Annotated in this window: 101 protein-coding genes, 2 tRNA genes and 1 riboswitch (2 of these 104 running past the window's edge); of the genes, 44 read left to right on the top strand and 59 right to left on the bottom strand. The window is 70.3% G+C overall.

What is annotated here, in order from left to right:
- Positions 1-292: the final stretch of an SIMPL domain-containing protein gene (locus DEA06_RS02090; protein ID WP_116646288.1), read on the top strand. It extends 368 nt beyond the left edge of the window; the window shows 292 of its 660 coding nt (coding positions 369-660); the start codon falls outside the window, past its left edge; it ends in the stop codon at positions 290-292.
- A 3-nt stretch (positions 293-295) separates the two neighbouring features.
- On the opposite strand, the gene smpB is transcribed toward DEA06_RS02090, so the two are convergent.
- From smpB to prfB, 4 genes are all read right to left on the bottom strand, one after another.
- Entirely contained in the window at positions 296-772 is a 477-nt protein-coding gene (gene smpB / locus DEA06_RS02085; RefSeq protein ID WP_116646287.1) for an SsrA-binding protein SmpB, read from the bottom strand.
- Positions 773-834: 62 nt separating this feature from the next.
- On the bottom strand, positions 835-1,746 hold the full coding sequence (gene ftsX, locus DEA06_RS02080) for a permease-like cell division protein FtsX (RefSeq protein WP_116646286.1): 912 nt from the start codon (positions 1,744-1,746) through the stop codon (positions 835-837).
- Positions 1,743-2,738, bottom strand: coding sequence for a cell division ATP-binding protein FtsE (gene ftsE, locus DEA06_RS02075; RefSeq protein WP_116646285.1), 996 nt, complete (start codon positions 2,736-2,738; stop codon positions 1,743-1,745). The genes ftsX and ftsE overlap by 4 nt, the downstream gene beginning before the upstream one ends.
- 141 nt (positions 2,739-2,879) lie before the next feature.
- Positions 2,880-3,992: a peptide chain release factor 2 gene (gene prfB, locus DEA06_RS02070; RefSeq protein WP_116646284.1), complete on the bottom strand. Its 1,113-nt coding sequence runs from the start codon at positions 3,990-3,992 to the stop codon at positions 2,880-2,882.
- Between the two features lie 91 nt (positions 3,993-4,083).
- On the opposite strand from prfB, the gene DEA06_RS02065 reads away from it, so the two are divergent.
- On the top strand, positions 4,084-5,370 hold the full coding sequence (locus DEA06_RS02065; RefSeq protein ID WP_116646283.1) for an MFS transporter: 1,287 nt from the start codon (positions 4,084-4,086) through the stop codon (positions 5,368-5,370).
- A gap of 9 nt (positions 5,371-5,379) precedes the next feature.
- On the opposite strand, the gene DEA06_RS02060 is transcribed toward DEA06_RS02065, so the two are convergent.
- The 9 genes from DEA06_RS02060 to DEA06_RS02020 all read right to left on the bottom strand — a co-directional run bounded on the left by DEA06_RS02060 (position 5,380) and on the right by DEA06_RS02020 (position 11,374).
- Positions 5,380-6,399, bottom strand: a complete 1,020-nt coding sequence (locus DEA06_RS02060; protein ID WP_116646282.1) for a type II CAAX endopeptidase family protein — start codon at positions 6,397-6,399, stop codon at positions 5,380-5,382.
- A 95-nt stretch (positions 6,400-6,494) separates the two neighbouring features.
- The gene (locus tag DEA06_RS02055; protein WP_116646281.1) at positions 6,495-6,905 is read right to left on the bottom strand and encodes a pilus assembly protein TadG-related protein; all 411 of its coding nucleotides are present in this window, start codon (positions 6,903-6,905) and stop codon (positions 6,495-6,497) included.
- A complete protein-coding gene (locus DEA06_RS02050; protein ID WP_116646280.1) occupies positions 6,905-7,387 on the bottom strand; it encodes a TadE family protein in 483 nt (160 codons plus the stop codon). The genes DEA06_RS02055 and DEA06_RS02050 overlap by 1 nt, the downstream gene beginning before the upstream one ends.
- The gene (locus DEA06_RS02045) at positions 7,362-7,748 is read right to left on the bottom strand and encodes a TadE/TadG family type IV pilus assembly protein (protein ID WP_116646279.1); all 387 of its coding nucleotides are present in this window, start codon (positions 7,746-7,748) and stop codon (positions 7,362-7,364) included. Before DEA06_RS02045 ends, DEA06_RS02050 begins: the two co-directional genes overlap by 26 nt.
- Position 7,749: 1 nt before the next feature.
- Positions 7,750-7,947 carry a hypothetical protein gene (locus tag DEA06_RS02040; protein WP_116646278.1) on the bottom strand — a complete coding sequence of 66 codons (198 nt, stop codon included), beginning with the start codon at positions 7,945-7,947 and terminating at the stop codon, positions 7,750-7,752.
- A gap of 26 nt (positions 7,948-7,973) precedes the next feature.
- The gene (locus DEA06_RS02035; RefSeq protein WP_240606767.1) at positions 7,974-8,903 is read right to left on the bottom strand and encodes a type II secretion system F family protein; all 930 of its coding nucleotides are present in this window, start codon (positions 8,901-8,903) and stop codon (positions 7,974-7,976) included.
- Positions 8,900-9,757 carry a type II secretion system F family protein gene (locus tag DEA06_RS02030; protein WP_116646277.1) on the bottom strand — a complete coding sequence of 286 codons (858 nt, stop codon included), beginning with the start codon at positions 9,755-9,757 and terminating at the stop codon, positions 8,900-8,902. The genes DEA06_RS02035 and DEA06_RS02030 overlap by 4 nt, the downstream gene beginning before the upstream one ends.
- Positions 9,754-10,911 carry an ATPase, T2SS/T4P/T4SS family gene (locus tag DEA06_RS02025; RefSeq protein ID WP_240606766.1) on the bottom strand — a complete coding sequence of 386 codons (1,158 nt, stop codon included), beginning with the start codon at positions 10,909-10,911 and terminating at the stop codon, positions 9,754-9,756. Before DEA06_RS02025 ends, DEA06_RS02030 begins: the two co-directional genes overlap by 4 nt.
- Positions 10,912-11,017: 106 nt before the next feature.
- Entirely contained in the window at positions 11,018-11,374 is a 357-nt protein-coding gene (locus DEA06_RS02020; protein WP_116646790.1) for a nuclear transport factor 2 family protein, read from the bottom strand.
- Between the two features lie 252 nt (positions 11,375-11,626).
- Here DEA06_RS02020 and DEA06_RS02015 point away from each other — a divergent pair, with 252 nt between their 5' ends.
- Positions 11,627-12,067, top strand: coding sequence for a helix-turn-helix domain-containing protein (locus DEA06_RS02015; RefSeq protein WP_240606765.1), 441 nt, complete (start codon positions 11,627-11,629; stop codon positions 12,065-12,067).
- A 112-nt stretch (positions 12,068-12,179) separates the two neighbouring features.
- On the opposite strand, the gene DEA06_RS02010 is transcribed toward DEA06_RS02015, so the two are convergent.
- A complete protein-coding gene (locus tag DEA06_RS02010) occupies positions 12,180-13,310 on the bottom strand; it encodes a zinc-binding dehydrogenase (protein ID WP_205781199.1) in 1,131 nt (376 codons plus the stop codon).
- 180 nt (positions 13,311-13,490) lie between these two features.
- Here DEA06_RS02010 and DEA06_RS02005 point away from each other — a divergent pair.
- Positions 13,491-13,572: transfer RNA gene (locus tag DEA06_RS02005), tRNA-Leu, on the top strand.
- A gap of 54 nt (positions 13,573-13,626) precedes the next feature.
- Complete coding sequence (locus tag DEA06_RS02000; protein ID WP_116646788.1) at positions 13,627-14,406, top strand: VTT domain-containing protein; 780 nt, start codon at positions 13,627-13,629, stop codon at positions 14,404-14,406.
- An 18-nt stretch (positions 14,407-14,424) separates the two neighbouring features.
- On the opposite strand, the gene DEA06_RS01995 is transcribed toward DEA06_RS02000, so the two are convergent.
- Positions 14,425-15,297 (bottom strand): Ku protein, encoded by an 873-nt coding sequence (locus DEA06_RS01995; protein ID WP_116646787.1) that lies wholly within the window; start codon positions 15,295-15,297, stop codon positions 14,425-14,427.
- A 260-nt stretch (positions 15,298-15,557) separates the two neighbouring features.
- Here DEA06_RS01995 and DEA06_RS01990 point away from each other — a divergent pair, with 260 nt between their 5' ends.
- Positions 15,558-18,038, top strand: a complete 2,481-nt coding sequence (locus DEA06_RS01990; RefSeq protein ID WP_116646274.1) for an ATP-dependent DNA ligase — start codon at positions 15,558-15,560, stop codon at positions 18,036-18,038.
- A gap of 2 nt (positions 18,039-18,040) precedes the next feature.
- On the opposite strand, the gene DEA06_RS01985 is transcribed toward DEA06_RS01990, so the two are convergent.
- From DEA06_RS01985 to murI, 5 genes are all read right to left on the bottom strand, one after another.
- On the bottom strand, positions 18,041-18,964 hold the full coding sequence (locus DEA06_RS01985) for a cation diffusion facilitator family transporter (protein ID WP_116646273.1): 924 nt from the start codon (positions 18,962-18,964) through the stop codon (positions 18,041-18,043).
- A 68-nt stretch (positions 18,965-19,032) separates the two neighbouring features.
- Entirely contained in the window at positions 19,033-19,911 is an 879-nt protein-coding gene (locus DEA06_RS01980; RefSeq protein ID WP_116646272.1) for a glycosyltransferase family 2 protein, read from the bottom strand.
- A gap of 39 nt (positions 19,912-19,950) precedes the next feature.
- Entirely contained in the window at positions 19,951-20,565 is a 615-nt protein-coding gene (gene rdgB, locus DEA06_RS01975) for an RdgB/HAM1 family non-canonical purine NTP pyrophosphatase (RefSeq protein ID WP_116646271.1), read from the bottom strand.
- Entirely contained in the window at positions 20,555-21,301 is a 747-nt protein-coding gene (gene rph, locus DEA06_RS01970; protein WP_116646270.1) for a ribonuclease PH, read from the bottom strand. Before rph ends, rdgB begins: the two co-directional genes overlap by 11 nt.
- A 60-nt stretch (positions 21,302-21,361) precedes the next feature.
- On the bottom strand, positions 21,362-22,246 hold the full coding sequence (murI, locus tag DEA06_RS01965; RefSeq protein WP_240606764.1) for a glutamate racemase: 885 nt from the start codon (positions 22,244-22,246) through the stop codon (positions 21,362-21,364).
- A gap of 59 nt (positions 22,247-22,305) precedes the next feature.
- Between murI and DEA06_RS01960 the strand changes: the two genes are divergently transcribed.
- Positions 22,306-23,631: a nicotinate phosphoribosyltransferase gene (locus DEA06_RS01960; RefSeq protein ID WP_116646269.1), complete on the top strand. Its 1,326-nt coding sequence runs from the start codon at positions 22,306-22,308 to the stop codon at positions 23,629-23,631.
- Positions 23,632-23,633: 2 nt separating this feature from the next.
- On the opposite strand, the gene DEA06_RS01955 is transcribed toward DEA06_RS01960, so the two are convergent.
- The 3 genes from DEA06_RS01955 to DEA06_RS16760 are packed head-to-tail and all read right to left on the bottom strand — an operon-like array spanning position 23,634 to position 27,203.
- Positions 23,634-23,900 carry a DUF3039 domain-containing protein gene (locus DEA06_RS01955; RefSeq protein WP_116646268.1) on the bottom strand — a complete coding sequence of 89 codons (267 nt, stop codon included), beginning with the start codon at positions 23,898-23,900 and terminating at the stop codon, positions 23,634-23,636.
- Between the two features lie 40 nt (positions 23,901-23,940).
- Positions 23,941-25,464 carry a hypothetical protein gene (locus DEA06_RS01950; protein ID WP_240606763.1) on the bottom strand — a complete coding sequence of 508 codons (1,524 nt, stop codon included), beginning with the start codon at positions 25,462-25,464 and terminating at the stop codon, positions 23,941-23,943.
- An 11-nt stretch (positions 25,465-25,475) separates the two neighbouring features.
- Positions 25,476-27,203 carry an ABC transporter ATP-binding protein gene (locus DEA06_RS16760; RefSeq protein WP_240606762.1) on the bottom strand — a complete coding sequence of 576 codons (1,728 nt, stop codon included), beginning with the start codon at positions 27,201-27,203 and terminating at the stop codon, positions 25,476-25,478.
- Between the two features lie 113 nt (positions 27,204-27,316).
- On the opposite strand from DEA06_RS16760, the gene DEA06_RS01940 reads away from it, so the two are divergent.
- Entirely contained in the window at positions 27,317-28,294 is a 978-nt protein-coding gene (locus DEA06_RS01940) for a hypothetical protein (protein ID WP_240606761.1), read from the top strand.
- Between the two features lie 9 nt (positions 28,295-28,303).
- Positions 28,304-29,644: an aminoglycoside phosphotransferase gene (locus DEA06_RS01935; RefSeq protein WP_116646266.1), complete on the top strand. Its 1,341-nt coding sequence runs from the start codon at positions 28,304-28,306 to the stop codon at positions 29,642-29,644.
- A 63-nt stretch (positions 29,645-29,707) separates the two neighbouring features.
- Here the strand turns inward: DEA06_RS01935 and DEA06_RS01930 are convergent, their stop codons facing one another.
- On the bottom strand, positions 29,708-31,285 hold the full coding sequence (locus tag DEA06_RS01930; protein WP_116646265.1) for a trypsin-like peptidase domain-containing protein: 1,578 nt from the start codon (positions 31,283-31,285) through the stop codon (positions 29,708-29,710).
- Positions 31,286-31,383: 98 nt separating this feature from the next.
- Here DEA06_RS01930 and DEA06_RS01925 point away from each other — a divergent pair, with 98 nt between their 5' ends.
- The gene (locus tag DEA06_RS01925) at positions 31,384-32,586 is read left to right on the top strand and encodes an aminotransferase class I/II-fold pyridoxal phosphate-dependent enzyme (RefSeq protein ID WP_116646264.1); all 1,203 of its coding nucleotides are present in this window, start codon (positions 31,384-31,386) and stop codon (positions 32,584-32,586) included.
- Here DEA06_RS01925 and DEA06_RS01920 read toward each other — a convergent pair whose 3' ends face one another.
- Positions 32,587-33,393: a carbon-nitrogen hydrolase family protein gene (locus tag DEA06_RS01920; RefSeq protein WP_116646263.1), complete on the bottom strand. Its 807-nt coding sequence runs from the start codon at positions 33,391-33,393 to the stop codon at positions 32,587-32,589. It abuts the gene before it with no gap.
- The gene (locus DEA06_RS01915) at positions 33,390-33,896 is read right to left on the bottom strand and encodes a DUF6328 family protein (protein ID WP_116646262.1); all 507 of its coding nucleotides are present in this window, start codon (positions 33,894-33,896) and stop codon (positions 33,390-33,392) included. Before DEA06_RS01915 ends, DEA06_RS01920 begins: the two co-directional genes overlap by 4 nt.
- Positions 33,897-33,989: 93 nt before the next feature.
- Here DEA06_RS01915 and DEA06_RS01910 point away from each other — a divergent pair.
- Together DEA06_RS01910 and DEA06_RS01905 are read left to right on the top strand one after the other, a co-directional pair.
- Positions 33,990-34,063: transfer RNA gene (locus DEA06_RS01910), tRNA-Met, on the top strand.
- Between the two features lie 230 nt (positions 34,064-34,293).
- On the top strand, positions 34,294-34,833 hold the full coding sequence (locus DEA06_RS01905; RefSeq protein WP_116646261.1) for a hypothetical protein: 540 nt from the start codon (positions 34,294-34,296) through the stop codon (positions 34,831-34,833).
- Positions 34,834-34,844: 11 nt separating this feature from the next.
- Here DEA06_RS01905 and DEA06_RS01900 read toward each other — a convergent pair whose 3' ends face one another.
- A complete protein-coding gene (locus DEA06_RS01900) occupies positions 34,845-35,315 on the bottom strand; it encodes a MarR family transcriptional regulator (RefSeq protein ID WP_240606760.1) in 471 nt (156 codons plus the stop codon).
- A 72-nt stretch (positions 35,316-35,387) separates the two neighbouring features.
- On the opposite strand from DEA06_RS01900, the gene idi reads away from it, so the two are divergent.
- Genes idi through DEA06_RS01865 form a run of 7 tightly spaced genes read left to right on the top strand, consistent with a single transcriptional unit; the run spans position 35,388 to position 40,942 of the window.
- Positions 35,388-35,939, top strand: a complete 552-nt coding sequence (gene idi / locus DEA06_RS01895; RefSeq protein WP_116646260.1) for an isopentenyl-diphosphate Delta-isomerase — start codon at positions 35,388-35,390, stop codon at positions 35,937-35,939.
- Positions 35,936-37,006, top strand: coding sequence for a polyprenyl synthetase family protein (locus DEA06_RS01890; RefSeq protein ID WP_240606759.1), 1,071 nt, complete (start codon positions 35,936-35,938; stop codon positions 37,004-37,006). The genes idi and DEA06_RS01890 overlap by 4 nt, the downstream gene beginning before the upstream one ends.
- A complete protein-coding gene (locus tag DEA06_RS01885; protein WP_116646259.1) occupies positions 37,003-37,866 on the top strand; it encodes a squalene/phytoene synthase family protein in 864 nt (287 codons plus the stop codon). Before DEA06_RS01890 ends, DEA06_RS01885 begins: the two co-directional genes overlap by 4 nt.
- Positions 37,863-39,410, top strand: coding sequence for a phytoene desaturase family protein (crtI, locus tag DEA06_RS01880; protein WP_116646258.1), 1,548 nt, complete (start codon positions 37,863-37,865; stop codon positions 39,408-39,410). Before DEA06_RS01885 ends, crtI begins: the two co-directional genes overlap by 4 nt.
- Positions 39,411-39,414: 4 nt before the next feature.
- The gene (locus tag DEA06_RS01875; protein ID WP_116646257.1) at positions 39,415-39,750 is read left to right on the top strand and encodes a lycopene cyclase domain-containing protein; all 336 of its coding nucleotides are present in this window, start codon (positions 39,415-39,417) and stop codon (positions 39,748-39,750) included.
- Positions 39,747-40,055, top strand: a complete 309-nt coding sequence (locus DEA06_RS01870; RefSeq protein WP_116646256.1) for a lycopene cyclase domain-containing protein — start codon at positions 39,747-39,749, stop codon at positions 40,053-40,055. Before DEA06_RS01875 ends, DEA06_RS01870 begins: the two co-directional genes overlap by 4 nt.
- On the top strand, positions 40,052-40,942 hold the full coding sequence (locus DEA06_RS01865) for a prenyltransferase (protein ID WP_240606758.1): 891 nt from the start codon (positions 40,052-40,054) through the stop codon (positions 40,940-40,942). Before DEA06_RS01870 ends, DEA06_RS01865 begins: the two co-directional genes overlap by 4 nt.
- A 171-nt stretch (positions 40,943-41,113) precedes the next feature.
- Here DEA06_RS01865 and DEA06_RS01860 read toward each other — a convergent pair whose 3' ends face one another.
- The gene (locus tag DEA06_RS01860) at positions 41,114-44,038 is read right to left on the bottom strand and encodes a UPF0182 family protein (protein ID WP_116646255.1); all 2,925 of its coding nucleotides are present in this window, start codon (positions 44,036-44,038) and stop codon (positions 41,114-41,116) included.
- Between the two features lie 57 nt (positions 44,039-44,095).
- Positions 44,096-45,220 (bottom strand): PDZ domain-containing protein, encoded by a 1,125-nt coding sequence (locus DEA06_RS01855; protein WP_116646254.1) that lies wholly within the window; start codon positions 45,218-45,220, stop codon positions 44,096-44,098.
- A 124-nt stretch (positions 45,221-45,344) separates the two neighbouring features.
- Between DEA06_RS01855 and DEA06_RS01850 the strand changes: the two genes are divergently transcribed.
- Complete coding sequence (locus DEA06_RS01850; RefSeq protein ID WP_116646253.1) at positions 45,345-46,751, top strand: zinc-dependent metalloprotease; 1,407 nt, start codon at positions 45,345-45,347, stop codon at positions 46,749-46,751.
- 775 nt (positions 46,752-47,526) lie between these two features.
- On the opposite strand, the gene DEA06_RS01835 is transcribed toward DEA06_RS01850, so the two are convergent.
- Both DEA06_RS01835 and nudC read right to left on the bottom strand, forming a co-directional pair.
- Complete coding sequence (locus DEA06_RS01835) at positions 47,527-49,284, bottom strand: ATP-dependent helicase (RefSeq protein WP_116646250.1); 1,758 nt, start codon at positions 49,282-49,284, stop codon at positions 47,527-47,529.
- Positions 49,281-50,189 (bottom strand): NAD(+) diphosphatase, encoded by a 909-nt coding sequence (nudC, locus tag DEA06_RS01830; protein WP_116646249.1) that lies wholly within the window; start codon positions 50,187-50,189, stop codon positions 49,281-49,283. The genes DEA06_RS01835 and nudC overlap by 4 nt, the downstream gene beginning before the upstream one ends.
- 63 nt (positions 50,190-50,252) lie before the next feature.
- Between nudC and DEA06_RS01825 the strand changes: the two genes are divergently transcribed.
- The gene (locus DEA06_RS01825; protein ID WP_116646248.1) at positions 50,253-51,608 is read left to right on the top strand and encodes a phosphotransferase; all 1,356 of its coding nucleotides are present in this window, start codon (positions 50,253-50,255) and stop codon (positions 51,606-51,608) included.
- Here the strand turns inward: DEA06_RS01825 and DEA06_RS01820 are convergent.
- On the bottom strand, positions 51,596-54,982 hold the full coding sequence (locus DEA06_RS01820) for an ATP-dependent DNA helicase (protein WP_116646247.1): 3,387 nt from the start codon (positions 54,980-54,982) through the stop codon (positions 51,596-51,598). The genes DEA06_RS01825 and DEA06_RS01820 overlap by 13 nt on opposite strands.
- The gene (locus tag DEA06_RS01815) at positions 54,979-58,257 is read right to left on the bottom strand and encodes an ATP-dependent DNA helicase (protein ID WP_116646246.1); all 3,279 of its coding nucleotides are present in this window, start codon (positions 58,255-58,257) and stop codon (positions 54,979-54,981) included. The genes DEA06_RS01820 and DEA06_RS01815 overlap by 4 nt, the downstream gene beginning before the upstream one ends.
- A gap of 144 nt (positions 58,258-58,401) precedes the next feature.
- Between DEA06_RS01815 and DEA06_RS01810 the strand changes: the two genes are divergently transcribed.
- Together DEA06_RS01810 and DEA06_RS01805 are read left to right on the top strand one after the other, a co-directional pair.
- Positions 58,402-58,626 carry a DUF3107 domain-containing protein gene (locus tag DEA06_RS01810; RefSeq protein WP_116646245.1) on the top strand — a complete coding sequence of 75 codons (225 nt, stop codon included), beginning with the start codon at positions 58,402-58,404 and terminating at the stop codon, positions 58,624-58,626.
- A 10-nt stretch (positions 58,627-58,636) separates the two neighbouring features.
- Positions 58,637-58,927: a hypothetical protein gene (locus tag DEA06_RS01805; RefSeq protein WP_116646244.1), complete on the top strand. Its 291-nt coding sequence runs from the start codon at positions 58,637-58,639 to the stop codon at positions 58,925-58,927.
- A 7-nt stretch (positions 58,928-58,934) separates the two neighbouring features.
- Here DEA06_RS01805 and DEA06_RS01800 read toward each other — a convergent pair whose 3' ends face one another.
- Positions 58,935-59,651 carry a ferritin-like fold-containing protein gene (locus DEA06_RS01800; protein WP_116646243.1) on the bottom strand — a complete coding sequence of 239 codons (717 nt, stop codon included), beginning with the start codon at positions 59,649-59,651 and terminating at the stop codon, positions 58,935-58,937.
- A gap of 183 nt (positions 59,652-59,834) precedes the next feature.
- Between DEA06_RS01800 and DEA06_RS01795 the strand changes: the two genes are divergently transcribed.
- Positions 59,835-61,292: a DEAD/DEAH box helicase gene (locus tag DEA06_RS01795; protein ID WP_116646242.1), complete on the top strand. Its 1,458-nt coding sequence runs from the start codon at positions 59,835-59,837 to the stop codon at positions 61,290-61,292.
- A gap of 83 nt (positions 61,293-61,375) precedes the next feature.
- On the opposite strand, the gene DEA06_RS01790 is transcribed toward DEA06_RS01795, so the two are convergent.
- Positions 61,376-62,239, bottom strand: a complete 864-nt coding sequence (locus DEA06_RS01790) for a PHP domain-containing protein (RefSeq protein ID WP_116646241.1) — start codon at positions 62,237-62,239, stop codon at positions 61,376-61,378.
- Positions 62,240-62,296: 57 nt separating this feature from the next.
- Here DEA06_RS01790 and DEA06_RS01785 point away from each other — a divergent pair, with 57 nt between their 5' ends.
- Together DEA06_RS01785 and DEA06_RS01780 are read left to right on the top strand one after the other, a co-directional pair.
- The gene (locus DEA06_RS01785) at positions 62,297-63,328 is read left to right on the top strand and encodes an endonuclease/exonuclease/phosphatase family protein (protein ID WP_116646240.1); all 1,032 of its coding nucleotides are present in this window, start codon (positions 62,297-62,299) and stop codon (positions 63,326-63,328) included.
- 28 nt (positions 63,329-63,356) lie between these two features.
- Entirely contained in the window at positions 63,357-64,778 is a 1,422-nt protein-coding gene (locus tag DEA06_RS01780; RefSeq protein WP_116646239.1) for an aminopeptidase P family protein, read from the top strand.
- Positions 64,779-64,781: 3 nt separating this feature from the next.
- On the opposite strand, the gene DEA06_RS01775 is transcribed toward DEA06_RS01780, so the two are convergent.
- On the bottom strand, positions 64,782-65,447 hold the full coding sequence (locus DEA06_RS01775) for an alpha/beta family hydrolase (RefSeq protein ID WP_240606757.1): 666 nt from the start codon (positions 65,445-65,447) through the stop codon (positions 64,782-64,784).
- Positions 65,444-66,052 carry a general stress protein gene (locus DEA06_RS01770; RefSeq protein ID WP_116646238.1) on the bottom strand — a complete coding sequence of 203 codons (609 nt, stop codon included), beginning with the start codon at positions 66,050-66,052 and terminating at the stop codon, positions 65,444-65,446. The genes DEA06_RS01775 and DEA06_RS01770 overlap by 4 nt, the downstream gene beginning before the upstream one ends.
- A gap of 64 nt (positions 66,053-66,116) precedes the next feature.
- Here DEA06_RS01770 and DEA06_RS01765 point away from each other — a divergent pair, with 64 nt between their 5' ends.
- The 4 genes from DEA06_RS01765 to DEA06_RS01750 are packed head-to-tail and all read left to right on the top strand — an operon-like array spanning position 66,117 to position 70,693.
- Positions 66,117-67,427 (top strand): CBS domain-containing protein, encoded by a 1,311-nt coding sequence (locus DEA06_RS01765; protein WP_116646237.1) that lies wholly within the window; start codon positions 66,117-66,119, stop codon positions 67,425-67,427.
- A complete protein-coding gene (locus DEA06_RS01760) occupies positions 67,427-67,951 on the top strand; it encodes a DUF1003 domain-containing protein (protein WP_116646236.1) in 525 nt (174 codons plus the stop codon). The genes DEA06_RS01765 and DEA06_RS01760 overlap by 1 nt, the downstream gene beginning before the upstream one ends.
- A complete protein-coding gene (locus DEA06_RS01755; RefSeq protein ID WP_116646235.1) occupies positions 67,948-69,102 on the top strand; it encodes an Mrp/NBP35 family ATP-binding protein in 1,155 nt (384 codons plus the stop codon). Before DEA06_RS01760 ends, DEA06_RS01755 begins: the two co-directional genes overlap by 4 nt.
- 55 nt (positions 69,103-69,157) lie before the next feature.
- On the top strand, positions 69,158-70,693 hold the full coding sequence (locus DEA06_RS01750; protein ID WP_116646234.1) for a carboxylesterase/lipase family protein: 1,536 nt from the start codon (positions 69,158-69,160) through the stop codon (positions 70,691-70,693).
- A gap of 18 nt (positions 70,694-70,711) precedes the next feature.
- Here the strand turns inward: DEA06_RS01750 and DEA06_RS01745 are convergent, their stop codons facing one another.
- Positions 70,712-71,089 (bottom strand): Sec-independent protein translocase TatB, encoded by a 378-nt coding sequence (locus DEA06_RS01745; RefSeq protein WP_116646233.1) that lies wholly within the window; start codon positions 71,087-71,089, stop codon positions 70,712-70,714.
- Positions 71,090-71,161: 72 nt separating this feature from the next.
- Between DEA06_RS01745 and DEA06_RS01740 the strand changes: the two genes are divergently transcribed.
- Positions 71,162-71,800: a class I SAM-dependent methyltransferase gene (locus DEA06_RS01740; RefSeq protein WP_116646232.1), complete on the top strand. Its 639-nt coding sequence runs from the start codon at positions 71,162-71,164 to the stop codon at positions 71,798-71,800.
- 54 nt (positions 71,801-71,854) lie between these two features.
- Here the strand turns inward: DEA06_RS01740 and DEA06_RS01735 are convergent, their stop codons facing one another.
- From DEA06_RS01735 to dapE, 3 genes are all read right to left on the bottom strand, one after another.
- Complete coding sequence (locus DEA06_RS01735; protein ID WP_116646231.1) at positions 71,855-72,025, bottom strand: DUF3117 domain-containing protein; 171 nt, start codon at positions 72,023-72,025, stop codon at positions 71,855-71,857.
- 69 nt (positions 72,026-72,094) lie between these two features.
- Positions 72,095-73,315, bottom strand: coding sequence for a hypothetical protein (locus DEA06_RS01730; RefSeq protein WP_116646230.1), 1,221 nt, complete (start codon positions 73,313-73,315; stop codon positions 72,095-72,097).
- A complete protein-coding gene (dapE, locus tag DEA06_RS01725) occupies positions 73,297-74,373 on the bottom strand; it encodes a succinyl-diaminopimelate desuccinylase (RefSeq protein ID WP_116646229.1) in 1,077 nt (358 codons plus the stop codon). The genes DEA06_RS01730 and dapE overlap by 19 nt, the downstream gene beginning before the upstream one ends.
- Positions 74,374-74,451: 78 nt before the next feature.
- On the opposite strand from dapE, the gene dapD reads away from it, so the two are divergent.
- Positions 74,452-75,408: a 2,3,4,5-tetrahydropyridine-2,6-dicarboxylate N-succinyltransferase gene (dapD, locus tag DEA06_RS01720; protein WP_116646228.1), complete on the top strand. Its 957-nt coding sequence runs from the start codon at positions 74,452-74,454 to the stop codon at positions 75,406-75,408.
- Between the two features lie 106 nt (positions 75,409-75,514).
- On the opposite strand, the gene DEA06_RS01715 is transcribed toward dapD, so the two are convergent.
- From DEA06_RS01715 to DEA06_RS01690, 6 genes are all read right to left on the bottom strand, one after another.
- Entirely contained in the window at positions 75,515-76,810 is a 1,296-nt protein-coding gene (locus DEA06_RS01715) for a citrate synthase (RefSeq protein ID WP_116646227.1), read from the bottom strand.
- A gap of 115 nt (positions 76,811-76,925) precedes the next feature.
- Positions 76,926-78,032 (bottom strand): succinyldiaminopimelate transaminase, encoded by a 1,107-nt coding sequence (gene dapC / locus DEA06_RS01710; protein ID WP_116646226.1) that lies wholly within the window; start codon positions 78,030-78,032, stop codon positions 76,926-76,928.
- A gap of 4 nt (positions 78,033-78,036) precedes the next feature.
- Positions 78,037-78,357, bottom strand: a complete 321-nt coding sequence (gene fdxA / locus DEA06_RS01705; RefSeq protein ID WP_116646225.1) for a ferredoxin — start codon at positions 78,355-78,357, stop codon at positions 78,037-78,039.
- Positions 78,354-78,749: a DUF6113 family protein gene (locus DEA06_RS16325; RefSeq protein ID WP_133241690.1), complete on the bottom strand. Its 396-nt coding sequence runs from the start codon at positions 78,747-78,749 to the stop codon at positions 78,354-78,356. The genes fdxA and DEA06_RS16325 overlap by 4 nt, the downstream gene beginning before the upstream one ends.
- A 35-nt stretch (positions 78,750-78,784) precedes the next feature.
- Entirely contained in the window at positions 78,785-79,099 is a 315-nt protein-coding gene (locus DEA06_RS01695; RefSeq protein WP_116646223.1) for an AzlD domain-containing protein, read from the bottom strand.
- Complete coding sequence (locus DEA06_RS01690; protein ID WP_116646222.1) at positions 79,096-79,863, bottom strand: AzlC family ABC transporter permease; 768 nt, start codon at positions 79,861-79,863, stop codon at positions 79,096-79,098. Before DEA06_RS01690 ends, DEA06_RS01695 begins: the two co-directional genes overlap by 4 nt.
- A gap of 65 nt (positions 79,864-79,928) precedes the next feature.
- Between DEA06_RS01690 and DEA06_RS01685 the strand changes: the two genes are divergently transcribed.
- A complete protein-coding gene (locus tag DEA06_RS01685; protein WP_116646221.1) occupies positions 79,929-80,477 on the top strand; it encodes an XRE family transcriptional regulator in 549 nt (182 codons plus the stop codon).
- Positions 80,478-80,531: 54 nt separating this feature from the next.
- On the opposite strand, the gene typA is transcribed toward DEA06_RS01685, so the two are convergent.
- Together typA and DEA06_RS01675 are read right to left on the bottom strand one after the other, a co-directional pair.
- A complete protein-coding gene (gene typA, locus DEA06_RS01680; protein ID WP_116646220.1) occupies positions 80,532-82,442 on the bottom strand; it encodes a translational GTPase TypA in 1,911 nt (636 codons plus the stop codon).
- 131 nt (positions 82,443-82,573) lie between these two features.
- Positions 82,574-84,337 carry an ABC transporter ATP-binding protein gene (locus DEA06_RS01675; RefSeq protein WP_116646219.1) on the bottom strand — a complete coding sequence of 588 codons (1,764 nt, stop codon included), beginning with the start codon at positions 84,335-84,337 and terminating at the stop codon, positions 82,574-82,576.
- A 62-nt stretch (positions 84,338-84,399) separates the two neighbouring features.
- On the opposite strand from DEA06_RS01675, the gene DEA06_RS01670 reads away from it, so the two are divergent.
- On the top strand, positions 84,400-84,999 hold the full coding sequence (locus DEA06_RS01670) for a PH domain-containing protein (protein ID WP_116646218.1): 600 nt from the start codon (positions 84,400-84,402) through the stop codon (positions 84,997-84,999).
- A 14-nt stretch (positions 85,000-85,013) separates the two neighbouring features.
- Here DEA06_RS01670 and DEA06_RS01665 read toward each other — a convergent pair whose 3' ends face one another.
- The 4 genes from DEA06_RS01665 to DEA06_RS01650 all read right to left on the bottom strand — a co-directional run bounded on the left by DEA06_RS01665 (position 85,014) and on the right by DEA06_RS01650 (position 91,461).
- Positions 85,014-86,030: an ABC transporter permease gene (locus DEA06_RS01665; RefSeq protein ID WP_116646217.1), complete on the bottom strand. Its 1,017-nt coding sequence runs from the start codon at positions 86,028-86,030 to the stop codon at positions 85,014-85,016.
- Positions 86,031-86,064: 34 nt separating this feature from the next.
- Entirely contained in the window at positions 86,065-87,609 is a 1,545-nt protein-coding gene (locus tag DEA06_RS01660) for an ABC transporter permease (protein ID WP_116646216.1), read from the bottom strand.
- Positions 87,610-87,763: 154 nt separating this feature from the next.
- Complete coding sequence (locus DEA06_RS01655) at positions 87,764-89,554, bottom strand: ABC transporter family substrate-binding protein (RefSeq protein ID WP_116646215.1); 1,791 nt, start codon at positions 89,552-89,554, stop codon at positions 87,764-87,766.
- Positions 89,555-89,736: 182 nt separating this feature from the next.
- Positions 89,737-91,461 (bottom strand): ABC transporter substrate-binding protein, encoded by a 1,725-nt coding sequence (locus tag DEA06_RS01650; RefSeq protein ID WP_165817898.1) that lies wholly within the window; start codon positions 91,459-91,461, stop codon positions 89,737-89,739.
- Positions 91,462-91,531: 70 nt separating this feature from the next.
- Between DEA06_RS01650 and DEA06_RS01645 the strand changes: the two genes are divergently transcribed.
- Positions 91,532-92,335, top strand: a complete 804-nt coding sequence (locus DEA06_RS01645; RefSeq protein WP_116646213.1) for a CPBP family intramembrane glutamic endopeptidase — start codon at positions 91,532-91,534, stop codon at positions 92,333-92,335.
- A 195-nt stretch (positions 92,336-92,530) separates the two neighbouring features.
- Entirely contained in the window at positions 92,531-93,553 is a 1,023-nt protein-coding gene (locus DEA06_RS01640) for a hypothetical protein (protein ID WP_116646212.1), read from the top strand.
- A 29-nt stretch (positions 93,554-93,582) separates the two neighbouring features.
- Here the strand turns inward: DEA06_RS01640 and gcvP are convergent, their stop codons facing one another.
- The 4 genes from gcvP to DEA06_RS01620 all read right to left on the bottom strand — a co-directional run bounded on the left by gcvP (position 93,583) and on the right by DEA06_RS01620 (position 99,506).
- Entirely contained in the window at positions 93,583-96,459 is a 2,877-nt protein-coding gene (gcvP, locus tag DEA06_RS01635) for an aminomethyl-transferring glycine dehydrogenase (RefSeq protein WP_116646211.1), read from the bottom strand.
- Positions 96,456-96,839 carry a glycine cleavage system protein GcvH gene (gene gcvH, locus DEA06_RS01630; RefSeq protein WP_116646210.1) on the bottom strand — a complete coding sequence of 128 codons (384 nt, stop codon included), beginning with the start codon at positions 96,837-96,839 and terminating at the stop codon, positions 96,456-96,458. Before gcvH ends, gcvP begins: the two co-directional genes overlap by 4 nt.
- The gene (locus DEA06_RS01625) at positions 96,836-98,008 is read right to left on the bottom strand and encodes a glycine cleavage system aminomethyltransferase GcvT (protein ID WP_116646781.1); all 1,173 of its coding nucleotides are present in this window, start codon (positions 98,006-98,008) and stop codon (positions 96,836-96,838) included. The genes gcvH and DEA06_RS01625 overlap by 4 nt, the downstream gene beginning before the upstream one ends.
- A gap of 155 nt (positions 98,009-98,163) precedes the next feature.
- A riboswitch (glycine riboswitch) is annotated at positions 98,164-98,259 on the bottom strand.
- Positions 98,260-98,333: 74 nt separating this feature from the next.
- A complete protein-coding gene (locus DEA06_RS01620) occupies positions 98,334-99,506 on the bottom strand; it encodes a MarP family serine protease (protein WP_116646209.1) in 1,173 nt (390 codons plus the stop codon).
- A 100-nt stretch (positions 99,507-99,606) separates the two neighbouring features.
- Here DEA06_RS01620 and DEA06_RS01615 point away from each other — a divergent pair, with 100 nt between their 5' ends.
- The 7 genes from DEA06_RS01615 to DEA06_RS01585 all read left to right on the top strand — a co-directional run bounded on the left by DEA06_RS01615 (position 99,607) and on the right by DEA06_RS01585 (position 107,205).
- Positions 99,607-100,323 carry an NUDIX domain-containing protein gene (locus DEA06_RS01615; RefSeq protein WP_116646780.1) on the top strand — a complete coding sequence of 239 codons (717 nt, stop codon included), beginning with the start codon at positions 99,607-99,609 and terminating at the stop codon, positions 100,321-100,323.
- 11 nt (positions 100,324-100,334) lie between these two features.
- Entirely contained in the window at positions 100,335-101,663 is a 1,329-nt protein-coding gene (gene nadA, locus DEA06_RS01610) for a quinolinate synthase NadA (RefSeq protein ID WP_116646208.1), read from the top strand.
- Positions 101,660-103,267 (top strand): L-aspartate oxidase, encoded by a 1,608-nt coding sequence (gene nadB / locus DEA06_RS01605; RefSeq protein WP_240606756.1) that lies wholly within the window; start codon positions 101,660-101,662, stop codon positions 103,265-103,267. The genes nadA and nadB overlap by 4 nt, the downstream gene beginning before the upstream one ends.
- Complete coding sequence (gene nadC / locus DEA06_RS01600; RefSeq protein WP_116646207.1) at positions 103,264-104,121, top strand: carboxylating nicotinate-nucleotide diphosphorylase; 858 nt, start codon at positions 103,264-103,266, stop codon at positions 104,119-104,121. Before nadB ends, nadC begins: the two co-directional genes overlap by 4 nt.
- A gap of 3 nt (positions 104,122-104,124) precedes the next feature.
- Positions 104,125-105,264 carry a cysteine desulfurase family protein gene (locus DEA06_RS01595; protein ID WP_116646206.1) on the top strand — a complete coding sequence of 380 codons (1,140 nt, stop codon included), beginning with the start codon at positions 104,125-104,127 and terminating at the stop codon, positions 105,262-105,264.
- Positions 105,261-106,163 carry a glycosyltransferase family 2 protein gene (locus DEA06_RS01590; protein ID WP_116646205.1) on the top strand — a complete coding sequence of 301 codons (903 nt, stop codon included), beginning with the start codon at positions 105,261-105,263 and terminating at the stop codon, positions 106,161-106,163. Before DEA06_RS01595 ends, DEA06_RS01590 begins: the two co-directional genes overlap by 4 nt.
- Before the next feature lie 154 nt (positions 106,164-106,317).
- Positions 106,318-107,205, top strand: a complete 888-nt coding sequence (locus tag DEA06_RS01585; protein WP_116646204.1) for a DUF559 domain-containing protein — start codon at positions 106,318-106,320, stop codon at positions 107,203-107,205.
- A gap of 60 nt (positions 107,206-107,265) precedes the next feature.
- Here the strand turns inward: DEA06_RS01585 and DEA06_RS01580 are convergent, their stop codons facing one another.
- A complete protein-coding gene (locus DEA06_RS01580) occupies positions 107,266-111,756 on the bottom strand; it encodes a glycoside hydrolase family 97 protein (RefSeq protein WP_116646203.1) in 4,491 nt (1,496 codons plus the stop codon).
- Positions 111,757-111,986: 230 nt separating this feature from the next.
- Positions 111,987-113,873 (bottom strand): ABC transporter ATP-binding protein, encoded by a 1,887-nt coding sequence (locus tag DEA06_RS01575; protein WP_116646202.1) that lies wholly within the window; start codon positions 113,871-113,873, stop codon positions 111,987-111,989.
- 164 nt (positions 113,874-114,037) lie between these two features.
- Between DEA06_RS01575 and DEA06_RS01570 the strand changes: the two genes are divergently transcribed.
- A protein-coding gene (locus tag DEA06_RS01570) for a DHA2 family efflux MFS transporter permease subunit (protein ID WP_116646201.1) crosses the window boundary here: on the top strand, positions 114,038-115,343 show its 5' portion. The gene runs 194 nt beyond the window's last position; only the first 1,306 of its 1,500 coding nucleotides appear in the window; it begins with the start codon at positions 114,038-114,040; its stop codon lies beyond the right edge, outside the window.

Below are 115,343 nucleotides of genomic sequence, written 5' to 3'. Positions count from 1 at the left end.
GTGGCAGCTCACCCCCGGCACCCGCGCGATCGTCGAGCGCGACGTCGCCTCCGACGCTGTGCGCGTAGCCGTCACCCGCGCCGAGGCCTATGCGGAGGCCATCGGGCTCGGCGCCGTGGCGCCGATCGAGATCGCCGACGTGGGGCTTCTCGCCGGACAGACGGAGGCTGCAGCATCCGCTCCTCGCATGATGCGGATGGCCGCGTCGGATGCTGCGGGCCCGGCACTCGCGCTCCAGCCGGCCGACATCGTGGTCGGCGCAGCGGTGGAGGCGCGGTTCCGCGCGTCGTAGGGCCTACTCGCCCGTGCGGTTGCGCGTGCGCATCGCGCGCTCGGCCTCGCGCTTGTCTTCGCGCTCGCGGATCGTCTGACGCTTCTCGAACTCGCGCTTGCCCTTGGCTACCGCGATCTCGACCTTGGCACGTCCGTCGAGGAAGTAGAGCTTCAGCGGCACCAGCGTGTAGCCGCCCGCCGAGATCGCGTGCGAGAGCTTCACGATCTCCTCCTTGTGCAGGAGGAGCTTGCGGATGCGCTTGGCGGAGTGGTTGGTCCAGTGCCCCTGCGAGTACTCGGGGATGTTGACGGCGTCGAGGAACGCCTCTCCCCCGTTGATGTAGGCGTAGCCGTCGCTGAGGTTCGCCCGCCCCTGCCGGAGCGACTTCACCTCGGTGCCGGTGAGCACGAGGCCCGCCTCGTACGTCTTCTCGATGGCGTACTCGTGACGCGCGCGACGGTTGGTCGCGACGACCTTCTCGCCTTGCTCGCGGGGCATGGCAACCTCCTCCGGCTGTCGGGCTCATGCAAGCCCATCAGTCTACAAGGCCGACGCCGACCTCAGGTGCGCAGCCAGCGCCTGATGGCGAAGCCGGCCGACAGAGCCGATAGCACCACGCCCAGCGCGACGATCACCGGAATCACCACGCCGAGGTCGCCGGGCCCGACCCATGCGGTGATGAAGGCGACTCTGTCGCGCAGGTAGTCTTCGACCCCGAAGGTCACGATGCCCCACATCGTGACGCTCGCCAGCGCCGACCCGATGAGCGCGGCGAGCACGCCCTCCAGCACGAAGGGGGTCTGGATGAAGCGGTTGGATGCTCCGACGAGGCGCATGATGCCGATCTCGCGCCTGCGGGCGAAGGCCGACAGGCGGATGGTCGTGGCGATGAGCAGGACGGCAGCGATGAGCATCAACGCAGCGATTCCGATCGCGACGTAGCTCGCGATTCGCAGAGCGTCAAAGAGCGGGTCGAGGTACTGCAGCTGGTCGGCGACGTCTTCCACGCCTTCGAGCCCGCCGAAGGCCTCGGCGATGACGTCGGACTGGCTTTGGTCGACGAGGTTGATAGAGAACGTCGCACCGACCTGGTCGGGGGTGAGCACGTCGGCGTATTCCGGCAGCTGCGCGATCGTGCGGTCGTACACCTGCTGGTTGTTCTCGTAGGTGTAGTCGCGAATGAGCGGCGCAAGCGCACCACCCTCGAGCGACGCCGTCACCGCGTCGATCTGATCCTGCGTCGCCAGACCATCCGAACACGTGGCGGTATCGGAGACCGAGGAGCACATGTAGACCGCGACCTGGGCGCGATCCGCCCAGAACTCCTGCATCTTGCCGATCTGCATCTGCATGAGCATCGCGGCGCCGACGAAGGTCAGCGAGACGAAGGTCACCAGCACGACGGAGATGACCATCGAGGCGTTGCGGCGAAGACCGGTGAAGGCCTCGCCGAGGATGAGTCCGATCCTCACGAGGTGGGCCCCACTTCATCGTCGCGACGGTTGCCGCTGAGGCCGAGGCGGTCGGCGAGTCCGAGTTCGTCGATCTCGCCGGAGCCCTCGGCCCGCTGGGTGTATGCCGGTTCCGGCGTCTGCTCGGCGATGACGGGAGCCATGGCTTTTTCGGCGGCCGGCGTGAGCCGCTCCGCGGCTTCCTCCAACGCGGCGCCGGCGGCGGGGTTGACCTGTGCGACCTCTCGCTGCACCTCGAGCACCGCGGTGAGGGCCGCGACCGCTGCCGCGCCCTTCTCGACCTGGGGGGCGAGGCGGGGAAGACCCGACGTGTCGCCGTAGCCGCCGTGACGCTCGTCGCGCACCATCTCGCCGTTCTGCAGCTCGATCACGCGACGCTGCATCTGGTCGACGAAGCCGGCCTCGTGCGTGGCCATGACGACCGTGGTGCCTCCGGCGTTGATGCGTGCGAGCAACTGCATGATGTCGATCGAGGTTGCCGGGTCGAGGTTTCCGGTGGGCTCGTCGGCGAGCAGCACCTGCGGGCGGTTGACGAGAGCACGCGCGATGGCGACGCGCTGCTGCTCACCGCCCGAGAGCTCGTGGGGCAGTCGCTTCTCCTTGCCGGCGAGGCCGACGAGGGCGAGGGCCTCGGGCACGGCCTGCGAGATGAAGCCGCGCGAGGCGCCGGTCACCTGCAGGGTGAACGCGACGTTCTGGAACACGGTCTTCGTCGGCAGCAGCCGGAAGTCCTGGAAGACCGCACCCACGTGCCGACGGAAGTAGGGCACCTTGCGATTCGAGAGAGTGCGGAGGTCTCTGCCGAGGACGACGACGCGCCCCTTGCTCGGCGTCTCTTCACGCAGGATCAGACGAAGGCACGAGGATTTTCCCGAGCCCGACTGACCGACGAGGAAGACGAACTCTCCGCGCTGCACCTCGAAGTCGACCTCGTTGAGGGCGGGCTTGGAGGTGCCGCGATACCGCTTGCTGACGTTCTCGAACCGGATCATGGCGCAAGAAGCCTAAGCGGCTCCCCCGCCGCATCCGGTCGTGACGCGCCCGCCGCGCAGCATCCGTTCGACGAAACCGCGCCTGGCCGACGAGACCGCGACATCAGGCCGTGGTCTCGACACGCAGAACGGGTCTCGCGGTCAGTCGTCTTCGGTCTTGCGCTTGCGCCAGCGGATTCCCGCGGCGATCAGGCCGTCGAGGTCGCCATCGAAGACGGATGCGGGGTTGCCGACCTCGTAGCCGGTGCGCAGGTCTTTCACGAGCTGCTGTCCGTAGAGGAAGTACGAGCGCATCTGGTCGCCCCAGCTCGCGGTGATCGTGCCGGCGAGCTCCTTCTTCTTCGCAGCCTCTTCCTCGCGCTGCAGCAGCATCAGGCGCGTCTGCAGAACGCGCATCGCGGCGGCGCGGTTCTGGATCTGCGACTTCTCGTTCTGCATCGACACGACGAGGCCGGTCGGGAGGTGGGTGATGCGCACCGCGGAGTCGGTCGTGTTGACCGACTGGCCACCAGGACCCGACGAACGGAAGACGTCGACGCGGATGTCGCCCTCGGGCACCTCGACCTCCTGCGCCTCTTCCATCACGGGGATGACCTCGACCGCGGCGAAGCTCGTCTGCCGCTTGTCGGCGGAGCCGAAGGGGCTGATGCGGGCGAGACGGTGCGTGCCGGCCTCGACGCTCAGGGTTCCGAAGGCGTACGGCACGTCGACCTCGAAGGTGGCCGACTTGATGCCCGCACCTTCGGCGTAGGAGGTGTCCATGACCTTCACGGGGTACTTGTGGCGCTCGGCCCAGCGCAGGTACATGCGCAGCAGCATCTCGGCGAAATCGGTCGCGTCGTCGCCGCCGGCACCGGAACGGATCGTCACGACCGCGGAGCGCGGGTCGTACTCACCGTCGAGGAGCGTCTGCACCTCGAGCGAGTTGATCACCTTCGTCAGGTCGGCGAGCTCCTTGCGGGCCTCGGCCGCCGACTCCTCGTCCTCCGCCTCGAGGGCGAGCTCGACGAGCACCTCGAGGTCGTCGAGGCGCGCCTCCACGTCGGAGATGCGCTTGAGCTCGGACTGCCGGTGGCTCAGCGCGCTCGTCACCTTCTGCGCCTTGTCGACGTCGTCCCAGAGGTCGGGGGCGCCGGCCTCCTCGCTGAGGCGTGCGATGTCGGCGGTGAGCGCGTCGACGTCCACCACGGCGCGGATGTCGCCGAAGGTGGAGCGCAGCGCCTGGATATCGGCGGTCAGATCGAGTTCAAGCATGGCTCCCCAGCCTACCGCCCTCCGTCCGCCGGTATCCGGCGCCGGGCGGACCGACCGGCGCCACGAACGCCGGGCGTATGTTGGAGGCGACATGGCTGACGACTCCCCCCGCCGCATCCTCGTCCGCTTCGCCCCGATGATCTACGGCCCGACGCTGTTGTTCGCCATCGGCGAGGGGGCGGTCATCCCGCTCATCCCCATCATCGCGTCGCGCCTGGGCGCCGATATCGCCGTCGCCGCACTCGTCGCCTCCGCCCTCGTCGTCGGTCAGCTCTGCGGCAACATTCCGGCCGGCTGGGCGGTCGCCCGCTTCGGTGAGCGCATCACGATGGGCGTCGCCGGGGTGGTGGCCCTCGTCGCGACGATCTGTCTCGCTCTCGCCCCGACCCTGGTGCTGTTCGCCGCGGCCGTCTTCGTGATCGGGCTCTGCGCGGCCGCCTTCGGACTCGCGCGTCACTCGTTCATGACGACGCGCGTGCCCCTGTCGTTCCGCGCGCGGGCACTGTCGCTGCTCGGCGGCACGTTCCGCCTGGGCATGTTCGTCGGGCCGTTCATCGCGGCGGTGCTCCTCACCGTCTTCGGCACCGAGAGCGCGGCGATCTGGTTCTTCGGCGTCTGCCTGGTGGCGACCGTGCTGCTCGTGCTGCTGGGGCCCGATCCTGAACTGGCGCTGACGAAGAACGGGTCGGATGCTGCGGCCCCCGAGCCGCGCGAAGACACCGGCGAGCCCGTGACCGGCTCGATTCCGCTGCCCGCACCCGGCTCGGGAGCGGTGCGCGCGGGCGTGTTCCGCACTATGTGGCGGCACCGCGACGTGCTCGCGCGCCTGGGGCTTGCGGCCGCGTCGCTGTCGGCCCTGCGGTCGGCGCGTCAGGTGATGCTGCCCCTGTGGGGCGTCTCGATCGGTCTCGACGCGCAGACCATCGCGCTCGTCGTCGGCATCTCGGGGGCGATCGACTTCGCGCTGTTCTACGCCAGCGGTCAGGTCATGGACAGGTTCGGCCGGCTGTGGGCGGCCCTGCCCGCGATGGTGCTCATGGGCGCGGGATTCTTCGCGCTCTCGATCACCCACGACCTGACGAACGCGAGCATGTGGTTCGCGATGTTCGCCGCGGTTCTCGGAGTCGGCAACGGGCTCTCGAGCGGCATCCTTCTCACCCTCGGCGCCGACGTGGCGCCCCCGACCGACCCGGCGCCCTTCCTCGGGTCGTGGCGAACCCTGACCGACGCCGGGGGCGCGACGGCCCCGCTCCTGATCTCGGGAATCGCCGCCGTGCTGTCGCTGTCGTTCGCCGCCGGGGCGATGGGCGTCATCGGGCTGCTGGGCGCGCTCGGGTTCGTGCGCTGGGTGCCGCGGTTCGTGCCGCGGGCGAAGTAGGAACGACGCTCAGACGAGCGGAGGCTCGGGTGTGACCCGCGCGAGACGCCTCCGGCGCGCGACCGCCGCCAGGATGGCGATCACGATCGCGAGCATGACGATCGGCAGCAGCAGCACCGGGCTTCCGACTCCGGCAGAACGGTCGAAGCCCGCATCCATCGAGCCCGTGAATGCCGAGACGGCGAGCAGAAAGAGGTTGTTCGCGGTGTGGATCGCGATGCCGCTCTCGAGGCCGCCCGTGAGCTGGGCGAGGATCGACAGGCCGACGCCGAACAGGAAGTAGTAGGCGATCAGCCACGGGTCGGCGGCGAAGTGCACGGCCGAGAAGATCGACGCGCTCACAATCGTTCCCACGATGAGCGCCCAGCGCGGCGAGCGCAGCCACGAACCGGCCGCCCGCTGCACCACGCCGCGGAACATGTACTCTTCGGCAGCCGCCTGCAGGGGTGTGGTGAGCACGATCACGGCGAGGAAGGCAAGGGCCGTTGACGACATCTCGATGCGGTACGCGGGGTCGAGCAGGTTGAGTGCGGCGAAGGCCAGGTAGAACGGCGCGGCGATGGCGGTCGAGATCCACAGCCACCGCCACCGGAAGCCGGGGCGCAGCGAGTGGAAGAAGCCCATCCGCACCCCGCTGACGAAGCGGTGGGCGATGATCGACAGCGCCGCGGCCGCGACGATGCTGAGGTTCGTCGCGAGCAGCACGACCGGGGTCATGACGATCAGGCCCGACATGAGGGCGTCGGCGTCCTGCGCGCCGATCACGAGATCGACGATCGTCGCGACGAGGCCACCGATCGTGGTGAACAGCAGGATGCCGACGATCACGATGAGGATGCTGAGCAGGCCCTTCCACCACCGGGTGCGGGGTGTGCGGTAGCTCGACCCGAAGGGCAGACCCGGCAGCGGACTGCGCGGGTCGGGCATCGGCGCTATCGCCGCGACGTAGCCTCCAGGCGCACCGGTCGGCCACGCCTGCGCGGGAGAGACGACGGGCGCAGGGGTGTCATCGCGAGGTTCTTCGGCCATGCTTCGAGCGTAACGAGCGCCTCGCTCACGTTCGCGCGGCCGTTCGGTGCGCGCGCGGCTCAGTGAGAGGCAGCGCTGCGCGGCTGGTCGCCGACCTACAGCAGCGCGGTGCGGCTGGTCGCGGTCGCGCCCAGCGGCACCCCGTCGGGCACGAACAGCGACACGACCGGTGGGTGCCACACCCCTGTCACGGTCACTCGGGCCGAGACGCCGTCGGGAGTTGAGGCCTCGACCACCGTGATGGCCTCCCCCATCGCGTCGACGGCCTCCTCCGCCTGCGCGCGGACGCCGTCGTCGGTCAGCACGGCCATCGCTCGACCGTCGGTCACCGTGAGGGTGAATCCGTCGGCACCGGCGAGCGCCGCAGCATCCGCCGCACTGTCGAGGCGCTTCTGCGCCAGATAGAGCGATGTGGCATTGGCGCAGACGAGCACGAGCGCCAGGGCGAGCAGCGCGTAGCCCAGCGTGAGCAGCAGCACGCTCCCGTCGTCGTCGAGTCGCCGCATCACGATGTCGCACCCCAGAACCGGGAGATCTTCTGCACCGCGACCGCCTCGACGGGGAGGCGCGCCAACCGGTCGAGACCGAGCACCGGCGGAGCCAGCGGCAGCGCGACGGCTGTGCGCACCGTCACCACCACGTTCGCGCCGGCAGACGGACACCCGGATGCTGCGCCCGGACAGTCGATCTCGATATCCACCGCTTCTGCATCGAGCCCGTATTCTTCGACGATCGTCGCCAGCACCTCCCGAGCGCGCGTATCGGCGTCGGCGGCATCGATCGCCGTCGAGATCGCGCGGGCGATGTGCCGGGCTCCCGCCTCGGCCCCGAGCGACTGGTGCTGCACCATGCCGAGCGCGACCACCAGGTAGACCGTCGGGACCAGCAGCAGGAGGCCGACGAAGATGAACTCGATCGCCGCCGATCCCTCGTCGTCGTCGCCGAGTGCTCGCCGAAACGCCTCACCCCAGCGACTCGCTCGGCGCATGGGCGGTCACCTCCAGTGCTCGCGGACTCCCCCACAGCCCGAGGAGGGGCAGCGTCGTGCGCACCGTGAGGCGAACCGTCTCGCCCTGCTCGACCGCTGTCACGTCTTCGGCATACGACGTCGCCACCGCGCGCCCGATGAGATCGCGGGTGCGGGCGGTGCCCTCCGCGAGAGTCGTGTCGGCGAGCGCCGCGTGGAAAGCCCCCTCGACCGCGGCGTCGTGCACCACATTGCGCACGTACACGGCGAGGGCCAACTGCAGCACGGCGACCGTCAGAAGCGTCAAGAGGCCGCCAACCAGCACGAACTCGACGGGGCTCGACCCCTCCTCGTCGTCGAGGGCCTGGCGGAGCCTTTGCATCTCAGAGACCCGAGACGCGGGAGATCGCCTGCTCGAACAGCTGGGCCAGCGCAGGCCCGGCGAGCGCCCAGATCACCACCACGAGCCCCGCGGTCATGAGCGTGATCAGCACCCACCCGGGCACGTCTCCGACCTCGTCGTCGAGGGCGTCTCCCCAGGCGGTGCGCAGTCTACGCGCGAGCACCTTCGCAGCATCCATGTCGTTCTCCTTCCGAGCGTGGGCGATCAGCCGATTCCGAGCCGCAGCATGAAGATCCCCGGGAACACCGCGAACAGCACGCTCAGCGGGAGGATCAGGAAGACCAGCGGCACGAGCATGAGAATTTCCTTCCGCCCCGCCTGCTCGATGAGCGTGCGCTTGGCGTCTTCGCGCGCATCGAAGGCCTGGGCTTGCAGCACGGCGGCGAGCGGGGCGCCGCGGTCGAGCGCGGCCACGATGTGGTCGATCGATCGCGAGACGGCGGGGATGCGGATGCGGCGACTGAGCGCCGTGAGCGCTTCGGGCAGCGTCGATCCCGTCCCGACGTCGAGCACCGTGCGGCGGAACTCCGCGGTCAGCTCCCCCGAGCCGATCTCACCCACCCGCCGGAGCGAGTCGAGGATTCCCTCGCCCGCCGCAAGGCACAGCGCCAGGAAGTCGAGCACGGTGGGGAGTTCTTCCTCGATCCGGCGCACGCGAGCGTGCGCCGCCCCCGTGAGTCGAGCGTCGCACGCCATCGCGGCCGTCACGGCAGCCGCGACGGGCACGAGACCCGCAGGGGGCGTGAGCGTGCCCGCCACGGCCAGGAGCACGACGATGAGCCCGCCCGCACCGAGTCCGGCGAGCGCCCACACCATCTGACGCGCACGGAACCCCGCAGCATCCGTCTGCCAGCCGGCCTGATCGATGCGGTGCTGTGCGGCCTCCGCCCCACCGAGCATGCGGCCGAGTCGGGCGAGCGCGTCATCCCACGCCCCGCGTAGTCCTGCGGTCGGAGGTTGGGCCGGGCCGAGACCACGCGGGTCGACGACGTCGCGGATGTAGGGAGCGATGCGGCGAGAGAGGCTCGGCGCGCTCACGCGCGGGGCGAGTGAGGCCAGGAGGCACACCCCCACCCCGAACGCGCAGCCGAGCAGCACCGCGAGGGCCGTCTCCGTGAGCAGCCCGGGGCTCACCCGAACCACCGCCGAGGTTCCGGAAGCCGGCCGATGCGCAGCATCACGCGGAACGCCACCACCGACACGACCGCCCCGGCCAGGATGAGCCCGACCCCTTCGCCGCTGGCATAAGCGCGAGACCCCTCGGGGCGCAGCGCCAACAGCACGAGGATCACCCAGGGCGCGACGACCCCGAGCACGGCCGCCCCGCGGATCCACGACTGCTTCGCCTCGACCTCGCCGCGGAGGGCCGCATCGGCGCGCACCGAACCGGCGAGCGCACGCAGCACCGCCGTCAGCTCGGTGCCGCCGACCTGACGCGCCATCCGCAGGGTCTCGATGATGCGGTCGGCGACCGGGTCGGACAACGCCGTCTTCAGTCGCGTTGCACTCGAGTCGAAATGACCGGATGCTGCCATGTCGCTCCCGAATGCGGCGAACGCGGGCCGAAGCGCGGGCGGGGCGGAGAACGCCAGGCTGGCCACGGCGTCGGGCAACGACATGCCCGCCCGCACCGACGCGATCAGCAGATCGCACACGTCGGGCCAGAGCGCGCGCCGGGTACGCAGCAATCGGGTGCGCCGGGCGCGCAGCCACACGATCGGGGCGACCGCCGCGGCCGCACCCGAGATGAGGCTGAGCGCGGGCACCGCGGTCGCTAGCCACACGATGGCCGCCGCGAGCAATGCGAAGACCGTGCCCAGCACGACGACCACGCGCGGTCGCACCGACGCGAACCCCGCCGACTCGAGCAGCCGCAGGAGCGCGCCGTCCGGCTCCGGGGCCGACGATGCCTGCCCGCTCGGCCACAGCCACGGCGACGCGACCAGCAGCATCCCCCCGGCCAGCAGCGCCCCCAGCACGAGCGTCACGATCGACCCGCCCGATACAGCGACCGCACCTCGGCGGCATCGCCCACGAGCCGCCCGGTCGGAGTGACGATTTCGAGCACCCGTCGCCGGCCGCGCGCATCGCGTCCGCAGTGCGCGACGAGATGCACCGAGCGGGCGACGGCCGAGAGCACGAACTGCGCGTCGATGTTGCGTCCGGCCAGGAGCGGCAGAGCGGCGAGCTTCGCCAGGGCCTCCGCCGCGGAGTTCGCGTGGATCGTGGCTGCCCCCGGCACGCCCGTATTGAGGGCGAGCAGCAGATCGAGCGCCTCGGCGTCACGCACCTCGCCGACGACGACGCGATCGGGGCGCATGCGCAGCGCCTCCTTCACCAGCCGCCGGAGAGTGACCTCTCCCCCACCCTCGAGACTCGGTTGGCGCCCCTGCAACGCGACGAGGTCGGGCGCATCGATGGCCAGCTCGAACGTCTCCTCGACCGTCACGATGCGCTGCGAGCGGGCGGAAGCGGCGACGAGCGCCGCGAGGAGCGTCGTCTTCCCCGCATGGGTCGGCCCCGACACGAGGATGCTGCGCCCCTGCCGCATCGCATCGACGAGCAGGTCGGCGGCCTCCGGAGCGAGCGACCCCGTCGCGACCAGACGCCCCACATCGCGGAAGGCCGGGAGGAACTTCCGGATGTTGACGGCCCAGTGCCGTCGGGTGATGTCAGGGATCACGACGTGCAGCCGCGACCCGTCGGGCAGCGACGCGTCGACGAACGGCTGGCTGAGGTCCACGCGGCGACCGCTCGTGTGCAGCATCCGCTCGACCAGGTCTCTCACCGCACTGTCGGTGAGCGACACCGGCACCCGCTCGGCCACGCCTCCGCGCGCGACGAACACCCGATCGGGGGCGTTGAGCCACACCTCCTCGACCGTGGGGTCGTCGAGGTACGCCTGCAGCGGCCCGTACCCGGTGAGCTGGGCGAGCACGTCGCGCACGCACGCCCCCTCGTCATCGACAGGCGGGATCCCCCTCGCGAGGGCGAAATCGTTGTGCCGTCGCACCTCGGAGCGGATCACCCGCTCCGCGTACTCCGGATCACGGGCCGGATCGCTCTCCTCGGCACGCAGCCGCTCGCGCACACGCTCCACGACCTCCGCTGTCGCGGTGGGGGAAGCGATGGCGAAGCTCACGCCCAGCATCCTGGCAACAACGCAGCCCACGGCGGCCGAGGTTGTCCACAGCACGCATACATCCCCTCATGCACGCGCATCCCGGATCCCGACCACGGGTGGGCGATCAGACGTCTATCACCAACCGGCTGATGGACTCGCCCCGAAGGTCGAACTCGTAGCGGAGGGTGACGGTGCCGCCCGGGAAGTTCCCGTCCAGTCGGACCCTCACTACCGGGTGAGTCTCGTCGGCGATCTGCTGACCGATGCGGGTACTGGTGTACGCGTACTCGGTCGACGACCTCTCGATCCAGGTGGTGATGGCATCGATCCCCTCGTAGGTCTTCCCGTCATCGATGACGGTCGCGTCGGGTGCGAACATGGCCGCAGCATCGGCGTGACGATTCTCGTCACGTGCGTCGAGGTAGGCGACCGCCGGTGACGGCACGGTCTCGGGGTCGTAGGCGGTGAAGATGTCAGTCACGATGTTCTCCGTTTCGCGCGGGGCGGGCGTGGTCGTCAGATGGTGCCGGTCGTTCCGTCGTCGGTCGTCGTGTCGCGCCAGGGGCGCCGGCCGCGGCATCCTTACTTCTGTTTTCGCAGTCACTGTCACTGCTACATTAGCAGTCGCTGGCGGGGCGGGAACCGCCGTCGGCCCGACCGCCCATCCGGAAATGAGGAGCCCGTGACTGCGCACATCCGAGCCGAGGACCGCGAGTGCCCCCTGTCTACGGCGATGTCGTACGTCGGCGAGTGGTGGACGATCTTGATCCTGCACGACTGCTTCGACGGCTTCACCCGGTTCGACCAGTTCGAGGCGAACATCGGCTTGTCCTCCAGCATGCTCACCACCAGGCTCAAGACCCTGGTCGAAACCGGCATCCTGGCCAAGCGCGCCTACCAGGCGCGGCCCGTCCGGCACGAGTACGTGCTCACCGACTTCGGCCGATCCCTGCGGCCGATCCTGGTGGCGATGGCCGCGTGGAGAAACGAGCAACTGGCCCCATCCGAACGGGCGATGATCCTCGTCGACACCGAAACCGGACGCGAAGTGGATCCGCAGACGATCGATCCCGTGTCCGGCATGACCGTGTCCGACCCGCGTTTCGCGTTCCGCGCCGGCCCCGCAGCGGGCGAGCAGATGCGCGCACGTTATGCCGTCTCAGACATGACGTGACAGACGCCGACGCGGAGGCGCAACCACCGCAAGCGCACCCGCGCGTCCAAGACCCGGGCGAGGTGGGCCGGCCCCGTCAGCCCCCCGGTCGCGGGCGACCGTGGGGTCGCACTCATCCCATCAGGATGACCGCGCGCCCGGTGATCTCGCCGCGAGCGAGCGCCTCGAACGCCTCGTCGACGTCGGCGAGCGCGTACCGCCGCGTCACGAGACGATCGGCGTCGAAACCGCCGGTGGCGGCGAGGTCGACGACGGCGGGGAGGTCTTCGCGGGTGCGGGCGCCGAACGAACCCGTGATCGTGTATCCGCGGCGCACGAGCCGGGTGATCTCGACCTCGGCGGTAGCGTTGCCCGCGGCGATCCCGATCGCGACCATCCGTCCGCCGTCGGCCAGCAAGGAGACGGCCTGACGGAAGGTCTCGGGCCGGCCGAGGGCCTCGAAGGCCACGTCGGCCCCGCGCCCGTCCGTGATCTCGCGCACCGCGGCCGCGACGTCGTTCTCGCGGGAATTGACGGCGTGCGTGGCTCCCAGCGCGAGTGCGGCGTCGAGCTTGTCGTCTGCGACGTCGATCGCGATGACGGGGTAGGCCCCCGCGGCGGCCGCGACCTGGATCACCCCGCTGCCGATGCCCCCGACGGCCACCACGGCCGCGGACTGTCCCTCGATCAGTGCGCCCGCCCGGCGCACGGCGCCGTAGGCGGTGAACGCCGCACACCCGAGCACCGACGAGGTCACCGGATCGAGGCTTTCGGGCAACGGCGCAAGAGCCGACAGCGGCACGACCGAGTACTCGGCCAAGCCGCCCATCGAGTACATGGCCAGAAACGACCCGTCATCGAGGCTCAGCCGGCTCTCACCGTCGTAGAGCGTTCCGCGCAGGCGGTTCTGGGCGAAGAAGTTCTCGCACATGTCGTCTCGGCCCTGCAGGCAGTACCGGCACTCGGTGCACGGCATGATGAACGCGCCCACGACGGTGTCGCCCACCGACAGCCCGCGCGTGTTGGTGGTGCCCTCGCCGAGCGACACGATCGTGCCCGTGATCTCATGGCCGAGCACCGCGGGACGGGGGAATGCGACCTCGCCCTTCATGACGTGAAGATCGGTGTGGCAGACACCGCACGCGATGATCTTCACGAGAGCCTCACCTGCGCGCGCGACAGGAACGGGAATGTCCATCACTTCCAGCGCCGCCGCGTCACCGCGCAGCACCGCCGCCCGCATCATCCGTTGCGCATCAACCATGGTTCACATCTCCTCATCGAGAACTGTCTGACGACCAGTGTCTCAGGCTGCCTGAATAGTGATCGGGCCGTCTGCGCTGGGCGTCACCGGCCGAGCATCGTGGAGCGCGAGAGCGGCGCCGTTCGCCGTGAATTCACCCGCCATATCCGTACGCACGCCTCATTTAGACTGATCGCACCCGCGGGAGTGGTGAAATCGGTAGACACGCAGGATTTAGGTTCCTGTGCCTTCGGGCGTGGGGGTTCAAGTCCCCCCTTCCGCACAACGGTCCTAGCGGCCACCCACCTATCGGCCCTACACCTCCGAGGCATCCGTGATCCAGCATTCCGCGCTCATCCCCTGGCTCGATCCGGCTGCGATCATCGACGCCGCGGGGCCCTGGGCCCTGCTCGTGGTGTGCCTCATCATCTTCGCCGAGACCGGCCTGCTGATCGGGTTCCTGCTCCCGGGCGACACTCTGCTCGTGCTCGCGGGGCTTCTGTCGAACCCGACGACGCACCCCCCGCACGGCGTGTTCGGGGTGAACGTCTGGGTCGTCGGCCTTCTGATCGGGTTGTCGGCGTTCGTCGGAGGCGAGGTCGGATACCTCATCGGCCATAAAGCGGGGCCCGCGATCTTCGAGCGCAAGGATTCCGGCATCTTCAGCCGGAAGAACGTCGAACGCACGAATGAGTTCTTCGAGCGTTTCGGCGCAGCCACGGTGATCCTCGCGCGTTTCGTGCCGATCGTCCGCACGTTCGCACCGATCGCCGCCGGTGTCGGCCACATGAACAAGTGGAAGTACACGCTCTACAACTTCATCGGCGCCGTGATCTGGGGTTTCGGTCTGACGATCTTCGGCTTCCTCATCAGCCTGATCCCGGGCGTGGGTGAGTTCGTCGCCGAGTACATCGACGTGTTCCTGCTCATCGCGGTCGCCGGTACGGCGCTGTTCATCGCTTTCAACTTCCTGCGCGAGCGCGCCCAGGCGAAGAAGGCGGAGCGCATGGGCGATGCGGTGACCGACCGCACCGAGGCGCAGGAACTCGCCCTCGACGAGGACGTCGTCGAGCACGGTCGCCACACCCCGACCGACGGCGATGCGCCGAAGGTCTGACGCCGCAGCATCCGCCCCCTAGGAAGCCTTCTTCTTCGCCGCGGGCTTCTTCGCGGCCGGCTTCTTCTCCGGCGCCTTCTTCTCGTCGCTCGACCCGCCGCGCGCTGCCCGGCTGCGCTCGACGCTCGCACGCAGGGCCTCCATGAGGTCGATGACCTCTCCCCCGTCGGATGCTTCTTCCTGCTCGCCGAACGTCGCCGCGGTGTCGAGCGCGTCGCCCTGCTCGAGCTTCGCGTCGATCAGCGTGCGCAGTTCGGCCTGGTAGTCGTCGGTGAACTCCTCCGGGTCGAAGTCTTTCGCGAAGCTCTCCACGAGCGATGCGGACATCTCGAGCTCTTTCGCCGAGATCCGCACCGATTCGTCGAGCGACGCGAACGACGCCTCGCGTACCTCGTCGGCCCACAGCAGCGTCTGCAGCACCAGCACGTCCCCGCGCACGCGGAGCGCAGCGAGGCGCGTCTTCTGGCGCAGAGAGAAACGCACGATCGCCGTGCGCTCGGTCTGCTCGAGGGTCTTGCGCAGCAGCACGTAGGCCTTGGGTGAGGTGGAATCGGGCTCGAGGTAGTAGGCCTTGTCGAGGATGAGCGGATCGACCTGCTCGCTCGGCACGAACTCCACCACGTCGATCTCACGGCTCTTCTCCGACGGCAGCGCATCGAAGTCGTCCTTCGTGAGCACCACCGTCTGCTCACCGTCGTCGTACGCCTTGTCGATATCGGCGAACGGCACGACCTCGCCGTCGATCTCGCAGATGCGCTGGTAGCGGATGCGCCCGCCGTCCTTGTTGTGCACCTGGTGCAGCGAGACGTCGTGATCCTCGGTGGCCGAGTAGACCTTCACCGGCACGTTCACGAGCCCGAACGTCAACGCGCCCTTCCAAATCGCCCTCATGTTCCCAGTGAACAGCAGTCGCACCCGTCACGGCTATCCCCTTGCGCCTCGCGTCGCCCTTCGGCCTCGATCTGCGAACGGGGCGGGTGCGCGCCATCGCTCTGCACGAACTCAGGATGAGAATTGCGCACGGCCCGCGGCGGCCCGGAATTCCGGCATCCGACCCGCGGGCCGCTCGTTTCATCCTGAGTACGGACGAAAAGGGACGGCGCATCGAGGGCGTCGAGGGGCGGATGCGGCGGCGGGGCTAGCGTGGACACATGGCGGGCGGCGAGCAGACGGTGCGGATCGACGGCCGCCGCCTGCGCATCACCAACCTCGACAAGGTGCTGTACCCCGAGACGGGCACCACCAAGGGCGAGGTGATCGACTACTACAGCCGCATCGCACCGTTCCTCATCCCCCACGTCGCCGGCCGCCCCGTCACGCGTAAGCGGTGGCCCGACGGCGTGGGCACCGACGCGCACCCGGGGATGTCGTTCTTCGCGAAGGACCTCGAGGCCGGAGCACCGTCGTGGGTCGCGCGGCGCGCGATCGACCACTCGACCGGAGCCAAGGACTATCCGCTCGTCACGGAGCGCGCGACCCTCGTCTATCTCGCCCAGGTCGCCAGCCTCGAGCTGCACGTACCGCAGTGGCGGTTCGCTCCCGACGGCGACAGGGGGCCGGCCGACCGGCTCGTGCTCGACCTCGACCCCGGACCCGGTACCGGGCTCGCCGAGTGCGCGGAGGTCGCTCGGTGGGCGAAGGCGATCCTCGGCGGCATGGGGCTCGAGGCTCTGCCGGTGACGAGCGGCAGCAAAGGGATCCACCTCTACGCACCGCTCCCGGGCGACCAGTCCAGCGATGCGATCACGGCACTGGCGAAAGAGCTCGCCCGCGCGATCGAGGCCGACCATCCCGAGCTCGTCGTCAGCCAGATGGCGAAAGCGGCGCGACCGGGCAAGGTCTTCATCGACTGGAGCCAGAACAACGGCGCGAAGACCACGATCGCCCCCTACTCCCTGCGAGGCCGCTCGCTACCGACGGTCGCCGCGCCCCGCACGTGGGAGGAGCTCGACGATCCCGCCCTGCGCCACCTGCAGTTCGACGAGGTGCTGGACCGCGTGGCGGATGCCGGTGACCCGATGGCTGACCTCGGCTTCCGCGCGGGGGCCCGGCATGCCGACACCGGTCCTCTGTCGGAGTACATCTCCATGCGCGCCGCCGGCAAGACGCCCGAACCGGTGCCATCGAATCCGCTCGGCGCCGCAGCATCCGAGGGCCTCCCCGTTTTCGTCATCCAAGAGCATCACGCCACGCGCCTGCACTGGGATCTCCGGCTCGAGCGCGACGGCGTCCTCGCCAGCTGGGCGGTGCCCAAGGGCGTTCCCCCGAGCGCGAGCCGCAACAATCTGGCGGTGCAGACCGAGGACCACCCGATGGAGTACGCCGCCTTCTCGGGCTCGATCCCGGCGGGCGAGTACGGCGCGGGCACGATGACGATCTGGGACGAAGGCCGCTACGAGCTCGAGAAGTGGCGCGACGACGAGATCATCTTCACCCTCGAGGGCCGAGCGGGCGGTCCTCTCGGACGCGTGCGCCTCGCCCTCATCCGCACCGACGGCACGGGGGCGAAATCGACGTGGCTGCTGCATCGGATGAAGACGGATGCGGCGGGCCGGCCCCAACCCGAAGGCCAACCCGTCGTGCCCATCGATGAGACCGACGATGACGAGCAGCCCCACGATCACGGGCCGGTGGCACAGACGACTCCCCCGGCCTCCGACCTCGCCCCGATGATCGCGACCTCGGCGACGCGGGGCCTCGCCCGCGACGCGGCACGGCGATGGGCCATCGACGGGCACCCGTGGGTGGAGATGAAATGGGACGGTGTCCGCGCCATCGGCCTGTGGGACGGCTCACGCCTGCGGCTGCGCGCCCGCAGCGGCGCCGACATCACCGCGAAGTATCCCGAGCTCAGCGCCGCCGACCTGGGTCTCGGGCCCGATCCCGCGGTGATCGACGGCGAGATCGTCGCCCTCGATGAGAAGGGCCGTCCGAGCTTCCCCCTCCTGCAGGCGCGCATGAACCTGCAGAAACCGCGCGAGATCGCTCGGGAAGCACCGCGCACCCCGGTGAAGCTCTACCTGTTCGACGTGCTGTCGTTCCGCGGCGAAGACACTGCCGGATCACCTCTCGCCGAGCGCCGCCGCATCCTGGAATCCCTGGCCGAGGGTGCCCACGACCCGGTGGTGCTGCCTCCCGTCTTCGACGACCTCGACGCGGCTCTCGAGACGAGCGAGCTGTTCGGCCTCGAGGGAGTGATGCTAAAGGATCCGCGATCGCGGTACCGCCGCGGAGTGCGGTCGGAAGAGTGGCTCAAGGTCAAACTCACCCGCACGCAGGAGGTCGTGATCGGTGGCATCCGACCCGGTAAGGGCGGGCGGTCGGGCTCGATCGGATCGTTGCTCGTCGGCGTCCCCACACCCGACGGACTCGCCTACGCGGGCCGGGTTGGCTCGGGCTTCAGCGAATCGACGATCGCGCGCCTGGAAGAAGTGTTGCGGCCGCTGCGCACGACCGCGGTCCCGTTCGTCGACGTGCCGGCCGCCGACGCCTCCGACGCCCTGTGGGTGCGACCCGAACTCGTCGGCGAGGTGGAGTTCGCGGAGTTCACACCGGGAGGCATCCTGCGTCAGGCGCGGTGGCGGGGCCTGCGACCCGACAAACGCCCCGACGAGGTCGTGCGCGAATCCTGACGTCAGGCGTGACGGGCGTCGTCGTGCTCGATGTGCCCGGCGGGTTCGAGCTGGAAGGTCGAATGCTCGACGTCGAAGTGCGTCGCGAGGCACCCCTGCAGCTCGTGCAGGATGCCGCCCGCGCGACCGCCACGGAAGTCGTCGTCGTCGACCACGACGTGGGCGCTCATCACCGGGGCTCCTCGGGTGAGCTGCCACACGTGCACGTCGTGCACGTCGACGACCCCCGGGGTCGACAGGATGTGCTCGCGGATCTCGCTCACCTGCATCCCCTTCGGCGTGCCCTCGCTCAGCACCGACGCGACCTCGCGCAGTAGACCGATGGCACGCGGCACGATCATGGCCGCGATGAGGAGAGATGCGACGGCGTCGGCCTGCATCCACCCCGTGAACAGGATCACGACCGCGGCGATGATGACCGCCGCCGAACCGAGCAGATCGCCCAGCACCTCGAGGTACGCGCCGCGGACGTTGATGCTGCGCTTCTGCGCCGAGCTCAGCAGCCACATCGCGGCCGCGTTCGCGAGGAGGCCGATGACGGCGACGACGAGCATGAGACCGCCCGTCACCTCGGCGTCGGCGGGTTCGAGGAGGCGCCGCACGCCCTCCACCGCGACCCAGACCGCCAGCACGATGAGGATCACTCCGTTGACGAGCGCTCCGGCTACCTCAGCGCGCTGATAGCCGAAGGTCCGTCGGTCGTTGGCTGGGCGCGCAGCCACGGCGCTGGCGATCAGCGCGATGACGAGGGCCGCAGCATCCGTGAACATGTGCACGGCGTCGGCGAGCAGCGCAAGCGAGCCCGATAGGACGGCGCCGACGATCTGCACGACCATGACGATCGCGGTGATCGACAGCGAGAGCGCGAGCAGACGCCGGTTGCTGGCGCCTCGGAGGCCGCCGCTCGGGCTCGCGTGATCGTGCATGTTCCCAGGCTAGAGCCGGTGCACCCCCGCCAGGCGGACTTCCGCACTGTCGGGAACGATGACGATTCTCAGTCCGGCACGGCGGCCGCGGCGGCCTGGGCGTGGTGCTGGCCGCCGGTCTCGGGAAGGCTGATGCCCGCGTGGCCTCGGCGGGCCTGGATGCGTCGCTCGGCGTGCAGCGCAGGATACGTTCCGAGCAGAACGACCATGGGCGTGAGCAGGCGAACGTCGTGAATGCCGTGCAGTCGGTACGTGCGCTCGAACCGCTCGACGTAGAAGCGGAAATCGCGCGGGCTGTCGTCGAGGCGACGGGCCGACATCCCGGCGACCATGGCCGAGACGTATCCGACCTTGAAGCCGTTCTTCGCGAGGTGCACCGAGAGGTCGAGGTCTTCGTGCATGAGGTCGTCGCGGTCGGCGCAGACGTCGTCGCGAACGCCCAGCCATGCGTTCTTGGTGAGCGCCATGTTGCTGCCGAAGAGGAAGACGTACTCACCGGCGAGCTTCACCTGCAGGCGGCGGAACGCGTCGTCGGCCTGATGTCCGAACCCGCGCAGCGGCATGTCGTAGTACTCGACCGATCCGGAGGCGGCGTCGAAGTCACCGGTGGCGAAAGCACCTTTCACCTGCTCCACCCAGTCGGCGGCGAGGGCGGAGTCGGCGTCGATGCGTCCGATCACGTCACCGGTGGCCGCATCGAACCCGGCGTTGCGCGTGGGGGTGATGCCCTGCTCGGCGTCCTGGCGGACGAGCCGGATGTTGGCCTCGGGGAACGCGACGCTCATCGCCTCGACGATCTCGGCCGTGCGGTCGGTCGAGCGGTTGTCGACGACGACGATCTCCTCGGCGGCGACCGTCTGCTCGATCGCGGCGAGCAGACAGCGCCGGATCGTCTCCTCCTCGTTGTAGGCGGGGATGACGATCGAGACGGTGGGGGTCGCAGCCATGTTCAGACCGTAGCGGATGCGGTCGAACCGCTGCTCGAGCTACAGCGTCTCGAGCAACGGACCGAGGGCGACGAACGCGCGCGCCCGGTGCGAGGCCGCGTTCTTCTCCGCCGCACTCCATTCGCCGACCGTGCGCTCCGCCGCGGGGTCTTGACCGTCGGGCACGAAGATCGGGTCGTACCCGAATCCGCCGTCTCCGGATGCTTCGGAAGCCAGCCGACCCGGCCACACACCCTCCACGACGTGCTCGGGGCCGTCGGGAACGACGAGCGCGATCGTGGAGACGAACTGCGCGGTGCGGTGCGGGTCGGCGACGTCGGAGAGCTGATCGAGCAGCAGGCGCAGGTTCGCGCCGGCGTCTTTCGCGTGCCCCGCCCAGTACGCCGAGAACACGCCGGGCGAACCGCCCAGCACATCGACGCACACCCCCGAGTCGTCGGCGAGGGCCGGAAGACCCGTGTGCGCTGCGGCCACACGAGCCTTGATGAGCGCATTCGCGGCGAAGGTGACCCCGTCCTCGACCGGCTCGGGACCGTCGTACCCCACGACCTCGAGGTCAGGACGCACCCGCGCGACGATCCCGGCGAACTCCTCCACCTTGTGCGGGTTGTGCGTCGCCAGAACGACCCTGCGCGCCGCCCCCTCAGCCCTCAAGGGACGTCTCCAGCGCGGCCGTCTGGATGTCGCGCAGGTCGCCGCATCCGTTCACGCCCAGCTCGAGCAGGCGGTCGAGCTCGGCCTTGTCGAACGGCGCGCCCTCTGCCGTGCCCTGCACCTCGACGAAGAGACCGCGGCCGGTGACGACGACGTTCATGTCAGTCTCGGCGCGCACGTCCTCGACGTAGGCGAGGTCGAGCATGGGCGTCTGGTCGACGATGCCGACCGAGATGGCCGACACCGAGTCGAACAGCACCTCGGAGCGCTGCGCGATGAACTTCTTGCGGCGTCCCCACTCGATCGCGTCGGCCAGGGCGACGTAGGCCCCCGTGATCGCGGCGGTGCGGGTGCCGCCGTCGGCCTGCAGCACGTCGCAGTCGATGACGATCGTGTTCTCGCCGAGCGCCTTAGTGTCGACGACGGCACGGAGCGCCCGGCCGATCAGACGCGAGATCTCGTGCGTGCGTCCGCCGACCTTGCCCTTGATGCTCTCGCGGTCGTTGCGAGAGTTGGTCGCGCGCGGCAGCATCGCGTACTCGGCCGTCACCCAGCCCTTGCCCTTGCCGGTGAGCCAGCGCGGCACGCCGTTCGTGAACGACGCCGTGCACAGCACGCGCGTGTTGCCGAAGGAGATCAGCGCGGAGCCCTCGGCGTGGGCCGACCAGCCGCGCTCGATCGTGACCGGACGCAGCTGGTCGAGCGCGCGCCCGTCGGCGCGGGTGATGTCGGTCATTCGGTTCTCCTCAGGATAGGAATGTGCCACTTTCCGGACACGGTCGGTGGATGCGGCGGCTCAGCGTCCCGGCAGGTCTCGGGGTGACGCTGTCGAGCGCGAAAGGTCGTCACGGGCAGCCTCTCGGGCCTCGATGATCGGGATCGTTCCGGTCTGCACGAGCTGCACCTCGGTGACCTCGCGTCCCATCAAGCGATGGGCGAGGTCGAGGAACTCGTCGGCCGACGCACCGGTGGCTTCGTACACGTGGGTGGGTATCGAATCAGGACCGGCGAGGAGATCGCGGCTCACCAGCTGCCGGTACACGTCCTTCGCCGTCTCGGTGTCGCTCGAGACCAGGCTCACGTCGGGACCCATCACGTAGGAGATCGCGCCCTCGAGGAACGGGTAATGCGTGCAGCCGAGAACGAGGGTGTCGACCCCGGCGTGACGCAGCGGCGCGAGGTATTCCTCCGCCGTGGCGAGCACCTCGGGCGACTGGGTCACCCCCGCCTCGACGAACTCCACGAACCTGGGGCACGCCTCGGCGAAGACCGTCAGGCGCTCGTTCACCTCGAGCATGTCCTGGTACGCGCCCGACCCGATCGTGCCGGCGGTGCCGATCACTCCGATGCGGCCGTTGCGGGTCGTGGACATCGCGGTGCGCACGGCCGGTCCGATGACCTCGACGACCGGCACGTCGTACCGTTCGCGAGCGTCACGGAGCATGGCCGCCGAAGCGGTGTTGCACGCGATGACGAGCATCTTCACGCCCTGCTCGACCAGCGTGTCGAGCACCTCGAGCGAATACCGGCGCACGTCGGCGATGGGCTTCGGCCCGTAGGGCGAGCGCGCCGTGTCGCCGATGTAGCGGATCGACTCACGCGGCAGCTGCGCCGAGATCGCCCGGGCGACGGTGAGACCACCCACTCCGGAGTCGAAGATCCCGATCGGTGCGTCGTCCACAGGACCCCAGCCTACCCGCCGACTCCTGCGGCCCGCCGGCGCGCGGGTATGGTGGCCGGATGAGCGCTCGTACGGCCCTGCACACCGACCGATACGAGCTCACGATGCTCGACGCCGCTCTTCGCGACGGCACCGCCGATCGGCGCTGCGTCTTCGAGGTCTTCGCCCGCCGGCTTCCCGGGGGGCGCCGATTCGGCGTCGTCGCCGGAACGGGACGCCTGCTGTCGCTGATGCGCGACTTCCGCTTCGGTGACGAGGAGCTTCGCTTCCTGCGCGACGAGAGGGTCGTGGATGCAACGACCCTCGACTACCTCGCCGACTATCGATTCACCGGCACCATCAGCGGCTACCGCGAGGGCGAGCTCTACTTCCCGGGTTCGCCGATCCTCGAGATCGAGGGCACGTTCGCGGAGGCCGTGCTTCTGGAGACCCTCACGCTGTCCGTGCTGAACCACGATTCGGCGGTCGCCACCGCCGCCGCACGCATGAGCATCGCCGCCGGCGACCGCCCGCTGGCCGAGATGGGCTCGCGACGCGCGGGCGAGCAATCGGCCCTCGCTGCGGCTCGGGCGGCCTACATCGCGGGGTTCGGGGCGACCAGCAATCTCGCGGCGGGCCTCCGATGGGCGATCCCGACGATGGGCACGGCAGCGCACTCCTGGACCCTGCTGCACGACACCGAGGAAGAGGCGTTCCGCTCGCAGGTCGCCGCTCTCGGCCCCGGCACCACTCTGCTCGTCGACACCTATGACATCCCCACCGGCGTCGCGACGGCGGTGCGCGTGGCCGGCACCGACCTGGGCGGCGTGCGCATCGACTCGGGAGACCTGCCCACCGTGGCTGCGCAGGTGCGTGAGCTCCTCGATGATCTGGGAGCGACGCGAACGCGCATCACCGTGACCAGCGACCTCGACGAGTTCGCCATCGCCGCTCTCGCGGCCTCCCCCGTCGACGCCTACGGGGTAGGAACGTCGGTGGTGACCGGTTCGGGAACCCCCACGGCCGGCATGGTCTACAAGCTCGTCGCGCGGCAGGACTCCGACGGCGGGTGGGTCTCGGTGGCGAAGCGCTCGGCCGACAAGGCGAGCGCGGGCGGCCGCAAAGCCGCGTTCCGCACCCTCGACGACGGTGTCGCGACGAGCGAGCTGATCGTGGTCTCCGATGGGTTCGAGAAGGTCGCGGATGCTGCGTCGCATCCCTCCGCGCGTGCACTGCACGCGCCCCTCGTGGTCGGCGGGGAGATCGACGAGGCGGCGGAGGGTCCGGCCGGAGTGGCCGCTGCCCGCGCACACCACCTGCGCGTGCGGGAGGAGCTGCCGGTGCGCGGTCTGGCGCTCAGCCGTTCCGAGCCGGCGATCCCGACCGTCTTCGCCGAGGCCGACTGAGGCTACTTCGTCAGGTTCTCGTAGATCTCTTTGCAGGTCGGGCAGACGGGGAACTTCTCGGGATCGCGCCCCGGGGTCCACTTCTTGCCGCAGAGCGCACGCACCGGCTTACCGCTGATCGCCGACTCGAGGATCTTGTCCTTCTTGACGTAGTGCGAGAACCGCTCATGGTCTCCGGGCTCGATGCTCTCCTCGCGGATGAGCTCTTCGAGTTCACGGTCGAGGGTCGCCAGACCCCCCTGGTCAGGACTGTCGAGAGGCGTGCTCATAGGGTGCCAGTGTAGTCGGGAGGTCCTTCGCCGGGGCCCGTCACGTCGACTCCGCGAACTCCATCAGTCGGCTGCCCCGCCGCTGGAAGACGGCCGATCCGATCGCCACCCCGAGAACGAGCACCACGACGCCCGCACCGATGCCCGCCCACATCGACGGCATCGCGAAGGAGATGTCGCGGGTGAGCGTGAGCCATCCCCACCAGAGGGCAGGGCCTGCGGCGGCGATCGAACCGAGCAGCACGAGTCCCTGCGCCATCGCGCCCGATCCGGCACGCTGCGGCTGCTGGAACGGGCTGTCCCCGGGCCGGGACACGGCGTACGGGGCCAGCGCGGAGGTGATACTCGACAACCCGAGCCCCGCGAGGAAGAGCGCCGCGCAGACCCCGACCATGGCGGGGAGCAAGGCCCACCGACCGTGGAGGGCGATGGCGACGGGAATAGCGATGGCGAGGATCGGAACGCCGACGAACAGCATCGGCACGAGGCGGCCGATGCGGTCGGATGACCCGCGGACCGCGCTGGCGAGATGCATCCACACGGCGGTCGAGTCGTACGCCAGGTCGTTGTGCGGGAGCCACCCGAAGAAGAGCGCCATGATCGGCACCGGAACGAGCACCGCGACCTCGAAGGGCACGCCCGCGACGAGGAGAGGCACGACGGCGAGCACCGCGGCGACGGGGACGACCACGATGTTGACCAGGTATCGGCGGTCGCGCAGCCAATAAACCAGGCTCCGTGCCGCGATCGCTCCACCGGGCGTTCCCGGTGCGACGGCGAACCAGCCGAGGCCGCCGCGCTCGCGGACCGCGACGGGGCGCTCCGTGGTCGTGAGGGCGCGGCTCACCAGCGCCACCCACGCGACGGCGAGGGCGACGAGGGTGGCCACCATCACCACGGCGCCCCAGGCGGCCGCCGCCGGCTGCGACGCGGACGGCAGGGCCCACGCGGCACCCACCGGGGTGTATCCGAGAACGGCGGCGGCTTCGCTCAGCTGCGGAGGCACCTGCCCGCGCCACTCGAGAGAAGCCAGGAAAACGCCGACGGGAACCACGACGACCAAGATCGCGACGAGGAACATGCCCGACAGCTCACGTGAACGGCGTTCGCGCAGCACGAGCGCAGCCACGGCCATGCTGACCCGCGCGGCGAGCACGCACGTCGCGACGCCGGCGACGGTCGAGACGACGGCGACGGACGACGACGCTCCGTGCGCCGTCCACACGACCGCCGCGCACACCGACAGCGTGATGAGCACGAGACTGGGCACGCTGATGAGCCCGGCCAGGGCGAGCACCGCGGCGAGAGGGCGGGGAGCGAGACCGAGCACGGCGAACCGGCGCGGATCGAGCGGGTCGGCCGCACCGGTCACGAGCGGCGCGACGAAGAAACCGAGGGTCACGGCGGACCCCGCGAAGACCAATACGGCCGCGATCGCCGACTCGGACGCGTCGGCGAGGCTGAGCACGGCCACGACCCCTACGACCGTCGCCACGACGAGCAGCACGAGGCCGACGGCCACGCGGATGACATGCCGACGGTCGCCCCGGAGAGCGCCGAGCATCGTGGCGATCCTCAGTCGGAGAACGTGTGCAACCACTCGAGGCCTTCCCTGTCTCCCAGGCCGCCCGCGAGTTCGAGGAAACGCTGCTCGAGAGTCGACTCGCCGCGCACCTCGTCGACCGTGCCCTCTGCGAGCACCTGTCCGGAGACGATGACCGCCACGCCGGAGCAGACCCGTTCTACCAGCTCCATGCCGTGGCTGGAGAGGATCACCGTGCCGCCGTGCTCGACGTACGTCGAGAGGATGTCGAGGATGACGGCGCTCGAGACCGGGTCGACGGCCTCGAAAGGCTCATCGAGCACCAGCAGGCGAGGCGAATGGATCATCGCGCCGGCCAGCATCACCTTCTTCGTCATACCCGCCGAGTAGTCGGAGACCGACCGACCGAGCGCACTCGTGAGATCGAACGCCCTGGCGAGATCGGTCGTGCGCGACTCCACGACAGCCGCGGGAAGACCCCGGAGCACTCCGTAGTAGTAGAGCAGCTGGCGGCCCGTGAGGCGGTCGAAGGTGCGCAGCCGATCGGGAAGCACGCCCATGAGCTTCTTCGTGGCCGCGCTCTTGCGCGACACGTCGATACCGCCGATGGTGATGGTGCCGGCGTCGGGGCGCAGGAGACCGGCGATCATCGACAGAGTCGTCGTCTTACCGGCGCCGTTCGGACCGACCAACCCGTAGAACGAGCCCGCGGGAACCGTCAGGTCGATACCGTCGACGGCACGCGTGTCGCCGAAGACCTTCGTCACACCGCGCAGCTGCAGAGCGGGAACCACGGGCTCCGCCTCCGAGACGCGAGAGTCATCCGGCTCGGTCACGATCACGGCAGGCGCGAGAGCGCCCTCGTCGTCGTCCGTGACGAGGGCCTCGTCGACGAGTTCGTCGGATGCGTCGACCGCCGAGGTCTCCGGAGGGGCCTCGGTCTCGACGCCGGAACCCTCCGGCGCAGCGGTCTCGAGTGCGGATTCGGCGACCGGCTCGGCGTCATCGACGGACGCGACCTCGGGCCCGGTCGGTTCGGGGTCGGCGATCGCGTGTTCCTCGGGCGATTCGTCCACGTCGACGGGGTCAGACGGGTTGCTCGGCTCCGACGTGGAGTCGGCCTCGACCGGCTCGACCTCGGTGACGGGCTCGGCATCGACGTCGGTGACGGGCTCGGCATCGACGACAGCCTCGACCTCGTCGTCAACGACAGGCTCGGGCTCAGCCTCGACCTCGGTGACCGCCTCGGCATCGACGACGGGTTCGGGCTCGACGTCGTCGACGCGCTCCTCTTCGCGTTCCTCGACGGGTTTCGCCGGCGTGTCATCGACCGGCGGGGCGTCCGACGGATCCGACTCGATCGCGGCTGCGGGGGTGTCTTCGACCGGTGACGGTGATTCGGAAGACCGCGTGTCCGCGCCGGCGACAGCGCCCGTCAGATCTGCCGGCAACGGCGGGATGGGGGGCAGCGGCGGTTTCGGCGGCACGACGATATCGGTGGGCAGCGGCGGCGGCGGCCCCGGGTCGACCGGCGTCGCCGGCGCCTTCGGCGTGGCGCGCGGCGCCTTCGAGGCCGGCGTGCGCCGCGGCGTCTTCGCCTTGTTCGCCGACGAGCCCCGGGCCGGCCGCGGCGACGCGGGCTTGGCCCGCGGCGCGCGAGGTTTGGGGGCTGCAGCCGGTTGTTCGTCGCGACCGTCGACGCTCTGGTCTCCGGCCTCTTCGGCCGGTGACTCGAACGGGTTCGGCAGCGATGCTGTCATCGGTCCAAACTACCAAGGGTCACGACCGGCTCCTGCCGCGAATGTCATGGGTGTCCGGTACTCGGGCGCAACCCCCCAGGCTCTTTCCGGCTCGCATTCGTAGGATCGTGCAGGTGAGCGACAAGGTGCATCGGATCCATTCGCTGCCCGGCGACGCGCCGTGGGACGGCGGCCTCCCGCCGGTCGGCTCCCCCGAGCACCCCCGGACCATCCGCGCACTCGACCGCGTGCTGGCGATCCAGCGCCCCGTCGTGCTAGCGCACCTGCGCAGCATCCGTCTGCGCCACCCCCAGGCGTCGACGCTCGAGATCGTGCGCATCCTCGAGCGTCGTTACCTCGCGGCGGTCACGACGGGCGGAGCCGCGGTCGGCGCGACCGCCGTCGTGCCCGGTATCGGCACCGGGGTCACCCTCGCCCTCAGCGGCGTGGAGACCCTCGGGTTCCTCGAATCGACGGCGCTCTTCGCGCAGTCGATCGCCGAGGTGCATGGCGTCGCCGTCGAAGACCCCGAGCGCGCTCGGGCGCTCGTGCTCACCCTGATGCTCGGACGCGAGGGCGTTGACCTGCTCGCGCAGCTCGCCGGGCAGGCAGCAGGTCGCGGCCCCGACCGTTCGGGGTACTGGGGGCAGATGATCACGAAGACGCTTCCCCGCGCAGCCATCGGCCCGCTCGTCGATCGTCTGAAGACGACGTTCGTGCACCAGTTCGCCGCTCGCGGCGGCGCGTCGTTCCTCGGCAAGGCGCTCCCGTTCGGAGTGGGCGCGGTCGTCGGCGGTGCCGGAAACCACATCCTCGGCCGGCGCGTGCTGGTCGGCTCGCGGCGGGCTTTCGGTCCTCCCCCGCTCACCGTCCCCGCCGTCGTCGAGCCCAGGCCGGGCGCGAAGCGGGTCGAGCACTCGGCGGCGAGCGGCGTCGCACGTGTGGGCAGCGCGATCGTGGGGGCCGCAGGAAGCACCGCGCGCGGAATCGGATCGGTCGGTCGGCGGGCGATCCCCCGCCGGAAGCGCACAGAGATCGAATCGACGACCTCGGCGGAGGCCGACGACACCGTCGACGGCGCCGTCGTACCGGAGAACACCGACGAAAGGTAACCCCGCCCCATGGACAGCACCCTGCAGTCGCTGACCGACTGGATGCCCGCCCAACGGTGGTACGCCTCGAAAGGCCGCACTCCGCGCCTTCGACTCGTCGCCGAGTGGGATGTCGCGAACGAGCAGTCCGCGCGCGTCCGCGTGCTCCTCGTCGCCGACGACGCGCCCGAGACCCCGGTGCTCTACCAGGTGCCCCTCGTCGTCCGCTCCACCCGCCCCAACGCGGGGATCGTGGGCGACCTCGAAGACGGCACGGTGCTGGTCGACGGTGCGACCGACGACGCCTATGCGGCGTGGCTGTACCGGTCGGTGACCTCCGGCGGTCGCGTCAGCGGCGTCGACGGACCCCTCGACAGCCACCCCGCGGCACGGCGTCCGCCCACCGCGCCGACCGCCTCCGCGTCGGTGCTCGGGGCGGAACAATCGAACACCTCCCTGATCTTCCGCCCCGACGGGGGCGGAAGCGCGGTCATCTGCAAGCTCTTCCGGCAGGTGCACCCCGGACTCAATCCCGACATCGAATTGCAGACCGCCCTCGCAGACAACGGGTCGTCGTCGGTTCCTCGGGCCATCGGATCGCTCGAGGGCGCCTGGCGCGACCCGGGCAACCCCGAGCACGTCGTGTCGGGATCGCTCGCGTTCGCTCAAGAGTTCCTCGACGACGTCGAAGACGCGTGGCGCGTCGCGCTCACCGCCGCGCAGGAGGACGTCGCCTTCGCCGATCGCGCCGCAGCCCTGGGGGCCGCCGTCGCCGACGTGCACCTGACGCTGTCGCGCATCCTGCCGACACACGAGGCCGACGACTCCGATCGGCGGCGCGTCGCGGCGGTCTGGGAAGACGGGCTCGCCACGGCGGTGGCCGAGATCCCCGCGGTCGCGCGGTTCGCCGCATCCATCCGCGCGGTCTACGCGGCGGCGCAGACCGCACCGTGGCCCCCGTTCCAGCGCGTGCACGGCGATCTGCACCTGGGGCAGGTGCTCGAGGTGCAGGGTCGCGGCTGGGTGCTGCTCGATTTCGAAGGAGAACCGCTGCGACCGATCACGGCTCGGCGCATGCCCGACCTCGCGGTCCGCGACGTCGCCGGGATGCTGCGGTCGTTCGACTACGTCGCCGGATCCGTCGAACGACTCGGGGTCGACGCCACCGTGGCGCGCGCGTGGGCGGCAGCGGCGGTCACCGCCTTCGAGCGGGGCTACGCCGCGGCGGGCGGACCCTCGGCCGACGAGCGGCTCCTGCGCGCATTCGAACTCGACAAGGCCGTCTACGAGGCCGTCTACGAGGTGCGCAACCGCCCGGACTGGCTGTCGATCCCCCTGTCGGCGATAGAGCGGCTCACCCGCGACGTGTGACCCCCCGAGCGCACGAGGAAGGCCGCCCCGCTTCGAGCGGGGCGGCCTTGTTCGTGGGATGGCTCAGGAGCCCAACGAACCGAGCGTGACGTTCGCGGTGCGGGTCTGACCGTCGCGGACATAGGTGACGGTCGCGTCGCTTCCGGCGGCCACGGCGCGCACCTGCGCGGTGAGATCGACCGAGTTCGTGATCGGGAGGTCGTTGAACGCGGTGACGATGTCGCCCGAGCGCAGCCCGGCCGCCGCCGCGGGGCCGCCGTCGGTGACACTCGCCACGTAGGCGCCCTCGATCGTGGAGTTCGCCACGGTCGAGGTCGACTGCACCGACGCGCCCAGCAGACCGTGCGTCGCCGAGCCGTTCTCGATGATCTCGTTCGCGACTCGCTCGGCGACCGACGACGGGATGGAGAAACCGACACCGATCGAACCGGCCTGACCGCCGCCGGACGAGCTGCCCGCGGAGGCGATGGCGACGTTGATCCCGATGAGACGGCCCTGGTCGTCGACGAGCGCGCCACCGGAGTTCCCCGGGTTGATCGCCGCATCCGTCTGGATGACGGCGATCTTGATCGTCTCGGACGACGGCGTCGAGCCCTGCCCGCCCTGCCCGAAGTCGAACTGGAAGGGGCTCTCGCCGGGGCCGCCCTCGCTGGGCTGGTCGTCCTGAGGAGCAGCAGACGACGCGACCTCGATCGAGCGGTTCAGCGCACTGACGATGCCCGTGGTGACCGTGTTCGACAGTCCGAGGGGGGCACCGACCGCGACCGTCTCGTCGCCCACGTTCAGATCGCCCGAATCGCCGATCTCGATCGGCGTGAGGCCCGAAGCATCCGTCAGCTTGATCACGGCGAGGTCATACGTGGGATCGGTGCCGACGACCGTGGCGTTGTACACGCGACCGTCGGACGTCGTCGCGCGGATGGCCGCGTCTCCCGTCGCCCCGTCGAGGGTGACGACGTGGGTGTTGGTGACGACGTAGCCGTCGGCGCTCAGGATGACGCCCGAACCGGTGCCGCCGCTGCTGCCGCCGGTCGCGCTGATCGTCACGACGCTGGGTACGACCTTCGCGGCGATGCCGGTGGTCTGGTTCACGTTCTCGGTGTCGTTGACCGTGACCGTCGACGCCCCCGCGACCGGGGTCGCGTCGGACCCGCCCCAGAGGCTGAGGCCGGCGTAGGTGCCGCCGAGGCCGGCGGCGCCGCCGACGAGTGCGGCAGCGACGATGAGGCCGGCGACCTTGCCCGCGTTCGACTTCTTGCGCGGAGCGGTGTCGGTGGCGCCGTGCAGCGGCAGGGTGGGCTGGGTCTGCTGCGACGGGATTCCGAAGCTCTGGCCGGCCGGCTGGCCCGCGTAGCCCTCACGGGAAGGCACGCCGTAGGCCGGCTGCTGGGGGGCACCGCCGTAGGGGCCCTGCGGGTGGGGCGGCTGCGGCGGGCGCTGTCCCGACCATGCGGGAACGACGGGCGCCGCCGGCGTGTGGGCCGACGCCGGAGTCGTCGGAACCGGCGGTACGGCGGGCGCGGGGGTGCCTGCCGACGCGGGCGTCGCGCCGGTCTGCGGCGCCGGCGTCGCGTCGGAGGAAGTGTGCGGCGCGGGCGTCGCGGCGTTCTCGTCGGGGCGGTCGCCCTGTGTCTCACTCATGATTGCTCCTTCTGCCAAGCGACTTTCAGCTTGGGGCGAGTTGCTGTGCGTTTCATATGGTGCGGATGGGCTCTGTCTATGCGACTAGCGTGAGCAGGATGCGAGAGATTCCCGGGGCCTGGCAGCGGACCGCAGATGGGGCCGGACTCCGTGCTGCGGACGGCACGATCGGTACCACCATCTTCGCCGAGATGAGCGGGCTCGCGGCCCGGACGGGTGCCATCAACCTCGGACAGGGCTTTCCCGACGAAGACGGACCGGCGGAAGTGCTGGATGCGGCGATGCGGGCGATCGCCGACGGAGTGAACCAGTACGCCCCGGGGCGCGGGTTTCCCGATCTGCTCACGGCGGTCGCCGAACACCAGCAACGCTTCTACGGTCTGCACCTCGACCCCGAGCGCGACATCATCGCCACCGCCGGCGCGACCGAGGCACTGGCGGCCACGCTCCTCGCTCTCCTGGACGGACCGGACGACGAGGTCGTCGTCTTCGAGCCCTACTACGACGCCTATGCGGCAGCGGTCGCTCTCGCCGGCGCCCGGCTGGTGCCGGTGCCGCTGCGGTGGCCCGACTTCCAGCCCGATCTCGACCGGCTGGCTGCCGCCGTGAGCGACCGAACGCGCGTCATCCTCGTCAACGACCCCCACAACCCCACCGGGGCCGTCTTCACCCCGGACGTGCGCCGACGTATCGTCGAGCTGGCCGAGAGGCACGACGCGATCATCGTCACCGACGAGGTGTACGAGCACCTCGTCTTCGATGCGCCGCACGTGCCCATCGCCACCCTCCCCGGCGCAGAGGAACGCACGGTCTCCATCTCCTCCGCGGGCAAGACGTTCTCCGTCACCGGGTGGAAGATCGGCTGGATCTCGGGCCCGGCGCCGCTGGTCTCCGCCATCCTCACCGTGAAGCAGTACCTGACCTACGTGAACGGCAGCCCGTTCCAGCCGGCAGTGGCCACCGGGCTCCGGCTGCCCGACGCCTTCTTCGAGGGCATCGCGACGGCGCTCCGCGAGAAGCGCGACATCCTCGGCCGCGGATTGACCGCCGCGGGTTTCGACGTCTCGGCACCCCGCGGCACGTACTTCACGGTGGCCGACGCCGCGCCCCTCGGGGCGACGGATGCGGCGGACTTCTGTCGTGCCCTTCCGGAGAGCGCGGGCGTCGTGGGCATCCCGCTCACGGCCTTCGCGAGCCCCGAGAATCGGGCGGACTACGCCACGCTCGTGCGCTTCGCCGCCTGCAAACGCGCCGATGTGCTCGACGAAGCATCCCGTCGGCTGTCGCTCCTCGGCGTCTGATCAGCCGGCGACGACGCGGAAGCGCCGGAGCTCCAGCGCCGGGTTCACTCGTCGCACCCGGGCGACCGCGTCGAGGTCGAGGTGCGCGACGGCGACATCGGTCGTCGTGCCGACTGCGGCGATCGCGACGCCCTGAGGATCCACGACGAGGGAGTGCCCCACCCCGAGGGGCGGCGGGTGGTCGGATGCCGCGACGAAGACCGTGTTCTCGATTGCGCGCGCCTGCACCAACGTGCGCCAGTGGTGCTCCTTGAGCGGCCCCCGCACCCACTCGGCAGCGACGAGCACGACATCCACGCCCTCGTCGACGATCGTGCGGGCGACCTCCGGGAACCGCAGGTCGTAGCAGGTCATCAGTCCGAAGTGCAGTCCGTCGACCTCGAAGGTTTGAGGCGTCTCGATCTCGCCGGGCTCGACCCAGTCCGACTCGCGCTGTCCGAACGCGTCGTAGAGGTGGAGCTTGCGGTAGACCGCGAGCGGACCGTCGGGCCCCACCGCGACGACGGTGTTGCGCACACGTCGACCGTCCATGCTCTTCTCGAGGAGGCCCGCGGTCACCACGACGCCCGTAGCGGAGGCGAGTCGGGTGAGAGCGGCGACGAACGGCCCGTCGAGCTCCTCGGCATTCGCCGCGAGGGTCTCGTCGAAAGGATCCACGAAGTAGCTGGAGTACTCGGGGAACAGCACGACCCGCGCACCGCGCGACGCGGCACGCTCGGTCAACTCGACGATGACCGCGAGGTTCGCCTCCCTCGAGGCCGACGGCGCGAACTGCGCCACCGCGACACCCACCGATCGGTGGCTCATTGCGTGTTCCTCCCCCACCGACGAATCGCCGTCGGCACTATGACCCACAGTACGAGGATCACCGCGCCGAGCGCGATCCCCGCCACCCACGCCGCACCGTCACCGATGATCACGTCGAAGACGAACGCGACGACGCCTGCGAGGAGCAGGCTCACCGCGGCGAGCGCGGCGATGAGCGCGACATGGCCGAAGTACACGACCTCGGGCTTGACGCGCCGACGGAAGACGATCCGGTGGAGGGCGACGGGTGCGAGCGCGATGACGGCGCTGAGGGCGGCGAGCGACACCAGCACCAGGTACATGCCGCGCTGACCGGCGCCGAGATCGGCGAACACCGGCTGGAAAGCGAGGGCGAGAAGGAACCCGGTCAGGATCTGCGTGCCCGTCTGGAGCACGCGGAGCTCCTGCAGCACCTCGATCCACCGGCGATCCGCACGCTCTTCGACGGTTTCATCGCGGCCTTCGTCACTGTCGGGAAGCGCGGAATCACGGCGATCGGTCACCCGTCGATCCTGTCGTGTCGCCCCTCTCGGAGCAACGCCCCGCCACCTCGATGTGCACCCGGTCGAATCCCGTGCTAGGCTAACTTCTTGTGCCGCGGGGTGGAGCAGTTCGGTAGCTCGCTGGGCTCATAACCCAGAGGTCGCAGGTTCAAATCCTGTCCCCGCAACAAAGAAGAACAGATCAGAAGCCGCTTCCGGAGAAATCCGGAAGCGGCTTCTGGCATTTCGCGGTCGTGTTTCTCCGCCCGTTCGGGGCGCCCTTCTTCCTTCGGGGCCCGTAATCCCGCGCCCCGATGCGAGGAACGCGCCCCGAACCGGGGCACCTCGTGGATGGCACCCTCGGCGCTGCTACGCTGACCCCGGCCGGACGTCGGCACATGTGCCCGGGGGGAACCGCATGAAGAAGATCCGTGGTGCCGCTTCGCCTGCGGCAGCCGTCACCGCAGCGGTTCTTGCGCTGACGATGGTCATCGCCGCACCGGCGGTGGCGCAGCCCGCCACCCCGATCCCCGTCGAGGACATTCCCGGCCTCCCCGTGGGAGGCGTCCCCGAGCAGCAGTCCACGGTGCCCGAGGGCGAGTTCACTCCCCCGGGTCCGCTGAATCCGACGCCCGCACCGGTTTACACCGGCGTGCCTGCGCCGCCGACCGTGTACGACCGCTACCCCGGCGGCCTACCGCTGGACACGCGGACACCGCAGTCCGTCATCGACGCTCGCGCCGAGCGATCGCGCACATGGCAGACCCTGACGGCGATCTCGCAGGCTCCGGGCAGCGCCTCCCCCATCGACCGAGCCACGCCCGTCGGCGGCTCGGCGGTACCCACCGAGGTGGTCGCGGCTCCGTTGCGCGCCCCCCGAGTGGTGGCGTGGAACCTTCGCGTCCTCCTGCACGACAAGACGCGGATGCTGCCTCGAGGGCACATCGCGTATTTCTGACCGGCCGACGGTCAGCTCGGGTCGACGGCCTCTCCCAGCTCGCCCATGAAACGCGCGATCACCTCGAGCTCGCCATCGGAGTAGCGGGCTGTGACCTCTCGCATCGCTCCGAGGTGGGCACCGAAGTGCCGGGAGAACTCGCGCCGCGAAGCCTCGGTGAGGGCCACGATCCGCGCGCGGCGGTCATGCGGGTGCGGCCGTCGCTCGACGTGCCCCAGCGCGGCGAGACGGTCGAGGAGCTTGGTCGTCGACGCGGTCGAGATACGCAGATGACGCGCCAGATCATGAGGGCTGACCGACTGACCCCGTTGTTCACGGACGATCAACATGCGCAGCGCCGCGAGGTCGCTCGCGTTCATGTCCATGTCGTCCTTCATCCCTCCGTGCATCCGATCGAGTGCGTCGCTCAGAGCGCGCACGGCGACGAGCGCTGCGCGCACGCTCTCATCGGTCGGCGTACGCTCGGAGACCCGGTCGGTCACTGTGGACACTCTCCTCGTACCGCTTGTATGCTCGAATGAAGTCGCTAGCTAATCTAGCAAAATGGAGGCACGGTGAGCGAGACCGAGTACGTCGTGCTGGTCGACGACGACGGCCACCCGATCGGAACAGCGCCGAAGAGCTCTGTGCACGGGACCGACACCGCTCTCCACCTCGCCTTCTCCTGCCACATCGTCAACAGCGTCGGGCAGGTCCTCGTCTCGCGCCGCGCTCTCGGCAAGAAGACCTGGCCGGGGGTCTGGACGAACTCGTTCTGCGGCCACCCTCAGCCCGACGAGGCGATCGTCGACGCGGTGCATCGACGCGCGGCGTTCGAGCTGGGGATGACCATCGACGACGTCGAGCTCGCCCTACCCGATTTCCGGTACCGCGCCATCGACGCCTCCGGAATCGTCGAATACGAGATCTGCCCGGTCTACACCGCGTTCACCACGGTGGATCCGCAACCCCACCCCGACGAGGTCGTCGACACCCGCTGGGTCGACCCCCTCGATCTCGCTTCATCGATCATCGCCACGCCGTGGGCCTTCAGCCCGTGGCTCGTCCTCCAGGCCGAGCAACTCCCTCTCCTCGCCCACCAGATAGATAGCCTCCGAGCCCCGTGATCACCCTGCCCCACGCTCCCCTCGCCCGAGCCGGCATCGACGCCGCCATCGATGCGAGCCTTCGGCGACTGCGCGAACGTGCCGCAGCCGTCGATCCTGTCGTCGATGCGCTGGCCGCATCGATCGAACGCGCCACCAGCGGAGGAAAGCGCTTCCGGCCTGCGCTCGTCGTGGCCGCGTTCGAGACCCTCGGCGGCAGCGCCGACGAGACCCCCGCCCTCTTCCCCGTCGCTGCCGCGTTCGAGCTGCTGCACACGGCGTTCGTGGTTCACGATGACGTGATCGACCACGACACCCACCGTCGGGGTGCGCTGAACATCGCGGGCGAGTTCCGCGCGCGGGGTACCACTCGAGGAGCGGATGCTGCGGGCGCGGCTCTCCTCGGTGACGCCGCCGGAATCCTCGCCGGCGACCTGCTGCTGCACGAGGCGACGCGCACGGTCGCTCTCGCCGATCTCGACGCGACCACGCGTGGCGACCTGTTCGAGCTGATGGACGAGGCCGTGCTGGTCTCCACCGCCGGCGAACTGGCCGATGTGGAGAACTCCGTCACGCAGGGCGACCTGCTCGATGCCGACGAGATCCTTCTCGCGACGGCGAACAAAACCGCGGTGTACTCGTTCTCCGCCCCGCTCGAGGCCGGCGCGGTGCTGGCCGGCGCGCCGACCGAGTCCCGCAGGGCGCTGCGTCGCTTCGGCGAGAAACTCGGTCTCGGCTACCAGCTGGTCGACGACCTGATCGGAGCGTTCGGGTCGGCCGCGGTCGCGGGGCGGCGCGAGGGCGGCGACCTGCACGAGGCCAAGCAGACGCCGTTGATCGCACTCGCGCGCCAGAGCGAGCACTGGCCGGAGGTCGCCGACGCCCTCTCGGAGGCGCACACCGGTCCGGTCGCTATCCGCGCGGCCCAGCGGGCACTGGCGGCGTCCGGCGCACGCGCGCGGATGGAGTCACTCGTCGTCGAGACCCTCGACTCGGCACGTGGCGCGGTCGATGCATCCCTTCTCCCCGACTCGACGCGGGCGATGCTGTTCGAGCTCGCCGACGCCGTACAGGATCGCATCCCGTGAGCCACGCCCCGACCGGCCTGGCCTTGTACGACCGTACGGCCGACGACGCAGCCGCGGCGGTCATCTCCCGGTACTCGACATCGTTCGCGCTCGCCTGCCGCCTGCTCGGTCCGCGCGTGCGTCCTCACGTGCGCAACATCTACGCGCTCGTACGCGTCGCCGACGAGATCGTCGACGGACCCGCCGGCGATGCCGGGCTCAGCCGCGACGAGCAGCGCAGCGTGCTCGACGCCCTCGAGCGCGACACCCTCGCAGCGATCGCATCGGGTTTCAGCGCCAACCTCGTCGTCCACGCCTTCGCGCGGTCGGCCCGTGCGGGCGAGATCACCGCCGACCTCGTCGAGCCGTTCTTCTCCTCGATGCGCACCGATCTCGACGTCGTCGAACACGACGAGGCCTCGCACGCCGCCTACGTGTTCGGGTCGGCCGAGGTCGTGGGGCTCATGTGCCTCCAGGTCTTCGTGAATGCCGATGCGACGCCGAAGGGGAGGCCCGACGAGCAGCTCGTCGACGGCGCCCGGCGCCTCGGCCGCGCCTTCCAGGACGTGAACTTCCTCCGCGACCTCGACGACGACGCCGGACGCCTCGGTCGCGACTACCTCAACGGCGCGGCCGACGCGGTCCGACGGGTGCACGTGCTCGACGGGATCGACGCCGACCTGGCTGCCGCCGCTGCGGTCATCCCCCGACTGCCGGCAGACGTGCGCGGAGCGGTCTGGACGGCGCACCACTTGTTCGCCGAACTGTCGCGCAGGTTGCGCGCGACCACACCCGGGGCACCGCGCGTGCGTGTGCCCGACGCCGCGAAGGCGACCATCGCCCTGCGCGCCATGATGAAAGCTCGAGAGGCCTCCCGATGACCCGCAAGACCGTGATCGTGGGCGGCGGTATCGCCGGATTGGCGACCGCCGCGCTTCTCGCCGAGGAGGGTGACGACGTCGTACTCCTCGAGGCGCGCTCCGAACTCGGCGGTCGTGCCGGATCGTGGTCGAGCGACGGCTTCCGATTCGACACCGGTCCTAGCTGGTACCTGATGCCTGAGGTGTTCGACCACTTCTTCCACCTGCTCGGCACCTCGGCCGAAAAGGAACTCGACCTGGTGCGGCTCGACCCGGCCTACCGCATCTACAGCGGCGACGACGCCCCCGTCGACGTGGTCTCCGGGCGCGAAGCGTCGACCACGCTGTTCGAATCGATCGAGCCCGGCGCCGGCGGCAAACTCGACGCCTACCTCGACTCGGCGGCCGATGCGTACGAGCTGGCCGTCTCGCGCTTTCTCTACGACCCCTACACGACGACGGAGGGGCTGCGCGACCCCGCGCTCCTGAAGCGACTGCCGACGTTGCTGCCGCTGCTCGCTCGCACCCTCTCGTCCCACATCGAGAAGCGCTTCACCGACCGTCGCCTCCGGCAGATCCTCGGGTACCCCGCGGTGTTCCTCGGCGGCTCGCCCTACGCCGTCCCGAGCCTGTACCACCTCATGAGTCACCTCGACCTCGACGACGGCGTGCTCTACCCGCGCGGCGGATTCGTCGAGGTCATCGCCGCGATCGAGCGCCTCGCACGCGCCCGCGGCGTGCGCGTCGAGACAAAGGCGGAGGTGTCGCGCATCGTCACCGAAGGCGGCGAGGTCACCGGCGTCGAGCTCGAGGACGGCCGGTTCATCGCCGCCGACCACGTCGTGTCGACCGCCGACCTGCATCACACCGAGACCAAGCTCCTCGCCGAAAAAGAACGCACCTACCCCGAGAAGTGGTGGGACAAGCGCATCCCCAGCTTCGGCGCCCTCCTCGTGCTCCTGGGCGTGCGGGGCGAGCTCCCCCAGCTCGCACACCACACCCTGGTGTTCACCGAGGACTGGCGATCGAACTTCGAGGCCATCTTCGGCACAGACACCCGCATCCCCGACCCGGCCTCACTCTACGTCTGCCGTCCCAGTGCCACGGACACCGGCGTCGCCCCCGAGGGCTTCGAGAACCTCTTCGTGCTCGTGCCGGTGCCCTCCGATCCCTCGCTGGGGCACGGCGGGGTCGACGGCGACGGCGATGCCCTCATCGAGGCGGCCGCAGACCAGGTGATCGCCCAGATCGCCGAGACCTGCGGCATCCCCGACCTCGCCGAGCGCATCGTCGTGCGGCGCACCATCTCGCCCGGCGATTTTGAAACCGACCTGCACACCTGGCGCGGCAACGCCCTCGGCCTCGCGCACACCCTGAACCAGAGCGCCATGTTCCGCCCGAAGAACGCCTCCCGCCGCGTGGCCGGCCTGTCGTACGCCGGCGGATCGGCGCTCCCCGGGATCGGCCTGCCGATGTGCCTCATCTCGGCCGAGCTCGTCGTGAAGCGCCTGCGCGGCGACTCCTCACCCGGACCTCTGCCCGAACCCGCACGCTCGGCGGTGTGATCGCGTGCCAGGGCTGTACCTCCTCGCGATCCTGCTCTCGTTCGGCGGCATCGCCGCGATCGACGTGCGGTCGCGGCTCGTCATCCGCGATGCGCCGGCGCGCACCGCGATCACGGTCGTCGTCGGCACGGTCTTCTTCGTCGTGTGGGATCTCGTGGGCATTGCCACGGGCGTGTTCGTCAAGGGAGACAGTCCGCTGCTGATCGGTGTCGAGCTGGCTCCGCACCTGCCGATCGAGGAGCCCGTCTTCCTCGCCTTCCTCTGCTATCTCGCTCTGGTCACCTGGGCGGCGGCCGAACGGATGCTGCGCCGCCGTCGCGCGCGGACGGAGCACTCGTGACGTACCCGCTGCTGATCCTGCCGTTCGTCGTGCTCACGGTCGTCGTCACGACGGTGAGCGCGGTCCGTCCGGGATTCGGCCGCCGGATCGCCGCATCCGCTCTCGGCGCGGTGGTCCTCGTCGTGTTGACAGCGATCTTCGACAACGTCATGATCGCCCTCGACCTGTTCACCTATCCACCTGAGCACCTGAGCGGGCTCCGCATCGGACTCGCCCCGCTGGAGGACTTCTCCTACCCCGTGTGCGCGGCCTTTCTGATCCCCGCCGTCTTCGCACTCCTCACCCGCCGGAAGGACCCCGCGTGACCTCCCCCGCCCTCACCCCCGCGCGGGTGGTGCGCGAGCTCTTCGTCTCGTCGCGCCCGGTCAGCTGGATCAACACCGCCTACCCGTTCGCCGCGGCGTACCTTCTCGTCGTGCGCGAGATCGACCTCACGCTCGTCATCGGCACGATCTTCTTCCTCGTGCCGTACAACCTCGCCATGTACGGCGTCAACGACGTCTTCGACTACGAGTCGGATCTGCGCAACCCTCGCAAGGGCGGCGCCCACGGAGCGGTGCTCGACCGCCGGATGCACCGCATCACCCTGTGGGCGGCGGCGCTGTCGTGCCTGCCGTTCGTGGTGTACCTCGTCGTCGTCGGATCCGCGCTGTCGTGGCTCGTGCTCGCCGCGAGCCTCTTCTTCGTCGTCTTCTACTCGGCACCGCCCCTGCGGCTCAAAGAGCGGCCGTTCGCCGACTCGGTGACCAGCAGCATCCACTTCTTCTCCCCCGCCGTCTACGGCCTCGTGCTCGCGGGCGCGACGTGGACCTGGCAACTCGCGGCCATCATCGTCGCCTTCGCTCTGTGGGGAATCGCCTCCCACGCGTTCGGTGCCGTGCAAGACGTGGTCGCCGACCGCGCCGCCGACATCTCCTCGATCGCGACGGCTCGCGGGGCGCGCTGGACCGTGCGCTTCGCGATCGGGTGCTACGCGGCATCCGGCCTCGTCATGCTCGCCTCGGCGTGGCCCGGTCCTCTCGCAGCACTCCTCGTCGTGCCCTACCTCGCGGTCGTCTGGCCGTTCCGTGGCGTCACCGACGACACCGCGGAGACGGCCACGCGCGGCTGGCGGCGCTTCCTCTGGGTGAACCAGCTCGCCGGCTTCGGTGCGACGCTGCTGCTCATCTGGTGGGCCCTCCTCTCGGCCTGACCCCGCGCCCCTCGCCCCGGCCCCGCGCCCACGTTGACCGCGAGACCGCTTCCTCGCGCCGAGACCCCGACATGATGCCCGGGTCTCGGCGCGGAGAACGGGTCTCGCGGTCATCGGGCGCGTAGAAAGGCCCCGCCCCCGAACGCATCGGGGGCGGGGCCTTCTCGCGAATCAGCCCTGGTCGCCGAGTTCGATCAGGCGCTCGACGGCAGCCGTCAGCCGCTCGTCGGCCTCGCCGAACGCGGCGAGATCGCCGGCGCGCAACGCGGTGTCACGGTCGAGCATGGCCTGCTGGGCCTGCTGCAGCGCCGCCTGGTAGTCGGACGACGGGGTCGAAGGCGTCGTCGGCTCGGGCGACGAGGTCTCGCCCGGGCTCGGCGTGGGCGATGGCGTGGCCCCGCCGTCGGGCGTGGTCGGCGTCACCTCTTCGTCGCCGGTGTCGGCACCGGAGTCACCGCCGAAGAGCACGTCGAGCGCTTCGCTCAGGGTGTCTTCGAACGCGATCTGGTCACCGAACGCCACCAGCACGCGTCGCAGCTGCGGCAGCTGCGTGCCCGCCGACGACTGCACGAACACGGGCTGCACGTAGAGCAGACCCCCACCGACGGGGAGTGTCAGCAGGTTTCCGCTGAGCACCTCCGACTGCCCCTGCGACAGGATGTTGATCTGCGACGAGACCGCCGTGTCGGAGTTGAACGTGTTCTGCACCTGACCGGGGCCGGGAACGGTGGTCGCCGAGTCGATCTCCAGCAGGCGCAGCTTGCCGTAGTCGGCCGACTTCACGCCGGCCTGGTCACCGGCGTTGGCGTCGACGGCGAGATAACCCGTCAGCACGTTGCGCGCGTTGCCCTGCGAGGCGGGGATGAAGCTCGAGAACATCGAGAACGTCGGTTCCTCCTGGCCGGGCATTTGCATCGTCAGGTAGTACGGGGGCTGGAACCGCGTCTCGTTCTGCGGGTCGTCGGGCGTCGCCCAACGGTTGTCCTGCTGGTAGAACGAGCCGGCGTCGTCGACGTGGTAGATGCCGAGCTTCTCGCGCTGCACCTTGAACAGATCCGTCGGGTAGCGCACGTGGCTGATCAGGTCTGCCGACATCTCCGAGATGGGCTGAACCGTGGTGGGGTACACCTTCTGCCATGCCTGCAGGAGCGGGTCTTCGTCGTCCCAGGCGTACAGGGTCACCGAGCCGTCGTAGGCGTCGACGGTGGCCTTGACCGAGTTGCGGATGTAGTTGATGTTGTCGAGTGCGAAGCGCGGCTGCGTGTTGTTCGTGTCGGCGATCGCCTGCGACAGGCTGACGCTGCTCGAGTAGGGGTAGCTCGCGCTGGTCGTGTAGGCGTCGACGACCCACTTGATGCGACCGTCGACCACCGTGGGGTACGGGTCGCTGTCGAGGGTCAGGTAGGGCGCGACCTTGCTGATGCGCTGGAGCGGGTCACGGTCGTACAGGATCTGCGAATCGGCGTTCACCGAGTCGGAGAAGAGGATCTGCTCCGACTGGAACTTCAAGGCGTAGATGAGACGGCTGAAGACGTTGCCGACGCTCGGGCCGCCGTTTCCGTCGAACGTCGTCCGCGTGACGTTTCCGCTCTCGGCGCCGATGGGGTAATCGAGCTCGACGGGCTCGGTGTCGGCCGGAGCGCCGACGATCGAGTACTCGGGCGACTGCTCGCCGAAGTAGACGCGAGGCTGGAAGTCCTCCTGGTCGCTGAGGAACCCGGTGGCAGGGATGCCCTGCTCGAGGAAGACGGGGTCTCCGTCGGTCGTGCGCTCGTTGCCGGCGAGGGCGACCATTCCGTAGCCGTGCGTGTAGACGGTGGTCGTGTTCTGCCACGAGGCCGCTTCGCCGAGCTGCGTCATGTCGAGCTCGCGGACGCCGACGACGGTGTCCTGCATCTGACCGTTGATCTCGTACCGGTCGACGTCGAGCACGCCGGGGAACTGGTAATAGGCGCGGTACTGCTCGAGCTGACGGACGGTCGGCCCGATGATCGCGGGGTCCATGATGCGGATCTGCGCGGTGGTCGCCGCGTCTTCGCGCAGCTGCCCGGCCTCGGCGGTCGTCTCGGTCTGGAAGTTCTGCTTCTCGAGACCGTCGATGCCGTAGGCCTGCTTGGTCATGTCGATGTTGCGCTGGTAGAACTGGCTCTCCAGCGCGAGCTGGTTGGGGCGCACCTGCACGGTGTTGATGACCCACGGCACCGCGACGCCGATGACGAGGCCCGAGACGACGAGCAGCGCGGTGGCGATCAGCGGGAACCGCCAGCGACCGATCACGGCGGTGACGAAGAACAGCACGGCCACGAGCACCGCGATGATCGCCAGGATCGTCTGACCGGGGATGACGATCTGGGTTCCGACGTAGCCGGGGCCCGTGATGCGGTCGTTCGCCTCGATGAGGCTGCGGTAGCGGTCGAGCCACAGGCTCGCCGCCTGCGTGAGGAGGTAGAGACCCGCGAGCACCGCGAGCTGAATGCGCGCCGCCTTCGAGATCCGCAGCTCGCGCTGCCCGACTCGCACCGAGCCGTACAGGTAGGCAACGACCGCCGTGACGAGCAGGCAGATGAGGATGACCGCCGAGGCGAAGCCGAGCGCCGCACCGTAGAAGGGCATGGCGAAGAGGTAGAAGCCCGTGTCGAGACCGAACTGCGGGTCGGTGACGGTCGTGGCGACGCCGTTGAACCACAGCCAGGTCACCTCCCACTGCGACGAGGCCGCGAAGCCCGCGAAGAAGCCGAAGAAGACCGGGATCCCCCACATCGCCAGGCGACGCAGCGGCTCGACGACCTCCTGGTAGCGGTCGAGCTGCGAGCTGAGGCGCGCGTAGACCGGTCGCAGCCGGTAGGCGAGCTGGATCGCGACCCACACCGGAACGGCCATCGCGAGGAAGCCGACGACGAACATCACGACCCGGCCGAGCCACTGGGTGGTGAGCACGCCGAGGAACCCGAGCTGGTCGAACCACAGCCAGTCGGCGTAGAGGTTCGCGAAGAGGAAGAACCCCACCACCAGAGCGGCGATGACCGCCAGCGAGATGGTGATGATTCGGCGGGAACGATTCGGCGTGGCCTGGTTCGGCGTCGAGGTCGTGGTCACGTTCCCAGTCTAGGCGCGTGGTTCTGGGGGAATGCCGTGACCCCTCAGGTCAGACGGTCAGGATGCTTCGCACGTCGCGAGAGCGTCGAGATCGCCGCCGTCGCGGATCGCATCGAGCACCGCGAGGGAGTCGTCGAGCTCGGCGACGGAGAACACCCGGAGACCGTCGGGCACGTGGCCGACGACCTCGTTGCAGTTGGTCGCCGGTGCGAGGAAGTACTGGGCCCCGGCATTCTTGGCGCCGTACAGCTTCTGTCGGATGCCCCCGATGGGGCCCACGACGCCTTTCGCGTCGATGGTGCCCGTACCGGCGACCTGCTGCCCGCCGTTGAGTTCGCCGGGAGTGAGCACGTCGATGATCCCCAGCGCGAACATCATGCCCGCGCTCGGGCCGCCGACGTTGTTCAGCTGGAGGTCGACGTCGATCGGGAAGTCGAAGTCGGTCATCAGCTGGATGCCGACGATCCAGCGCTGCTCGCCGTTGACGTCCTCCTGGCGCGGGGTGATCTCCACCGCCTGCTCCTGGCCCGAGCGCTCGATCGTCATCTCGACGGGGTCTCCGCCCCCGGCGGCGATGCGATCCGACACGTCGGTCAGCTGCGACGCCGGTTCGCCGTCGACCGTGAGGATGAGGTCGCCGTTCTCGAGCAGGCCGTCCGCCGCCGAGCCGGGCGAGACCGAGTACACCGACGGGTGGGTCTCCACGTCGTAGCCGAGCTCGTTCAGTGCGGCGGCGGTGGCCTCCTTCTGCGAGTCGACCATCAGCCGCACGCTGTCCTGGTTGCGCTGCTCGGTGGTCTGGCCCGCGGGGAAGATGCTGTCGATGGGAACCACGGCGCGAGACGGATCGAACCACGCGGCGGCGAGTTCGTACCAGGAGGGGGTGCGCTCCCGGTTTCCGACCACCTGCACGGTGAGGAGGTCGAGCGAGCCGGCCGTCGGGTAGGTCTCGGCATCCTCGATCGAGATCAGCGGCACGTCCTCGCCATCGGCGTTCTGCGCGGTGCCGAGCGTGTTGTAGACCGGCCCCTTCTGTTGGATCACGTAGGCGGTGGGCAGGAAGCTGATCACCAGCAACACGATGAGCGCCACGCACACCGCCCACGCCCCCGCGGTCGTCCGCCGCCCCCACCGCTGACGCGGGGCAGGCTCGACCGTCGTGTTCTCGTCGAACAGCGTCACAGGGACCTACCTTGCCTGGTCGTTCGCGACCGGCGTACAGGGCGATGGCCGTGCCGGGGAGTGCGATGAATCCGTGCGACTAGCGTAGATCGCACGCACATCCCCCGGCTGAAAGGCGGCTGAAGTGGCAGACGACGACCGGAACCCCGAAGAGGAGTTCCAGGAGCTCTTGCGGCGGCTGCTCTCGGGAGACACCGGAGCTATCGACCCCGAGCAGCTCTCCCGCCTCTCGGGCATGCAGATCGACCCCGCGATGATGCAGCAGATGATGCAGCAGCTCCAGGGGGCGTTCGCCGGCTCCGACGACGGCATCTCGTGGGACCTCGCCAAGCGCCAGGCCCTGCACATCGCGAATCAGAGCGACCTCGGCGTCACGACGGGTGAGCGACGCGACCTCGATCAGGCCTTCTCGCTGGCCGCGCTGTGGCTCGGTGAAGCGACGACGATCGCCGACCTGCCCACCCCTGGCCGCACCATCACGCGTGGCGCCTGGGTCGAGGCGACGCTGCCGGTCTGGCAGGAGCTCGCCGAGCCGGTGGCCACCAGCATCGCCGACGCCCTCACCGCCGCGCTCAGCGAGCAGGCGCCCGACGACATGCAGAGCATGATCGCCGACGCCGGCCGTCTGATGCGCGCCGTCGGCGGATCGCTGTTCGCGACGCAGCTGGGCCAGGTGGTCGGACGCCTCGCGACCGAGGTCGTCAGCGGCGGCGACGTCGGAATCCCGGTCATGCCGGCCGGTGACGCGGCGATCCTGCCGCAGAACTTCGCCGACTTCGGACGGGATCTCGAGATCCCCGACGACCAGCTCGCGCTGTACCTCGCCACCCGAGAGCTCGCCCACGCGCGGCTCTTCCGCCACGCGAAATGGCTGCGCCTGCACGTCATCGCGCAGGTGCGCGACTTCGCACACGGCATCCACGTCGACACCGGCGCCCTGGAAGACCTCGCGTCGCGCTTCGACCCGTCCGAGCCCGACGAGCTGCGTCGCGCGCTCGAGACGGGAGCGCTCCTCCCCGAGCGCTCCGAGGCCCAGACGGCGGCTCTCGTGCGACTCGAGAACCTCCTCGCCACGATCGAGGGCTGGGTCGACGTCGTCACCGACGATGCCACCTCCCGGCTCCCGTCCGCGGGCAGGATCGCCGAGGCCGTGCGTCGTCGCCGCGCCGTCGGCGGACCCGCCGAGGAGGCGCTCAAGTCGCTCGTCGGACTCGAGCTGCGCCCGCGCCGCATGCGCGAGGCCGCAGCGATGTGGCGGGCGGTGACGGATGCTGCGGGCGTGGCCGGACGCGACGCGCTCTGGGACTACCCCGACCTCATGCCCACCGCCGAAGACATCGACGATCCCGCCGCGCTCGTCGCCCGGCTGCAGGCCACCGCTCGGGGCGAGCTGCCCGCACAGGACGCGATGGACGACGCGCTCGCTCAACTGCTCGCCGAGGAGAACGATCGCACCGACGACGCCGCCACGTCATCGGGCGACGACGGCGGCCCGAGCGGCGACCACCCCGAAGACCCGCGACCCGTCTGAGACGGTCGGTCCCGCGCTCTCCTCCCCAGCCTGAGCCCCCGGCGTTCGCGGGCCGAAGCCTGTGGACAGCGCGGGGGCGCGGGGCGGCGGGCGCGGGACAATCGGGCCATGCTCCGCATCGATCCGGCCCACCCCCCGCTCTGGCGGAGCGCGACGTGCCTGCAGTTCGGCGTCGATGACGCGGCGAGGCTCGACGAGCCCGAGCCGTGGGAGGAGCTCCTCGTCGACCAGCTCACGCGGGGTGCGTCGCCCTCCGGGGTTCACGCGTTCCTGCGCTCTCACAACGTCGACGAGCAACGCGCCGACGCATTCTTCGCCGAGCTGCAGCCCGTGCTGCGTGACGACCCGCCGCCCGTCCCGGTTGTCGTACAGGCGAGCGACGACGTGCCGTCCAACGACGTCGACCGGGTCGTGGCCGCGATGCGGCGCGCCGGGGCCGCCGCCGAGCATCGCCCCTGGGCGGGCACGGCCACTGCCGCGCCGCCCCCTCGGACGACCGTCGTGCTGCTGGCCACGCACCTCGTCGAGCCGCGCCGGGCGTCAGCCCTGATGCGCGACGACGTGCGCCATCTGCCGCTCGTGCTCGACGGGGCCGGCGCTCTCGTCGGCCCCGTCATCGAACCCGGCCGAACCGCCTGTCTCGCCTGCGGCGACGCTCATGCGCGCGACGCCGACGCCGCCTGGCCGCTGGTCGCCTCGCAGTTGGTCGCCCGGCATTCCCCCGTCGCCGGGTCCGTGCTCGCCTCGGAGGCCGCGCGCGTCGCCCTGCACCTGATCACTGAGCCCGACCCCGGCCCCGTGCGCTCGTCGGTGCGCCTGCGCGTCGACTCCCCCCACCGGCGGTGGCGGCAGCATCCGCCGCACGCAGCGTGCGGTTGCCGATCTCTTGAAGGAATCTCGACGGCGATCGCTCGGATCGCCCCGACGACCGCGACCAGCTCACCGACAGAGTTCGCGCGGCCCGCGTGATGCCGACGTAGGCCAGCCGGCGCTCTTCGTCGACCGCCTCGAACGTGCTCGCGTACGAGATCGGCAGGAACCCCTCGCTCATGCCGACGAGGTGCACGTGGTCCCACTCGAGGCCCTTGGCCGCGTGCAGCGTGGACAGCGTGACCGTGCGCGTGGCCGGTTCGTGCTGGTCCTTCGCTCGGGCGAGCAACTGGTCGGTGAAGTCGCGCAGCGTCGTCCCCGCCGGGGCCTCCTCGGCGAGGCGCAGGAGAGCTGCCCGCGCCTCCCACGCGTCTCGGAGCGCCCCTCCCGCGGGCGGCGCCTCATCGGTGAGGCCGAGCGAGCGCAGCACGTCGCGAACGGTTGCGACGAACCCGGTCTCGAGCGGGGCGACCGAGGCCGCACGCAGCGCCATGACGGCCTGCCGTACCTCCGACTGGTCGAAGAAGCGCTTGCCGCCGAGCACCGTGGACGCCACGCCCGCCGATGAGAGTGCGGAGATGAGGGCGGCGGACTGGGCGTGCGCGCGGTAGAGGACGGCGATCGACGCCGGTTCGACGCCCGAGGCGATCGCGGTCGACACAGATCGTGCGACGCCCGCGGCCTCGGCCGCGTCGTCGTCGAAAGCTCGCACCACGGGGATCGGCCCGTCGGCGTCCTGGGCCGCATGCAGGTGCAGCGAGCCGGGCCGGTCGCGCATGAGCTCGTTCGCCACCGCCAGGATGGGCTCCGACGAGCGGTAGTTCGTCTCGAGCCTCACCACGCGGGCGTCCTCGTGCCGGCGAGGGAAGTCGAGCAGGAACGACGCGTCTGCTCCGGTGAAGGAGTAGATGGTCTGACTGGCGTCGCCGACCACGCAGAGGTCGTGCCTCTCCCCGACCCAGAGCTCGAGGAGGTGGTGCTGGAGGGGCGAGACGTCCTGGAACTCGTCGACCGTGAAGTGCCGATACTGCTCGCGGACCGCGGCGGCGACACGCGGTTCGGCCTCGATCATCCCCGCGCAGGCGAGGAGCACGTCTTCGAAGTCCATCTGACGACGTTCGTCCTTGAGCTTCTCGTACGCACGCTGCAGATCGACGACCCGCTCCAGACTCAAGCGTCCGATGCCGTCCGGACGCGCCGCCGCGTAGGCGTCGATCGAGCGCATGGTGACCTTGCGCCACTCGATCTGACCCGCGACGTCGCGCAGTGTCGCGGTGTCGAGGTTCATCCCGATGCCGTCGGCCGCGTGGGCGAGCATCTTGACCTTGTTGTCGATGATCGACGGCGCCGAGTCGCCCGCGAGCGTCGGCCAGAAGTAGTTGACCTGAGCGAGAGCACTCGCGTGGAACGTGCGCGCCGACACCCCCTCGACGCCGAGCGCCCGCAGGCGCCCCCGCATCTCCCCCGCCGCCTTCGCGGTGAACGTCACCGCCATGACCCGACCCGGCGAATACGCCCCGGTGTCGACGCCGTGAGCGATGCGGTGAGTGATCACGCGTGTCTTACCCGTGCCCGCGCCGGCGAGCACGCACAGCGGACCGCGGAGCACGGATGCGGCGTCCCGCTGCCGCTCGTCCAGACCATCGAGGGCGCTTGCGCTCATCGCGCCTCGGCCAGCCATTCGAGAATCAGTCGGTGGGCGATCGACGCCGGCCCCGGGAGGCGGAGCTCGCTTTCACCGGCGAGACCGGCGGCGATCTCGGCGCGGGTGAACCACCGCACGTCGAGGATCTCCTCCCCGTCGGCGTGGGCGTCGGTCGGAACCGTGGCCGTGGCGCGGAACCCCAGCATCAGCGATCGAGGGTACGGCCAGCCCTGCGAGCCGCGGTAGACCACATCTGCGACGACCACCCCGGCCTCCTCGCCCACCTCGCGGGCGACGGCCTCCTCCAGCGATTCGCCGGCCTCGGCGAACCCGGCGAAGCACGAATAGCGGTTGTCGTCCCAGAGGGCGTTCGAACCGAGGAGGAGCAGCTCCGGATCGTCGGCACGCGTGACGGCGACGATCACCGCGGGATCGGTGCGCGGGAAGTGCTGGCGACCGCAGGACGGGCACTTCCTCGACCATCCGGCGTCCCGTTCCTCGGTGCGAGCACCGCACGCGGGACAGAACGGCGAGTCGATCAGCCAGCGCGCGAGCGAGACCGCGGTCACCAGCAGCGAGGCCTCGCCGGCCGGAAGCGACCCGGCGATCGTGCGCAAGGAGCCCCACGAGACCGAGACGGGGGCGCCGGCTGCCGCATCGAAGGCGGCCAGCAGCACCGCTGATCCGTCGGACGCGCGTCCGAGGAAAGCCCACTCGGCGTCGACGGGTACGGCGTCGACGGCGAGGAGCTCGAGCCGTCCGTGGGGGGTCAGCGGAGCGGCGTCGCCGTGGACGACGAGCGCACGTGTGGCGGGGTCGGCGCGAAGGGTGTCGAGGAGTCCGGGAACGGTGCGCTCCTCGGCGCGTCGGTCGACGACGAGGTCGTTCGGATCCGCAGCGGGTGGCGTAGCTGGCGCCGTCATCGATGACCTCTTCCAAGGGCGTGGCGCGGGGGTTCGGAGGCGAGCCCGGCCTACCCTGGGCCCATGGCACGCTCCCCTCTCACTCTAGCCGCGTCGGTCACGGCCGCCCTTCCCGGGGCAGGGGTGGTGGGTGTGGGCCTGCTCACCGAGAACGGCGCGGGGCGGTTCGATTCGGCCGTCGCCCGTCTCGACGACGGCCGCGAAGTCGTGGTGCGCACCCCCGCCGACGACGATTCGGCGGGAGAGCTCGCGGCGGAATCGCGCGCCCTCCACGCCCTCACCCCCGGCGTCCGCGCCCTCCTCCCGTTCCGGGTTCCCGAGGTGCTCGGCGAAGCCGGGTCGGGAGCCGCGCGCGTTCTCGTGGTCGACCGCCTCGAGGGCTACCGGGTCGACCCGGCGCACCTGCCCCAGGGGTCCGGTTTCGCGACCGCCATCGGCAGTGCCCTCGCGGCCGTCCACACGCTCCCGCCGTCGATCGTGCGCACCGACGGCCTGCCCGTCCGCACTCCCGACCAGGTGCGCGACGACGTCTCGCGGCTCCTCGATCGCGCCGAGGCCACTCGACGCGTCCCCGACGTCCTGATCGAGCGCTGGCGACGCGCCGTGGACTCCGACGACCTGTGGCGGTTCGAGTCGGCCGTCGTCCTCGGCGGGGCGACCTCCGCATCGTTCCTGCTCTCCGAAGACGACACGGCGACGGTCACGGGCCTGCTCGACTGGGGCGGCCTGAGCGTCGGCGATCCGGCGACCGATCTGCGCTGGCTCGCATCGGCCCCGATCGCGGCCGACGACGTCTACGCGGGCTACACCGCCGACGCGTCGAGGGCGCCCGACGCGCTTCTGCGCGAGAGGGCGCGGATGTACGCCGAGCTCGAGTTCGTGAGGTGGCTGGTTCACGGTCACGACAACGGACGCCCCGAGGTCGTGACCGACGCCGTCGCCCTGCTCGAGTCGCTCGCCGACGGGGTGCGCGGCGACGAGATCGTGCCGGAGGCACGTCCGGATGTGGATGCTGCGCTGTCGTACGCGCATCTGATCCCCGAGTCCGCGCCGACCTCCGTCGACACGTCCATGCAGACCGACGCCTACGATCCGCAGATGATGTCTCTGTTCCTCGCGGCCGAGCGCGACCGGCAGACCGCGGCGTCCGCGCCCGATTTCGGCCTCGACGGACTTCGCGAGCCCGAAGAGCAGTCGACGGCGCCGATCGACATGGAGGGCTGGTCGTCGCTGCGCGAGTCGGATGCCACCGGGCGAGACCCCCAGGAGCAGCCGGCGCCCGCCGATGCGCCCGCCCGGGTCGACGACACCGTGAGCGACGACGAAGACCTCCGAGACGAGGCGCAGCGGGCGACGCGCGCAGCGTTGCGCCGATGGGGCGCCGGTGGCGACGACACCCGAGTCGGTCAGGGCACCTGAGTCCGTCCGCCGGCCGTGTCGCGGGCGCGGCGCCATCGCGTGACGAGCTCCGCTTCCTCCCAGACCCGGTCCGACCGGATGACGAGATCGTCCGCGACGTAGTACAGCGCGACGTCGATGTCGTCCAGGGGCACACCGTGCTTCTTGTGGTAGGCCAGCCGGTAGAGCGCGAGCTGCAGCATCCGCTCGTCTTTCTCGGCGGCCGAGATCGGCGCGCGGCCGGTCTTCCAGTCGACGATCTCGAGGCGTCCGCCGCGATCGGCTCGGCGGTACACGGCGTCGAGCTTGCAGATCATGACGTGCTGCTCGCCGTCGCCCGTCGACATCGCGAAGTCGATCTCGGTCTCCACTTCGAGCGGGGCGAGGTCGGCCCACTCCGACCTCTCGAAGACCTCCTTCAGACGAGCGAGGTCGGCGGCGTCCGAGGCGGATGCCTCAGACGCGTCGCCGTCGTCGTCGATCTCCCAGAGCGCGTCGTCGATCGATCCGGCCGTGCCGGCACGACCCGACCGCTGTTCGACCCACGCGTGGAAGAGCGTGCCGAGGCGCGTCTGGCGGAACGGGCGTTCGGGGAGCGGGCGGGTGACCGCTGACACGGTCCCGCGGTAGTCGGTGACGTAGTCCTTGAACCGGGAGGCGGGGATGCGGGCCGGGGGGCGCACGGGCGCTCCTCTGCGGCGCTGCTCCCACTCGGCGAGAAGGCGCGCGAGCGTGTCGTCGGGCACCGGATCGTGGTCGGCGGCGGCCCGCACGGCATCTGCCGCGGAGAGCACCGCCTCCCGCCGGGCTCCGAGCGGGTCGAGCGGCCACTGGACGATGCGTCCGCCCTTGTCGAGGTAGGGATTGTCGTCGGGCGCCGACTCCTCGATGGGTGGAGCACCGAGGGCGTCGAGCATCTCGACGAGGTATCGGCTGGGTGTGCGGGGCTCTTTCTGGCCGGCCCAGTGCGCGCCCGTGAGCAGCAGTTCCGACCGGGCCCGCGTGACCGCGACGTAGGCGAGACGTCTTTCCTCGCGCTCCTGGTGCGCGCGATCGGCCTCGCGGAGCTGCTCGATAGCGTCGGGCAGATCGGCGTCGTCGTCGTCGAACGACCAGTCCAGCCGCGGGAGCGCATCGCGATCGCCTCGCAATGGGTAGGGCAGAACCCCGAATCCGAGCCATCCGTTGACCGTGCGGGGCGCCTTGGGCAGTTCTTTGTCGACGAGACGCACCACGGCGACGGCGTCCCACTCGAGCCCCTTCGAACCGTGCACGGTGAGCAGTTGCACGACGCCCGGCTCGGGAGGCTCGGGGCGCGGCATGAGCTCGTCGGTCTCCTCCGCATGGTCGAGCCACGCGAGGAGACTGCCGACCGAGCCGCGATCGTCGGCGAGGAGGAAGGCTCGCACCTCGTCGAGGAAGGTGCGAAGGCGCGCGCTAGCGACGCGCGCGGGACCACGCGCCTCGTTGGCGGCCAGCTCGATGTCGAGACGCAGCTCGATCTCGATCAGACGCAGGAGGTCGGGGATGGGCTGGCCGACCGCGCGTCGAAGGCGCTCGAACATCTCGCCCGCGTCGCGCAGACGCCGCCGCCCCTCGGGCGTGATGTCGCGCAGAAATCCGTGATCGTCGTTGGACCGACGCACGAACTCGAGCGCGTCGATGATCGACAGCTGCTCGTCGGCGCCCGCCGAGGCGCGCACGCGCGCCGCGAGCTCGGCCGGGAGCGGGTCGAGAGCGGCGTCGCGTCGCGAGAGGGTGTCGGCGAGAGCGTGGAGGGCGGCGAGATCGGCCACGCCGATGGAGAACCGCGGGCCGGCGAGCAGACGGATCAGCGACGACCCCTGGGCGGGGTCGTGCACCACCCGCAGCGCGGAGACGACGTCGACGACCTCCGGCGTGGACAGGAGCCCTCCGAGACCGAGGATGCGGTTGGGCACGCCGGCCGCATCGAGGGCGTCGGCGAACAGCTGCATGTGCCGCTTCGTGCGGAACAGGACCGCGCCCGAGTGCGGGTGCGGGGCACCCGACGCGGTGTGGGCGGCGCGGACTGCGACGAACCACTCGGCGACCTCCCGCGCCTCGTCCTCCGCCGACGCCGCGAACACGCGCGACACGCGACCGGGCGCCGCTCCCGGGCGCGGTGCGAGCTCGTCGACGTCGGCGCCGTCCGCCGCGGAGAGCAGCGCGTTGGCGGCGGTGAGGATGGCCACGTCGTTGCGCCAACTGATCATGAGGCGGAACCGTTCGGCCTCGCCCGTCGATGAGAACGCACTCGGGAAGGCGATGAGGTTATCGGCCGATGCGCCGCGCCACCCGTAGATCGATTGATGCGGATCGCCGACCGCCATCACCGCCGTGTCCCGGAAGATCGCCGCCAGCAGCCGTGTCTGGAGCACGGACGTGTCCTGGTACTCGTCGAGCAGCACGACCCGGTACTGCGCGCGCAGTGCCTCACCGACCTCGGGGGCGCGCTCCACGATCGTCAGGGCGTCCGCCACCTGATCGGCGAAATCGAGCGTGTCGTCCGCCCGCTTGCGGCGTGCGTACTCGCGCACGAGCTCGGCGAGCACGGGAAGACCCGTCATGCTGCGCCGCGCCTTGTCGACGCGGTCCTGATCGACCTTCCTGCGGCAGGTCACGGTCGACAGTCGCGCGTCCCAGGTATCCGCGAACGCGATGAGGTCATCGAGGTCGACCCGGTTGTCGAGCACGTCGCCCGAGAGGCGATGCACGGCGTCCACGACGGTCGAGAAAGCCTCCTCCCTCTCGGCGAGCCGCTCGTCGCCCGAGGCGATGACCACGCGTCGAGCGAGCAGCCACGACCCCGACTGACTGAGAAGAGCCGAATCCGGGTCGCGTCCGATCCGCGCCCCGTGCTCGCGCACGAGGGCATCGGCGAACGCGTTGTAGGTGGCGACGCGCGGACGGAACGCGAGCTCTTCCCCGTCGAGGGAGCGGATGCTGCGCGCGGGGACCAGGGCGTCGGCGAGGCGATCCAGAAGCGAGGCGAAGGCGGCGTCGCGCACCCGCGGCGGAGAGGCCGCGTGCGTCTCCCAGAACGCCGGGAGTGTGCCATCCGCGACGAGCCGCTCGAGGTGGGGCAGCAGATCGCGGCGGGCGTACTCGCGCACGACCGCCAATCGACGGCCGATGCGCTCGGCGAGCTCGCCCGCCGCCTTGCGCGTGAAGGTGAGACCGAGCACTTCATCGGGTGCGACGTGATCGTTGGCCACGAGCCACACGACGCGACCGGCCATGGTCTCGGTCTTGCCGCTGCCCGCGCCGGCGACCACGAGAGCGGGGCTCGCCGGCGCCTCGATGACGGCGCGCTGATCGGCGGTCGGCGCGGGAAGCCCCAGGGCGCGGGCGATCGTCTCGGCGGAGAGGGTCATGACGACGACACCGCCTTCACCGTGTGCAGCGCGCAGACACCGAACCGCGAGGTGGCGCAGTGCGCGTCGACGGGCGCCTCGAACGTGTCGGCCGCCATCATCCGTGCGGTCTCGACGATGCTGCCGAGGAACTCGGCGCGCTCGGCGGCGGCCATCGGCGCCTGACGTGCGAGGCGGTAGTGGGGCTCCTTGGTCGTCGTCCGCGAGAGCACGATCAACCGCGCCCCGGCGTTCGTCTGCGGGTGGGCGCCCGGGACGAGCCCCTCGAGGAAGGCCAGCTGATAAGCGGCGAGCTGCGGGTCGTCGGCGACCTTGTCGTCGCTGACCCGAGCCTCTGAGCGGCCTGTCTTCAGGTCGACGATCAGCACGTTCTCATCGATGCCTTCACGCACCGGCACCCTCTCGCCTCGCCCCGCCGGATAGACCTCGACACGGTCGATCGATCCGGTGAGCAGAGCGAAGCGGCCCTCGGGATGCCGCGCTTCGGGATCGACCGCCACGACCCGCGGCACACCGTCGGCGGTGGCGTCGAGGTCGACGGCCAGACGGAAGCGCGCCTCGGCACCGATCGTGCGGCCGCCCTCGGCGTGGAAGGTGCGCAGGTAGGAGTGCAGGCGGTCGGCGAGGAGGTGGGCCCACGCGTGCTCTTTGCGTGACAGCCAGGGCGCCTCGAAGTCGAGTTCGCCCCACCGCTCATCGACGATACGGCGGATCTCGTCGAGGTCGCCCGACGGCACCTCCTCCATCGCGGCGTGGAGGATGACCCCGGCCCCCGCAGACCAGGTGCGCGTCTCGCCGCCGAGCGCGCGCACCGCCCAGTCGACCTGGCAATCCGCGAACGTCGTCATCTTCGAGGGAGAGATCGGCACCGGCGCGCGGTCGGGGTCGCGCAGCGGTCCGTCAGACGACGCCGGCGCCACCCCGAACCATTGCTCCGGCGCGGCGCCGGCGACTCCCTCGCGCGCGAGGACGACGAGCTGAGAAGCGGCGTGCTCACGGGCTCCGAGCGATGATGACGCGGTCAGCGTGCGGCGATACTGCGACACCAGGCCGCGGAGCGTGAGGGGGTGTCCGGCGTCGACCTCATCGAGCACCGGCGGCTCGGGCTCGGGCAGGAGCTCGAACAGGGGGCTCGGGCCGAGGTCGTCGTCGTCGACCGCGGTGACCACGAGGTGCCGTCGTGCGCGCGACAGTGCGCGAGCGAACAGTCGCAGCTCGTCGTGCAGCGCCGCCCGCCGTCGATCCAGCACCGCGGGTGCGGTCGGGGCGGCGAGCCCCTGCCGCCACGCTTCGACCTCGTCGCCCAAGCGCCAGGCATCGAGGATCCCGCCGCGCAGGCGCAGGTTCGGCCACACGCCGTCCTGCACGCCGGCGACGATCACGGCGTCGAACTCCGTGCCGAGCGCCGTCGCCGGGGTGAGTACGGTCACCGTCGCCGCGCGATCGGGAGAGGCGAGGATGTCTTCGGGCACGTCGCTGTCGAGGATCCGCCGGATGAAGTCCGACGTCTTCGCGTCGGGATCGCGCTCCAGGAATCGCTTCGCGGCGTCGAACAACGCCACCAGTGCATCGAGCGCCTGCCCCGTCTCGGCGGCCAGCACGCCGCCGCCGACGGCCGTGTCGTGCCAGGAGCGCGCCAATGGACGGCCGGTCCCGTCGCGGGCGCGATCCCACGCCACCCAGAGGAGTTCGTGAACGGTGGCCCCCCGATCCGCGTCGGCCGCGATCCGCGCCAGCGTCGTCGCCAGGCGCTCGGCGGCCCGAGCCTCGGGCGAATCGATCAGCGCCAGCTCGAGGGGGTGCGCCAGGGCGTCGGCGAGCAGGTGCCGGGCGGCCCGGGTTCCTCCGTCGGCGAGCTCCGCGTGGCGCAATCGTCCGCGCAGGCGACGGAGGCCCACCGCGTCGAGACCGCCGAACGGCGAGACGAGCACGCCCGCCAGGGCATCGGGGTCGCGATCGGCGGGGTCGACCAGAGCGATCCGCACGAGCTCGAGCAGATCGCGCACGACCTGCTCTCGTCCGAGCGGGCGCTGCACGCCGGCGGCCCGCGTCGGCACCTCGCGCGCCGCCAGCTCGGTCTCGAGCGTGGCCACCTGACGGGTGTCGTGGGCGATCACGGCGATCCTCGACCAGGGGATCTCGTCGAGCAGATGCCACTCGCGAACGATGCGGGCGATCGCGTCGATCTCTTCGAAGGGCGACCCCGCGACGATGGCGCGCACCGACCGGTCGTCGGGGTCGAGATCGCCCGGGGGCCGCCGATGGTCGATGCGTCCGGCCGCACCGATGGACTGCGTCACGACGCGCGTGAGTCGGGTCAGTGCGGGCGCGGCGCGGTGCGGAGCGTCGAGCACGAAGGCCGTACCCAGCAGCGCGCAGAGGTCGGCGAAGAGCGCCGGACTCGAACCGCGGAAGGCACCGGAGGCGATGTCGGGATCGCCGAAGGCGACGACCGCGACGCCCCGGGCGCGCAGAGCCGCCACGACCTCGAGGCCGCCACGGGTGAGCTCCTGCCCGTCGTCGATGAGCACCGCCCGCAAGCGACCGGCCGCCCCGAGCTGTCGCTCGCCCTCCGCGCCCGAGGGGGTGCGGTGCAGCACCGCGGCGGCCTCGCGCAACAGGTCGGCCGCGTCGCGCGCACGGGTGTGCATCTGGTCGACGGCATCGCGGTACTCCCGGAGGAAGGATGCTGCGGCCCCCCACCCGGCTTCGCCCCGGTCGGCCGCGAGCCGGCCCAGCTCGGCCGCGTCGAGGTCGAGCTCGGTGCAGGCCGCGATGAACTGACGCAGCTCGCCCCGGAACTCGCGCGAGCCCCTCACCTCGGCGCCGATCGTGGCCGGCCAGGGCACGACCGCCTCTCCCGTCGCCTCGTCGGCGATGTCGCCGGCGAGCAGATCGGCCAGGATGCGGTCGTGATCGCTCGCCGCCAGGAGCTGCGGCGGTTGACCACCGGCCCGCACCTCGGCCGCGCGCACGACCTGGTAGGCGAACGAGGCCATGGAGCGGGCGAGAGCACCCGACGACGCGCGGTCGACGACGATCGAGAGGCGGTCGCGCAGCGCCGTCGCGGTCTGCCGCGACGGGGTGAGCACGAGGACGTCGTCGACCGACACCCCGGCATCGACCAGTGCGCGCAACCGCGCCACGAGGGTCTCGGTCTTTCCCGTTCCCGGGGCACCCAGCACGACGCCGGAGGAACCCGCCGGCAGCCGCACGACCGCTCGTTGCACCTCGTCGAGCGTGATGCGCGGCTGTGACGCATCGGCTGATCCCATGCCCACCACGCTAACCGGCACGACCGACACCGGGGCGACGGACGTCGTTCGCCGAGAGCGTTCGGGGAACGGCCGGAGCGATACGCGCCCTGTCGTAGAGTTTTGGTGCGCCCGGGGCAGACCCGGGCCGGAAAGGGCACCACCGTGGAGATCCGCATCGGCATCGCGAACACCGGCCGCGAGCTCAGCTTCGAAACCTCCGAGGCATCGGACGCCGTGAAGAAGTCCGTCGCCGACGCCCTCGACGCCAAGGCGTCGCACCTGAACTTCACCGACGTGAAGGGCAACAGCTACCTCGTGCCCACCGCGACCCTCGCCTACATCGAGTTCGGCACCGAAGAGTCGCGCCGCGTCGGCTTCGTCGCCTGATTCCGAGACCATGCAGATCGCGCTCGCTCTGCTGATCGCCGTGGTGATCGGCGTCGGCCTGCACTTCGCGCTCCCCCACCGTCAGAAGCGGGGCGTGGTGGTCGCCCCGGCGATCGCCGCCGCCGCGGGCGTCATCACGTGGGCCGCCCTCACCTGGGCCGGCGTCGGTATCGACAATCCCTGGATCTGGCTGTCGGCGATCATCGTGCCGGCCGTGGTCACCGCGCCCGTCGTGCTCGCGCTGGGCGCCGCCCGGGTGCGGGGGGACGACCGCGAACGCCAGCGCCTCGGACTGGTCTGATCCGACGTCAGGCCGCGAGGCCGGTGGCGTCCATGCGCCGCGAGTGAGCGGCCATCAGCTCGGTGAACACCGGTTCGACCCTCTCCTCGTCGGCGGCGCCGAGCGTCGTCGGCCGGAGGGCCGCCCGTGCCACGAGAAGGGTGTCGCCGACGAGCCGACGGCCCCACATCGCCAGGAGCGAGCGCCACTCCTCGTCGCTGTCGATCGTGGACGCGATGATCTCGACGATCGCCTGGCGGTCGTCGTCGGCGCGGAGGATGCGTGCGACCCGACGACCGGTGTCGCCGTAGCTCGCCGACAGAGCCAGGTAGAAGTCGTCGAGCATCCCGGCGGTGATGTGCACCGAGACCATCGTCTCCTGGGGCCGGACCCCGTGCGTGGCGCGGCGGAAGGCGTCGAGAGATTCGCGGAACGGCAGCATGAGGGCGGTCGGATCGTCTCCCCGCTCCCGGATGAGCGAGACGAGCGCCTCGTGCTTCGTCAGAGCCGCGCCCGCGGCGCGGGAGAGCGCCTCCTTCTGGGCGAGCTCGGGCGTCGAGGCGATCAGCTCGCTCAACGTCTCGAAGAAGCCCAGCTGCAGGTAGGCAGCCTGGCCGAGGAAGGTGTCGACCTCCGGGGCCAACTCGGCGAAATCGACCCGCACGGCATCGCCGAAATCGCCGCGCGACCTCAGAGTGAGGGTGCGACCGGCAGGGCGACCACGACGACGCAACCACTCGAACACGTACGAAAGCCTAAGCCCGCGGCCGCTCCGCCCCGCCGCGGTACGCACCTTTCCGCCGCATCCGGACCGCTCCGGTATCGTTGAGGGGTCCCGGCGTCGGATCGGGACCCCCGCGCCTGCGGCTGAGTGAGGGCGTGGACCGATCACTCTAGGCGGCTCTCTTCCGCCGGACAGGCTCATATCGTGACGACCTTCGCCGAGCTCGGCGTAGACCAGGACATCGTCGACGTGCTCGCGTCGAAAGGCATCGTCGATGCCTTCCCCATCCAGGAGCAGACGATTCCGCTGGGCCTTCCCGGCCAGGACATCATCGGCCAGGCCAAGACCGGTACCGGAAAGACCTTCGGCTTCGGCATCCCCGTCGTGCAGCGACTCGGCCTGAACCCCGAGCCCGGTGTGAAGGCGCTCATCGTCGTCCCCACGCGCGAACTCGCCGTGCAGGTCTACGAAGACATGGACATGCTCACGTCGGGCCGCTCGACCAGCGTCGTGGCGATCTACGGCGGCAAGGCCTACGAGGGTCAGATCGACCAGCTGAAGGCCGGCGCACAGATCGTCGTCGGCACCCCGGGTCGCCTGATCGACCTGAACAACCAGCGCCTGCTCGACCTGTCGAGCGCCGTGGAGGTCGTGCTCGACGAAGCCGACAAGATGCTCGACCTCGGCTTCCTCGCCGACATCGAGAAGATCTTCACCAAGGTCGCGCCGGTGCGCCACACGCAGCTGTTCTCCGCGACCATGCCGGGGCCGATCGTCGCCCTCGCCCGCCGGTTCATGTCGAACCCCATCCACATCCGCGCCACCGACCCCGACGAGGGTCTGACGCAGGCGAACATCCAGCACCTCGTGTACCGGGCGCACTCGCTCGACAAGGACGAGGTCATCGCCCGCATCCTGCAGGCCGACGAACGCGGCAAGACCGTCATCTTCACGCGCACCAAGCGCGCCGCGCAGCGCCTCTCCGACGAGCTGGGCGACCGGGGCTTCAACACCGCCTCCGTGCACGGCGACATGAGCCAGGAGGCACGCGAGCGCTCGATGGCCGCCTTCAAGGCCGGCAAGAAAGACGTGCTGATCGCCACCGACGTCGCCGCTCGCGGCATCGACGTCGACGACGTGACCCACGTCATCAACCACACGATCCCCGACGACGAGAAGACCTACCTGCACCGCGCCGGCCGCACCGGCCGCGCGGGCAAGACGGGCATCGCCGTCACGTTCGTCGACTGGGACGACCTGCACAAGTGGGCGCTCATCAACCGCGCGCTCGACTTCGGGCAGCCCGAGCCCACCGAGACCTACTCGTCGAGCCCGCACCTGTTCACCGACCTGAACATCCCCGAGGGCACGAAGGGGCGTCTGACCACGGCTCCCCGCGCCCAGGCGGCCGAGACCTCGAAGCCGCGCTCCGACTCCGGCTCGGGAGAGAACGGCGGCCGTCGTCGCCGTTCGCGTCCGGAGCAGTCCTCGCGCGAACCCCAGCCGATCGCCGAGCACGGCGCCGCCGCGGACGCCACGCCTGAGGGCGCCGGCACGCACGACGGCGGGGGCTCCGAGCACCACGATGGCAACGCCGCGCCGCGGCGCCGGCGTCGTCGTCGCGGCGGAGCCCGCACGGGCGGCGGCGCACCCGCCGCCTGATCCGCAGCGTCCGCCGGGCGCAGCATCCGAATCTCCCGAGGGGGCGTCCGACGACCGGGCGCCCCTTCGTCGTGGGCGGTGCGTCAGGGGTAGACGGGCGTGGTGCCGCTCGCGAGGGCGATGATCTTCGCGACCTCCGCGTCGGCGGTGGTGTTCTCACCGGGCTGATTCGGCTTGCCCAGACCGTGGTAGTCGCTCGAGCCGGTGACGATGAGGCCGCGATCGTCGGCGATGCGCCGGAGCGTGCGGATGCCGGGAGCGAGGTTCTCGCGGTGGCCGAGCTCGAAGCCGGCGAGACCGGCCTCGAGCATGCGGTCGAGCAGCCGGGACGGGAGAAGACCCGCGCGCCCGGCCGGGTGCGCGATGATCGGCACTCCCCCGGCCCCCACGACGAGCGAGACCGCCGTGACCGGATCCGGCGCGTACAGCGCCACGTAGTAGTCGCCCGCCGGGCTCAGAATGCCCGCGAACGCCTCGGCACGGTCGCGGACGAGCCCGCGCGCGACGAGGGCGTCGGCGATGTGCGGGCGGCCGACGGTGGCCCCGTCGGAGGTCTGGGCGACGATGTCGTCCCACACCAGGTCGTAGTCGCGGGAGATGCGATCGGCCATCACCCTCGCGCGGTCGACCCTCGAGGAGCGGATGCGATCGGTCATCGCGCGCAGCGACGGCTCGTCGGGATCGAAGAGGTAGGCCAAGAGGTGCACGCTGCGCCACTCGTGCAGAGCGGAGAGCTCCATACCCGGGAGGAATGTCATGCCGAGCGACGACGCGGCCTCGGCAGCCTCCGCCCACCCGGTGGTCGTGTCGTGGTCGGTCAGTGCTGCCGTCCTCAGCCCGTGACGGTGGGCGGCCGCCATGACGAGCGCGGGGGCCTCGGTGCCGTCCGAGCATGCCGAATGCAGATGCAGGTCACTCGGACCCTCGAACCTGCTCACCGACTCCACTCCCCCGAGGGTAGCCGCATCCGCCGATCTCCCAGACTGCTGTCCTAGAGTCACGGGGTGCGTCGCGTCTGGGGGGTCCTCATCGCGCTGCTCTGCACAAGCGGGGCGGCGGTGCTCACCTGGCCCCAGCTGTTCAAGCTCGAACGCACCTTTCCGATCGCGCAGATCGTGTCGTTCCGTGGCCCGCTGGCCGCCGCCTTCGCGGCCCTCGCGATCCTCGCCCTGATCTTCGCCCTGGCGCGCCCGATCCGCGCCCTCGCACTCACCCTGGCGGTCGCCTCGCTCGTCGCGGCGGGAGCCAACGCCGGCATCCTGGCCTCCCGGGGGATCGGCACCGACGCACTGCCCGACAAGACCGACACGAGCCTGCGCGTGATGACCTGGAACACCGCGGGTTCCGCGACAGCCCCGGACACCATCGCCCAGATCGCCGTCGCGATGAACGCCGACATCATCACGCTCCCCGAGACGACGATCGACACCGGCGAGAAGGTGGCGATCGTCATGGGCGAGCTCGGCCGGCCCATGTGGGCTCACCACGCCGAGTACGGCGAGTACGGCATCGACGGATGGGACGCCACCTCCACCACCGTGCTCATCAGTCCCGAGCTGGGCGACTACTCCGTCATCGAGTCGTCGCAGGACGGCACCAGCAACACCTCCACCGTGCCGAGCGCCGTCGCCATGCCGACCTCCGGCGACGGTCCGATCGTGGTGGCCGCGCACGCGGTGGCACCCCGGCAGTCGTACATGCAGCACTGGCGAGACGACCTCCAATGGCTCGCCGACCAGTGCGCCGCCGACAACGTCATCCTGGCGGGCGACTTCAACGCCACGCTCGACCACATGGCGGGGCTCGGCGTCGACGGTGGGGCTCTCGGTCGATGCCACGATGCCGCCGCAGACACCGGCAACGGCGGAGTCGGAACCTGGACGACGCAGTTCCCCGCGCTCTTCGGCGCCCCGATCGACCACATCCTCGTCTCACCGAGATGGCGGGCCACGGGATCCGCGGTGCTGAAATCCCTCGACGCCTCGGGTAGTGACCACCGTCCGCTCGTCGTCCAGCTCGAGCCCGTCCAGGGATGACCCACCCTCCCGGTGAGACACTGGGAGTATGAGCGACGCAGGCCAGAACGAGACGACGACCGCGACCGACGGCACGCCGGCCGAGACCACGACGAATCGACGGCAGCCCTTCCCGCAGGGATTTCTCGACGCGATCGCCGAAGGCTGGGCGACGCGTCCGGACGGCGTCCCCGAGCCGCGCGAGCAGGCCGCCTGGGCGGCTCGCCGCAGGGATGCCGTCTCACGCGCGTTCCCGGGCAAGCGGCTCGTCATCCCGGCCGGCGGTCTGAAGCAGCGCAGCAACGACACCGACTATCCGTTCCGTCCGCACTCCGCCTTCGCGCATCTCACGGGGTGGGAGACCGAGTCCGAGCCCGACTCCGTGCTCGTCTTCGAGCCGCGCAACGGCGGGCACGACGCCGTGCTCTACTTCCGCGAACGCGCCGACCGCACGACCCCGGAGTTCTACGCCGACGCCTCGATCGGCGAGTTCTGGATCGGCCCGCGCCCCTCGCTCGCCGGGGTGTCCGCCGACCTCGGCCTCACGACCGCGCACCTCGACTCGCTCGAGCACGGCGACGACGACGTCATCCTCGGCGACGACGACGATCTCACGCGCGCCGTCTCCGAGCTGCGGCTCGTCAAGGACGACTGGGAGATCTCGCAGATGCGCCTCGCCGTCGACGTCACCGCGAAGGGGTTCGACGACATCGTCGCCGATCTCCCCCGGATCATCGCGCACCCCCGCGGCGAGCGGATCATCGAGGGCGTGTTCCACCAGCGGGCGCGCAGCGACGGCAACACCGAGGGCTACGACACCATCGCCGCATCCGGCCCGCACGCGTGCTACCTGCACTGGACGCGCAACGACGGCGCCGTGGTTCCCGGCGACCTGCTGCTCGTCGACGCCGGGGTCGAGGTGGACAGCCTGTACACCGCCGACATCACGCGCACCATCCCCGTTGACGGGACGTTCTCGCCCGTTCAGCGGAGGATCTACGAGACGGTGCGCGAGGCCGCCGACGCGGCATTCGCCGCGGCGAAACCCGGCGCGAAGTTCCGTTCCGTCCACGAAGCCGCCATGAAGGTCATCGCCGCACGCGTGGCCGAATGGGGTCTGCTGCCGGTGTCGGCCGATGAGGCGCTCGATCCGCGGCGCGGCGGCCAGCACCGCCGCTACATGGTGCACGGCACGAGCCATCACCTCGGTATCGACGTGCACGACTGCGCTCAGGCCCGCCGCGACATGTACTACGACGGCGAGCTCGAGCCCGGCATGGTGTTCACGATCGAGCCCGGTCTCTACTTCCAGGTCGACGACCTCACCGTGCCCGAGGAGTACCGCGGCATCGGTGTGCGGATCGAAGACGACATCCTCATGACCGTCGACGGACCCGAGAACCTCTCGGCGGGCATCCCCCGCACGGCCGACGAAGTCGAGGAGTGGGTGGCGCGCCTGTCGCAGCGCTGAGCGTCAGCCCGCTCGCATCGCCTCGACGACGATCGAGGCGATGCCGGCGCCGACCTCGTCGGCGGGGCGCTTGCGGCCCTTCACCTCAAACGAATGACCGCCGCCGTCGACCCACCGCAGCGTCGCATCACGGCAGGCGGCGACCGCCGCCTCGAGCTGATCGTGCGGGTCGATGAACGGGTCGTTCGTGCCTTCGATGAAGACCTGCCGCTGCGCGATGTCGGGGAGGTGGGCGGTGCGTGCCTTCGACGGGTCGCCGGGCGGATGCAGCGGATAACCGAGGTAGACGAGCCCCGCCGGGGCGATCGTTCCGGCGGCCGCCGCCATCGAGGCCATCCGCCCGCCGTACGACTTGCCGGCAGCCCACACGGGCCCGGGGGCAGCGGCGTCGTCCAGCCATGCGAAGACCGCACCCCAGGTCTCGATCGCATGAGCGGCGGGTCCCGGCATCCGCCGTCCCGCCTCGACGTAGGGGAAGTTGAAGCGCAGGGTGGCGATGCCGGCGTCGACGAGCGAACGCGCGAGTCCTTCGAGGAACGGATGCCGGTAGCCCGCCCCCGCACCGTGCGCGACGGCGATCGTCGCCCAGGCGCCGTCGGGTCGCTCCCAGACCGTCGAGACGGTCACCGAGCCGGCGGGGAGCCCGACGGTCAACGGCCGGTCGCTCACGCGGGAGGTTCGATCCGTTCCGGCGAGGGCGCGGTCGGCGGCAGACGCTCGCCGTAGCGGGGCGGCTCCTCGGGCTGGGGCGCCACGGGTGCGGGCGCCGGGTCTGCCGTCGTCGACGTGTCGGGCGCGGGTGCGGAGCCCGGACCGACGATCTGCCGCGCGCGGTGAAGGCTCGACGCGGTGACGCACACCTCGTAGTGGTCGGCGACGACCTGCATGACCGAAGCGAAATCGCGTCGACGACGCACGATCGAGTAGGTGATGAGGCTCAGCAGCATGCCGATCGCGATGCCCACGAACATGACTCCCAGGAACGCACCGATCTGCACCGTCGGTTCGCCGAGCACGAAGATGAACGAGAAGAGCAGACCGAGCAGAACGCCGTTCACCGCTCCCGAGCGGGCCGCCGTCGCGTAGCCGAGCCGGCCGGTCACGCGTTCGATGGAGCGCAGGCCCTTGCCGACGATCGCGATGTCGCGCGCGGGGACGTCGGCGGCGATGAGAGCCGAGACCGCCTTCTGCGCGCCCTCGTACGTGGGGAAGGACGCCACCTGCTCCCCGACTTCTTCGCGACCGGAGGGGACGCGTCCGCCGAGCATGCTCATGCGTTCATTGTCTCACGCAGCGGCGCGCACCCGATCGGCGGAGGTCGCGGGCTACTCTGGAGGAGTGAGCACGCAACGAGTCTTCGTCGCTCGCCTCGCGGGCTGTACGGTATTCGATCCTGCCGGTGACCGGCTCGGCAAGGTGCGCGACGTGGTGGTGATCTACCGGTCCTCCGATCCGCCCCGGGTCGTGGGGCTGGTCGTCGAGATCCCCGGGCGACGGCACGTGTTCGTCTCGATCGGTCGTGTGACCTCCATCGCCACGGGTCAGGTCATCACGACGGGGCTCATCAACGTCCGCCGCTTCCAGCAGCGCGGCGGAGAGGTGCGGGTGATGGCCGAGCTCCTCGGTCGGCGCGTCTTCCTCGTCGACGGCTCGGGCGACGCGGTCATCGAAGACGTCGCGATCGAGCGCAATCGGCTGGGCGACTGGGACGTCGGACAGCTGTTCCTTCGCCGACCGAAGACGAGCGCCTCGCCGTTCGCGCGCGGTGCGACGACGTTCGCGTCGTGGTCCGAGGTGCGCGAGCAGCAGGTGCCGGGCGAGTCCCAGTCGGCGGAGCAGCTCGTCGCGACCTATGCCGACCTCAAGCCCGCCGATCTCGCCAACACCCTGCTCGACCTCCCCGGCGACCGCCTCATCGAGGTCGCGGAGGAGCTCCCCGACAATCGTCTCGCCGACGCCCTCGAAGAGATGCCCGAAGAGGAGCAGGTGCACATCCTCGAGCAGCTCGGAGACGAGCGCGCCGCCGACATCCTCGACGCGATGGAGCCGGACGACGCCGCCGACCTCCTCGGCCAGCTCCCCGAAGGCCGTCTCGAGCAACTCCTCGACCTCATGGAGCCCGAGGAGGCCGACGACGTCCGCGCGCTGCTGAAGTACAGCCCCGACACGGCCGGGGGCCTCATGACCCCCGAGCCGATCGTGCTGTCAGCCGACGCCACGATCGCCGAGGCTCTCGCGCTCATCCGCAGGCACGAGCTGCATCCCGCCCTCGCCGCCTCCGTGTTCGTCACGCTTCCCCCGTACGAGACCCCGACCGGCCGGCTTCTGGGCACCGTGCACTTCCAGCGGATGCTGCGGTACCCCCCGCATGAGCGCCTCGGGGCGATCATCGACGACACCGTCTCGGCCGTGCCGGCCACCGCGTCGGCGGCCGAGGTCGCGCGCCTCCTCGCGAGCTACAACCTCGTGTCGCTGCCCGTGGTCGATCAGGCCCATCGCCTCGTCGGCGCGGTGAGCGTCGACGACGTGCTCGACTACCTGCTGCCCGATGACTGGCGCTCGCACGACAGCGATGATCCGAAGTCATCGGCCCCCGTGCGGCCGCTCGCGACCACCAGTATTCCGACCGTGCCCCCGAGGAGGCGATGATGGCCCGCCAGAAACGCCGCACCGCCCTCGACGCTCCTCGCGACCGCGGCGGGAAGCTCGGCCGCACCGCGCATCCGTCGCGCGACCGTTTCGGCAAGTTCTCCGAGGCGTTCGCCCGGGCGATGGGCACCTCGGGCTTCCTGATCGGAATGACGGTCTTCGTGGTCGTCTGGCTGACGTGGAACTCCACCGCACCCGTGGAGTGGCAGTTCGACCCGGTCGCGACGAACTTCACGCTGCTCACGCTGATCCTCTCGCTTCAGGCCTCCTATGCCGCGCCCCTCATCCTGCTCGCGCAGAACCGGCAGGACGACCGCGACCGGGTGCAGATCGAGCAGGATCGACAGCGTGCCGAGCGCAATCTCGAGAACACCGAGTACCTGGCGCGCGAGGTCGTCGCGCTGCGCATGGCGGTGCGCGAATCGACCGACGAGGTCGTCACCCGAGAGGTGCTTCGCGCCGAACTCAAGAGTCTGCTGAAGAAGCTCGACCGACGCGACGACCGCGAGTCGACCGCCACGTGAGCGACGCCGCGCTGACCGACGCGGTGCGCTCTGCGGTCGCCGGCGTCGTCGATCCAGAACTGCGCCGCCCCCTCGGCGAACTCGACATGCTGCGTGAGATCGAGGTGCAGGGCGACCTTGCCCGCGTCGGCATCGCTCTCACGATCGTGGGCTGCCCGGCCGCCGACAGGATCGAGCGCGAGGTGCGCGCCGCTGCTGCGGGTGTCGCCGGCATCGGGGCGGTCGATGTCGAGCTCGGCGTCATGAGTCCCGACGAGCGCAGGGCGCTGACCGAGAAGCTGCGCGACGGACGGCCTGCGCGCCAGATGCCGTTCGGCCCCGATTCCCTCACCCGGGTCATCGCCGTCACGAGCGGCAAGGGCGGTGTCGGCAAGTCGACGATGACCGCGAACCTCGCGGTGGCGTTGGCCCGCCGCGGGCTGCGCGTGGGGCTCATCGATGCCGACGTTCACGGGTTCTCGATCCCCGCCCTGCTCGGACTCGTCGACGACGACGGCCTGCCGCCGGCACCGACCCGCATCGACGACCTGATGCTGCCGCCGGTGGCCTACGACGTGAAGGTCATCTCGATCGGCATGTTCCTCCGCCGTCCCGGCGAGGACGCCGCGGGTGCCGTGGCCTGGCGAGGGCCGATGCTTCACCGCACGGTGCAGCAGTTCCTCACCGACGTCTTCTTCGGCGATCTCGACGTCCTCCTCATCGACATGCCTCCCGGCACCGGCGATGTCGCGATCTCCGTCGGACAACTGCTCCCCCACGCGGAGGTGCTTGTGGTCACGACGCCCCAGTCGGCAGCATCCGACGTCGCCGTCCGCAGCGGGCTCGTCGCACGCCAGACGGGGCAGCGGATCATCGGTGTCGTCGAGACGATGTCGGCGATGACCCTCCCCGACGGCAGCACGCTCGACCTCTTCGGCGCCGGGGGCGGTTCCGAGGTCGCGACAGCGCTCTCCGCGGCGGGCGACACGGTTCTCCTGCTCGGCACGGTGCCACTGAGCCCGGCACTGCGCACGGGCGGCGACGTCGGAGTCCCCGTCGTCGTCGCCGACCCAGCCGACCCCGCAGCTCGCGCCATCGACGCCGTGGCGGCGACGCTCGCCCGCCAGGGTCGCGGCCTCTCGGGGCGCAGCCTGCCTTTCGCTCCCCGCTGAGCAGTGCACGCGGCGGCGCCCGATAGCCTGACGCCATCCGAGGAAAGGATGCCGCGTGGCAGATAACGACGTCGTCGACACCGTTCACGGACCGGTCCGGGGCACCTCGGACGGGTCTGTCCGCAGCTTCCGGGGCATCCGGTTCGCCGCTCCTCCCGTCGGAGAGCTGCGGTGGCGTGCGCCCCTGCCCCCCGATCCGTGGACGGAACCCGCGGATGCGACCGCGTTCGGACCCATGCCCGTGCAGCCCCCGAACCAGATCATCGTGTTCCCAGACGGCGTCTCGCAGAGCGAGGACTGCCTCTTCCTCAACGTCTGGACCCCCGATTCGGCCCGCCCGGGCGACGACCTGCCGGTGATGGCGTGGGTGCACGGCGGCGCGTACATGTTCGGCGGGACGGCCCAGCCGTTGTTCGACGGGCGGTCGTTCGCGCACACCGGCGAAGTCATCGTCGTGACCCTCGCGTACCGGGTCGGCGCACTGGGATTCCTCGACCTGTCCCGCCTTCTGGATGACGCCGATCCGAATCCGGCGCTCCGTGATGTGATGGCAGCCCTCCGGTGGGTGCAGCAGAACATCGGCGCCTTCGGCGGCGATCCCGACCGGGTCACGCTCTTCGGCGAATCGGCCGGCGGCGGGATCGTCACCACGCTGCTCACGGTGCCGGAGGCGAGCGGACTCTTCGCCCGCGCCATCGCCGAGAGCTCCCCCGCGACGTCCGTCTACGGCCAGGACCGTTCCGAGCACGTCGCCCGCACTCTGCTGAACGACCTGGGGGTCGACGCGTCCGACGCCGCCTCACTTCGAGGTCTCGACGCGGATCGGATCACCTCGGCGGGCATGGACATCTTCTCGCGTATCCCGCACGACGACCCGGGCACGCTCGCCTTCGCCCCCGTCGTCGACGGCGACCTGGTCCCGCAGCATCCGCCCGCTGTCTTTGCTCGCGGCGGCTCGCTTCCGGTTCCCCTCATCATCGGCACCAACCGCGACGAGGCGACGCTGTTCACGCGCATGAAGTCGCCGTTGATGCCGGTCAGCACCGAAGCCCTCGCCGCCATGACGGCCGATCTGCGCGCCGAACGCCCGGATCTCGACGTGCCCGCCGACGCCGAGATCGCCGGCGCCTACAGCGGCCTCAGGGCTCCCGCCCGCGGACCGGCGATCTCGCGCGATCTGGGGTTCCGGATGCCTACCGTCTGGGTCGCCGAGGGTCACAGCCGCGTCGCACCCACGTACCTCTACCGGTTCGACTGGACGACACCGCTCCTGCGCCTCCTCGGAATCGGTGCCTCCCACGGCACGGAGCTCCCCTACGTCTGGGGCAACCTCGCCACGTCGCGCAAAGACATCACCTTCCGGCTCGGCGGGCTGCGCACCGGCCGGGCCGTATCGACCCGCATGCAGTCGAGATGGATCGGGTTCGCCGTCGACGGGGTGCCCGCGGCCGACGACGACAGCGCACCGTGGCAGCCGTATACCGTGCCCGAACGCCGTTCTCTCGTCATCGACAGGACGGATGCCGCGGTCACCGACCTCGACGCCGAGGGCCTGAGCGTGTGGGGCACGACCCCCTTGGCGTTCCCGTGAGAGAGGGCCGGGGGCCCGTCAGGTGGCCTCGGAGTCGAACGGCGGTCGGACGTCGGGCGAGAAGGCCCCGCGGGTCGGTTCCGCCCCTGCCGCAGCCATCGTGGCCGCGACGCTCGCGGCCTGCACGCTCGCGACCGGCGCGTCGTCGAGAAGAGCCTCGCGGATGATGCGTCGAGGGTCGTACTGACGGGGGTCGAGCTTGCGCCAGTCGACGTCGTCGAACTCGGAGCCCATCTCGTCACGGACCCGCGATCGGGCGCCCTGCAGCATCTCCTTCGCGCGGGTCGTCAGACGCGCGAGCCCCTCGGCGTAGCGAGGGAGCCTTTCGGGTCCGATCAGGAGCGCGGCGATCACCCCGATCAGCAGCAGCTTCTCGATCGTGAGCCCGAAGAACATGGGTCTCAGCGTAGTCGTCGCGCCTACCCGCGTGCTGTGCCTCGCCCACGTAATCTGTGCGAGGAGGTCGAGATGAGCGGTAGCGAAGCGAACCAGCGATTCGTGTCGGAGGCGACGGTGGAGCCCGAGCACATCGCGCGGGCGCGCGCGCACGCCCTCGAACTCGGAGCCCAGCCCGTGAGCGCGCCGGTGGGTGCTCAGATGGCGGTCATCGCCGCAGCATCCCGCGCCCGGAGCATCATCGAGGTGGGCACGGGGGGCGGCGTCTCGGGCCTCTGGCTCCTGCGCGGCGCACCCGGCGCGACTCTCACCACGATCGACAGCGAGCCCGAGCACCTCGGCGCCGCCCGCCAGGCCTTCGCCGACGCGAAGATCCCCGCCGCACGCGCCCGTTTCATCACCGGTCGCGCCTCCGACGTGCTCCCCCGCATGAACGAGGCGTCGTACGACATCGTGCTGATCGACGCCGATCCCGAGGGCGTCATCGAGTACGTCGAGCACGGTCTGCGACTCGTCCGCGCCGGCGGCACCGTGCTGGTCCCCCGGGTGCTCGCCGGCGGTGCCGTCTCCGATCCGGTGCGCCGCGATCCTCAGACCGCCGCCTACCGTTCCCTGATCCAGGAGACGCAGGCGTCGCCCGCGGTCATCGGTGCCCTGTCGATCACCGGCGAAGGCCTTTTGCAGCTCACGACGCTCCCCGAAACCCCGTGAGAACGGCGATGGCGACCGCTCCGGAGAGCGATCGCCATCGTGAAGGAAGAGACGTCAGGCGCTGACGACCCCGCTGAGCACGTCGTAGAGCTCCTTGGCTTCTGCATCGTTGACGGACACGACCAGGCGCCCGCCGCCCTCGAGCGGAACACGCACGATGATGAGGCGCCCCTCCTTCACGGCCTCCATCGGCCCGTCCCCGGTTCTCGGCTTCATGGCTGCCATAGTGGCTCCTTTTCGTCGTTAGGTCTGCTTAAGTAGTTTATCGTGAGCGAACGCAACATAACGGCGGGCTCAAGGGATCTGCCAATAGGTGTTGCCCAGGGCGTACATGTTGTAGATCCACCACCACTGCCCCAGGAGCGCGAGCGCGAGCACGCTCAGGCGCCAGACGAGCGACGTCGGGACAGCGAGAGCGCCCCACAAAGGCGACAGCGGAACGAGCAACCGGAAGATGCTCGATTGCGGGAAGAACACCGCCAGAAGGTAAAGCAGATAGCTTGCCGACCACAGGCGCACTTCGATTCCGAGCCTGCGCACCTGGGGTAGCAGGAGGAGCGCCGCGGCGAGCCCGACGACCAGCAGGACGAGGGCGACGTACCCCGCGATCTCGCCGAGCCCCCAGGTGCGGAACCAGAAGGCCGACGCCTGGACGAATCCGTCGAACGGCACGAAATGCGGCGACGTCTCGCCGAGCCAGTTGCGGCGCCACGCGAGCTCCGTCGCCAGGTAGGCGCCGGAGTCGCCCGTGACCGCCGCCGCGATCAGCTGCCAGGAGAAGCCCACGACCGTCGCCAGCGCTCCGAGCGCGACGATGTGGATGATCTCGCGGGCCGGCAACGTCTCGCTCCGACGCCGGAACCAGCGCCACACGCCGTACAGACCGAGCAGCAGGGCGAACGCGAGGATCCCCGGCCGGGTGTACCCCATGAGCGGGATCAACAGGTACAGCCATCCGTACCGTCGCTCCCGCAGGCACCAGAGCGCGACGAGGAGGAAGAAGAGGAACAACGACTCCGCGTACCCCACCTGGAACAGCGCCGCCAGCGGGCCCGAGGCGAAGAACACCACGGCCCACATCGCCGCAGAGCGATCGAGTCGCGGGCGCATCAGGGCGTACAGAGCGACGGATGCACCGTACCCGGCCGTCACGGAGATCACCAGTGCTCCGGCACCCCACGACCCCAGGAGCGCGCCGAGGCCGGCCGACGCGTACGCGTACAGCGGCATGAACGCCCACGAGTTCTCGGCGACCGCTCCGGCGTCGGTCAGCGGCAGATCGGACGGGTAGCCGTTGACCGCGGTGAACCAGTACCACGTCGCATCCCACCCGACCGCGAAGTCGCCCAAGCCGGCGCCTTCGCCGAAACGCGAGCCCTGCACCGAGCGGTGGGCGGCGAGCAGCAGGAACAGGGTCGTCACGACGCGCGCGAGCACGTAGACGATACCGATCCGAGCGGCGACCGGCAGGTGCCTCCAGCCGCGCCCCGCGCGTGTCAGGACTGCGTCAGCCACGCCCGGAGTCCGCGCTCGACGTCGTCGATCTGGCGCAGCGGGACGCGCTCTTCGTCGTGGTGGGCCAGGCTCGGGTCGCCGGGCCCGAAGTTCACCGCGGGCACCCCCATCGCCGAGAACCGGGCGACGTCGGTCCAGCCGTACTTCGGGCGGGGTTCCGCCCCGACCGCGCGGACGAACTCCTGCGCGAGTGCCGCGTCGAGGCCCGGGCGGGCTCCCTCGGCGAGGTCGATGACCTCCACGTCGAAACCGTCGAACACGTCGCGGACGTGGCGCGAGGCCTCCTCACCGTCGCGACTGGGAGCGAAGCGGTAGTTGACCTCGACCTCGCACGTGTCGGGGATGACGTTCCCGGCGACGCCGCCGGCGATGCGGACCGCGTTCAGCCCCTCACGGTAGACGAGCCCCTCGACCTCGACATCGCGGGGGCGGTACTCGGCGAGGCGTCCGAGGATCGGTGCCGCGCGGTGGATGGCGTTGTCACCGATCCACGCCCGCGCGCTGTGCGCCCGCGTGCCGCTGGTGCGAACGATCGCGCGCAGGTTGCCGTTGCAGCCGCCCTCGACCTGACCGTTCGACGGCTCACCGAGGATGGCGAAGTCACCCGCGAACAGGTCGGGCCGCGTGCGGGCGAGACGCGTGAGCCCGTTGAGGTCGGCGGCGACCTCCTCGTGGTCGTACCACATCCAGGTGATGTCGACGCGAGGCTCGGTCAGCTCGGCCGCGAGCTTCAGCTGCACGGCAACGCCGGCTTTCATGTCGACGGTGCCGCGCCCCCAGAGGTGCGGCTCGCCATCGATGTCGATCACCCGGGTGGGGAGATTCGCGTTGATCGGAACCGTGTCGATGTGCCCCGCGATCACCACGCGCTGGGCGCGACCGAGGTTCGTCCGAGCCACGATCGTGTCTCCGTCGCGGTAGACCTCGAGGTGCGGGAGGTCGGCGACGGCGGACGCGATGGCGTCCGCCAGTGCTCCCTCGTCGTCGGAGACGCTGGGGATGTCGCAGATGGTGCGGGTGAGATCGACCGCGGACGATGACAGGTCGAGTACCGGCATGGCCCGATTCTACCGACCGCGCGCACCGCCTCCCGCCCGGAGGACGGCCCGCCTCGGCGGGACCAGTACCGTGGAAGCATGAGCGACAACCGTTGGGTATGGGGATTCGGCCTTTCGACTGTGACCGAGAGCGGCACGGTCCTCGACGCGTGGTTCCCCGAACCCGCGCTCGGGCGACTGCCACTCGGACTCGACCCGGCGATCCCGCCCGCGACCCTCGACCAGCTGGCTGTGGCCGACCCTCGGCGCGCGGTGTCTACCGAGGTCATCGCGATCGAGGTCGACCTGGATGCTGCGCCCACCTCGACGGCGGACGCCTACCTGCGTCTGCACGCGCTCTCCCACCGGCTCGCGGCGCCCAACGAGGTCGATCTGACGGGGATCTTCGCCCACCTGCCCAACGTCGCGTGGACCAACGCGGGCCCGATGCATCCGGACGACGCGACGCGTCTGCGCCCGTTCCTCCTGCGCGAGGGCATCCAGGTGCAGAGCCTCGACAAGTTCCCCCGCCTGCTCGACTACGTCACGCCGGCGGGCGTCCGCATCGCCGATGCCTCGCGCGTGCGCCTGGGCGCCTACCTCTCCCCCGGCACGACCGTCATGCACGAGGGCTTCGTCAACTTCAACGCCGGCACCCTGGGCGCCTCGATGGTCGAGGGCCGCATCTCGCAGGGCGTCGTCGTCGGCGACGGCAGCGACATCGGGGGCGGGGCGTCGATCATGGGCACCCTCTCGGGCGGCGGGTCGCACCGCGTGTCGATCGGCGCCCGCACGCTTCTCGGCGCCAACGCGGGCATCGGCATCTCGCTCGGCGACGACTGCATCGTCGAGGCGGGCCTCTACGTCACCGCCGGATCGAAGATCGTGCTCGCCGACCAGCCCGCGAACGCCGACGGCGCCCGCCCGACCGCGAAGGGCTCCGACCTGTCGGGTCGCGATGGGCTGCTGTTCCGACGCAACTCGCTCACCGGCGCGGTCGAGGCATCCGTCCGCTCGGGTGTCGGCGTCACCCTCAACGAGGCGCTGCACGCATAGCGCCGCCCGGCGAGAACGACGAAACCCGTTCCCCCGGCGAGACCCCGACGTTCTGCGGGGGTTTCGCTGCGAGGAACGGGTTTCGTCGTCAGACGGGCGAGCGCGCTCAGGCGCCGGGGTAGGTGCGCTCGGGCGCTCCGGTGTAGAGCTGCTGCGGGCGACCGATCTTGGTCTGCGGGTCGTGCTGCATCTCACGCCAGTGCGCGAGCCACCCGGGCAGTCGGCCGATGGCGAACAGCACGGTGAACATGCGCGTCGGGAAGCCCATCGCCTTGTAGATGACGCCGGTGTAGAAGTCGACGTTCGGGTAGAGACGGCGCTCCTTGAAGTAATCGTCGTGGAGGGCGATCTCCTCGAGTTCCTTCGCCAGATCGAGCAGCGGATCGCTCACGCCGAGGGCCTGCAGCACCTCGTCGGCCGACTCCTTCACGAGCTTGGCGCGCGGGTCGTAGTTCTTGTAGACCCGGTGCCCGAAGCCCATGAGCTTCACGCCGTCTTCCTTGTTCTTCACGCGCTCGACGAAACGCTCGACGCTCTCACCGGAGTCTCGGATGCGGCCGAGCATGGCCAGCACCGCCTCGTTGGCGCCGCCGTGGAGCGGACCGTAGAGGGCATTGATGCCGGCGGAGATGGACGAGAACTGGTTGGCACCCGTCGAACCGACCAGGCGCACGGTCGACGTCGACGCGTTCTGCTCGTGGTCTTCGTGGAGGATCAGCAGTCGCTCGAGTGCGCGCGACATCACGGGGTCGACCTCGTAGTGCTCGGAGTGCACGCCGAAGTTGAGCTTGAGGAAGTTGTCGACGAAGCCCAGCGAGTTGTCGGGGTAGAGGAACGCCTGGCCGACGCTCTTCTTGTGCGCGTAGGCCGCGATGACGGGCAGCTTCGCCAGCATGCGCACGGTGTTGAGTTCGACGTGCTCGGGGTTGTGGGGGTCGGACTCGCCCTCGTAGTACGTCGAGAGCGCCGCCGTGGCCGCCGAGAGCACCGACATGGGGTGCGCGGTGTGGGGAAGCGCCGAGAAGAAGCGCTTCAGGTCTTCGTGGAGAAGGGTGTGGCGACGGATGCGCTCGTCGAACGCGGCCAGCTCGTCGGCGGTCGGCAGCTCACCGTAGATCAGCAGCCACGCGACCTCGAGATAGGTGCTGTTCTGCGCCAGCTGGCTGATCGGATAGCCGCGGTATCGCAGGATGCCCTGGTCTCCGTCGATGAAGGTGATCTCCGACTTCGTCGACGCCGTGTTGACGAACCCGTAGTCGAGGGTCGTGTGACCCGTCTGCCGGGTGAAAGTCGAGATGTCGACGCTCGGGGCGCCGTCGGTTCCTCGGATGACCGGGAATTCAGCAGTGGTGCCGCCGACGGTGACGGTGGCCTTGTCGTCCTGCGCTGCCGCGTCGCTCATGGCGCCTCCTCGCGAAATCAGATCGGTTCTTACAGCCTATAAGTCGTCGGCGGGTACGGCGGACACCACCAAAGGATGGACCGGTCTGATGGAGGTCGCAACCAAATGGACGGATCTACGCCGACCGCAACCGCTCGGCCGCTGTGCGGATCCGTTCGTCGGTCGCGGTGAGCGACAGGCGAACGTGCTGCGGAAAGTGCGACCCGTAGAAGTGGCCGGGGCCGGCGAGAATGCCGATATCGGCGAGCCTGCCCAGGCTCTCCCAGGCATCGCGCCCCTCCGTGGCCCAGAGGTAGAGACCCGCCTCGCTGCGGTCGATGCGGAACCCGGCGGCCTCGATCGCCGGCTTCAGCACGGCCCGGCGCGCCGCGTAGCGGGCCTTCTGGGCGCGGACATGCTCGTCGTCGCCGAGGGCCGTGACCATCGCCGCTTGCACCGGCGCCGGCGGCATGAGACCGAGATGCTTGCGACCCGTGAGGAGCTTCGCCACGATCGTCGGATCGCCGGCGAGGAAAGCCGCGCGGTATCCCGCGAGGTTCGACTGCTTGCTGAGGGAGTAGACCGAGATCACGCCGGTGAGGTCGTCGGCGACGACACGGGGATCGAGGATGCTGGGGACCGCGGCATCCGCCCACTCCCCTTCCCAGCCGAGTTCGGCGTAGCACTCGTCGGAGGCGAGCACCGCGCCGAGCTCGCGCGCACGCGCCACCGCACGGCGGAGGTCGTCGACCCCGAGCACGCGCCCGTCGGGATTTCCGGGGGAATTGATCCAGACGAGCTTCGTGCCGGTCGGCCAGTCGGCGGGATCGTCGGCTGCGACCGGCGTCGCACCCACCAGTCGCGCACCGACCTCGTAAGTGGGGTAGGCAGCCCGTGGATGCACGACGGTGTCTCCAGCGCCCACGCCGAGCAGGAGGGGCAGCAGCGCGACCAGCTCTTTGGAGCCGACCGTCGGGAGCACGTGTTCTGGCGCGAGACCCGCGACCCCGCGCCGGCGCGCGTACCAGTGCGCGATCGCCTCGCGCAGGAGCGGTGTTCCCGCGGTCTGCGGATACGCGTGCGCGTCGGTCGAGGCTTTCAGCGCGTCGGCGATCACGTCGGGCGTGGGGTCGACCGGCGAACCGATCGAGAGATCGACGATGCCGCCCGGGTGACGCCGGGCCGTCTCGGCGTACGGAGCGACGGCATCCCAGGGGTAGTCGGCGAGATCGGCGACGCCCATCGGCCTACTCGCCCTGGGGCGGAAGAACCGAGATGACGGGGTGATCTTTCGCGATCACGCCGACCTTGGCGGCACCGCCCGGAGAGCCGATGTCGTCGAAAAACTCGACGTTGGCCTTGTAGTAGTCCGACCACTCTTCGGGCAGGTCGTCTTCGTAGTAGATGGCCTCGACGGGGCAGACCGGCTCACACGCACCGCAGTCGACGCATTCGTCGGGGTGGATGTAGAGCGACCGTTCACCCTCGTAGATGCAGTCGACCGGGCATTCGTCGATGCAGGCGCGGTCTTTGACATCCACGCACGGAAGAGCGATCACATACGTCACTCGTCCAGTTTACGGGGCGCGGGGAGGCGTGAGGTGTCGGGCCACGCGAACACCAGCGCGACGATGATCGGGACGACGAAGGTCCACGTGAGCGGAATCCACTCCGTGTCGGGTGTCGGAGCCGCCACGATCACCGATCCGCCCGGGCCGGTACCCGAGAAGACGACCATCGCGAGGATGGCGCCGAGGCCTGCGGCCAGGGTCGTCCACCGGTCGCTCACCAGCAGGCGCAGCGCGACGAAGAGCGCGGTCGTGCCGACGGTGGCGAGCACGAGCCCCACGGGGAGCACACCGATCGTGAAGGCCTGCGCGACGGTGGCCGCCGTGCCGTACACGACACCGATCACCGCCGCGATCAGCCAGGTCAGCAGGCGGGATACCGTGGTCGTCACCGCGTCAGTGTATCCGCGGCGTCTCAGCGCCCCTCTCAGCTCGCCCAGCCCCACAGACGCAGGAGCGCAGCGACAGCCGCAGCAGCGGCCACCACGACGAGGAACGGCGCTCGGACGGCGAGGAGCCCTCCCGCCACCAGCACGGCCGGCAGGCGCGCGTCGAAGACGATGACCTGCCCGACCCCGAGGGTCTGCACGGCGACCAGGGCAGCCAAGAGCGCCACCGTGAGCAGATCGGCGATCCGAGCGGGGCGGGGGGCTTCGAGCCAGTGGCCCGGCACCGCATAGCCGACGGCCTTCACGGCGACGCAGATGACCGAGGCGAGCAGCACGGCGTTCCACAGACTCACGGCAGGCCCTTCCGTTCGGGGATGTCGACCGGCTCGGATGCTGCTCCCCCGCGACGGTCGGATTCACCGAGCAGGTTGAACCACCCGACCGCCAGTGCGACGAGCGCCGCGACGATCACGGGCACGCCGGGCATGAGGCCCGGCGTGAGGAGCACAGCGACGACGGCCGCCGCGGCTCCCACGGCGATCGCCTGCCGACCCCTCAGTCGCGGCCAGAGCAGAGCGAGGAAAGCGGCGGCGGCCGCAGCATCCAGCCCGTACTGTCTCGGATCCCCCAGGACGTCGCCCAGGAGCGCGCCCACCAGGGTGGAGATGTTCCAGCCGACGTAGATCGCGATGCCGGTGACCCAGAACCCGACCGCGCGCGCCCGGGTCGTCGTCTGCGCGAGCGAGACCGCCGTCGACTCGTCGATGGTGAAGGGGGTCGCCGCCGCTCGACGCCAGAAGCCGCGTCCGACCACCGGCGACATGCGCATCGCATACGCGGCGTTTCGTACTCCCAGGAGCGCCGACGACGCGATCGCGGCGGGCGCCGCGGCGGGCCCTCCCGCGCCGATGACCCCGACGAACGCGAACTGCGATCCGCCGGTGAACATGAGCAGGCTCAGCACGCAGGTCTGCCAGACGTCGAGACCGGAGGCGACGGAGAGCGCGCCGAACGAGATGCCGTAGGCGCTCGTCGCCAGGGCCACCGCGAGCCCCTGACGGGCGGCCCGACGCGACTGGGCGTCGCGTTGCCCGTCTGTTCGCCGGAATGAACGCATGACTGACAGTGTGAACGCACTCGGGTGGCTAGTCAAGCTGAACGATCGTTTGACATACTGAACGCATGACGATCCTGGGACCCCGCATCGCTCACACCCTGCGCCGTGAACGCGAGGCGGCCGGCGTCTCCGTCTCCGAGCTCGCCCGGCGCGCCGGGGTGTCGAAGGCGACCGTGTCGCAGTTGGAGGGCGGCTCGGGCAATCCCAGCGTCGAGACGCTCTGGGCCCTGGCCGATGCACTCGGCGTGCCGTTCGCCGTCTTCGTCGACCGGGAGACGGGCGCGCCGACCCTGGTGCGCGCCGCCGAGGCGCCCGGCGTTCCCTCCTCGGCCGCGCCGTACCTCGCCTCGCTGCTGTCTGCGAGTCCTCCGAACGCGCGGCGGGACATCTACTTGATCCGGGCCGAGCCCGGTGAACCACGCCTGTCCACACCGCACCAGCGCGGAACCACCGAGCACGTCGTGCTGATCGGCGGACAGGCGCGCGTGGGTCCGTCCGATGCGGCCGTCGTGCTCGAGCCCGGGGACTACCTGTCGTACGCCGGAGACGCCGCCCACGTGTTCGAGGCGCTCCTGCCGGGAACCAGCGCGGTGATGGTGTCGGAACTGCGCTGACACGACGAAGGCCCCCGGACGGATCCGGGGGCCTTCGTCGTGGGTGCCGGAGTCTCAGGCCCCGGCGTCCTGGCGCTTGCGCTGCGACGCGGTGCGGCCGCGCACGTTCGCGTCGAGCTCGACCTTGCGGATGCGGACGGCCTCCGGGGTCACCTCGACGCATTCGTCGTCGCGGGCGAACTCCAGGCTCTCCTCCAGCGTCAGCAGTCGGGGCGGGGTCATCGACTCGAAGGTGTCGGAGCTCGCGGCACGCATGTTCGTGAGCTTCTTCTCCTTCGTGATGTTGACGTCCATGTCGTCGGCGCGCGAGTTCTCGCCGACGACCATGCCCTCGTAGACCTCCTGGGTCGGCTGCACGAAGAACGACATGCGCTCCTGCAGGGCGATCATCGCGAACGGGGTCACCACACCGGAGCGGTCGGCCACGATCGACCCGTTCTGACGGGTCGAGATGGCGCCGGCCCACGGCTCGTAGCCGTGCGAGATCGCGTTGGCGATGCCGGTGCCGCGCGTGGTGGTGAGGAACTCGGTGCGGAAGCCGATGAGGCCGCGCGAGGGGACGACGAACTCCATGCGCACCCAGCCGGTGCCGTGGTTCGTCATGCCCTCCATGCGCCCCTTGCGGCCGGCGAGCAGCTGCGTGATGGCGCCGAGGTACTCCTCGGGGGCGTCAATGGTCAGGTGCTCGAAGGGCTCGTACGTCTTGCCGTCGACCTTCTTCGTGACCACCTGGGGCTTGCCGACCGTGAGCTCGAAGCCCTCGCGACGCATGTTCTCGACGAGGATCGCCAGGGCGAGTTCGCCACGACCCTGGACCTCCCAGGCATCCGGGCGTCCGATGTCGACGACCTTGATCGAGACGTTACCGATGAGCTCGCGGTCGAGGCGGTCCTTCACCATGCGGGCGGTGAGCTTGTGGCCCTTCACCTTGCCCATGAGCGGCGAGGTGTTCGTACCGATCGTCATCGAGATGGCCGGGTCGTCGACGTGGATCTGCGCGAGCGGACGCACGTCGTCGGGGTCGGCGATTGTCTCACCGATCGTGATGTCTTCGAAGCCGGCGATGGCGACGATGTCGCCGGGGCCCGCCGACTCGGCGGGGTAGCGCTCGAGTGCGCGGGTCTTGAGGAGCTCGGTGATGCGCGCGTTGCTCGTCGAGCCGTCGGCGCGCACCCAGGCCACCGTCTGGCCCTTCTTGAGCGTTCCGTTGAAGACGCGCAGGAGCGCCAGGCGGCCGAGGAAGGGCGAGGAGTCGAGGTTGGTGACCCACGCCTGCAGCGGCGCCTCGTCGTCGTACGCGGGAGCGGGAACGTGCTCGAGGATCGCGCCGAAGAGGGGCTCGAGGTCGTCGTTGTCGGGCAGCGCGCCGTTGTCGGGGCGGTTGCGCGAGGCGGCGCCGGCGCGGCCGGACGCGTAGACGACGGGAACGTCGAGCAGGGCGTCGACGTCGAGGTCGGGCACGTCGTCTTGCAGGTCGGAGGCGAGACCGAGGAGCAGGTCGTGCGCCTCTTCCTCGACCTCGGCGATGCGGGCGTCGGGCCGGTCGGTCTTGTTGACCAGGAGGATGACGGGGAGCTTCGCTTCGAGCGCCTTGCGCAGCACGAAGCGGGTCTGCGGGAGGGGACCCTCCGACGCGTCGACCAGCAGCACGACGCCGTCGACCATCGACAGACCGCGCTCGACCTCGCCGCCGAAGTCGGCGTGACCGGGGGTGTCGATCACGTTGATCGTGATGGGCTCTTCGGTGTGGGCACCGTTGTACGTGATCGTCGTGTTCTTCGCGAGGATCGTGATGCCCTTCTCGCGCTCGAGATCGTTCGAGTCCATGGCGCGTTCTTCCATGTGCTCGTGCGAGCCGAACGAGCCCGTCTGGCGCAACATCGCATCCACGAGCGTCGTCTTGCCGTGGTCGACGTGCGCGACGATCGCGACGTTGCGCAAATCGGAACGGAGGGCGTGCGCCATGAATAATCCTTGCGGTTCGGGGAGGGCGCCCGGAATCGGGCCCCTCTAGTCTATCCGGCCCGACAGGGCAAGCGGGCACGACCCATTCCGACCCCCGGGCGGAGGCCCGGAGGTCGCGCCTCGTCAGAGGGTCAGGATGCGTCGTTCTCGGTCTGCAGGAGCTTGTGGCGCAGAGCGCGGCGGGCCGCCTGCACCTCGGGGTCGGGCACGGGGATGGCGGCGATGAGGCGCTGCGTGTAGGCCTCCTTCGGAGCACGAAGGATCTCGTCTCGCGTGCCCTGCTCGGCGATCTTGCCGTTGTGGAGCACGACGATGCGATCTGCCATCGCGTCGACGACCGCGAGGTCGTGACTGATGAACAGGCACGCGAAACGGTACTCGCGCTGCAGTTCGACGAGGAGTTCGAGCACGCGCGCCTGCACCGAGACGTCGAGCGCGCTGGTGGGCTCGTCGGCCACGAGCAGGCGGGGCTTGAGCGCGAGCGCACGGGCGATGCCGACGCGCTGCTTCTGACCGCCCGACAGCTCGTGCGGGTAGCGGTTGCGGTAGCTGCGGGGCAGGCGCACCTCGTCGAGGAGGGTCTCGACGCGACGACTGAGTTCTGCGCCCTTGGCCTCGCCCGAGAGCAGCAGCGGCTCACCGATGCTCTCGCCGATCGGCAGGCGCGGGTTCAGCGACGACGAGGGGTCCTGGAAGACGATGCCGACCCGGCGGCGCAGCGAACCGATGAGCTTGCGCCCACCCGCGCTGATGTCGACGCCGTCGACCACGAGCTTCCCGTCGGCGATCGGCTGCAGGCCGATGGCCGCACGACCGATGGTCGACTTGCCCGAGCCCGACTCGCCGACGAGGCCGAGGATCTCGCCCTCCGCGATCGCGAGCGAGACCTCATCGACGGCACGGAAAGCCGCGACCCTCCCCCGCTTGCCGTACTCGATCGACACGCGATCGAGCGAGAGAACCGGTTCGACGATGACGGGGGCTGCCGCAGCATCCGCCGTCGTCTCGGTGCTGCCGCCGTGGGCCGATCCCCCGACGACCTGCGCGAGCGCCTCCACGACGTCCACGCTGTCGCCGGTACCCGAGCCCTCGCCAAGGCGGGGAACGGCTGCGAGCAGCTCTCTGGTGTAGGGGTCGCGCGGTTCGCGCAGCACCTGCGCGACCGGTCCCTGCTCGACGACCTCGCCGTCCTTCATCACGACGATCCAGTCGGCGAGGTCGGCCACCACCCCCATGTCGTGGGTGATGAGGAGGATCGCCGAGTCGAGACGGTCGCGAAGGTCGCGCAGCAGATCGAGGATCTCGGCCTGCACGGTGACGTCGAGGGCCGTCGTCGGCTCGTCGGCGATGAGGAGGGCCGGATCGAGGCTGATCGCCTGCGCGATCATGGCGCGCTGGCGCTGACCGCCGGAGAGCTGGTGCGGGTACGAGGCGAACGCTTTCGCGGGGTCGGGGAGCCCCACGAGGCCGAGAAGCTCCATCGCACGCTCACGCGCTTCCGACGGGCTCTTCGACGTGTGCGCGCGGATGGCCTCGATGATCTGGAAGCCCACCGTCAGCACGGGGTTGAGCGCCGTCATGGGCTCTTGGAAGATCGCGGCGACCTGCGGGCCGCGCAGCTGCCGGAGCTGACGGGAGGACAGACCCGTGATCTCCCGTCCGTTGAGCATGATGCTGCCGCGCACACGGCTGTTGCGGGGCAGCAGGTCGAGGATCGCCATCGAGCTCGCGCTCTTGCCCGAACCCGACTCGCCGACGACGGCCACGACCTGGCCGCGGTCGATCCGGTAGTTGAGGTTCTTCGCCGCGGGAACCCACACGTCGTCGACCGCGAAGTCGACGCTCACGTCGGTCATCTCCAGGGCGGGGGTTTTCGGCTGGACGGGGGTGCTCATGATGAGATCCTTCCCGCCGTCGTCCGCGAGGACGCGACGATCGTGGATGGGAGAATGGCCGCATGGCCGAAACCGTGTTCCGCTCGACGTTCAACAGGGTGCTGAGCTACGTGGCGTGGGCACTGCTGGCGGTGGCGATCGTAATCACCCTGGTGACGCCCGGCGGTCTCTCGATCGCTCCGTCGGTCGCGCTCGGGTGCGCCGGAGGTGCCGCGCTGATCTGGGCCCTCCTGTGGGCGCCCCACCTCGGCGTGGACGACGCCGGCGTGACCGTGGTGAACGTCTTCACGCAGTACCGCGTTCCGTGGGAGGCGCTGATCCACGTCGACACGCAGTACGCGCTCACGCTCCACACCCCGAACCGTCGTGTGCGCGCCACCGCGGCTCCCGCGCCCGGCTCGCTGTCGTCGCTCCGCGCCGCGCGCAGTCACCGCCGAAAGGGCGGAGACGCCACCGGCGTGCGCCCCGGCGACCTTCCGGGCACCGACTCGGGAGACGCGGCCGACCTGGTGCTCACCCGCTGGCACGACCGTCGGGATCGCGGTCTCATCGAGACCGGACTGGCCGAGGGCATCGCCGTGCGTCCGCACCCGCGCGTGAGCGCCGTCGCGGCGGTCGCGCTGGGCGTTCTCGCCCTCGCGGGCGCGGCGCTGCTCGTCTGAGAGCACGGCGCGCATCACGACGATGCCTTTTCCTTCGTCCGTCGCAGCGAGAACCGCTTCTGTCGCGGGTCGAACGCGTCGCGCAGACCATCGCCGACGAAGTTGATCAGCAGGGCGAGCAGCACGATGAACGTGGCCGGCCACCAGAAGAGCCACGGGCGCGTCTGGAACGCCGACTGGTTGTCGGAGATGATCAGACCCAGCGAGACCTCGGGCGGGCGAACACCCAGACCGAGGTAGCTCAGCGCCGTCTCGAGCAGGATGGCGGATGCGGCGAGCAGGGTCGCGGCGACGATCACCACGCCGATCGCGTTCGGCAGGATGTGCTTGAAGATGATGCGGAAGTCGCTCGCTCCGGCGACCCGGGCCGCCTCGACGAACTCGCGCTCGCGCAACGACAGGAACTCGGCGCGCACGAGACGTGCGATGACCATCCACGACACCATGGCGAGGAAGAACGCCAGCGGCAGCACACCGAGGCCGCCCGTGGTGCGTCCGACGACGGCACCGATGACGAGCACGGGGATCACGATGAACACGTCGGTGATGCGCATGAGGATCGAGTCGAGAAGGCCGCGGTAGTACCCGGCGAGGGCGCCGATCACCGTGCCGACGACGGTGCCGACGATGCCGATGACGAACATCACCAGGATGGAGTTCTGGATGCCGCGCATGGTCATGGCGAAGTAGTCGATACCGATGCGGTCCTGACCGAAGGGGTGCTCCCCCAGCGCGAGTCCCGATCCGCCCAGCCACTCCGGGAGGAGCGAGAGGGAGGGAGCGCCGCCGTCGATCTGAGGGTTCAGCGTCGAGAAGTCGTACTTCCACCACCCGGGGATCGGGCCGAGACCGACCGCCGAGATGGAGAACACGGCGATCAGCACGAACAGGATGCCGGAGACCACCGCCACGCGGTTGGCGAGGAATCGGCGGAGGATCAGCCGCCCTTGGCTCACGCCGACGGTGTCGTCGTCGGTCGTCGCGGGTGCGCCGGTCTGCGGCTCCACCGGTTCGGGCATCATCTGGGTCATCGCGTGGCCTCCCCGCAGAAGCGGACGTCGGAGATCATGCCGCCACCCGCACGCGCGGGTCGAGCGCGGCGTAGGCGAGGTCGGCAAGGAAGTTGAACAGGATCGCGGTGACCGCGATGATCAGGAAGTAGCCCATGACGGGGTTGACGTCGGTGCGCAGGATCGACGAGACGAACAGCTGCCCCATCCCGCTGATCGCGAAGACGCGCTCGGTGATGACGGCACCGCCGAGGAGCGCTCCGATGTCGGTCGCGATCAGCGTCACGATCGGGATCAGCATGTTCCGGAGGGCGTGACGCATCACGACCGTCCGCTCGCCGAGGCCCTTGGCCCGAGCGGTGCGGATGTAGTCCTGGTTCATGACCTCGAGCAGGCCCGAGCGGGCGTACCGGGTGTAACCGGCGAACGAGATCAGCAGCAGGGCGATCGTCGGCAGCAGCAGGTGGGTGAACGAGTCGATGCCCGACAGCCACACGTCGCCCGTGAAGCCGGGGGTGCTCGCACCCACGGTCGCGATCGGGCGACCGCCGATGCGGGGCGAGTTGACGTAGGCCGGCCACGACTGCATGAAGCGGTCGAGCACGACCAGCGACGACGTCACGAAAGCCACGATCGCCCCGATGCGGGCTGCCTGGCCGCGATCGTTGCCGCCCAGGACGAGCCCGGTGACGATGCCGACCGCCAGGGCGGCGATGCCCAGGATGATCAGCGTGCCGAGCGACGAGATGTCGAAGAGCCCCTGCAGCGCGAAGTAGCTGATGTAGGCGATCGCACCGTTGATGCCGGCCACGATGAGCGCTCGACGGTTCTCAAGACCGGCGATGAGAGCCGTCGTGAGCACCACGGTTCCGGCGATGAGGATGAAGAGCCCGACAGGACCGAGTCCGGGGTTTCGGAACCAGTCGGCCAGGTCGAAGTAGACCAGGAGCGCCGCGGTCGCCGCGCCCGAGATGCCGGCCACGATGAGTCGGCGGCGGACGTCGCCGCCGATCATGGCCTGCCAGACGATCGCGCTGATCACCGTGATCAGGATGATCACGAGGGGTGGGATCGAGGTGGCGGAGACGAGGAAGTCGTTGAACCCGATCGCCATGAACTCCTTGAGGAGAACCGCGATGAGGAAGGACGGCAGCGAGTAGAGGAAGAAGCTCACCAGCGTCACGCCGAAGTCGAAGCCGCTGTACTGGCGGAGCGCCGTGACGATGCCGACGGCGACGCCGAGCACGATCGCGACGACGAAGGCGACCGTCACCAGCTGAAGGGTCGAGACCATGGCGGCGGGGAGGATCGACGTCACCGGCGCGTTCGAGATCGTGGTTCCGAGGTCGCAGGTGCCGACGAACGGGATGAGGCACTGGGCCGCGCCGCCGAGCCACAGGAAATAGCGCAGCACGGGCGGGACGTCCAGGTCGAGCTGAGCGATACGCGCCGCAATGAGCTGGTCGCGGTTGGGGTCGTTGCTGCCCTGCAGATCTTCCAGCGGGTTGCCGGAGTTGGCGGACAACACGTACATGATGAACGACGCCGCCAGCAGAACGAGGATGGAGACGGCGATGCGCCTGAGGACGAATCCGACCATCGCGGGGAACTTCCTTCGGTCGAGAGAGTGCGCATCGCAAGTGCGATCACGACAGGATAACGGTTGCCTGGAGCGGGCAAGACGAGGCGCCGGAGCCTTTACGACTCCGGCGCCTCGCTGTAATGCGGTTCAGCCGGTGGTCACCGGGCGGCTATCAGCCGGCCAGCGTCCACTCCTGGGCGTTCCACACGATGCCCGTCTGGCCACCGAAGTAGTCGATGCCCGTGACGGTGCCGTTGTCGGCGAACAGACCCGGCGTCTGGAACAGCGGCAGACCGTAGAAGTCCTGCGCCGTCTTCGCGTCGATCTCGATCTTGAGCTGCTGCAGGGCGTCGCTGTCGACCGTGACCTGGCTCTCGTCGACGAGGGTGTCGACGTCGGCGTTGGTGTAGAGGTTGTAGTTACCGCCACCGTTGGTCTTGAAGATCTGCGGCAGGGCGGCGTTACCGGCACCCGGCGAGACCCAGCCGAAGATCGACGCGTCGTAGCTGCCGGAGCCCAGGAGCGAGCTCCAGTCGGGCGAGCCGGCGTCCTCGATCACGAAGCCCGCCTGCTGCGCCGACTGCTGGATGGCGCGGAAGCTGTCGACACGGTTCGGGTTGTTGGTGTTGTAGAGGATCCGCACCGTCGGCGTCGCTCCGGCGAGGAGCGCCTTGGCGCCCTCGATGTCGGGCTCGGTGAACGCGTCGTAGCCGCTCGCCGCGACGGCGTCGGTGTACTCGGCATCGGTCGGCAGGAAGATCTGCGAGTTGAGCACCTCGGCGTCGGGGTTGACCGGCGTGATGATCGAGTCGAGGATCTGCTGGCGCGGGATCGTCTTGAGGAAGGCCTCGCGCACGTTCGCCTCGGCGAACACGCCGCCGAAGGTCAGGTCGAGGTGGTCGTAGGCGACCTGGTTGCCGGCGTGCACGGTGGCGCTGTTCGCCTCGAGCGCGGTCAGCGTGTCGGCAGACGGCTGCGGCTGGATCGCGTTGACCTCGCCGTTCTGGAGGGCCGTGACCTGCGCGTTCGGGTCGCCGATGAAGCGGATGATCAGCTGGTCGTACGCGGGCGACATGGTGCCCTTGTACTCGGGGTTCTTCTCCAGCGTGATGCTCGACTCCGCCTGGAAGTCGGTCACGATGAACGGTCCGCTACCGACGAGGAGGCTTTCGTCGCTCGGCATGGTCGTGACGTCGTAGCCGGTGTTCCAGAAGTCGGCGGCGGCCTTCAGGGTTGCATTCGGGGCCACGGGAGCGGCCGTGTCGCCCTTGGGGGTGTCGTTGAGCGTCGTGATGAGCTCCTCGAGCGAGACGCCCGCCTTCTCGGCGAGCACGTGAGCCGGCTTGCCGATGGGGTTGACGAGCTGGTAGTCCACGAACGGCGTTCCGTACGTGATCGTCATCGACATGTTGTCGTCGCCGATCTCGGGGAAGTCCGTGGTGTCCAGGCCCGCGGTGCTGCCTGCGAGCGTGAAGTACTGCGTTCCGCCGTTGGTGACGTCGCCGGTCGAGGCGTCGATCTCGGCGTCGTTGTAGTAGCCCGAGTTGATGGCCCAGTTCACGAGCATGTCGTCGGCGGTGATGGGCTCGCCGTCCGACCAGGTCAGACCTTCATTGAGGGTGTACTTGACGGTCAGCGGGTCTTCGGAGACCGTCTCGATGGTGCCGAAGTCGTCGTTCGACAGGATGCTGAAGTCCTTGTCGAGGCGCAGGAAGCCGCCGAGGCCGAGTCCGCCGGACACGCCGGTGAGGTAGCCCACCATGCCGTTGGTGTCGAGGTTCGCGTCGGGGGTGTCGCCGTTGAACGAGGTGAAAGGGTTCGTGGTGGCGATGGTGACGGTTCCGCCGCTCTCGGCGGGGGTCTCTTCCGCGGGCGCGGTGGTGCAACCGGCGAGCGCGAGCGCCGTGACGGCCACTCCCGCTCCGGTCACGAGGGCGCGTTTGCGCCACGTGTTTTCTGACACATTTCCTCCTGTGCAAGGGGTGAGCGCGTCCACGCCGAATCGGGGGGGCCTCGGCGGGACACAGATAGGGAAACGATAAGTAAACGATCAGCCTTGGTCAAAACTATCGGCGCAAACGTTACATACCCTTAACTCGCGGCGCGTCTGATGTAGCAATCTGACAAAAACGACCCGCCTTCAGGTCATTTGACAGGCTGCCAGGTCCAGAACTGGCTCGGAGCGGCCCACAGCGAGCTCGTGTACGAGACCCCGCTCACCTTCGCGGAGTGAGCGACGACCCCCGACGCTTCGACGAGCGGCATCCCGTACAGATCATCGAACAGCGCACGGTCCACGTCCTGCCCGACCTCGATGACCTGCTCGGGATCAGTGCTCCGACGCATCTCCAGCAGAGCCCGAACGGCGTCCACTCCCCCGGCACCTTCCGTCACGCGCTGGCGGGCCGTCTCGTAGAGCGAACCGCTGACGTCGGCCGAGACGAGCTCCGCGTCGGCCTGGTCGTCGTCGCCGGCGGGGCGGACGTCGATGCCCGCAGCCTCGGCCATGCGCGCGATCTCTGCGAACAGATCGGCGGCGACCGTGTCGGTCGGCTCGTAACGGATGCGCACCTGCGGCTCCTCCCCGTCGAGCAGGGAGGTCGCCCGGTCGACGTCGGGCCCGTCGCCGGGCGAACCGTTGTCGGCGATCACGTCGCGGTACGCCGACCCCGACGCGGCAGAGGAGATGAACGAGCGCAGGGGCGCCGCATCCGCATTCACCCCACCGACCGACTCCTCCACGAGGTGCTTCCTGTCGAGGGACAACATCAGCGCCTCGCGGGTCGTGTCGTCCATGCGTTCGGCCTCGTCGACGAAGATGAGGCTGAGGGTGCGCGGGCGCGCCCCGGTCAGCACCTCGGCGCCGGCCGACTCGAGGCGTCCGATCGTCGCCTCCGAGACGGCCCCCAGGTTGGCCACGTCGACCTCGCCCGCCTGGACCGCGTCGAGCTGCGATTGCTCATCGGGGAAGAAGCGCACCGTGAGGCGATCGATGGCCGGATAGTTGGCGCCCTCGTAGACGGGATTGCGGACGAGTTCGAGGCGGTCGCTCTGCAGCGACTCCACCATGTACGGACCGTTCGAGACCGCGCCGGACAGATCGGGCGCGGCGGGGTCGACGTCGAACCCGGTCGACCACGCGCGTCCGGCCGCGAGCAGAGTGGCGTTCGGCTCGGCGGGCGCCTCGGGGTCGCCCTTCGGCGCCTCGCGGATGACGCGCAGGATGTCACCGGCGGAGACGCCCGCCTTCTGGGCGACGACGTGGAGCGGGCGATCGAGCAGCCACTGGCGGTTCCAGTCGGCGAACGGGTCGTCGTAGGTGACCGTCATGATGCGCTTGCGCGTGTCGATCTCGGCGCGCTCGGTGTCGCTGTTCAGCGATTCGGTCTTCGCCGTGTCGAAGTAGCGCGTGCCGCTGACGACGTTGCCCTGCTCGTTGTAGGCGGCGTCGTCGAACCATCCGGTGTTGACCGCCCAGCCGAACAGCAGGTCCTCCATGGTCACGAGGGTGCCGTCCGACCACTTGCGCCCCTCGTGGAGCGAATAGACCACGGTCAGCGGGTCGTCGGAGATCTTCTCGACCTCGCCGAACCCCGTGTTGCCGGTGACCTGGAGGTCGTCTCCGATGTAGGCGAACGACTCGTGGAGATACTGCGAGACGGCGAGGTTCGCGTGGGTCGCACCCTGCGACGTCTCGGGGTTGAAGCTGGTGAACTGGCCGACGACGCCGACCGTCGCCGTCGTGGGCGGTGGGGTCGGCTCCGGTTCGGTCGGCGGCGCCGCGGCGGTGCAGCCGCTCAGCAGCGCCACCACGGCGACGGCGGCGACCGCTGCCCGCACGATGTTCTTCGGCTTTCGTCCCGAACCCATAAAGCTTGTCGACCTCCTGCGTGAAAAACCTTGAGAATCGTCGCACATCGCCCTGTGGCACCCTGGGAGGATGCCCACGGATGCCCCGCCCTCGGGACCCACCCCGATCACCCCGGCGGCGCGGACGCGCTGGATCTGGGAGGTCTCGCTCGTCCTGGCGATCAGCGTCGGGCAGTCGGCGCTGTACTCGGTGCTCTCGCTGATCCGTGCATCGCTGCGGACGACTCCGATCGGGCAGCAGCAGACGCAGCTGAACCCGGCGCAGGACGCCGAGGCTCTCTGGGACGCGTTCTACCGCCTGCTCTCCGTCGGCTTCGCCCTGGCGACGGTCGCGCTGGTCATCTACCTGCTGTGGGAGCCCGGCACGAACGCGCTGCGGCGCATCGGGCTCGACTTCACGCGCTTCGGCGGCGACCTCGGCCGCGGCGTCGCGCTGGCGGCCATCATCGGCATCCCCGGCCTCGGGCTCTATGCACTGGCCCGCGTGACCGGCTTCAACGTCGCCGTGGTGGCGTCGCCGATCGACTCCGCCTGGTGGGCGGTGCCTCTGCTCGTCCTGTCGGCCATGCGTGCCGGCCTGACCGAAGAGGTCATCTTCATCGCGTACCTCTTCGACCGGCTGCGTCGCATCGGCTGGTCGTGGTGGACGATCATTCTCTCCACCGCCGCGCTCCGCGGCGCCTACCACGCGTACCAGGGCCTCGGAGCGGTGCTCGGCAACGTCGTCATGGGCGTCGTCTTCGGCTGGTGCTACAAGCGCTGGGGGCGCGTGATGCCCCTCGTCATCGCCCACACCCTGCTCGACGTCGTCGCCTTCGTGGGGTACCCCCTGGCGGCGTCCCTCTGGCCCGGCGTCTTCGCCCCCGCATCCTGACCCCGAGACTTCATCCCCTATACGAGACAGCTACCCTCGCGCGCAGTCTCGTATACGGGATGAAGTCTCGGGGTCGGCGGGCGGGCGGGCAGCGGGCGGGCGCCCGCGCCTGCACAGGGCACGAAGAGGCGGCGGCGATCCACAGCATTCGGAGATCGCCGCCGACGACCGGGCAGAGGGCGAGAGCCTTCCCTCATGAACGAGCCCGACGTCGCCCGAAGTCCCATCGCCCTCATCCCCACCGCAGAAGTCCGCGACGCGTCACGGGGCGTGCGATCGGGAGAACTGACGCGCGTGATCCGTGGCGTGTACGCACTCAGCGACGAATGGAACGCCCTCGCTCCGTGGGATCGTTACGCGGCGCGGGTGCACGCGGCCGCTCTACGGCATCCCGACAGCGTGTTCTGTCTCGAATCGGCCAGCGTGCTCCACAGCCTGCCAGTGTTCGGTGATCCCGGCACCGTCCATGTCCTTCGCGACGACTCGTCGACGTCGCGCGTGTCGGGAGGCGTGCTGGTCCACACCACGTCGGAGCACCGTTCGATGGACACCGCAGGTGGGATGCGGCGCACCACCGTCCGCGACACGGTGATCGATCTCGCCCGCTCGCGGCACAACGCCGTGGCTCTTGCCGTCGGCGACGCGGCGCTGCGGCGGGACACCGGGATCGGGACGGCCTCCCTCGTCGGAGAGAACGAATCGCGCGCCTCGTCGCGCGGTCGACTCCGCGCGCGGTGGGTCTTGGACCGCGTGTCGCCATCGGCCGAGTCTCCGCTCGAATCCGTCGACAGAGCCGTGCTCGAATGGCTGGGTTTTCCTCGACCCGAGCTCCAGGTCTGGCTCGGGGACGAAGCATCCGCGGGGGATCGTGTCGATAAGTGGTGGCCCGAGATGCGGATCGTCGGCGAGGGCGACGGCGACCTCAAGTACGACGGTCGATTCGGCGAGCACAACACCGTCATGCGCGAGCGCCATGCCCGCGATGCCCGGCTCTTCGAACGCGGTGCTCGAGCGGTCGTGCACTGGGGGTGGGCGGAGGCGATCGCCGCCACACCCCTGCGTGCCATGCTGCGCTCCGCCGGGCTGCCGCTGATCGGCCCCGAAGACTCGGCCCAGCTGTTCTCTCTCCGACGCGCTCTCCGGTCCTCGACCCAGCCGCGAGACTTCACCCCAGCGACGAGACTGCAGCGCTACGCCGCTGTCTCGTCGCCAGGTTGAAGTCTCGCGGTCAGGAACCCACCCGCGGGTCAGGCGAAGGCCTCGGGCGGCGGGCAGGCGCAGACCAGGTTGCGGTCGCCGTAGGCCTGGTCGATGCGGCGCACGGGCGGCCAGTACTTCGTGCGGATGAGCGACCGCACCGGGTACACCGCTCGTTCGCGGGAGTACGGATGCTGCCACGGGCCCGAGATCGTCGACTCGGCCGTGTGCGGGGCGTTCACGAGCGGGTTGTCGGCGGCGGGCCACTCCCCCTCGGCCACGGCGACGGCCTCGGCCTTGATCGCGATCATGGCCTCGACGAAGCGCTCGAGCTCGGCGAGGTCCTCCGACTCGGTCGGCTCGATCATGAGCGTGCCCGCGACGGGGAACGACATCGTCGGGGCGTGGAAGCCGTAGTCGATCAAGCGCTTGGCGACGTCGTCGACGGTGATGCCGGTCTCCTCGCGGAGGGGCCGCAGATCGAGGATGCACTCGTGCGCGACCAGGCCGTCGGCGCCGGTGTACAGCACCGGGTAGTGCGCGCGGAGCCGCGCGGCGAGGTAGTTCGCCGACAGCACGGCGGCACCGGTGGCCTCCCGCAGCCCGGCGGCCCCCATCATTCGCACGTAGGCCCACGAGATCGGGAGGATCCCGGCGGAACCGTGGGCGGCGGCCGACACCGGTCCGCCGTCGACGCCGTACGACGCGCGGCGCGGGGAGAACGGGTGGGACGGCAGGTAGGGCGCCAGATGGGCCTTGGCCGCCACCGGTCCCACACCGGGCCCGCCGCCGCCGTGCGGGATGGCGAACGTCTTGTGCAGGTTCAGGTGCGACACGTCGCCGCCCAGATCGCCGAACCGCGCGTATCCGAGCAGGGCGTTGAGGTTCGCCCCGTCGACGTACACCTGCCCGCCCGCGTCGTGCACCGCCCGCGTGATCTCGAGCACGTCGTGCTCGTACACCCCGTGGGTCGAGGGATACGTGATCATGAGCGCGGCGAGCTCGGCGGCGTGCAGCGCGATCTTCGCCCGCAGGTCGTCGAGATCGACGTTGCCGGCCTCGTCGCACGCGACGACGACGACCCGCATGCCCGCCAGCACCGCAGACGCGGCGTTCGTGCCGTGCGCCGACGACGGGATGAGGCACACCGTGCGACCCTCGTCTCCGTTCGCCCGGTGGAAGCCGCGGATCGCCAGGAGCCCGGCGAGCTCGCCCTGCGACCCGGCGTTGGGCTGCAGCGACACCGCGTCGTACCCGGTCATCTCGGCGAGCCACGTCTCGAGCTGCTCGATCATCGTGAGGTAGCCGTGCACGTCGGCCTCGGGCGCGAAGGGGTGCACGCGCGAGAACTCCGGCCACGACACCGCGGCCATCTCGGTCGCCGCGTTGAGCTTCATCGTGCACGACCCGAGCGGGATCATGCCGCGATCGAGCGCGTAGTCGCGGTCGGCGAGCTGCTTCAGGTAGCGCATCATCGCGGTCTCGCTGCGGTGGCTCGAGAACACCGCGTGCGTCAGGAACTCGTCGATCCGCCGCATCCCGCCGCTCACCCCGCGCAGCGGCAGGGCGTCGTCGAGCGAGAGCCGCTCGGAACGCGGCAGCCCGAAGGCCTCCGCCACGGCCGCGAGATCGCGCGCGGTGGTGGTCTCGTCGACCGAGACGCCGACCGTGGCGTCATCGACCCACAGCAGCTGGTAGCCCAGCGCGCGGGCACGGTCGATGACGCGCCCCGCCGGACCGGGGGTGGTCACGCGGATCGTGTCGAAGAACGAATCGGATGCTGTCGACAGCCCGAACGCGCGCAGCTCGGCCGAGAGCGCATCGGCCTTGCGTGCCACATCGGTCGCGATCTCCCGGAGTCCGTCGGCACCGTGATACACGGCGTACATCGCGGCCATCACGGCCAGCAGCACCTGCGCGGTGCAGATGTTCGACGTGGCCTTCTCGCGGCGGATGTGCTGCTCGCGGGTCTGCAGCGACAGGCGGTAAGCGGGGTTTCCCGCGGCATCCTGCGACACGCCCACGAGGCGCCCGGGCAGCTGACGCTCGAGACCGCCGCGAACGGCCATGTATCCCGCGTGCGGTCCGCCGAACCCGAGCGGCACGCCGAAGCGCTGCGTGGTGCCTACGGCGACGTCGGCTCCGAGCGAGCCCGGCGAACGCAGCAACGTCAGCGCCAGCAGGTCGGCCGCCACGACGGCGAGACCGCCGCGCTCCTGCACCGCGCCGATCGCCGCCGTCGGATCCCAGACGCGGCCGGACGCACCCGGGTACTGGATGAACACCCCGAACGCGTCGGGGAACGCACGGTCGCCCTGACCTCCCGCCGCCTCCCAGACGCGGAAGTCGACCACGACGATCTCCACCCCCACGGCGGCGGCGCGGTGCTCGAGCACGGCCTTCGTCTGAGGAAGCGCGTCGGCGTCGACGAGGAACACCTCGCTCTTCGACCTCGACGCACGACGGGCCAGCAGCATCCCCTCGACGGCGGCGGTGGCCTCGTCGAGCATCGAGGCGTTCGCCGTGGCGAGGCCGGTGAGGTCGCTCACCATCGTCTGGAAATTAATCAGGGCCTCGAGCCGGCCCTGCGAGATCTCGGGCTGGTAGGGCGTGTACGCGGTGTACCAGGAGGGGTTCTCCAACACGTTCCGCGTGATGACCGACGGGGTGACGGTGTCGTAGTAGCCGAGGCCGATCATGGGGCGCGCCGGCCGGTTGTCGCCCGCCAGCTCCCGCAGCTCGGCGAGGGTCTCGGCCTCGCTCGCGGCCTCGGGGATCGAGGTGGTCTCGCGAGGTCGCACGTGGATCGACGCCGGGACGGCCGCCCGCACGAGGGCGTCGACCGAGTCGTAGCCGAGCGTGTCGAGCATGCGGCGCTGGGCGGCAGCATCCGTTCCGATGTGCCGGTCGACGAAGGGCGTGGTCACGCCGCGCCCCCGGTGAGGGCGACGTACGCCGCGCGGTCGAGCAGGTCGGCCGATGCCGAGGAGTCGACGCGGATCTTCAGCAGCCACCCATCGCCGAACGGGTCGCTGTTGACGAGCGAGGGGTCATCGACGACGGCGGCGTTGATCTCGACGACCTCGCCCGAGAGCGGCGCGTAGAGCTCGCCGACCGACTTCGTCGACTCGATCTCTCCGCAGACCTCGGCGGCGGAGACGACCGAGCCGACCGCGGGAAGGTCGACGAAGACCACGTCGCCCAGCTTGTCGGCGGCGAAGTCGGTGATGCCGACGGTGGCGACGGCGTCGTCCGACGCGATCCACTCGTGCTCGGCGGTGTAGGAGAGGGCGTCGAGATCGGTCATTTCTTCCTCCGGTAGAACGGCAGAGCGGTCACGGTTGCGGGGATGCGCGTGCCGCGCACATCGATGGCGAGTTCGGTTCCGAGCGCGCTCGATTCGGGCGAGACGAAGGCGAGGGCGATCGGATGCTGCAGGGTCGGGCTCAGCGCACCGCTGGTGATCTCGCCGACCCGGGTGTCTGCGTCGTACACGGCGTAGCCCGCGCGCCCCGCGCGCTTGCCGTCGGAGACGAGACCGACGAGCACCGGCCGATCCGCGGTGTCGGCGGCGAGCGCACCCTTGCCGATGAAGTCGTCCTTGTCGAGCGCGACCGCGCGCGCGAGCCCCGCCTGGGCGGGCACGACGTCGCGCGTGAGCTCGTGACCGTAGAGCGGCATGCCCGCCTCGAGGCGCAGCGTGTCGCGCGCCGCGAGACCGGCGGGCACGAGGCCGAACGCCTCGCCCGCGGCCAGCAGGGCGTCCCACAGGGCGACGGCGACCCGGTTCGGCACGAGGAGCTCGAAGCCGTCCTCCCCGGTGTACCCGGTGCGCGCAACGAAGAGGGAGGCCCCGTCGAAGGTGCCGCCGGTCCAGGCGTAGTACCCCAGCTCGCCGAGCGCGGTGCCGGTGATGTCGACACCGGCCGTGGCGTCGACGATCGCGCGCGCCCGCGGCCCCTGGACGGCCAGGAGCGCGGTCTGGTCGCTGACGTCTTCGACGCGGGGCAGCTCGGCTCCGGGCACGCCGGCGAAATCCCCCTCGACGGGTTCGTCGAGGAAGGCGTGCACGCGAGCCCAGGCGGCGAGCGCCGCATCCAGCGCCGCCGCGACGGCGGCTCGGTTGCCGGCGTTGGCGACCACGAGGAAGTACTCCCCGCCCGTGCGGTAGACGATGACGTCGTCGACGATGCCGCCGTCGTCGGCGAGCACGAGCGAGTACTTCGCCGTGCCCACCGGCATGGCCGAGACGCGACCGGCGAGGGCGTAGTCGAGGAAGTCGGCGGCGCGGCCCTCGTGCACCCAGAACTCGGCCATGTGCGAGATGTCGAACAGACCCGCGGCCTCGCGGACGGCTCGGTGCTCGGCGAGGTCGGAGGCGTAGCGCACCGGCATGAGCCATCCACCGAAGTCGGTGAAGGTCGCGCCGAGCGACTCATGGCGCTGGTGAAGCGGGGTGGAGCGGGGTTCTGACATCGAGTTCTCCCGGTCGTCGGGTGCCACCTCTCGGTGGCGGGAACTCCCCCTCTGTCATGGGCCTGAGAGTTTCAGCTCGGCATCGAAGAACGGATGCTGCGCCTTTCACCGTCGGCGGACGCCGAGCACCGCTCGGCATCGCTTTCCAGAGTGGCCCGATCGGCGCGGTACGCGTACCTGAGAGATTGGCGGGGAGGCTTGCTCCTTCGGTGCCCGGCTGGATTGTGCCGAGGCTCTCCCGCAACGATCATGGGGCCGTATGGACTTGTCGCGCTCAGCATAGCGGGAGCTGCTCGCCGTAGCGGGAGGTGCTCGCCGCACCACCTCAGGCGGTGCAGGCTCCGGAGGCGACCGGGGCGTCGAATTCGCCCAGGCGCGCGATCACCGGGTCGAGTTCGACCGGGGTCATGGCGTATCCCACGTCGTCGTCGCTGTCGGAGCGCGCGAAGACGACACCGGCCACCTCGCCCGACGGGGTGAGGAGCGGCCCGCCGGAGTTGCCGGGACGCACGATGGCCGACAGGGCGTAGATGTCACGGGGTGTCGAACTCGCGTCGTAGATGTCGGGGACGCTCGGCGTGCCGACCGAGACGACCTGCGCGTTGCCCGACGTGAACGGACCACCGTGCGGATACCCCTGCACCACGGCGGCCGATCCGACCGGGAGGCTGTCGGAGATCGCGAGGGGCGTCGCATCCAGTCCGTCCACCGCGATGACGGCCAGGTCGTCGACGGGGTCGAAGTAGACGATGCGTCCGTCCTGTGCCGGTCGCCCGGGGAGTTCGACCACGGGCTGCTCGACCCCGGCCACCACGTGGGCGTTCGTCACGATGCGGTCGGGGGCCACGGCGAAGCCGGTGCCGGTGGCCGTGATGCCGCACGCGTAGGCGACACCGGTGATCTTCGCGACCGACTGGGCTGCGGCGGTGAGCGCGGGGTCGTCGAGCGACACCGCGGGGGCGGCGGGCACGAGCGCCGGCTCGAGCAGCTCGCCCAGTCGGGGAAGGCCGTCGCCGAACACCGAACCGCGCAGCTGGGCGAGGGTGGCCCGCACGGGGGCCGGGGTGACGGTGTCGATGGTGCGCAGGACGGTCGATGACGCCAGGGCGCTGGAGATGACGGGGGTTCCGGTGGACACCAGCGCTCCGCCGAGGAACGAGATCGCGAGCGCGGCTCCGACGAGGCTGGCGAGCCCGCCGAGGATCCGTTCCGGCACGCGGAGTTTGATGCGGTCGACGCCTCGTCGCAACGACCGACCGATGGCCGAGCCGACGGCCGCGCCCAGGAGCAGCAGGCCGATGCCGACGGAGATGACCGTCACGAGACGCCACGACGGGTCGGAGACCCACGACCCGGCCAGCGGCATGAGCCAGTAGGCGACGGCCGCGCCGAGCGCGATGCCCGCGAACAGCCCGACGCTGGCGAGCAGGCCACGGCGCAATCCGACGATCGCCGATACGACGAGCAGCACGATGAGAACGACATCGACGACGAGCACGGGTACCTCCTCCGGACAGCGTAGGGGTGGTGGCTGAGCGGGTCCTGGTTTGTGCTTCGAGTCGCGCTGACTATAAGATCGTCGCGAGGTAATGGTCACCATGACACAAAGCACGTCTCCCGAAGCCGCCCGCGTCGCCGTCTCCACGGTGATCTTCAGCCTGCGGCGCACCGAAGACTCCGCGCCGGCCGAGCTGATGCTGCCTCTCGTCCGCCGCACGCGCGACCCGTTCGACGGACTGTGGGCACTGCCCGGCGGATGGCTCGATCCCGCCGAAGAGCTGGAGGACGCCGCATCCCGCACCCTCGGCGAGACCACCGGGCTCTCGGCCAGCTACCTCGAGCAGCTCTACGCGTTCGGCGGCGTGGGCCGCTCGCCCGCCCGTGTCGTCTCGATCGTCTACTGGGCGCTGCTGCGCGCCGACGAGGTCGACGCCCAGGTCGACGCGCACGCGGCCCAGGGTGACGCCCCCGAGAACGTCGAGTGGTTCGACGCCGCCTCGCTCCCCCGCCTCGCCTTCGACCACAACGAGATCGTCGAGTACGCCCTCTGGCGCCTGCGCTCCAAGGTCGGCTACAGCCGTATCGCACACGGGCTGCTGCCGCCGGAGTTCACCCTCGCGGAGCTGCGCGAGGTGTACGAGGCGATCCTCGGCCGCCGACTCGACCCCGCGAACTTCCGGCGCCAGGTCGAAGGCTCCGGCACCCTCTTCCCGACCGAGCGCTTCCGCACCGGAAGCCACCGCCCCGCCCGCCTGTACCGCTACGACCCCGACGTCGAGCTCGCCGAGCGCGGTCCGTTGACCGCACGCCACTGATGGGAGCCCCCATGACCGCGACACCCCTGACCCTCGACCTGCGCCGCGGCGACGGCCCCCCGCTCGACCCGTCGGTCGACCACGAGATCCAGGCGATCGTGGCGGGCGCGTCGCTCAACTCCACCTGCACCACCGACCTCGCCGCGGGTCCGTGGAACTTCGACACCCGCCCCGGGTACGGTCCCGGGTCGTCGATGGGCGATGTGATCCCGACGGGGTCGCCACGACAGGGCGAGCTGCCGCAGGAGTATCGCGATGCCTCCGACGAGGAGCTCGACGCGCGCGTGCGAGCCGCGAAAGCGGCCCTCGGCGACCGCGCCGTGGTGCTGGGGCACTTCTACCAGCGCGAAGAGGTCGTGCGTCACGCCGACTACGTGGGCGACTCGTTCCAGCTCGCGAACGCAGCCAAGGCCCACCCCGAGGCCGAGGCCATCGTCTTCTGCGGCGTTCACTTCATGGCCGAGACCGCCGACCTCCTCTCCCGGCCCGAGCAGGCGGTCATCCTCCCCAACCTCGCCGCCGGATGCTCGATGGCCGACATGGCCGACATCGATCAGGTCGAGGAATGCTGGGAGCAGCTCGAAGACGTCTTCGGCGACCTCGAGGCGGTCGACGCCGACGGACGCGTGCCGGTGATCCCCGTCACCTACATGAACTCCTCGGCCGCGATCAAGGGCTTCGTCGGACGCCACGGCGGCATCGTCTGCACGTCGTCGAACGCGCGCACCGTGCTCGAGTGGGCGTTCGCCCGCGGGCGCCGGGTGCTCTTCTTCCCCGACCAGCACCTCGGCCGCAACACGGCCAAGGCGATGGGCGTGCCGCTCGAGCAGATGCCGATGTGGAACCCCCGCCGCCCCCTCGGCGGCAACGACGACGCGACCCTGCTCGACAGCCGCGTGATCCTGTGGCACGGCTTCTGCTCGGTGCACCGGCGCTTCTCGGTCGAGCAGATCGACAAGGCGCGCGCCGAGCACCCGGGAGTCCGCGTGATCCTGCACCCCGAGTGCCCGATGGAGGTGGTGGATGCGGCGGATGAGGCCGGATCCACCGACTACATCCAGAAGGCCATCGCCGCCGCGACCGAGCCGACGACGTTCGCGATCGGCACCGAGGTGAACCTCGTGCAGCGTCTGGCCGCCCAGTACCCGCAGCACGAGATCTTCTGCCTCGACCCCGTCGTCTGCCCGTGCTCGACGATGTACCGCATCCACCCCGGCTACCTCGCCTGGGTGCTCGAGGCGCTGGTCGCAGGCGAGGTGCTCAATCGCATCACCGTTCCCGCGTCGGTGTCCGAACCCGCGACGGTCGCCCTCGAGCGGATGCTGGCGGCCAAGCCGTGAGCGACCTGTCGGCTGCCGCGGCGTCCCCCTCGACGGTGGTCGTGGTCGGTTCGGGCATCGCCGGGCTGACCGCGGCGTTGCACGCGCTCGAGACGGGCTGCCGTGTCACCGTCGTCACCAAGCGAGCGGTGAGCGAGTCGAACACGCGGTACGCCCAGGGCGGCATCGCCGCGGTCTGGACGCCGACCGACAGCGTCGACGACCACGCGCACGACACGCTCGTCGCCGGCGCGGGCCTGAACGACGAGATCGCGGTGCGCACGCTCGTCACCGAGGGCCCCGCTCGTGTCGAAGAACTCATCGCCCGCGGCGTGGCCTTCGACCGCGACCCCGACGGCACGGTGAGCGCCGGGCTCGAGGCCGCGCACTCCGCCCCCCGCGTGCTGCACGCCGGCGGCGACGCCACGGGCGCGGCCATCGAGGCGGCGCTCGTCGCACGGATCCGCGAGAGCGCGGCGACGCTCGTCGAGCACGCGCTCGTCACCGACCTCGCCCTCGATCGCGGTCGTGTCGTGGGTGTCGAGATCCTCCACGACGGCGAGCGCCGCGTGATCGCCGCAGACGCGGTCGTGCTCGCCACCGGCGGCGCAGGGCAGCTGTACGCCCACACCACCAACCCGTCGGTGGCGACCGGTGACGGGATCGCGCTCGCCCTCCGCGCCGGCGCAGCGGTGGCCGACCTCGAGTTCGTGCAGTTCCACCCGACCGTCCTGCCGGGGCGCGCGGGCCTCGCCGGCGACGCCGCCGCGCCGTTCCTCATCTCCGAGGCCGTGCGCGGCGAGGGCGCGGTGCTCCGCGACGCGACGGGACGCCGGTTCGCCTTCGACGCGCACCCCGACGGCGAGCTGGCCCCGCGCGACGTGGTGGCGCGCGCGATCGACCGCGCGATGGCGGCCCAGCACGACGCACCCGTCGTGCTCGACGCCACCGCGCTCGGGGCGGAGTTCCTCGCACGGCGCTTCCCGACCATCGACCGCACCGTCCGCGAACGCGGCTACGACTGGTCGCGCGAGCCCATCCCCGTCACTCCCGCCGCGCACTACCTCATGGGCGGCGTCGTCACCGACCTCGACGGCCGCACGACCGTGCCCGGCCTGTACGCGGCGGGCGAAGCCGCGCGCACCGGGGTGCACGGCGCGAACCGACTCGCGTCGAACTCGCTCCTCGAGGGCGCGGTGTTCGGTGCGCGGGTGGGCGACGCGGTCGGCGCCGACGCGGCATCCGGTCGGTGGCCCGTCCCCGCAGCACTCCCCTCGCCTCTCCTCGAGCCGCCCATGACCGCTCGCACCGAACCGTTCTCGCGCGCCGCGCTGCAGCGGCTGATGTGGGCGGATGCTGCGCTCACCCGTACCGCCGAAGGTCTCGGCCGCGCCGCATCCGTGCTGGCCGCCTGGTCTGCCGCACCGCGCACGGCTCGCACCGTCGCCGACCACGAAGACGCGCACCTGCTGCTCGTCGCCGCGCACGTCGTCGACGCCGCCCGCCGCCGCCCCCTGTCGGTCGGAGCCCACCACCGCGCCGACGGCGCGACCCCGGGCACGCGGCGCCCCGCCGCAGCGTCGCACGCTCCCCTGCGGCGCGTTCTCGAAGGGATCAACGCATGATGAACCGCGCCCGGATCGACCGCGTGGTCGCCGCCGCCCTCGACGAGGACGCCCCCTGGGGCGACCTCACCAGCGAGAGCCTCATTCCCGAGACGGCCACGGCACGGGCCGACCTCGTCGCTCGGGAGAGCGGGGTCTTCAGCGGGGGCGAGGTGTTCGCCGCGGCGTTCCGGCTGACCGACGACCGCATCGCCGTCGAGCTGCTCATCGACGACGGGGCGGTCTTCGCGCCCGGCGACGTGCTCGCCCGGGTGACAGGACCCGCCCGCGGCGTGCTGACCGCCGAGCGGATCGGGCTCAACTTCACCCAGCGGATGTCGGGGATCGCGACCCTCACCGCCGCCTACGTCGCCGAGGTCGCCCACACGGGCGCGCGCATCGTCGACACCCGCAAGACGACGCCCGGGCTCCGCGCGTTCGAACGGCACGCGGTGCGCAGTGGCGGCGGTCACAACCACCGCTTCTCGCTGTCCGACGCGGTCATGGCGAAGGACAACCACCTCGCCGTCCTCACGGCGACGGGACTGTCGGTCACCGCCGCACTGCAGGGCGCGATCGCCCGTCTCCCCCACACCACGCACGTGGAGGTCGAGGTCGACCGGCTCGACCAGATCGATGCGGTGCTCGCCGCGGGGATCGGAACGATCATGCTCGACAACTTCTCACTCGACGACCTGCGCGCCGGTGTCGAGCGGGTAGCGGGCCGTGTCACGGTCGAAGCATCCGGCGGAGTGAACCTCGAGACGGTGCGGGCGATCGCCGAGACGGGCGTCGACGTCATCTCGGTGGGGGCCCTCACCCACTCCGCGCGCGCGCTCGACCTCGGACTCGACATCGCCATCGACGCGGGCTGATCCGTGCGGTATCTCGACAACGCCGCGACCACCCCGGTGCGCACCGAGGTTCTCGAGGCGATGATGCCGTTCCTGACCCGCTGGTTCGGCAACCCGTCGAGCCACCACACAGTGGGCGAGGCCGCGGCATCCGCCCTCGACGACGCGCGCTCGCGGGTCGCGGCCGTTCTCGGCATGCGGCGCGGCGATGTCGTCTTCACCTCCGGCGGCACGGAGGCGAACAATCTCGCACTCAAGGGGATCGCGATCGCGGCGCAGGCGAACCGCGGCGCGGGGCGTGTCGTGACGACACCGATCGAGCACGAGTCGATCCTGCAGTCGGCCGACTACCTGCGTCGGATCCACCGATTCGAGGTCGACGTGCTGCCCGTCGACGCGACCGGCCTCGTCGACGCGGCAGATCTCGCCGCCGCGATCGCCGATGACACCGCGCTCGTGTCGATCGGCTACGCGAACAACGAGATCGGCACGATCCAGGATGCTGCGGCCCTCGCCGCCGCAACGCGGGCGCGCGGGGTCCCTCTGCACCTCGACGCCGTGCAGGCGGCCGGCTGGCTGCCCCTGCGAGATCTCGGCGCCGATGCCCTCACGATCGCCGGCCACAAGCTCGGGGCGCCGAAGGGTACGGGCGTGCTCGCCGTGCGCGGGCGCATCCCGCTCGAGCCGCTCATGCACGGCGGCGGCCAGGAGCGCGGCCGCCGGTCGGGCACCGAAGACGTCGCGGGTGCGGTCGCGATCGCCACCGCGCTCGAGCTCGCCGAGGCCGAACGCGAGGAGTCCGCCGCCCGAGTGGGCGCGTTCCGCGACGCGTTCGTCGCCCGGGTGCTCGCGACGGTCCCCCGGGCCGCCCTCACCGGGCATCCCGCGAGGCGCCTTCCCGGCACGGCGAGCTTCGTCTTCCCCGGAACCAGCGGCGAGGCGATCCTGCTCGAGCTCGAGAGGCGCGGGGTCGTCTCCTCCAGCGGGTCGGCGTGCGCGGCCGGCAGCGACGATCCGTCGCACGTGCTGACCGCGCTCGGCCTCGGCGCAGACGTTGCCCGGACGGCGGTGCGGTTCACCTTCCCGCACGACCTGAGCGCCCCTCTCGATGACGTCGCCGACGCCCTCGCCGCCTCCGTGGCGGCCGTAGGATCGGCGCCGTGAGCGACCCCGCCATCACGATCGTCGTCCCCGGCTACGACGTGGCCGAGTACGCCGCCGACGCGCTCGACTCTCTGCGCGGCCAGACCCGCGGCGACTGGACGGCCGTGCTCGTCGACGACGGATCGACCGACGGCACCGCGGCGATCTTCCGTGCCGCCGCCGACGCCGACCCCCGCTTCCGCGTCGTCACGCACACGCATCAGCGCGGGCTCGGCGCCGCGCGCAACGCCGGGCTCGACCTCGTCGACACGCCCTTCCTCGGCTTCCTCGACGCCGACGACGTGCTGACACCGGCGGCGCTCGAGACGCTCCTCGACACGCTCGACGCCTCCGGCAGCGACTTCGCCGCGGGCGCGTACGTGCGGCTGAGGCCCGACGACGAAGGACACTACCGCCCCGGGGCCGTTCAGTCGTGGGTGGCGGCGGCGACCGACCCCGCGCGCGCCGGTACGACGCTCGAGGCGCACCCCGCAGCATCCGGCAACATCGTGGCGTGGTCGAAGGTCAGCCGCACCGACTTCTGGCACCGCACCGGACTGCGCTTCCCGGAGGGACGCCTGTACGAAGACCAGGTCGTCGCACAGCTGATGTACACCCGGGCCCGCGCGTTCGACGTCGTACCCGAGGTCGTCGTCCACTGGCGTCAGCGTGCCGACGGCTCATCGATCACGCAGCGCACGGCCCGCCTCGACGTGCTGACCGACTACCTCGAGGCGCTGCGGGCCGGCATCGGGATCCTCGATGCTGCGGGCCACACTGCCGCCGTCGCCGAGCGTGTGCGTCTCGTGCGTGCGATGGATCTGCCCCCGCTACGCGAGATCGCCCGCAGCCACCCCGACGACGCCTACCGCCAAGCGGTGGAGGATTTCGAACACGGCCTCGCCGCCCTCTCGCGCTGAGTTGCCGCAATCCGGGCCCTCCCGCGCGGGGTAAGCCCAGATCGCGGCAACTCGGCGAATCGGGCTCGCCTCCCCAGGTCGTCGGGCGGGCCGGGTCGTCCACAACGGGGGGCGGATGCGGCGCGGTACGGCGCGTGCGCGGGAGGCTGGCCGCATGCCCGCCGCACCGAGACCGCTGCCGCCGGGGCTCCGCGGCGCCCCCTTCACGGTCGCCGACGCGCGACGGCACGGGGTGTCGCCCGACCGGCTGCGCGCCTCCGACCTCGCCGCTCCCTTCTACGGGGTGCGCACGGGTGTCGGCGAGCCCTCACTGATCGAACGGTGTCGCGCCAGGGCGACCCGGCTTCCGCACTTCGCCGCCTTCAGCCACACGACCGCCGCCGGTCTGCACGGCCTCCCCCTGCCGCCGGAGACGACGCGCCAGTCCGACCTCCACATCAGCGTTCCCCGCGGAGCACGCGCGCCACGCGGCTCCGGCACGATCGGCCACCAGGTCTCGTGCCGTCGTGACGACGCCGACCGGCGCCACGGGGTGCTCTGCACGACGCCGGCCCGCACCTTCTGCGATCTCGCCGCCGTCCTGAGGCTCGGAGAGCTGGTCGCGGTCGGCGACGCCGTGCTGCACCGGCGTCTCGCGACGATCGCCGACCTCGCAGCCGCCGCCGGAGCGTGGCCGGGCCGGCGCGGACGACCCCGTCTCGACGCCGCCCTCGAGCTCCTCGACGGTCGCGCCGAGTCGCCGAAGGAGTCGGAGCTGCGGATCGTCCTCCACGAGGCGGGCTTACTGCTCCCGGAGGTGAATCACGTCGTGCGTGATGGCGCAGGGCGGTTCGTGGCCCGGGTCGACCTCGCCTACCCCGAGCGGAAGATCGCCATCGAGTACGAGGGCGACTACCACCGCGACAGGGACCAGTGGCGCAGAGACATCGCGCGCCGCCGTCGCCTCGAGGCGCTGGGCTGGACCGTGCTGCAGGTTACCCAGCGGGATCTCCAGGACCCCACCGGGTTCCTGTCCGACCTGTCCGCCGCCCTCTCGCGCTGAGTTGCCGCAACTCGGGGTCACCCTGCCGGGTAAGGCCCCGAGTTGCGGCAACTCATGCGCTCAGCCGAGCGCCGTCAGGGTCAGCGTGCCGCGGTAGGTGCCGTCGGCGACCTCGGCGGGCAGCTTGAACAGCAGGTCGGCGCCCAGTCGCGCCGAGCCCGTCGCGTGCCCGGAGTCGGCCGAGCCGAGCGTCGCCGACACGCCGAGTCCGGTGCCCCCGTCGAGCGCGGGCGCCACGGCGGCACCGGCACGGGCACCCGCGCCTGGTTCGACGATCTTCGGGGTCCATCCGAGGTGCTCCGCGCCGAACGTGCCGGCGGTGCCGGTGAAGTCGGTGACCTGGCCCGACAGCGACCACGCTCCGGCCGTGCGGCGGGTGTCGGTCACGCGGATCGGGTGGATCTCGCCCGTCGCCTGGAAGTACCCCGGCCCCTGCACGGCCTCGCCCAGGTCGACGGTGTCGTTCGACCCGTCGATGCTCCAGACGAACTCGCCCTCCGAGATCTGCGGCACAGCGACCTGCACCTGCTGCGAGGCCGTCGACGGCCCGGAGGCGACCGCCTCGTCCACGGCCCGGAGCACCGGGCGACCCTTGTCGGTGTCGAACTCCCACACCTCCGAGAAGTCCCACCCGATCGCCTCGTACGTCGAGGCGGTGGCGAGCTCCTGCGCGGTGCGGTCGGCGCCGTTGCGGTTGCCCGCGGTGCCACCGGTCACGGCAGCCCCGTTGACCTGAGCCGTCGCGAGCGCGAGGTTGTCGCTGTAGGTGGGCACGCCGTTCTCGCGGGCCACGATGCGGGCCCGCGGAGCGTTCGCCGTGGTGATCGACCCGCTCACGACGACGTTGCCGCGCACCTGGGTGCCCGAGTAGCCGTAGCCGGTGAGGATGCCGCCGTTCTGCACCTCGGCGCGCACGTCGGCGCCGACGACATAGTTCTTCGTCAGCACGCCCGCCGCGGAGTTCCACGCGACAAGGCCGCCCGCCTCCCAGTTCGATACGACCTTCGCGTCCACGGTGTAGCTCGAGCGCACCTCACCGGTGTTCTCGGCCGCGATCGGCGCCGTCCGCCATCCGCCCGTGACCTCGGCGCCCCGCACGAAGACCTCGTCGATCAGACCCGCGTTGGCGACGGCGACCACGGCGACGCGTGTGCTCTGCACGTACGGTGCGGCGACCGTCGAGACCGGATCGACGAACCCCAGCCGGCGGATCACGCCCGAGTTGTTGAGGATGAACGCCTTCGACGCACCGCCCTCGACCTCGAGGCCGACGATCTTGTGACCGTTGCCGTCGATGGTGCCGAGGAACGACGGCACCGGGGTCCAGGGCTTGGTGAGGGTGATGTCGGCGGTGAGCGTGAAGGTGGCCATCGGATGCTGCGCGATGAGCGCGAGGTCGGCCTCGTCGTCGATCGTGTAGCCGTTCGTCCCGCCCTCGCCGAGCGGGTTGTCGATCGCCCCGGTCGTGATGCGGGCGACGAAGCCCCCGCCGTTGCGCACCGCTGCGGTGAGCGTCGACGCGCTGTCGACCTGCGACACCGTGCGGCTCATCGCGGAGGATGTGCTCTTGTCCGCGTAGACGTCGGCGTTATAGGTCGTGCCCGACGGCAGGAAGTCGAGCGGGATCGACATCTCACCGCCGGCGCTTGCCCCCGCCGTCACGGCGATCCAGAACTCCCCGTCCGAGGTCTCGCGCACGACCGCGGTGGTCGCGCCGATCGCGCTCTGCGGCAGCATCCGGCTCTGCTTCCACGTGGTCGGCAGGTTCGCGATGACGTCGCCGACGAGGTCGTGGTACTGCCCGCCGGGAGCGAGGTGGTCGGGGCGCTCCGAGAGCTGCAGATACGGCATCGAGTAGACGACCGTGGAAGCGAGCTGGTGCGCCCAGGTGACGTTGCCACCCGATCCCGACAGCAGGAACGGCGTGTAGTCGGCGGTGCCGGCGATCAGGCGCGTGAACGGCGCGAGGGTCTGCTGGTTCGCGCTGTAGCCCGACTGAAGGCCCTTGATCGCTTCGCGCCCGAGCTCGTTGGGATAGGTGCGGTTGAGACCCGTCGGCTCGAGCGGGTTGTGATAGATCACCATGAGCTTGCGAGCCGCGGAGTCGCGGGCGAAGTCGCGGAAGAAGGTGACCTTGGTCTCGGTCTCTTCGTTGGTGTGGTCGACCTTCGTGCCGGCGATGCCCGTCGCCCGCACCAGGTCGAGGTAGGCCTCGCGCAGGTCGGGGTTCTGCAGGCTCACCTGCGGGTAGGGGCTTGCCGAGTCGTACGTGACACCGGCGGTGAACGTGCTGTCGACGCCGGCCGCTCTGTCGTAGTCGGTCCACAGCCACACCGAGACCGGGAACGCCTTCGCCTTCCCGCGCTCGACGAGGGCCGCGATGTTCGCGAACCGCTGGGCGGTGGTCGACCCCCACGAGGAGTGCGTGAGGTTTCCCTCGATGAGGATCCCGGGGATGCGGGCGTCGGATGCGGCGTCGAGGAGCGCCTGCATGCCGGTGACGCTCTGATCGTTGGTCGTCAGCGTCGACCAGGCGTTCGTGCCGGGTTCGATCCAGCTCGTGTCGCCGCCCGGGAACACCGACGTGTCGATCGCCGGGTTCACGGCGGTGACGATGTCGGAGTTGGTGAAGTCGGTCAGGTTGTCGGCGATCGTGATGACACGGAACGGCGAGTGCGGGCTCTCGGCCTTCACGGCGAACGTGCCCTGCCCGTTGTCGGTCGCCCAGTAGTAGGTCGAGATGACGCCGCTCCGGGTGGTCTTCAACGCGATCGCGGGCCAGTCGAGGATGTTCGCCTCGGTGATGTTGGCGACGTGCCCGTCGGGGGTCTCCACCGTGGGCAGCACCGTGATGTCGCGGTCGCCGGCGGCATCGAAGCTCGACCGGGCGAAGCTGTTCTGCAGGTCGTCGATGGTGCTCGCCGTGACCGCCTGGTAGGTCAGGGTCGACGCCGGGTCGAACGAGAACGCCGTGTCTTCGCGCGAGACGACCGCGCCGACCAGGGAGGGGTCGAGCACGTAGCGGACGGCGACGCCGGTATCGAAGACGCGAACCTCGACCGAGACGAGCGACCCGTCGCCCTTGCGCAGCGGGAGCACGCTGGTGTTGCGGTGGTCGCGTCCGGTGTCGTTCAGGCCCATCAACGGGTACGACTCATCGGTCGTCGAGGTGACGGCGGTGCCGAGAGAGACGCCCTGGCCCCAATCGATGCCGTCGACGACCAGGCCGAGGGCGGAGTCGCGAACGATCGTGCTGCCGTCCTGCGTGACGGAGTAGGTGAGGTCTCCCGCGGCGTCGGTGCGCACCGTGGCGACGGTCTTGCCGTCGGGACTGGTCACGGCGGAGGACGACGTGAGGTCGGCGACCGTCGGGGTCGGGGTGGGGGTGGGGGTGGGCGTGGGCGTCGAGACGACGGGCGCCGCCTTCTCGGCGACTCCTCCGAGGTGCGGGCGCAGCGTCGCCGCATCCATCCGCCAGGTCGACGTGAAGTCCCAGCCGATGCTCTCGAACGTCGACTGCTGGGTCAGCTCGGCGGAGGTCTTCGACAGGCCCTGTCGGTCGGCGGCGGTGCCGGTGACCGTCACGCCCGCCGTGCCCGTGGTCAGACGGATCGAATCGAGCGCGAGGTTGTCGGCGTAGGTCGCACCGCGGCTGCCGACGCTGGTGTTGTTCTGACCGTTGATGCGACCGATGTTGTTGGCGGACTGGCCAGACCCCTGAGTGACCGAGCCGTCGAGGGCGACCGCGCCGCGGATGGTGGCCGTGCTGTAGCTGTAGCCGGCGATCATGCCGATGTTGCGGGTCGCGGTCGACACGGTGCCGCTGACGTAGACGTTCGTGATCTTCTCGACGCCGGCGTTGTCGTTGCGTGCGGTGATTCCGCCCGCCTCCCAGCCCGAGACGACCGACCCGCGGAAGTAGCTGTTCTGGATGGTTCCGCCACCCATGTTGTCGGCGACGAGGCCGCCCGTACGCCACCCGCCGTCCACCGAACCGAGGGCGTAGACCTGGTCGATGAGTCCGTAGTTGTGAGCGGCCACCGTGGCCTTCTTGGTCGCGGTCGTCTGCGACTCGGCCGCGCTGGTTCCCGTGATCGAGACCTGGCTGAAGCCGATGCGCTCGACCGTGCCGCGCTGCGCGTTGATGAGGGCCGCGGTCTTGTTGACGCCGTTGGACGCCTGGTAGGCGGCCGACGTCGAGTAGTCGATCGAGAGTCCGAAGACCGTGTGTCCGGCGCCGTCGAGCACACCGGCGAAGCTGTTGATCATCGGCACCGGTGCGGTGAGGGCGATGTCGGCGCCGAGCTCGTAGTGCGCGGCGGCGGCCCCCGTTCCGGCCGTGTCGGCGTTGACGCTCTGGATGAAGGTCGAGAACTCCGCCGCGTCGTCGATGACGTAGGGGGCCTCGGCCGTTCCGGAGCCCTCGAGAGCGGATGCGGCACCCCCGGCGAGGGTTGCGACCAGAACCCCGGCGACGACCACCGCAGCGGTGGCACCTCCACCGAGGAGAAGCGGAAGCCGACGCTTCGGGGCGGCGAGCAGAAGAGGCATGGTTCTCCCTGGCTGGCGGGCGTGCGCGCACGGCGCGTCCGCGGAGACGGTGTGTTCGGGCACCGTCACCGTCCCGCGGCGCAGAGAACGGGCGATGTGCGCGAAGGTGAACGAGACCTCGCGCGCGAACGAACACTCCGCGTGCCCGGGTCGCCGAGGTGCCGTGAGTCGGGGTCTCCGGCGCGCATCTCACCCCGGCTCGCGACAGCTGAATCGGTGTCAGCTGAACGTCAGCCCGCCGTCTGCTCCTCGGTCAGCACGCGGGTCGCTGCCAGCTGCTCGGCGGCGAGGCTCGCATACAGGCCGCCCGCGGCGAGGAGCTGCGAGTGGGTGCCCGACTCCACGATCCGTCCGTCGTCGACGACGTGGATCACGTCGGCACCGATCACCGTCGACAGGCGATGGGCGACGGTGAGCGTCGTGCGGCCGCGGGCCGCAGCATCCAATGCCTCCTGCACGATGCGCTCCGAGACGGTGTCGAGCGCGCTCGTCGCCTCGTCGAGAAGGAGGACGGGCGGATCTTTCAGCAGCACGCGCGCGATGGCGATGCGCTGCTTCTCTCCGCCCGACAGCCGGTAGCCCCGCTCGCCGACCACCGTGTCGTAACCGTTCTCGAACCCGGCGATCACGTGGTGGATGTTCGCCGATCGGCAGGCGGCCTCGAGCTCGGCGTCGGTCGCATCGGGCCGGGCGTAGCGGAGGTTCTCGCGGATCGTGGCGTGGAAGAGATAGGTCTCCTGCGACACGATTCCGATCTGGTCGATCACCGACTCGGCGCGCAGGTCGCGCACGTCGGCCCCGGCGAACACCACCGCACCCCCGGACGCCTCGTACATGCGCGGTGCGAGGTAGAGGATCGTCGTCTTGCCGGCCCCCGACGGGCCGACGAACGCCACGTGCCGCCCGGGCTCGGCCACGAACGACACCCCGTCGAGGGTGGGACGCGCGGCCTCTGCCGCATCGGGGTAGCGGAACTGCACATCACGGAACTCGAGGCGCCCGAGCGGCCCCGGGGCCTGCGTGACGTCGATCGCGTCGGGCTTGTCGGTGATCGCGGGAACCAGGTCGAGGTATTCGAAGATGCGGGCGAACAGAGCCGCCGACGTCTGCAGATCGAGGGCCACGCGCATGAGTCCCATCAGCGGCATGAGCAATCGCGCCTGCACGGTGGTGAAGGCGACGATCGTTCCCGCCGTGACCGTTCCGCCATCGCCGCCGGTGACGAGGAACCCCGCCACGAGATAGATCACGGCCGGCACGCTCGCCATGAGCACCTGCACGACGGCGAAGAACCCCTGCCCGCTCATCGCGCGGCGCACCTGCAGGCGCACCTGGTTGGTGTTCTCGTTGGCGAACCGCCCCGACTCGGCGCGTTGGCGGTTGAACGACTTCGACAACAGGATGCCCGAGACGCTGAGCGTCTCCTGCGTGATGGAGGTGAGCTCCGACAGCGACTCCTGGGTCTCGCCCGCGATGCGCGCCCGCACCTGGCCGACCCGCCGCTGCACCAGCACGAGGATCGGCATCATCACCACGGCGATGAGGGTCAGCCGCCAGTCGATGAGCACCATGGCCACGAGTGAGGCGACGACCGTGACGGTATTGCCCAGGATGCTGGTGACCGTGTTCGTCAGCACGCCGGAGACTCCCCCGACGTCGTTCTGGAGGCGCGACTGGATCACTCCGGTCTTGGTGCGGGTGAAGAAGCCGAGCTCCATCGCCTGCAGGTGGTCGAAGAGCCGCAGGCGCAGGTCTCCTGTCACCGCGTTGCCCACGGTGGCGGTGAGCCACGTCTGACCGACGCCGAGCACCGCCGAGAGCAGGAAGAACGCGATCATCAGCACGACGAGCCGCACGAGCACCGGGATGTCGGGCGGCCCCCCGGCGACGGGGAACAGGCCGTCGTCGAAGATGCGCTGCACCAGCAGCGGCGGCACGACCGCGACGGCGGCGCCGAGAACGACCAGGAGCGCCGTGATCGCGATGCGCCACCGGTAGGGGCGGAAGAGCGCGACCACCCGGCTGCCGAGGTTCGTCACCCGTGGGGCATCGGCGTTGCGCTTTCGCTGCGCCTCGATGTCGACGCCGCGGAATCCGACGCCGCCTGCCATGCTCATGCCGGTCAGCCTACGTCCGCCCGCCGACACCGGGCCCGGGATGCGCACCGCCGATCGAGATTGTTCGCCGTCGAGGGAATGCCGCGCCGTCGACCGACGTTACGGAGTTGGTGCCACCGGTCCGGTGGCGACCAGCGCCCCGATTGCACGATGAGGAGCCACCTATGGCCGCCCCCGCCACCGACAGCATCCGACAGCCCCAGTCCGCCACGTCCGCGTCGGGCGTCTCACCCGAGCAGAGCCGGGTCATCTGGCTTCTCCTGGTCGCCGCGTTCGTGGCGATCCTCAACGAGACCACGATGGGCGTGGCGATTCCCGCCCTCATCGAGGATCTCGGCATCACCGCGGTCGCCGCGCAGTGGCTGACGACCGCGTTCATGCTGACCATGGCCGTGATCATCCCCATCAGCGGATTCCTTCTGCGACGCTTCAGCACGCGCCAGATGTTCATCGCCGCGATGTCCCTCTTCTCGACCGGAACCCTCGTCGCCTTCCTCTCGGTCGGCTTCCCGATGCTGCTCGCCGCGCGTGTCATCCAGGCCTCGGGCACGGCGATCATGATGCCGCTGCTCATGACCACCCTGATGACGGTCGTTCCTCCGCACCTGCGCGGCCGCATGATGGGCCGGGTCAGCATCGTCATCTCGTTGGCGCCCGCGATCGGTCCCACCGTGTCCGGCTTCGTCGTCGACACGATCGGGTGGCACTGGAACTTCGGCCTCGTGCTGCCCATCGCCCTCGTCTCGCTCGCCATCGGCGCCACCTGGATCCGCAACATCTCCGAGACCGAGCACAACCGCATCGACATCCTCTCGGTGGTGCTGTCGGCGATCGGTTTCGGCGGCATCGTCTTCGGCCTCAGCCAGCTGGGCGGCGGCGGCCACGGCGAGGCGGATGCGGCGAGCGAACCCTCGTCTCCGCTGGTGCTCATCGTCGCCCTCGTCGGCGGCGCCATCGCCCTCGTGCTCTTCGGCTGGCGGCAGCTCCGTCTCCAGCGAACCGACGACGCACTGCTCGATTTGCGCGTGTTCCGGGTGCGCAACTTCTCTCTGGCCGTCGCCCAGCTCGGCGTCATGTCGCTGGCGTTCTTCGGCACCATCACGCTGCTTCCGCTGTACCTGCAGCAGGGACTGGGGCTGAACGCCGCCGAGAGCGGACTGGTGCTCCTCCCGGGCGCGCTCGCGATGGGTCTGGCCGGTCCGGTCATCGGCCGCATCTACGACCGCCGCGGCACGAAGGTGCTCCTCGTCCCCGGCGCCATCCTGGTGAGCGCGATGCTGTGGGCGTACGCTCTGCTGAGCACCACCACGACGCCGATCTGGATGGTCGTGATCATGCAGACGCTGCTCTCGCTCGGTCTGGCGCTGTCTTTCACCCCGCTGATCACCGCCTCGCTCGGCTCTCTTCAGCCTCGCCAGTACTCGTACGGCTCGGCCGTCGTCAACACACTGCAGCAGGTCGCGGGGGCAG

It is taken from the genome of Microbacterium sp. Gd 4-13, from assembly GCF_003095395.1.
Classification (GTDB): Bacteria; Actinomycetota; Actinomycetes; order Actinomycetales; family Microbacteriaceae; genus Microbacterium.
The sequence above is the reverse complement of the archived record's forward strand: the minus strand, read 5'-3'. Positions and strand labels throughout refer to the sequence as shown.

Excerpts from the sequence above, each read along its gene's own strand:
- smpB (WP_116646287.1), bottom strand. The coding sequence starts at position 772 with ATGCCCCGCGAGCAAGGCGAGAAGGTCGTCGCGACCAACCGTCGCGCG.
- ftsE (WP_116646285.1), bottom strand. The coding sequence starts at position 2,738 with ATGATCCGGTTCGAGAACGTCAGCAAGCGGTATCGCGGCACCTCCAAG.
- prfB (WP_116646284.1), bottom strand. The coding sequence starts at position 3,992 with ATGCTTGAACTCGATCTGACCGCCGATATCCAGGCGCTGCGCTCCACC.
- DEA06_RS02065 (WP_116646283.1), top strand. The coding sequence starts at position 4,084 with ATGGCTGACGACTCCCCCCGCCGCATCCTCGTCCGCTTCGCCCCGATG.
- DEA06_RS02060 (WP_116646282.1), bottom strand. The coding sequence starts at position 6,399 with ATGGCCGAAGAACCTCGCGATGACACCCCTGCGCCCGTCGTCTCTCCC.
- DEA06_RS02055 (WP_116646281.1), bottom strand. The coding sequence starts at position 6,905 with ATGCGGCGACTCGACGACGACGGGAGCGTGCTGCTGCTCACGCTGGGC.
- DEA06_RS02050 (WP_116646280.1), bottom strand. The coding sequence starts at position 7,387 with ATGCGCCGAGCGAGTCGCTGGGGTGAGGCGTTTCGGCGAGCACTCGGC.
- DEA06_RS02045 (WP_116646279.1), bottom strand. The coding sequence starts at position 7,748 with ATGCAAAGGCTCCGCCAGGCCCTCGACGACGAGGAGGGGTCGAGCCCC.
- DEA06_RS02040 (WP_116646278.1), bottom strand. The coding sequence starts at position 7,947 with ATGGATGCTGCGAAGGTGCTCGCGCGTAGACTGCGCACCGCCTGGGGA.
- DEA06_RS02015 (WP_240606765.1), top strand. The coding sequence starts at position 11,627 with ATGTCGTACGTCGGCGAGTGGTGGACGATCTTGATCCTGCACGACTGC.
- DEA06_RS02010 (WP_205781199.1), bottom strand. The coding sequence starts at position 13,310 with ATGGTTGATGCGCAACGGATGATGCGGGCGGCGGTGCTGCGCGGTGAC.
- DEA06_RS01995 (WP_116646787.1), bottom strand. The coding sequence starts at position 15,297 with ATGAGGGCGATTTGGAAGGGCGCGTTGACGTTCGGGCTCGTGAACGTG.
- DEA06_RS01990 (WP_116646274.1), top strand. The coding sequence starts at position 15,558 with ATGGCGGGCGGCGAGCAGACGGTGCGGATCGACGGCCGCCGCCTGCGC.
- DEA06_RS01985 (WP_116646273.1), bottom strand. The coding sequence starts at position 18,964 with ATGCACGATCACGCGAGCCCGAGCGGCGGCCTCCGAGGCGCCAGCAAC.
- DEA06_RS01980 (WP_116646272.1), bottom strand. The coding sequence starts at position 19,911 with ATGGCTGCGACCCCCACCGTCTCGATCGTCATCCCCGCCTACAACGAG.
- rph (WP_116646270.1), bottom strand. The coding sequence starts at position 21,301 with ATGACCGACATCACCCGCGCCGACGGGCGCGCGCTCGACCAGCTGCGT.
- DEA06_RS01960 (WP_116646269.1), top strand. The coding sequence starts at position 22,306 with ATGAGCGCTCGTACGGCCCTGCACACCGACCGATACGAGCTCACGATG.
- DEA06_RS01955 (WP_116646268.1), bottom strand. The coding sequence starts at position 23,900 with ATGAGCACGCCTCTCGACAGTCCTGACCAGGGGGGTCTGGCGACCCTC.
- DEA06_RS01950 (WP_240606763.1), bottom strand. The coding sequence starts at position 25,464 with ATGCTCGGCGCTCTCCGGGGCGACCGTCGGCATGTCATCCGCGTGGCC.
- DEA06_RS16760 (WP_240606762.1), bottom strand. The coding sequence starts at position 27,203 with ATGACAGCATCGCTGCCGAACCCGTTCGAGTCACCGGCCGAAGAGGCC.
- DEA06_RS01935 (WP_116646266.1), top strand. The coding sequence starts at position 28,304 with ATGGACAGCACCCTGCAGTCGCTGACCGACTGGATGCCCGCCCAACGG.
- DEA06_RS01930 (WP_116646265.1), bottom strand. The coding sequence starts at position 31,285 with ATGAGTGAGACACAGGGCGACCGCCCCGACGAGAACGCCGCGACGCCC.
- DEA06_RS01925 (WP_116646264.1), top strand. The coding sequence starts at position 31,384 with ATGCGAGAGATTCCCGGGGCCTGGCAGCGGACCGCAGATGGGGCCGGA.
- DEA06_RS01920 (WP_116646263.1), bottom strand. The coding sequence starts at position 33,393 with ATGAGCCACCGATCGGTGGGTGTCGCGGTGGCGCAGTTCGCGCCGTCG.
- DEA06_RS01905 (WP_116646261.1), top strand. The coding sequence starts at position 34,294 with ATGAAGAAGATCCGTGGTGCCGCTTCGCCTGCGGCAGCCGTCACCGCA.
- crtI (WP_116646258.1), top strand. The coding sequence starts at position 37,863 with ATGACCCGCAAGACCGTGATCGTGGGCGGCGGTATCGCCGGATTGGCG.
- DEA06_RS01835 (WP_116646250.1), bottom strand. The coding sequence starts at position 49,284 with ATGAGCGCAAGCGCCCTCGATGGTCTGGACGAGCGGCAGCGGGACGCC.
- nudC (WP_116646249.1), bottom strand. The coding sequence starts at position 50,189 with ATGACGGCGCCAGCTACGCCACCCGCTGCGGATCCGAACGACCTCGTC.
- DEA06_RS01825 (WP_116646248.1), top strand. The coding sequence starts at position 50,253 with ATGGCACGCTCCCCTCTCACTCTAGCCGCGTCGGTCACGGCCGCCCTT.
- DEA06_RS01820 (WP_116646247.1), bottom strand. The coding sequence starts at position 54,982 with ATGACCCTCTCCGCCGAGACGATCGCCCGCGCCCTGGGGCTTCCCGCG.
- DEA06_RS01815 (WP_116646246.1), bottom strand. The coding sequence starts at position 58,257 with ATGGGATCAGCCGATGCGTCACAGCCGCGCATCACGCTCGACGAGGTG.
- DEA06_RS01805 (WP_116646244.1), top strand. The coding sequence starts at position 58,637 with ATGCAGATCGCGCTCGCTCTGCTGATCGCCGTGGTGATCGGCGTCGGC.
- DEA06_RS01780 (WP_116646239.1), top strand. The coding sequence starts at position 63,357 with ATGAGCGACGCAGGCCAGAACGAGACGACGACCGCGACCGACGGCACG.
- DEA06_RS01770 (WP_116646238.1), bottom strand. The coding sequence starts at position 66,052 with ATGAGCATGCTCGGCGGACGCGTCCCCTCCGGTCGCGAAGAAGTCGGG.
- DEA06_RS01760 (WP_116646236.1), top strand. The coding sequence starts at position 67,427 with ATGGCCCGCCAGAAACGCCGCACCGCCCTCGACGCTCCTCGCGACCGC.
- DEA06_RS01745 (WP_116646233.1), bottom strand. The coding sequence starts at position 71,089 with ATGTTCTTCGGGCTCACGATCGAGAAGCTGCTGCTGATCGGGGTGATC.
- DEA06_RS01740 (WP_116646232.1), top strand. The coding sequence starts at position 71,162 with ATGAGCGGTAGCGAAGCGAACCAGCGATTCGTGTCGGAGGCGACGGTG.
- DEA06_RS01735 (WP_116646231.1), bottom strand. The coding sequence starts at position 72,025 with ATGGCAGCCATGAAGCCGAGAACCGGGGACGGGCCGATGGAGGCCGTG.
- dapE (WP_116646229.1), bottom strand. The coding sequence starts at position 74,373 with ATGCCGGTACTCGACCTGTCATCGTCCGCGGTCGATCTCACCCGCACC.
- dapD (WP_116646228.1), top strand. The coding sequence starts at position 74,452 with ATGAGCGACAACCGTTGGGTATGGGGATTCGGCCTTTCGACTGTGACC.
- DEA06_RS01715 (WP_116646227.1), bottom strand. The coding sequence starts at position 76,810 with ATGAGCGACGCGGCAGCGCAGGACGACAAGGCCACCGTCACCGTCGGC.
- dapC (WP_116646226.1), bottom strand. The coding sequence starts at position 78,032 with ATGGGCGTCGCCGATCTCGCCGACTACCCCTGGGATGCCGTCGCTCCG.
- DEA06_RS01690 (WP_116646222.1), bottom strand. The coding sequence starts at position 79,863 with ATGCGTTCATTCCGGCGAACAGACGGGCAACGCGACGCCCAGTCGCGT.
- DEA06_RS01685 (WP_116646221.1), top strand. The coding sequence starts at position 79,929 with ATGACGATCCTGGGACCCCGCATCGCTCACACCCTGCGCCGTGAACGC.
- typA (WP_116646220.1), bottom strand. The coding sequence starts at position 82,442 with ATGGCGCACGCCCTCCGTTCCGATTTGCGCAACGTCGCGATCGTCGCG.
- DEA06_RS01675 (WP_116646219.1), bottom strand. The coding sequence starts at position 84,337 with ATGAGCACCCCCGTCCAGCCGAAAACCCCCGCCCTGGAGATGACCGAC.
- DEA06_RS01670 (WP_116646218.1), top strand. The coding sequence starts at position 84,400 with ATGGCCGAAACCGTGTTCCGCTCGACGTTCAACAGGGTGCTGAGCTAC.
- DEA06_RS01665 (WP_116646217.1), bottom strand. The coding sequence starts at position 86,030 with ATGACCCAGATGATGCCCGAACCGGTGGAGCCGCAGACCGGCGCACCC.
- DEA06_RS01660 (WP_116646216.1), bottom strand. The coding sequence starts at position 87,609 with ATGGTCGGATTCGTCCTCAGGCGCATCGCCGTCTCCATCCTCGTTCTG.
- DEA06_RS01650 (WP_165817898.1), bottom strand. The coding sequence starts at position 91,461 with ATGGGTTCGGGACGAAAGCCGAAGAACATCGTGCGGGCAGCGGTCGCC.
- DEA06_RS01645 (WP_116646213.1), top strand. The coding sequence starts at position 91,532 with ATGCCCACGGATGCCCCGCCCTCGGGACCCACCCCGATCACCCCGGCG.
- DEA06_RS01640 (WP_116646212.1), top strand. The coding sequence starts at position 92,531 with ATGAACGAGCCCGACGTCGCCCGAAGTCCCATCGCCCTCATCCCCACC.
- gcvH (WP_116646210.1), bottom strand. The coding sequence starts at position 96,839 with ATGACCGATCTCGACGCCCTCTCCTACACCGCCGAGCACGAGTGGATC.
- DEA06_RS01625 (WP_116646781.1), bottom strand. The coding sequence starts at position 98,008 with ATGTCAGAACCCCGCTCCACCCCGCTTCACCAGCGCCATGAGTCGCTC.
- DEA06_RS01615 (WP_116646780.1), top strand. The coding sequence starts at position 99,607 with ATGACACAAAGCACGTCTCCCGAAGCCGCCCGCGTCGCCGTCTCCACG.
- nadA (WP_116646208.1), top strand. The coding sequence starts at position 100,335 with ATGACCGCGACACCCCTGACCCTCGACCTGCGCCGCGGCGACGGCCCC.
- nadC (WP_116646207.1), top strand. The coding sequence starts at position 103,264 with ATGATGAACCGCGCCCGGATCGACCGCGTGGTCGCCGCCGCCCTCGAC.
- DEA06_RS01585 (WP_116646204.1), top strand. The coding sequence starts at position 106,318 with ATGCCCGCCGCACCGAGACCGCTGCCGCCGGGGCTCCGCGGCGCCCCC.
- DEA06_RS01580 (WP_116646203.1), bottom strand. The coding sequence starts at position 111,756 with ATGCCTCTTCTGCTCGCCGCCCCGAAGCGTCGGCTTCCGCTTCTCCTC.
- DEA06_RS01575 (WP_116646202.1), bottom strand. The coding sequence starts at position 113,873 with ATGAGCATGGCAGGCGGCGTCGGATTCCGCGGCGTCGACATCGAGGCG.